Origin of the sequence: Onishia taeanensis (assembly GCF_003268885.1) — a bacterium.
Lineage (GTDB): Bacteria > Pseudomonadota > Gammaproteobacteria > Pseudomonadales > Halomonadaceae > Onishia > Onishia taeanensis_A.
The window spans coordinates 57,366-169,560 of sequence record NZ_QLSX01000005.1 but is presented as its reverse complement, the minus strand read 5'-3'; the positions used below and the strand labels follow the sequence as shown (position 1 = coordinate 169,560).

Below are 112,195 nucleotides of genomic sequence, written 5' to 3'. Positions count from 1 at the left end.
GGCGCCCTTGACGGCGCTTTCCGAGAACAGCACGCCGTTGTTGGCGACGATGCCCACCGGGTGGCCGTGGAGGTGGGCGAAGCCGGTGACCAGGGTGTCGCCGTAGTAGCGTTTGAACTCGTCGAAGTCAGAATCGTCGACCAGGCGGCCGATTACCTCGCGCACGTCATAGGGCTTCTTGAGATCGGTGCCGACGATGCCATAGAGCTCGGCGGGGTCGAGCCGCGGCGGGCGTGAGTCCTTGAGTGCGAGCTGGCCGCGCTTCTGCCAGTTCAGCCGCGAGACGGCGCGGCGGGCAATTTGCAGGGCATGGGCGTCGTTGTCGGCATAGTGATCGGCCACGCCGCTGACCTTGCAGTGCACGTCGGCGCCGCCCAGGTCCTCGGCGCTGATGGTTTCGCCGGTGGCCGCCTTCACCAGCGGCGGGCCGCCGAGGAAGATGGTGCCCTGACCCTTGACGATGATCGACTCGTCGGCCATCGCCGGCACATAGGCACCGCCGGCGGTGCAGGAACCCATGACTACCGCTATCTGCGGAATGCCCGCGGCGGAGAGAGTGGCCTGGTTGTAGAAGATGCGCCCGAAGTCGTCATGGTCGGGAAAGACCTCGTCCTGCTCGGGCAGGTAGGCGCCGCCGGAGTCGACGAGATAGAGGCAGGGCAGGCGATGCTTGCGGGCCACTTCCTGGGCGCGCAGGTGCTTCTTGACGGTCAGCGGGTGGTAGGTGCCGCCCTTGACGGTGGCGTCGTTGGCAACGATCACGCACTCGACGCCACTGACCCGGCCGATGCCGGTGATCACGCCCGCGGCGGGCAGCGGGGTGTCGTAGACGTCATAGGCGGCCAGCGCCGAGAGCTCGAGAAAGGGCGAGCCCTCGTCGAGCAGATGATCGATGCGGTCGCGCACGTACAGCTTGCCGCGGGATTCGTGGCGGGCGCGTGCCTTGTCGCCGCCGCCCTGGGCGAGGGTCGCGGTCAGTTCCTTGAGGGAGGCGACCGTGTCGCGCATCGCCGCCTCGTTGGCCTGGAAGACCTCGCTGCGCGGGTTTATCTGGGTATGCAGGATACTCATGGAACGCCGCCCTTACTTGGATTCGTTGAAGATCTCGCGGCCGATCAACATGCGCCTGATCTCGCTGGTGCCGGCGCCGATCTCATAGAGCTTGGCATCGCGTAGCAGGCGCCCGGTGGGATATTCGTTGATGTAGCCGTTGCCGCCGAGCAGCTGGATGGCATCCAGCGCCACCTGGGTGGCCTTCTCGGCGCAGTAAAGAATCACCCCGGCGGAGTCCTTGCGTGAGGTCTGGCCGCGGTCGCAGCCGGCGGCCACCGCATACAGGTAGGCCCGGCAGGCACTGAGGGTGGTGTACATGTCGGCGATCTTGCCCTGCACGAGCTGGAACTCGCCGATCGCCTGATCGAACTGCTTGCGCTCGTGCACGTAGGGCACCACCACATCGAGGGCCGCCTGCATGATGCCGATGGGGCCGGCGGCGAGCACGGTGCGTTCATAATCCAGCCCGCTCATCAGCACCTTGACGCCACGGCCTTCCTCACCCAGCACGTTCTCGGCCGGCACGCGGCAGTCCTGGAACACCAGTTCGCAGGTGTTGGAGCCGCGCATGCCGAGCTTGTCGAGCTTCTGGGCGGTCGAGAAACCGGGGAAGTCCTTCTCGATGATGAAGGCGGTGATGCCCTTGGAACCGGCCGCCGGGTCGGTCTTGGCGTAGACCACCAGCACGTGGGCGTCGGGGCCGTTGGTGATCCACATCTTGTTGCCGTTGAGCACGTAGTGGTCGCCGTCGCGGCGGGCGCGCAGCTTCATCGACACCACATCCGATCCTGCACCCGGCTCGGACATGGCCAGTGCGCCGACGTGCTCGCCGCTGATCAGCTTGGGCAGATACTTGGCCTTCTGCTCGGCATTGCCGTTGATCTTCAACTGGTTGACGCAGAGGTTGGAGTGGGCGCCGTAGGACAGCCCGACCGAGGCGCTGGCCCGGGAAATTTCTTCCACGGCGATACAGTGCGCCAGATAGCCCATGCCGCTACCACCGTCTTCTTCTGACACGGTGATGCCGAGAAGGCCCATGTCGCCGAACTTCTGCCACAGGTCGTTGGGGAATTCGTTTTTCTCATCGATCTCGGCGGCGCGTGGGGCGATCTCGTCGCGGGCGAAGGCGTTCACCTGATCGCGCAGCATGACCATCGTCTCATCGAGGCCGAAGTCGAGGGGCTGATAGGGGGTATGCATGGCGTGGCTCCCGGGCAGGTGGTTGGCAGGCGGCGGCGACAAAGATCGAAGGCCACCGCGCGGCGCTTGGTTGGATATCGCGTGTCGATTGATATGACTAGCCTAGGACTGGTTGACGTTAACGTAAAGTGAAGGTTGCGGCGGGTAGACCAAGGTTGCAGCCCGAGACCCTGCAACGACATCGGGCGCCTCGCAGGGCGCCCGATAATGGGTGTTTCAAATATTGTCGTGTCAGGCCTTGAGCCGGACCTTTAGCCAGCCTTTACCCGGTTGCCACGTAAAGGCGTTGGCCATCAGGAGCCGTCGGCGTTGGGGAAGAACAGCTGCTGGCCATCGACGCGGTAATCGGCGATTGCTTCCTGGCCGTTTTGCGACAGCAGCCAGTCATGCCACTGCTTGGCCAGGTCGTGCTTGAGGTCCGGGAAGCGTTCCTCGCTGATCAGGATGCTGCCGTACTGGTTGAAAAGGGCGTCGTCGCCTTCGAAGACGATGGCCAGGTTCTGCGGGTTCTTGAAGGCCACCCAGGTGGCGCGGTCGGACATCACATAGGCGTCCATGCCGGCGGCGGTGTTGAGGGTTGGCCCCATGCCGCTGCCCAGCTCCCGATACCATTCACCGCTCGGCTGGATGTCGGCGGCGTCCCACAGGCGAAGCTCGGCGCGGTTGGTGCCGCTGTCATCGCCGCGTGAGGCGAAGGGCGCCTCGGCGTCGGCGATGCGGGTCAGGGCTTCCTCGACGTCTTTAGCACCGCGCACGCCGGCGGGGTCGCTGTCCGGGCCCAGGATCACGAAGTCGTTGTACATGACGTTCTGGCGTTCGCTGCCATAGCCCTCGGCGACGAAGCGTTTTTCGCCGGCGGTGTCATGCACCAGCAGGCTGTCGGCATCGCCACGGCGAGCGATCTCGAAGGCCTGGCCGGTACCTACCGCGACCACGTGCACGTCGATGCCGCTGTCTTCCTTGAACTTGGGCAGGATCGAGCCGAACAGCCCCGACTGCTCGGTGGATGTGGTCGACGCCAGGGTGATGAAGGGGGCGTCGTCCTGGGCCAGTGCGGCAGCAGAGAGGGTGCTGCCGATCAGGCCGAGGGCGGCGAGGCTGAGGATCCGATAGCGCATACGAGCTTTCCTTATAGTAATGGCGTTAGGTGTGGCTTGAGCGACGCGAGTCACCACACCAGTTCTCCTTTCACGAAGGCTCGGGCCTCCGCGCTGCGGGGAGCCGAGAAGAAGGTCTCGGCCTTGCTGTGCTCGACCAGTCGGCCGTTACACAGAAAGATCACCTCATCGGCCAGGCGGCGAGCCTGGTGAAGGTCGTGGCTGGTCATGACGATGCGCGTGCCGCGACGGTGGAAGTCCGCGATGGCATCTTCCACCGCCTTGATGGCGGCGGGGTCCAGCGCCGCGGTGGGCTCATCCAGGAACAGCACTTCGGGATTGATCAGCCAGGCTCGGGCCAGGGCCAGGCGCTGCTGTTCGCCTCCGGACAGCACTCTCGCCGGGCGTTTGGCGAGGGCGGCAAGACCGAAGTGCTCCAGTGCCTCGTGGGCGAGGGCGCGACGCTTGGCCCGCGGCACGGCGTTGATCTTCAGGGTGTAGGTCAGGTTGGCCAGCGCCGAGCGACGCAGCAGCACCGGGCGCTGGAATACCATGGCCTGGCGTGGCAGTCCGCCCGGCCATCGCACCTGGCCGCGGCTGGGTTGCAGCAGGCCGTGGGCCAGGCGCATCAAGAGACTCTTGCCGGCCCCGTTGGGGCCCATGATCAGAGTCTTGCCGGTGGTCGAGAGCGTGAGGGTCACGTCCTCGAGCAGGGTTTGGCCGCGATGCTCGAAGCTCACTGCGTCAAGCGTCAGGCTGGCGGATGCCTCCTGGATGCCCATTGCCATGCTCATGTCGGTCATCCCAGTCGTCTCCTGGAGGTTTCACCGATGACGTAGGCGGCGCCGTTGACCAGCGCCACCAGACTCAGCAGCACGATCCCCAGTCCCAGTGCCAGCGGCAGGTTGCCCTTGCTGGTCTCGAGGGCGATGGCGGTGGTCATCACTCGGGTCACCCCATCGATGTTGCCGCCGACGATCAACACTGCGCCGACCTCGGCGCTGGCTCGGCCGAAACCGGCCAGCACCACGGTAATCAGGCCGAAGCGGGCATCCCACAACAGGGTGGGGATGGCGCGGGCTCGGCTCAGGCCGAAGGAAGAAAGCTGCTCCCGGTACTCGCCCCAAAGCTCCTCGACCAGTTGGCGGGCCAGGGCGGCGATGATCGGCAGCACTAGCACCACCTGGGCGATGATCATGGCGCTTGGGGTGAACAGCAGCCCCAGCTCTCCGAGCGGGCCGGCCCGTGACAGCAGCAGGTAAACGCCGAGCCCGGCCACTACCGGGGGCAGGCCCATGAGCGCATTGAGGGCCACGATCACCACCCCGCGGCCAGGCAGGCGCCAGAGTGCCAGGGCGGCCCCCAGGGGCAGGCCGATCAATGCGGCGGTCAGCACCGCACTCAGCGACACACGCAGCGACAGGACGACGATGTCTACCAGCGCCGGGTCCATGTCGATGACCAGCGCCAGGGCCGTATGCAAGGCACTGTCGCTGTGCAGCGCGCTGGCTGTCATCCCGCTGGTCGACATGGCAATCTCCTGATAATGCTTGCAGCATGTGGTTTAAACATCTTAAGTGCATCCTATACTGAAAAATATGCAGCGAAAGATCTATAAACGACAAGAGTGAACGACGCGGATATCCCCCATGCTCAGAGATGACTCACCACCGATGCATCGCCATGCCTACCTGACCACTGCCGAGGCGGCCGACTACCTGCGGCTCAAGGAGCGCAAGGTCTACGATCTGGTACGCCAGGGTGAGATTCCCTGCACCAAGGTGACCGGCAAGCTGCTTTTTCCCCGTCAGAGCATTGATCTGTGGCTGATGAGTCATCTGGAGGGCGGTCAGCCCGGGCAGCGGCCGGTGCCACGGGTGTTGGCCGGCAGTCAGGACCCGCTGCTCGAGTGGAGCCTGCGCGAAAGCGGCTCGGAGCTGGCGATGCTCTGCCAGGGCAGCGGCGATGGGGTGCGCCGGCTGCTGGATGGCGATGCCCTGTTGGCAGGCGTGCATGTGATCGACGATGCGGGCGGCTATAACCATCCCGAGTCGCTGGGTCTTGGCGGTGTGCGTGATCTGGTGATGATCCGCTGGGCACGACGTCGCCAGGGATTGATGCTGCCGCCGGGCAACCCGAGGGGGATTCACTCGTTGGCCGCACTGGCAAAAAGCGACGGGGAGGGTGCGCCGCGGGTAGCGAGGCGTCAGCCCGGCGCTGGGGCCGACCGGCTATTGCGCTTTCTGCTGAAACGCCATGATCTTGCGCTTGAAGACCTGCGGCTGGCGCCCGACACGATGCTCAGCGAAGACGATCTGGCGCTGGCGGTGCATCAGGGGCAGGCCGACGTGGGGCTGGGCGTCGAAGCAGCGGCGCATCGTCATGGGCTCGACTTCGTGCCGCTGCAGCAGGAATGCTTCGATCTGGCCATGCGCCGTCGCAGTTATTTCGAGCGTCCGGTGCAGCACCTGCTGGCCTTCGCCCATGAGGCGAGGTTCGCAGAGCGCGCCGCGCTGATGCAGGGCTACGACCTCACCGGGCTCGGCGAGGTCGTTTATAACGCCTGAGGTGGCGTCGGCAGTCATTGGCTTAGCGATCGTCGAACGAGACCTGACCGCGGGCCCGAGCTTCCTGAGGAAGCAGGGCGGCATAGAGGGCGGCATTGATCGGCGTCTCGACACCGGCCGCCTTGCCCAGGCGTACCACGGCGCCGTTCTGCGACTCGAGCTCCGAGGGCAGGCCGTCCATGATGTCGCGCTGCATCGAGGCGGTGCTGTTCTCGGGGAGGGTGTCGATAAACTTGAGCGCCTTCGCCACCGCATCCTCGGGCAGCGCCACACCGCGGGCTCGGCCGACCGCCGTGATCTCTTCCATGACCTCTTCGAGCAGCCGGCGACTCTCCGGCAACTGGCGGCTGACGCCCATCGGCGCCCGGGTCACGGCGCCGACACCACTCATGGCGCAGATGAACAGGAACTTGCTCCACACCGCGACCTGAATGTCGTCCGGTATTTCGGCGGTGACTCCAGAGGCCTTGTCGAAGGCCGCCTTCACGCGCTGGGTGCGCTCGCTCTGGCGATTGTCGGCCTCACCGAAGCGCACGAACGGCTCGACGCCTGCATGGCGAATCACCCCCGGCGCCTCGCGGTAGGCGAGGATGCCGCAAAGCCCGCGCAGCACCTTATCGTGCCCCACGGCTTCACCTAGCACGTCGGTGGCCTCCACGCCGTTCTCAAGCGGAAGCACCAGGGTCTCGGGGCCGATCAGCGGTGCCATCGCCCTGGCGATCTCTTCGACCTGCCAGGCTTTTACCGCCACGATCACCACATCTACCACGCCAATGGTCGCCGGATCGTCGCTGGCCAGTGCCTTGTCGAGATGGAGGTCGCCGTTGATGCTCCTGACCGTCAGGCCGTCGCGCTGGATCGTCGCTAGGTGATCCCCACGGGCGATGAAGGTGACGTCTTCACCGGCGTCGGCAAGACGGGCGCCAAAATAGCCGCCCACGCCGCCGCTTCCATAGATGGCAAATCGCATGCTGAGTCCTCAATGAGTCGATGGGGCGATGAATCGATCGATAGGATCGGGCTCGCCAAGGTGTACCTGCATGATGCCTGGCCTGTCCAGCGAGAGCAGGGCGGAATCGTCGACTGTCTCACTTATGCGACATTTGGGGGCGCGAGATAGGGCTTATAAACTTGGGTCACTGAGCTTTTTACCCTATTTTCCTGATCTTTCGGGAAGGAGTCGGACATGAAATTGACCACCTTCGCTCTCACGGCCTTGATTGCCGCCCTTATGCTGGCCGGTTGCAGTTATCAACCCGCGCGCATCAACCCGGAACCGATCATCGAGATCGGCGATGGCGGCCACCATGATGGACACAGTGGCGGTGGCGGTTTCTGTCCGCCCGGCCAGGCCAAGAAGGGCCGCTGCTGAGACCTAAGCTTGGTGTTATGGGCAGGCTGGCGTAGGCTTATAACGATTCGTTGATACTGGAACGCTGCCTGCGCCATGTCTTTCTTCAGCCTGAAAACCTGTACGCTGATTGAGCAACCGGTCGCCCATGAACATGGCTTTCATCAGCTGATTCTGGCGACGTCGGGCGTCACCGAGCTGAGTATCGAGGGGCGTGGCGAGCGCGTCACCCGCGAGCGCGGCTGCCTGATTCCTTCCACCTATCATCACGAGTACCTGGGCGACGGGCGCAACCGTACCCTGGTGCTCGATGTGCCCCTCGCGCATTTGCCAAGGTTAAGCTGCGGCGATGAGGTGCAGCGGCTCTTCGAGTCGCCACGCTTCTTTTCCGTGACCCCGCGGTTGCAGTCTCTGGCCCAGACCCTGATGGGCGAAGTCGAGGCCTCGCCGACCTTGCAGAGCGAAATTGCCACGCTGATCCTGCGGGCCATCTATCTGAGTCTGCATGAGCGTGCACTCCCCAAAACGCCGACATCGCCCGCGCGCTCGCCCTATCGTGAACGTCTCGATCTGGCTCGCGTCGAGGCCTACATCGATCGTCATCTGGCCGAGGCCATCCATGTCGATGACCTTGCCGGCCTTTGCGCCCTGAGTCCCGGCCATTTTCATGCCTGCTTTCGTGAGGCCACAGGTGAGACCCCGCTTCACTTCGTGCAGCGCCGCCGGCTCGCGCTGGCGCAGACCCTTCTTCAGGAAAGCGACTTCACCCTAGGGCAGATCGCCGAGCGCATCGGCTTTTGCGATCAGGGCAGTTTTTCCCGCGCCTACCGTCGCACCTTCCAGCACACGCCCAGTGAGTACCGCCGCCTCGCTCGGTGATTCCTTCGCTGTTTTCCTTCCACCGTGAGTGGCTTTCCTTTCCCTTGCTAGCTTGGGCACTTGGCAATATCTGAGTGTCGGGCAAATCTTTCCGATGATTGGGCAAGCAAGGCGTTCCTTTCCGACATAGGCTGAAGGCAGGAATCGCGCGGCGGTCGCCAAGGCCTGATCGTTTTACCAGAAGGTGTGCGATTCACTTTCCCCAACAACCACAACACATGGAAAGAGACGACTTATGCCTACCCTACGCTTGCCAAAGACGCTTGCATTGGCCGCGCTGCCACTGGCGATGGCCGCCAGTCAGGCCCAGGCTCAATCCTACGAGATGGTGATTGCCACTCAGATACCTGAGAACATGAGCAATAACGCTATCTACCCGGCGCTGGTGCACTTCAAGGACCTGGTCGAGACCCGCACCGACGGCGATCTCACCGTGTCGATCTTCGGCGGTGGCCAGCTTGGCTCCGAGGTCGAGAACGGTTCCGAGGTGCAGGCAGGCGGCCGCACCCTGCAGTCGACCATCATGTCTTCCGGCGCCATGTCTTCCTTCTACGGTGACTATCAGCTGGTCACCGCGCCCTTCCTGTTTTCTAACTGGCGCCAGGCCTGGGCCTTCTTCGATGGCCCCTGGTTCGCCGACTTCATGAAGGGCACCGTCGAAGCAGCTGACATGCGCTATCTCGGCACCTTCGATGACGGCGGCGGCTTCGTGGCCTTCACCAATAACAAGCGCCTGATCAAGACCGTCGAAGACCTGGACGGCATGAATATCCGCACCGAGGAAAACCCGGCCCACGTGGCGATCATGCAGTCGCTGGGCGCATCGGCAACGCCGCTGCCCTGGGGCGAGCTGATCACGGCGCTGGAAACCGGTCTCGCCGATGGCCAGTTCAACGCGCCGGTACTCAATACCACCTTCAACTTCGATGCCGTCACCGACTACACCACCCTGACTGGCCATGTGTACAACAGCGCGCCCTGGGTGGTCAGCGAGAGCTGGTTCCAGGAACTGCCGGAGGCCTACCAGCAGGCGGTCGTGACCTCCGCCCGCGAGGCCATCACCATGAGCCACGGCATGTCCGGGGCGCTGGCCACGGCCAGCTGGCAGGAATCCTGCGAGCGCTTCAAGGAGTGCTACATCATGCCCACCCCCGAGCGTGAGCGGATGGCCGAGATTGCCCGGCCGGCCTGGCAGAACTGGATCGTCAACGATTACGGCATGGACAAGTCGCTGGTCGACGAGATGCTCGGTGAGGTCGCGCGGGTCGGCGACGAAGTCGCCGAGCAGGATATTTCCCGCTACGGCCAGTAAGGCTGGCCTAACCGCTGCAGACAGGCAGCCATCGGCTGCCTGTCTGCCGTTTGACCCTGTGCGGGATCTTTAGACGCTCTGTCGGGCTATCTCAGGAGCCACGTCGATGGCGATACTCGAACCCCTGCGCCGTGTCAGTGAAGCCGTCAACCGGATGGCCATCGTGGTCTGCGTGGCCTGTATCCTGTTGATGCTGGGCATCTCTTTCACGGCCTTTCTTTACAAGTTGGCAACCGGCTCGACCCTGAGCTGGACCTATTCCCTGGCGCGCCTGTTTCTGCCCTGGATCGGCTTTTTGTCGATGACCATTTCGCTGCGCTACGGCGAGCATGTGGCCATGACCCTGCTGGTCAGGAGCCTGCCAAGGGTGCTGCTGAAAGCGGCCGCCGTGATTTGCCTTGCCGTCATCGCGCTCTTCGCGCTGATGCTGGTCTGGTACGGCTGGGACTTCTTTCTCAACGCCACCCAGATGTACATGGTCTCGGACAATATCCAGATATCAAACCGCTTCACGGCGATCGTGGTGCCGCTTTCGGGGCTGATCATCCTTCTGCACCTGGTGCATGGCTTCGATCTGCTGGAGCACTTCATCGACGACCAATCGTTCATCGACGAGCTGATCGAGACCACCGATAGCGACTCGTCTGCCCACCATCGCGATGCGGAGACTCCCTCATGACCCCTGCCATTCTGATGTTCGTGGTGCTGTTGCTGATCGGCGCCCCGGTAGCGGTGGTGATGGCCATGTCGGGCCTCGCCGGCGGCTTTGCCCTCGGCGGTGAACGCATGCTGGGCATCATCGCCGACCGCATGTTCTCAGGCGTTTCCGGCTTTCTGTTGATCGCCGTGCCGTATTTCATCTTTACCGCCGAGCTGATGAACCAAGGCGGCCTGACCCATAAGCTGATTGCCTTCAATAATGCGCTCTTCGGCCGTGTTCGCGGGGCGCTTTCGCATGTCAACGTCACCGTGTCGGTGTTTTTTGCCGGCCTGACCGGGGCGGCCATCACCGATACCGTGGCGATCGGCAAGATCATGATCCCGGAGATGAAGGCCCAGGGCTATGACGCCGAGTATGCCGCGGCGATTACCGCCTGTTCGTCGATCATCGGCCCGATTATCCCGCCAAGCGTGGTGATGGTGGTGTACGCCACGCTGCTGCGGGATATCTCGGTGATTGACCTGTTCGCCGGCGGGATCATCCCGGGCATCCTGCTGGCCGCGGCCCTGCTGGTCACCAGCATGATCCTGGCCTGGAAACGTGACTACCCGAAGCAGGCGCCGACGCCGTTCAAGGCAGCGATCTTTGCCTTCCTGGCCGCGCTGCCGGCGCTGGTGGTACCGCTGATCATTCTCGGTGGCATTCTCTCGGGGATGACGACCATCACCGAGGCATCGGGATTCGCGGCGGTCTACGCGATCCTGATTGGAGCGCTGGTCTATCGCAGCCTGACGCTTTCCAAGATCTGGCACGCGCTGGTGGTCACGGTGCGCTTCTCCGGGGTGGTGTTCTTCTTGCTGGCGACGTCGGCGGTGCTCGGCTGGTTCGTGACTCGCTCGGGGGTTGCTCGGGACGCCGCCTCGATCATCACCACCTTCAGTGATGTCGCCTTTGTGCAGCTGATGATGGTCTGTCTGCTGCTGATCATCATCGGTACGGTGATGGACGTGCTGCCGGCACTGGTGGTGGTGGCGCCGGTGATAGTGCCGGCGATGATTCAGCTTGGCTTCGATCCGCTGCACTTCGCGATCCTGATGATCGTGGTGCTGAATATCTCCAACGTGACGCCGCCGGTGGGGATGACGCTGATGACGGCGGCACGCATCGCCGAGGTGCCCTACGAGCGGGCCATCATCGCCTCACTGCCGTTCTATTTTTCCTTCCTGGCCGTCATTGTGCTGCTAGCCGCTTTCCCGGCGCTGTCGACCTGGATTCCTAGTCTTCTCGATTAAACCTTCTCGATTGAGCCTTCTGGACTTAGCCTGATGAAACTCTTCTATTCCGCCGCCCAGGATAGCCATGCCCCCGAGACCTTTCTGCTGCGGGGCCAACCGGCCCCGTCGCCGGAGCGCCCCGAACGGGCCGTGCGCCTCGCTGACGCTATTGGTGAACTGGGCCTGACCCTCAATGCTCCCGCAGAGGTGGATTCGCCGCGCCTGCGGGAGCGCCTGGCACGCATTCATACCCCGCGTTATCTCACCTTTCTGGAGACCATCCATGCCCGCTGGCAGGCAATGCCGGGGGCATCAGCCCTAGTAGCGCCCAACGTGCACCCCTGTGGCGGCGGACATCATTATCCTAGCCACCCCGTGGGCCAGGCCGGTTGGCACCTGCATGACATGGCTTGCCCGATCGGCGCCGACAGCTTCGCCGGCATCCTGGCCAGCGCTGCTAGTGCCGAAGCCGCGGCGATGAGCGTGTGCGAAGGCGAGCCAAGTGCCTATGCGCTGTGCCGGCCGCCGGGGCATCACGCCGGGCCGGAGCGGGCCGGCGGCTTCTGCTTTCTCAATAACTCGGCGCTGGCGGCCACCATTCTGCGCGAGCAACACGATCGGGTGGCCATCGTCGATGTCGACCTTCACCACGGCAACGGCACCCAGGATATCTTCTATGCTCGTGGCGATGTCTGGACCGGGTCGGTGCATGCCGATACCGATGCGTTCTATCCGTTCTTCTGGGGTGGCGCCGACGAGACCGGCAGCGGTGAAGGGCAGGGGGCCAACGTCAATTTTCCGTTGCCATTGGGCAGTGATGGCAAGGTCTTTCTCGATGCCGTGGAGACCCTGCTTCAGCGCCTCGACGACTTCGCACCAGAGGCGGTGGTGGTCGCGCTGGGTCTCGACGCCCACAAGGATGATCCGCTTGCCGGGCTTTCGCTCGAGACCGAGGATTTTCGCAGCATCGGCGCTCGCCTGGGCCAGCTTTGCGTGCCGATGGTACTGATTCAGGAAGGCGGCTATCCGACCGCTGCCCTGGGCGCCAATCTATCTGCCTTTCTCGAGGGCTTTCTCAAGCGCTAGTTCAAGGGCTTTCTCAAGGGCTTTCGCGGCGACTAATGACGCTTCGTATGCTTCTTGCGCTCATTGATTCATATTTGACGGCTTCAACAGGCCGTCCATTCACCAGAGGAAAATCTTATGACCGTTACCTACCAAGACAGCAATGCCCGCATGAGCCAGGTCGCCGTGCATAATCAAACCGTCTACCTGGCCGGCCAGGTACCCCACGATACAAGCGCCGACATGAAGGGCCAGACCGAGCAGGTGCTGGCAAGCGTCGATAGCCTGCTTAAGCAGGCTGGTACCTCCAAGGAGCACCTGATCTCGGCGCAGATCTGGGTGACCAGCATGGAGGAGTTCGCGGCGATGAACGAAGCCTGGGACGCCTGGGTCGTGCCCGGTCGTCCGCCGGTGCGTGCAGCGGTGGAGGCCAAGCTGGCCAAGCCCGAGTGGAAGGTCGAGATCATGGTCGTGGCGGCGCTGCCGGGAGCCTGATATGCGGATGATTACCAGTGATGAGGTCGCTCAGGGCCTGCCCTGGGGCGCGCTGATTCAGCGTCTGGGCAAGGTCTTTCGCGAGGGCGTTGAGGCACCGCCACGCCACCATCACTCCATGCACCGCCCGGACGGTGAGGCGACCATGCTGCTGATGCCGGCCTGGGAGCCGGCTGGGTATATCGGCGTTAAGATGGTCAACGTCTTTCCGCAGAACGCCGATCAGGGACTGCCGGCGATTGCCGGCGTCTATTTCCTCAGTGAGGGGCAGCACGGGCAGCCGCTGGCTTGCCTGGAAGGCAGCGAGCTGACGCGCCGACGCACTGCCGCGGCCTCGGCGTTAGCGGCCGGGGAACTGGCCCGGGAAGACGCCGAAACGCTGGTGATCGTTGGTACCGGCAAACTGGCGCCGATGCTGATCGAAGCCCATGCGGCGGTCCGCCCGATAAAAAGGGTCAAGATCTGGGGGCGTAAGCTCGCCAAGGCCGAGCAGCTGGCCCGTGCCTATGCTGATCGCTTCGCGACCGAGGCGGTCGAGGACCTGGAGGCGGCGGTCGGCGAGGCGGACATTGTCAGCTGCGCGACTCTATCGACTCAGGCACTGGTAAAGGGCGCCTGGCTCAAGCCCGGTGCCCATCTGGATTTGGTAGGTGCCTTTCGTCACAGCATGCGCGAAAGTGACGGCGACTGCTTTCGGCGCGGCGAGGTATTCGTGGATACCTATGCCGGCGCCCAGGGCGAGGCCGGCGACCTGCATCAGGCGATCGAGGAAGGGGCCTTTGCCTTCAATGAGATTCGCGCCGATCTGGCCGAACTGTTGCGCGGCGAGCGCAGCGGGCGCTCTAGTGACGAGGCCATTACTGTCTTTAAGTCGGTGGGCGCCTCGCTCGAGGACCTGGCTGCCGCCATCGAGGTCTGGGAGCAGCTAGAGGGGGCGGCATGAGCATCGCCAACTCGAGCCGCCCGCAGGGGCGGACCGGCTTTTTCTGGCACGAGCGCTGCTTCTGGCATGACCCGGGGGCGATCGGCGTCTTTTCTTCCCCCGGTGAATTCCTGCAGCCACAGCCGGCCTCGGAAAGTCCGGAGAGCAAGCGGCGGCTCAAGAATCTGCTGGAGGTCTCGGGGCTGATCGACGAGCTTGAGGTGGAAAAGCCCACGCCTGCCAGTCGCGAAGATCTCGAGCATTTTCACACCTCGGCCTATCTTGATGCCCTGACGGCGGGAGAGCAGGCCGGCGGCGGTGATGCCGGAGATTGTGCACCCTTTCGCCCGGGCAGCGTGGCGGCCGCCTACCAGTCCGCAGGGCTCGCGATGGCCGCTGTCGAGGCGGTTGCCTGCGGGCGAGTTAACAATGCCTATGCGCTGTGTCGGCCGCCGGGCCATCACGCCGAGGCGGATCGCGGTCGCGGGTTCTGCCTGCTCGGCAACATTCCCGTGGCGGTGAAACGGGCTCGCGCCATGGGGCAGGTCGGACGGGTGGCGATCCTCGATTGGGACGTGCATCACGGCAACGGCCAGCAGGACGCCTTCTATGACGATTCCGAGGTGTTCACGGTCTCGATCCATCAGGCCGGCAATTTTCCGCTGGATAGCGGCTTCATTGAGGAGCGTGGGCGCGGGGCCGGTCAGGGTGCCAATCTCAACCTGCCGATGCCGCCGGGTGCTGGGATCGGTGCCTATCGCTATGCATTCGAGCAATTGATCGTGCCGGCCCTGGAGGCCTTTGCGCCCGAGATGATTGTGATCGCCTGCGGATATGACGCCTGCGCCAAGGATCCGCTAGGCAAGATGCTGCTCAACAGCAGCGCCTTTGCCGAGATGACATCGCATATCAAGGCGCTGGCAGAGCGCGTCTGCGAGGGGCGCCTGGTGATGATTCACGAAGGCGGCTACAGCGAGGGCTACGTGCCGCTGTGCGGTCATGCAGTGATCGCGACCCTTTCCGGCAGCGAGATTCATGTGCCCGACCCGCAGGATGACGAGATCGCCGCCTGGGCATACCAGGACCTGCAGCCACACCAGCGCGAACTGATCGACGGCTGGGCGCGCGACTGGCGAGATGCTTGATCAAACAACGATTTTTTCGATAGCAGATCCACGGTCCTAAATTCCTGTTCCGCTATCAGACTCTGAGAGGACGGCGATGACACCCCTTTATGATCGCGACGGTTTCATCTGGCATAACGGTGAATGGCTGCCTTGGCGAGAGGCCACCACTCACCTGCTGACCCACACCCTGCACTATGGAATGGGCTGCTTCGAGGGCGTGCGTGCCTACGACGGCCCCAACGGCACGCACCTCTTCCGGGTTGCCGAACATACCCGGCGGCTTTGCGACAGCGCCCATTCCCTGGATATACCGTTATCTTTTTCCGCTGCGCAGCTGATTGAAGCGCAGCGGGAGTGCCTGGGCCGCAATGGGCTGACCAACGCCTACCTGAAGCCCACCGTTTATTTCGGCGCCGAAGGACTGGGGCTGCGTGCCAAGGGGCTGACCACCAATGTGATGGTGGCAGCCTGGGATCTGGGTGACTACGTCTCGGCGACGGCGTCTCGTGAAGGCCTGCGGGCGCTGACCTCATCCTGGGCGCGCCACCACGTCAACATCAGCCTGTGCCGGGCCAAGACCAACGGCCATTACGTCAACTCGATTCTGGCGCTTAACACCGCGGTGAAGGCGGGCTTCGACGAGACCCTGATGCTCGATCCGGAAGGCTATGTTGCCGAGGCCTCGGCGGCCAATGTCTTCCTGCTGCGCGATGGCGTGCTGCATACCCCCGAGGTGACCTCCTGTCTGCAGGGCATCACGCGTGACAGCGTGATCCGCCTGGCCCGCGAGGTACTGGGACTCGAGGTGCAGGAGCGGCGTATTACCCGCGATGAGCTCTACACGGCCGACGAGGCCTTTTTGACCGGCACGGCTGCCGAACTGCTGCCACTGCGTGAGCTCGATGGTCGGCGCATCGGGGCGGCCGGGCGCGAGATCGCTCCGGACTCGCTTACCGCTCGGCTTCAGGGCCTCTATCGTCGCGTCACCCGAGGTGATTTGGGCGATGATCTGGCTGCCTATCAGGAATGGCTCACGCCTGCCTGAGCACTGAAGTGAGCGCAGGTATGAAAGGGCATTGAGAAAAGCCATTGAGAAAGGTTCGTGAGCAAGGCCCTTGATGCGAAAGGCCCGAGAGTAAGGCCGGCGCCTTCAGCGGTGAAGACTGACCAGCCAATGGGTAATGCCAAGCGCGATGACCACGGCGGCGATGCCCAGAATTTCCATGGCCGTGACCTGGTCCAGGTCGAGGACGATGACCTTTCGCGCGATGGCCATCAGGGCAGTGGCGATGACCAGTTGAATCGGAATGATGTTAGTGCCGAGATAGAGCCGAATGTTGATGAAGATCTCGATGGCGATCAGCACCGCCATGAAGGCACCGAATGTCTGGAAAATATCGTTGATATCAAGCAGTAGGAACGGTGGTGCCATCAGGCGCTGATAGAGCACATAAAGCACATCGCCGATGCCCCAGATGATCACGAACACCATCAGCACTGCCAGCACACGCACGGCGATGCGGATGATCCTGTGCAGGGACTGGATCAGCGGGTCGCTGTGTTCCTCGGGCAATTCATTGTGCAGCAGCTTGCGTGGTTGCTCTTCCGCCATGACCGGGCTCTCCTATGGGCCTACCCAATACACAGTTAATACCCATCCGACGCGCACAAAAACGCCATGGAGTGAATTGGCTCCATGGCGGTATGCTGACCTCCCTGAACACCCTCCGGGTGTTTAGGCGTCCTGCCTGTCCTTTGAGCACTCCCTGTGCCGTCGCATCCGTGGCGTCTGGTCGACAGTGTCCCTTGTCTTTATGCCGCGGGGTGTCGTTTGCCCTCAACTCCCTGCTGACCTTAAGGTAGTGTATAGCGACATTTTGTGACAATTAAATAACAAAATAGTGACATTTAGACGGCGCCAATCCAGGCCGGAATCCACACGAACCGCCCCGTAACGCGCTCATTTCTGCTAGAATCGCCGCCTTTCGCGTCCTAACACATATCTTTCGGTGGAAAAAAGGCATGAATGCGGTAATTCTGGCGGTACTAGTCATGGTGGGCCTATCGCTGGCCCGGGTGTCGGTGGTCTTTGCGCTGGTGGTCGGCGCGCTGGTCGGTGGGCTGGCCGGCGGGCTGTCTCTCGAAAGCACGCTTGCAGCCTTCAACGATGGAGTAGGCGGCGGCGCCAAGGTGGCTTTGGCCTATGCCACCCTGGGCGCCTTCGCTGTGGCGATCTCTCGGTCTGGACTCCCTGATATGCTGGCGCAGAAGCTGATTCGGCTTCTGGGCCAGGACGCGACCCACCGCCGCCAGCGGGCAGTAAAGTACCTGCTGCTGGGCTCGTTGCTGCTGGTGGCGATCTCCTCCCAGAACCTGATTCCGGTCCACATTGCCTTCATCCCGATTCTGATTCCGCCGCTGCTCAAGGTCATGAACCAGCTGCGTCTGGACCGTCGCGCAGTGGCCTGCGCGCTGACCTTTGGTCTCACGGCGCCTTACATGCTGCTGCCGGTGGGCTTTGGGGCCATCTTCCTCAATGACATCCTGCTCGCCAATATCAACAGCGCCGGCGAGGCGCTGGGCCTCGAAGTCTCCCGCGGTATGGTGCCGTTGGCCATGGGCGTCCCGGTGGCCGGCATGGCGCTGGGCCTGGTGGTGGCCATCGCTTTCAGTTATCGCAAACCGCGCGACTACGCCGACAGCGAACTGGTCACCAGCAACCAGCCACACTATCCGGCCCATGACGGTGACGGCGCCCCGGCAGCACGCACCTCTGGTCTGGTGATGTCGGTGGTGGCCATTCTCGCGGCTCTGGGCATTCAGCTCTATAGCGGCTCGATGGTGCTGGGTGGCCTGGTCGGTTTCGCCTTGCTCTCGGTGGGTGGCATCTTCAAATGGCGCGAAGCGGATGATCTGTTCACCAGCGGCATGCGCATGATGGCGCTGATCGGCTTTATCATGATCTCTGCCTCGGGCTTTGCCGCGGTGATGGAAGCGACCGGTGAGGTCGACACGCTGGTGCAGAGCTCCTTTAACATGATCGGTGACAATCAGGGCCTGGCGGCGCTGCTGATGCTGCTCGTTGGGCTCTTCATCACCCTGGGGATTGGCTCGTCGTTCTCGACCATCCCGATCATTGCCACCATTTTCGTGCCGCTGTCCGTGCAGTTCGGCTTCTCCGACCTAGCCACCGTGGCGCTGGTGGGCACTGCTGCCGCGCTGGGTGATGCTGGTTCGCCGGCCTCTGACTCGACCCTCGGGCCGACGTCGGGGCTCAACGTCGATCGCCAGCACGATCATATCTGGGATAGCGTGGTGCCGACCTTCCTGCACTACAACATTCCGCTGATTGCCTTTGGGTGGCTAGCGGCCATGACGTTCTAGGCAAACAGAGTCAGTTCTCAGAGCACATTGCGATCGCAAAACGGCGCCCCTTGGGGCGCCGTTTTTTGTATAAAGCAAAGCGCTTGATAGGGAATGCGCTTGATGGGAGCGTCATTGATAGAAAAAGCGCGTGGAAGGTTCTTGTGTACTGGAAGAGCGATCAAGCTTGCCTGTTGTCGGGTGAATGCTCCTTGGGCTCGAGGGCACTGAGCAGGCCGCGCAGCAGTGACAGTTCGCGTCGGGTCGGCTGGGCGCGGGCAAACAGCGCCTGAAGCTGTGCCTCGGTGCGGGCATGGGGCTGGGTCAGGAAGCCGCTGGCCTGCATGACGCGACCAAGGTGGGTGTGGAAGTGGTCGAGCTGCTCGCGGCTGGGCAGCTTCTCGCCAGTAGGCCGGGTAGGGTGATAGCCGCTGTCCGGCCGGCGCCGCCAGGTACGATTGACCTCATAGGCCAGCACCTGCACGGCCTGGGCGAGGTTGAGAATGCCATAGTCGGGATTGGCCGGGATGCTGACCTGGTGGGTGCAGTGGCCGATCTCGTCGTTGGTCAGCCCCGAGCGTTCGCGGCCGAAGACCAGCGCGACCGGTGCATCGACGGCATGCTCGGTGAGTTCTTTGGCCATATCGTCAGGCTCATCGAAATGCGGCAGCGGCATGCTTCGTAGACGGGCGCTGGCGCCGACTACCTGAACGCAGTCGCTGACGGCTTCCTTGAGGCTTCCCACGACGCGAGCCGAGTCGACCAGGTCTTCCGCCCCGGCGGCGAGCCGGGTGGCCTCGGGGTCGGGAAAGCAGCGCGGGTTGACCAGCACCAGGTCGTCGAGCCCCATGGTCTTCATGGCGCGGGCGGCCTGGCCGATATTGCCGGGGTGGAAGGTCTGTACGAGGACGATTCGGACGTTGGAGAGCATTGCGGTTCTGGCGTTGGGAGAGTGGGGCGACTAGTTTACGCGACACGCTAGGCGGATGCCTGCCCTCACGGCTGATCGTGAGGTGGTGTTGTGGGGAAGGCGAGCCCGGCAGCAAGCAGGAAGGCAAAAAAAAGCCCCACCGGCATTGGCCGGTGGGGCTGATTTTTCAGGGCTCTTTCTTCAGGGCTCTTTCTTCAGTGTCCTGTCGTTAGGCCCTTTTCCAGGCTTTGACGTCAGGCCTTGCAGCGAGGCAAGGCCTGATCAGGGCCTGAGGAGGCTGGGCTGGCTTACATCATGCCGCCCATGCCACCCATTCCGCCCATGCCACCCATGTCGGGGGCACCGCCTTCTTTCTCTTCCGGATCATCGGCGATCATGCACTCGGTGGTGATCATGAGGCCAGCGATGGAACCGGCAGACTGCAGGGCGCTGCGGGTGACCTTGGCCGGGTCCAGCACGCCCATTTCGAACAGGTCGCCGAACTCGCCGGTCTGGGCGTTGTAGCCGAAGTTGCCTTCGCCTTCCTTGACGCGGTTCAGGATCACGGATGCTTCCTGACCGGCGTTGGTGACGATCTGACGCAGCGGCGCTTCCATGGCACGCAGAGCCAGCTTGATGCCGTGCGTCTGGTCTTCGTTGTCGCCCTGGAGTTCCTGCATCATGGTCAGCACGCGGACCAGAGCGGTACCACCACCCGGTACGACGCCTTCCTCGACGGCTGCGCGAGTGGAGTGCAGGGCATCTTCGACGCGAGCCTTCTTCTCCTTCATCTCCACTTCGGTAGCGGCACCGACGCGGATCACGGCAACACCGCCGGCCAGCTTGGCGACGCGCTCCTGGAGCTTCTCGCGATCGTAGTCGGAGGAGGTGTCCTCGATCTGAGCGCGGATCTGACCGACGCGCGCTTCGATGTCGGCTTCCTCACCAGAACCATCGATGATGGTGGTGTTTTCCTTGGACATGGTGATGCGCTTGGCGCTGCCCAGGTGATCCAGATTGGCCTGCTCGAGGGTCAGACCGACTTCTTCGGAGATCACAGTGCCGTTGGTCAGGATAGCGATATCCTGCAGCATGGCCTTGCGACGGTCGCCGAAGCCAGGCGCCTTGGCGGCTGCGACCTTGACGATACCGCGCATGGTGTTGACCACCAGGGTCGCCAGGGCTTCGCCCTCGATGTCTTCGGCGATGATCGCCAGCGGCTTGCCTGCCTTGGCGACGGCTTCCAGCACCGGCAGCAGCTCGCGGATGTTGGAGATCTTCTTGTCGACCAGCAGCAGGTACGGGTCTTCAAGCTCCACCGCCATGGTGTCTTGGTTGGTCACGAAGTACGGCGAGAGGTAGCCGCGATCGAACTGCATGCCTTCGACCACTTCCAGCTCGTCTTCCAGGCCGCGACCTTCATCGACGGTGATGACGCCTTCCTTGCCGACCTTCTGCATGGCATCAGCGATGATCTCACCGATGTTGGCGTCGCCGTTGGCGGAGATGGTGCCAACCTGGGCGATGGACTTCGGCTCGGTGCAGGGCACGGACAGTTCACGCACCTGCTTGACGGCTTCAGCCACGGCCTTGTCGATGCCGCGCTTCAGGTCCATCGGGTTCATGCCGGCGGTAACGCCCTTCATGCCTTCGGTGACGATGGCCTGCGCCAGCACGGTAGCGGTGGTGGTACCGTCGCCAGCGACGTCAGAGGTCTTGGAAGCGACTTCCTTGACCATCTGTGCGCCCATGTTCTCGAACCTGTCCTTCAGTTCGATTTCCTTGGCGACGGAAACGCCGTCCTTGGTGACGGTCGGTGCGCCGAAAGACTTCTCGAGCACGACGTTACGGCCTTTCGGGCCCAGCGTCGCCTTGACGGCGTTGGCGAGAATGTCAACGCCACGAGACATTTTCTTGCGGGCGTCGTCGGAGAACTTAACCTGTTTCGCTGCCATTGTTGGATCTTCCTACTTGATGTTCGTGAAACTTGAGCAAGTATGTACGAGCAAGTGTCTGTGAGCTGAAATCAGCCTTCGACCACGGCGAGGATGTCGCTCTCGCTCATGATCAGGACTTCTTCGCCGTCGATCTTCTCTTTCTCGACGCCGAAGCCGTCCTTGAAGATGACGGTATTGCCGACCTTGACGTCCAGCGCGCGGACTTCGCCACTGTCGAGAATCCGGCCGTTACCAACGGCGAGGATCTCACCACGCGTCGGCTTTTCCTGGGCGCTGCCCGGAAGCACGATACCGCCAGCAGTTTTCTGTTCTTCTTCCACGCGACGGACGATGACGCGATCGTGCAAGGGACGGATGTTCATTGCTCACGTTCTCCTGAAGTTTAGCGGTGCCAGGGATGCCCCTGGCGGGTCCATATCACCCTCGAAACCGAGGTTTCGAAGCGAAGGCTTGCGCCTTCTGTGTCGATGGCAACCGGGCCTGGACTCGGTCGCCGAAACGGGGTGCTGAGCTTACTTCTCAGCACTACGCCATGAGTGGGGGCTGGCGAAGGCCTTTCAAGGGCTCACGAGCAAAAATTTTAGGTTTGCGTTCAGCGACGTGGCTCATCCCGGGAGATGAAATCCCCTTCCAGAGGTGCTTGGTCGCTTGCATAAGACGATGCACCTTCTTCATGGCGCTCTTCACGCTTGGCGCCGCTGGCCTCTTCCCACCCGTCGGGAGGCACGCCCCGAGCACCGGCGCTGGTGGTGCCGCCCAGAATTTGGCCCTTGATGCCTATACGGGCCAGCAACTTGCCAAGCAGGCGACGTGCATCGGGTATCAGACACATCAGGCCCAGGCCATCAGACAGGAAACCCGGGGCCATCAGCAGGGCGCCGCCGAAGATAAGGGCCGCGCCGGTCATTAGCTCACTCGAGGGTATCTCGCCCTGAGCAAAGCGCTGCTGGGCTCTCGCCAGCGTGGCGGTGCCTTCACGGCGGATTAGATGCAGGCCGATGAAGCCAGTGGCGAGGACCAGCAGCAGGGTGGTCAACAGGCCGATTTCGCTGCCGATAGAGAACAAGATGACGAAATCGAGCAAGGCAAAAAGACTGAAAAACAAGAGCAGGGGCATGATGACTCCATGTTCGGTGACAGACGGATAATGGCGGCGGGATTGGCTTTTTCAAGGCATGTTGGGCTATCGGGCCTGTGTTCTGCTGTTTTGAGCGGCGTTGGCGGGTAGGTTGAGTGTGGTGATTGAGTTGAGCGTAAAGAGGCGAGACATGCTAGATTGATAAATGCTGCACTGCACAATGTGCTTACATCACCTTGAATCACCCAAAATCTTGGATTATGTAAGATTTAAGCAACGAAGGTTTAATTAATCATAATTGAATTAGTTAAAGTTAAATTAAGAAAGCTTTTATTATGCAAGCTTTGATTACGCAAGGGGAGTCGACATGCAGATGAAAGGAGCGGTGATTGCCATTACCGGCGGTGCGCGTGGCTTGGGGCTGGCCATGGCGCGGCATCTGGGCCAGCAGGGCGCTCGCCTGGCACTTCTGGATCTGGAGCGTGACACCCTGGATCAGGCCGTCAATGCCCTTCTGGATCAAGGCATAGAGGCTCGGGCCTATGAGCTCGACGTCGCGGATCAAGCCTCGGTCAGTGAAACCTTTGCGGCTATTGTCGCCGATATGGGGCCGCTCAAGGGGCTGGTCAACAATGCCGGCATCACTCGGGACGGGCTGCTGGTCAAGGTCAAAGACGGCAAGGTCGAGAAGGGGCTGAGTCTCAAGCAGTGGCAGCAAGTCATCGACGTCAACCTGACCGGGGTCTTCCTCTGCGGTCAGGAAGCGGCCTATCGGATGGTAGAAGCCGGCGAAGGCGGGGTGATCGTCAATATCTCCAGCATCTCGCGGGCCGGCAACATGGGGCAGAGTAACTATTCTGCGGCCAAGGCGGGTGTCGCATCACTGACCGTGACCTGGGCCAAGGAGCTGGCACGCAACGGCATCCGGGTCGGGGCGGTGGCGCCGGGCTTCATCGAGACCGAGATGACGGCATCGATCCGTCCGGACGTTCTGGAGAAGATCACCAAGGGCATCCCGCTGGGGAAGCTGGGGCAGCCGGAAGACATTGCTCAGAGTGTCGCCTATATCTTTGATAACGACTATTTCAGCGGACGGGTCATCGAGTGTGATGGCGGCCTGCGCGTCTAGCGCCACGCCTGCGCTAACTCAGCCAAAACGCCGGGCATTTGCCCGGCGTTTTGCATGCTGCTGATATGGCGTTGTTACAGGCCTAGAAGTTTAACCGGTTGCGCATGCCGTCGACGGTGGCCTCACCGATGCCGTTGACGCGCATCAGGTCCTCGGCACTGCTGTAGTCGCCATTGGCTTCACGGTCGGCGACGATATCGGCAGCTCGCGAGGTGCCGATACCCGGCAGGGTCTCGAGCTGTTCGGCGCTGGCGGTATTGATGTTGATCGCGGGCTGTTGCGCGGTCGACGTTTCCTGCGCAAGGGCCGGCATAGCGGCTAGGAGCAGGCACGACAGGGCGATGATCTGGCTGAGACGTTGCATGGGCGAATTCTCCGCTAACGGTGATAATCGACACTCCATGTGTCCTGATTCAGCCTAGTCATCACGCTGCATGCTGTGTGTCAGCGATTGCCGACCCTTTTGGTAAGAAAAATCTGATATTGCAGTGCACGGAGTTGCCAGGGCCTGGGGATTGGCAGCGTTGGAGCCTGTCGTCATCGGAGCCGTGTGCGGTAAGGGTCCTGAAGTCCGCGTCTGCCTGATATACTGCGCGCGAATTCTTCCCGCCTGGAGTGCGCTGTCCGATGTCACCTGCGTCCCCGCTGATCATTGCCCTCGATTACCCCTCTCTGGATGCTGCTCTGTGCATGGCCGATCAGCTCGACCCGTCGCGTTGCCGAGTCAAGGTCGGCAAGGAACTCTACACCCGCAGCGGACCTGATGTGCTCGAAGCCCTGCACGGCCGTGGTTTCGAGGTGTTTCTTGATCTCAAATTCCATGACATTCCCAATACCGTTGCCGGTGCCGTACAGGCTGCGGCGGAGCAGGGCGTGTGGATGGTCAATGTCCATGCCAGCGGCGGGCGCCGCATGATGGAGGCGGCCAGGGAGCGGCTGGACAGCCAGGCGCTGTCGACACAGTTGATCGCGGTGACCGTGCTGACCAGCATGAGTGCAGAGGACCTGGCCGAGGTGGGCGTGACGGTGTCAACGGCCGAGCAGGTAGCCAGGCTGGCGGGTCTGGCCAAGCAAAGCGGCATGGACGGCGTGGTGTGCTCGGCGCAGGAAGCCACCGCGCTGCGCGATCTGTGTGGAGAGGATTTCCTTAAGGTCACGCCGGGCATTCGTCCGGCGTCGGCGGGGGCCGATGACCAGCGCCGGGTGCTGACCCCCAGCGATGCCATGGCGGCTGGTAGCACCCATCTGGTCGTGGGTCGTCCGGTGACGCAGGCAGCGGACCCCATGGCGGCCCTGGCGGCCATCGAGAGCGAGCTCGCGGGCTAGCGGTTAGTCGCCCTTGCGGCCTGTCATCGGCCGGGTGGTGCCCCATTGCCGGCAGCTGGGGCACTGCCAATGCAATTCGGTTCCCGAAAAACCGCACTGCCCGCAGCGAAAGCGGGGGCGGGCGTCGAGCAGGGCGCGAGAGTGGTGGTTGAGAGGGCCGAGAAAGCGTTGTTCCTCGGCGGTCGCATCCTGCTGATAGAGATGAAGCAGGTAATCAAGCCCGCGCAGACTGGGTGCGCGCTCCATTTGGGCCTGGATCAGCTCTGCCGCTTCTTGGTGGCCGGCTCGCCGCTGAACGCATTCGGCTAGCATGATGACCGTTGAGGTCATCGGCACCTTCTCGTTCAACTTCTGAAGTGCCTTCTCGAGGCCTTCTTCATCATTCAGGAGCCGGTACGCATCCCGCAGCGGCTCGAGAATCAGCGCGGCAAAGCTCGCGTCCTGGTCGGGAATTCGCTTCAACAGCTTGAGTTCGGCCTTGTAGTGGCCGGTGTCATGTTCCATGCGAGCCAGCAGCAGCGTGGCCCTGACACAGTGGCCGTCGATATTGAGCGCCTGACGAAGCTTCTTTCTAGCAAGCGATGGGCTGGCTGACTCGAGGTCTCGTTCGGCAAGCTCGCAGAGCCAGTGAGCGGCCGCCCGCTGGATATTGTCATACTGGCGAATCAGGCCTGGCTGAGCGACATCGAGGGCCGCCTGCCACTCTTTCTCGCGCTCCAGCAGATCGACCAGCAGCAGCTTGGCCTGCTGGCGCTGGCTTTCATCGCCGCCGTCGTGGATCAGGTTTTCGAGGAGTTTCTCGGCGCGATCGAGTAGGCCCAGGTTGAGGAAGTCTCGGGATAGCTCGATTTGCACCAGGCTGCCTTGCGCGGGCGTGAGCGCGGGGCGAGCCAGCAGGTTCTGGTGAATCTTGACCGCACGATCGGTCTCTCCCCGCGAGCGGAAGAGGTTGCCGAGGGCAATGTGGGTCTCGATGGTATCGCTATTGACTTCGAGAGCGGCGACGAAGGTCTCAATGGCACGATCAGGCTGTTCGTTGAGCAGATAATTGAGCCCCACGAAATAATCCCGGGACAGCGTGTGCTGTCCCGGTTGATCGGAAGTGCCCTGACGGTCGCGTCGGCCCAGCCACCAGCCAATGGCGACTGCTGCCAACAACAGGGCCAGCAGCAGGAGGTCATGCATTTAGGCGACTTCCTTGAGCTCCTGAATCCGCAGGCGGTCGAGTTCCTTGCGCTGCTGCTGATTGTGTCGCTGGGCCCGGGTCAGTAGGGCACGAAGCCGCATATAGACGCCGGTCATGGCAAGCATCCCCAGCAAGACGCCAGCGGTCAGTGATCCCAGCAGCCACAGTGACAAGGAAGCGGGCGGGAGCTCTGTCCAGATCAGGTTGAGAGGCACGGTCTGCTGGTTGTTGACGGCAAACAGGATACCGACCAGCAACACCAGTAGCAGAATGATCCCCAGAAAAACGCCTTTTAGCCAACGCATGATAGTGTCCTTTGTGAAGCCAACAAGGGGCGGATGGGCAAGCCGCTATTCTAGTAGCCCAGCGCTCTGCTGGCATTGACCTGTTCGCGAAGTTCCTTGCCCGGCTTGAAGTGAGGCACGAATTTGCCCTCGAGTTCGACCGGATCGCCGGTCTTGGGGTTGCGCCCGGTTCGGGGTTCGCGATAGTGCAACGAGAAGCTGCCGAAGCCGCGGATCTCCACGCGGCCGCCATCTGCCAGGGCATCGGTGACGTCGTCGAGAATGATGCGGACAGCAGCTTCCACATCCTTGACTGACAGCTCGGGCTGTCGCATGGCTATCTGTTCGATCAACTCGGATTTGGTCATCGACTTACTCCGTGCAGTGGTGCCAGCAGATTGGCAACATCTCGGCGCTATTGTTTGATTCAGCATACTGTGCAAACCGAGATAAAACAACGAACTAGCAAGAGTCTTCCTTTGCGAGGCTGGATGCGGTTCCTGACCCCATGGCGCCCGGCGTCGCCAAGCGTATACTGTGTGCACATTCCGTAAGAGTTTCGAGGCTGACCTTGAACGAACAGCAAACCGTCGATGAGATCGATCGCAAGCGGCTCTACTGGCACTCCCGTCGTGGCATGTGGGAGCTCGACCTGCTGTTGATCCCCTTCCTTGAGCACCGCTTCGATGCCCTGGATGATGCCGACAAGCAAACCTATCGCGATTTGATTGCCGAAGAAGATCAGGACCTTTTCGTGTGGCTGATGCGCCGCGAGTGGCCTGTGGATTCGCAGCGTCGCCGCGTGGTGCAGATGATTGTGGATTATGCCGAAACCACCGGTAACGATCAGTATCGTACCCTCTAGACTGGCCGTTGGGCTCCATCTGGGCATGGCCCTGGGAGCCCTGATGGTGAGTATGGTCTATGCGCCGCCGTGGCTGTCCGCTGCGGCGGCGTTGTGTTTGGGGGTAGTGCTGTGGGGCTATGTCCGCCAGCGGCGAGGAGGCTGGCAGCTCCGCTTCGTGGATCAGGACGCAACCGGGGGAGAGGGGCCGCTAGGGGCAGAGTGGAGCGTTAGCGGAGAGTGGCAGGTGCAGCCCGCCGGTGAGGCTGGCTGGACACGCTGCTCTATTGGCTGTGGGTATCTCGGCCCCTGGTTGGTGGGGCTCACGCTGGCCCATGAGTCGCATTGGCTGTGGCCGGACAGTCTGAGCAAAGAGGAGGGCCGCGCCCTGCGCAGGTTGCTGGTGGCGGGGAAGGCCGACATCTAACGCTCCTTGGGCCGCGTTCAACTCTCATCGGGTCTACACCTCAGCCCTCAGCTCAACCCTTAGCCCTACTCTCAACCCATCGGCATTAGCCACTTGCCGCTCTCGCCCGTCCTCTAGCCTTTTGGCTCTCGCGTGTCGATGCGTTTCTTGTTGAGAGTCTTCCTGCATGACGCGCCCTTTGCTGTTTTCCACCTGGCGCGATCCACCTGGCGGATGCTATCTGATGCCTAGTTCCGCCATTGGGCTGGCAACTGAACGCTCGACGCAAGCGCTTTGCCTGGTGATTGGTGGGAATGGTCGCGGTTGAAGTGCAGACCGCGAGACTCCTCTCGCCCTTGGGCCGCCTGAACGGTCATGCCCGCCAGGCGTACTGCATGCCATAGGCTCGCCAGGTGGAGGGCCGGTGCATGGGTCTGACACAGTTCGCGGCTTTCCGTGATGAGCCCGGCGATATCGTTTTCGGCATGGCCAAGTCCGGCATCGTCTCGCACGATGCCCACGCGTCGGCTCATGATCGCCCTCAGTCGCTGGAATAACCTATCGATATGCTGCCGAGGAGCCTCTGTGCGGTTGTCGGCAGGCACATCGAGTTCGGGCTGTCGTGACAGAGAAGCATGTTCTGAAGGCTCTGGCGACGTGGCTTTGAGGGACTCGGCGGCGGCTCGCGCGAATACCAGGCACTCCAGCAGGGAGTTGCTGGCCATGCGGTTGGCGCCGTGCAGGCCGGTGCAGGCTACCTCGCCGATGGCGAATAATCCCTCTACCCCGGTGCGGCCGTCGAGGTCGGTGGCCACGCCGCCACAGCTATAGTGGGCGGCGGGCACCACCGGAATCGGCTGTCGGGTGATGTCGATCCCGCGGCCCAGGCAGTGGGCATGAATGGTCGGGAAGTGTGCCTGGAGGGCGGTCGCCGGCAGGTGGCTGATGTCCAGCAGTACATGACTGGCACCGGTTTCCTGCATTTGGGCGTCGATGGCGCGAGCCACGATATCCCGAGGCGCCAGCTCGGCCCGCGAGTCAATGTCGGGCATGAAGCGATGGCCGTCGAGAGTGGTGAGGATGCCGCCCTCGCCGCGCACTGCCTCGCTGATCAGGAAAGGGGTGCCCTCGGGGTCGTACAGGCAGGTGGGGTGAAACTGCTGGAACTCAAGGTTCATCAGCCTGGCCCCCAGCTCGGCGGCCATCGCCATGCCCTCGCCGCAGGCCGGTAGTGGGCTGGTGGTGTGGCGCCAGAGCCCGCTGGCACCGCCGGTGGCGAGTACCGTCTCGGCGGCTGTAATGTCTTCGATGCTGCCTTGTCGATCCAGGCAACGGGCGCCGCGGCAGGCACCGCTCGCATCTTGCAGCAGGCTGATGGCGCCGAGGTCGTCGCGCAGCGTGATAGCAGGATGACGGCGGGCATGCTCGAGCAAGGTCTCGATCAGTGCTTGGCCGGTCGCATCGGCGGCATGGATGATGCGCCGCGCCCCGTGGCCGCCTTCCCGGGTCAGGTGGTAGGGGTAGGGTGCGTCTTCCCGGGCATCCAGCGTGAAAGGGACTCCCAGCGACAGCAGCCATTCGATGGCACCGCGGCCATGCTCGACGGTAAAGCGTACCGCCTTCTCGTCACACAGGCCGTCGCCGGCAATCAGGGTGTCCTGGACATGGTCTTCGACGTTGTCCTGAGGTGATAGCACGGCGGCGATCCCGCCTTGGGCCCAGCGGCTGGCGCCGTGATCGTCGCTGGCCGGACGCAGCAGAGTAACCGGTCGACTGTCAGCCAGCTCGAGTGCCAAGGCTAGGCCGGCCGCGCCGCCGCCGAGAATCAGAACGTCTTGCGGGTGCGAAGCGCGCGTCATGAGGCGGGTCCTTGCGGGTTGCTGTCGTCGGGTAAAGTCGGATGCGTGGTCAGCACGTGATGCTTGGCCCGCTTGCGCAGTCGCTGGCTGGGCAAGCGCCGCAGCTCGCTGAGGGTGTCGACCAGTTCCTGGGTGAGGCGGGCCAGCTCTCGGTTGAGCCATAGATAGCCGGCCGGGCTGAACAGCGCTCGGCCGCTGGTCGCCGTGGCCTGGCGGGCATTGGTTGCATAGCGCTCCAGGTCGAAGGGGGCCAGTTCGACGTCGATAGGCTGGCCGGTGCGTACCTGAAAGGCCAGGGTGCCCAGGTCGCGAGCCAGGCGATGCTGCTGATCACGCAGCCCCTCCATGGCGGCGATATGATCATGGCCGTCACGGGTCGTCCAGTGGGTTTCGAGCAGCAGCTCGATGGTCGAAAGCATCCGTCGCTCGAGAGAGATGATGGTGTCGAGTTCTTCGCGCCTCAGGCGACGTTCGCGGTGGATCGCATCGACAAGGCCTCGCTGCTTGATGACGAGGCTACTCGACGACTTCAATAGCGGCTGAGTATCGAGGTCCGGAGAACCGGTAGAGCTGGTGTGGGCATGATACAGCCGGGCCAGCTTGTCGAGGGTTTCGGCCATCAGGAAGCGCTGCACGTCGGTGGCCTTCTGCGGCATGGCAAAAGCGGTAACCAGGATGCCGATCAGGGTGCCGACGAGCACGTTGAACGACCGCCATAGCGCCGTACCCAACTCCTGCGTGCCATCGCCGACCACCAGTAACAGGCTGATGGCGAACATCAGGCCGCTGTAGCCGTAACGTCCCTTGAATGTCACGTAGGTAGCGGCGGCAATGCCGGCCAGCGTCCAGATCGGTACCACCAACGGTGGCGGATTGGGCGCCAGCGTAATGAGAATGCCCCAGGCGGCGCCCAGAACGGTGCCGATCAGTCGCTGGCGTCCTTTATCGAGCACGCCGCCGATATGGGGCAGGTTGCCCATCACCATCACGGTGCTGACCAGCGCCCAGCTGGCATGGGGAACCTTGAAGATATCGATGAAGGCGAAAGTGATCGTCAGTGCCAGGGTGACCCGCACCACGTGCAGCAGGTGGCGATTGCGGTAGTTGATATAGGGGTCGCGCAGGCGAGGAAGGGGCATGTCGATGTACTTGCTAATGTGGCCGGTTCGGCAGCGAAAGAGCGGCGGTGGGCGTTGGGGGAAGCGCCAGAATCGCAGTATGCGCCGCCCGCTGCTAGAAGGTGCTTAGGGTATCATGCACCCTGGCGGCATGGCAGACGCTATCCTCAAGGGTAGTTGCAAGGACGGTCTTAAGGACTGTGTCACGGTCTGTCCCGCAAACTAGCCGATGGTCACGAAGCAAGGCGGAGATGAAAGCGTCAGGGACTTTCCTGATGCGCGCTCACATACAAGGGGTCGGCAAAAAAGACATGCAAAACGAGCACGCACAATGTTGTGAGTGATCAGGAATAAAAACAGGGGGAGGGGCTCAATAACCTGGTGCCCGGAGCCTAACCCTAACAGCTTTCTCATTCTGTCTCATCCAGTCACCAAAGCCGCCAACCATGCGGGTTTGCGGGTTTTCGCTTGCCTCATGTTGTCTCATGCTCTATCATCCAATCATGTTGTTTATGATGGGTACGAAGATGGGTAACGGAGACGGGGGTAAAGCACCATGCCAAAGGCCGTGAAAGAGCTTTCCGCTACAGAGGTCAAGCGCCTGAAATACAAGGTCACGAATGGTACACCGAAACCCGCCTACCATGCAGTAGGTGGCGTGTCGGGGCTGCTGTTGCAGTGCAGGCCACCGCGTGAGCCTGGCGGGGCTTTCGCCCGTTCGTGGATTCTGCGCACGGTGGTAGGCAGCAAGCGCCGGGATATTGGCCTTGGCGGGTATCCAGAGGTGACGCTTGCCATGGCGCGTGACAAGGCGCGTGAGCTGAAAGAGCAAATCCGGCAAGGCGTCGACCCCATCCTTGAGCGCAAGGCCGCAAAATCGGCCCTGGTGCGCGAGCAAGGCAGGCTTACCACCTTCGAGGAAATGGCGCGGGACTACATCGAGAAGAAATCAGCCGAGTACAAGACCGCCAAGCAAGCCCAGAAACTCACCACGCAGCTTGAAAAGTACGTTCTCCCCCACCTTGGGAGCATGTTCGTTGCTGACATTCAGATGAGCCACGTTGTCGACATGCTCAAGCCGATATGGACAGAGAAGACGGAGACCGCCACGCGGGTACGCCTTCACGTCGAGAAGATCCTTGATTCTGCCATTGCGGACGGCAAGCGCACGGACGTAAACCCCGCCCGGTGGCGCGGGATGCTGGAACACAGCACGTTGCCGATTCCCGGCAAGGTCTCCAAGGTGCAGCATTACAACGCACTCCCGGTGGACGATATGGCGACATTCTGGGAGAAGCTGGCGGCGCGTGACGACCGCAGTAGCCGCGCCCTGCAATTCATCATCCTGACCGCCTCCCGTTCCGGGGAGGTGCGCGGGGCCAAGTGGGAAGAGATCGACCTCAAGAAGAAGGTATGGACGGTGCCAGCCGACCGCATGAAGGCGGGCAAGCCCCATGCTGTGCCGCTATCACCGGAGGCCGTGGCGCTGCTGGAGTCCTTGCCGCGTGATTCTGAGTTCGTGTTCCCCGGTGGACGCGGTGGGAAGCTGTCTGACGTGATCGTGTCGAAGGTGCCTAAGAAGCTGGGCTATGACGTGACCGCGCACGGGTTCCGCTCCACGTTCAAGGATTGGGCACGCCAGCACACCGCCTACGCTGACGAGGTTTCCGAGCTGGCGCTTGCACACGTCAACAACGACAAGACGCGGGCAGCCTATGCCCGTGACGGACTGCTAGACAAGCGCCGCCGCCTGATGGGCGATTGGGCGACCTACTGCAAGACGGGCAAGACCGCTGCAAGCGCCAGCGTCACGCCTATTCGGGCAGCGGGAGAGTAATCAAGATGGCCATAGTACCTACAACGCCGAAACTGGAGAAGTTGACCGCCGTTCGACTTTTGAAACTTGGGAAGGCAACTCCCGAGCAACAGAAACTTGCCTCTCAATATATCGCTGAATTGCTGGGGCAGTTGAATGAGTCGGATGATATGCCAAAGCGATTAACTTCAGAGCGTGATAGAAACGTGATGATTTACCGCTATATGCAACTTTGTGAGCAGTCCGGGGAGAAAGTCGGACAGAAACAAACTTGCCGGGAGTTTGCCGAGCTTTTCAATCTATCGGAAGGTTCTGTAATTCGTGAGTTTAGCCGGTGGAAGAATCAGCCTGAAGAGGAAAAACAGAAGGATGTTGAAGAGTGGTCTCGGAAGTATGAGGAAATGCTTTCCGGCATGTTCTACTGAGGGGAGGGGAAACTTCTAGAATCCCCCTCTCTTCAAGCCCCGCCCCGTGTGAATAATGGGTTAGGTGTCTCAATCAATTAAAGGACGCCTACCCATGACTACACAAACCGCACCTAAGCGAGAAGTTCCCCCTATCCACCCGAGCGCCACCCATGCGAGCGACCTTCAGTTGGCCGCACGTTATGGCGTAGGCCGCGCCACGATCTGGCGTTGGGCGCAAAATGGCCGTATCCCCCAGCCGGTGAAGCTATCACCGGGGTGCACGCGCTGGCGTCTGGCCGACCTTGAGGAATGGGAGGCCGCGCAATGATCCACGCAAAAGAAAACCCCGTGACCGGAGGCAACCAGTCACGGGGCTACAGCTTCTTTCATATGTGCCTGCAAACTACCATTCTGGGGGTGCCTGCATGAACGATTATAGCACTCGTGGTACAGAGTACAACTTTCTTGATGAGATCAAGGATGACTTGTTTCCCCATCCCAAGCGGCATTGTGACGAGTGCGGACGACGCCTGTCTGCCGGGAACCGTTGTCAAATTGTCGTCCGCCATATTCAGCGGGGTTTGCCGCAAGGGGTTTTCGTTGGGTTTGAAATCTGCAAGCGCTGCGTAAAGGTCGCCGCGAAGGGCGAGGCTCCCAATCTCAACAAGAAAACCGATGATGCCTTCCTCCACTCGCTGACAGGCGTAGGAGGGATGCAGTGATGTTTCTTAACACTTCTCCCACCCCCGACCTGACAGAAGCGAGACGGCTGTTCGACGCTGGCATGAAGCTGGTGAAGCTGCATCCGTACACCAAACAACCTATTGGCATTGAGTGGAACAAGCATTCTGCCAGCAGCATTGACGATGACGCGACCGGGTACGGACTGCCCCTGGCCGTCAATGGTCTGTGCAGCATCGACCCTGACCATGTGGAGATGGCCCGCGTTGCCATGAAGGCATGGGGCTTCGATCTGGACGAGCTGTTAGACGCGGGTGTGCGCACCAGCAGCACGCGCCCTGACAGTGGGGGCAGGAGTGCGTTTCTGGCTGATCCTGAAGGCAAGGCACGATGGCTGCCGTTTCGTGTGTTCGACCCCAATGGTCGTAGCCTGACACTGCTGGAACTGCGTAATCAGTCCGCGAACCTGCAAGACGTGGTGCCGGGGATTGTCTACGCCAGCAAGGAAGGTGAGATTTACTCCCAGCAGTACGCCAACGGAAAACGCTTCGATGCTGCACCGCCTGTACCCGAAAAGTTCCTGACGCTATGGCGGGAGCTGTCAGTGGATGACGACAAGCTGCGGGAGTATTCACGGATTGCCGTCGATGCCATCAAGGCTGCTGGATTTACAGTCTATGGTGGGGAGCCTCAATATCGCCCGCCGATGGGTGCAGGTGTGCAACTCGCCTTCCCAGCGAAAGGCGTCAGGACGGAGTTCAACAAGGTCACTACGGTTGAATCAATCCTGCTGCGGCATGGGTACACCTACCATGAGCGCAAAGGCCGTTGGACGCACCCTGGCGCGACCGGAGCGCCAGCAATCCGACCCATCCCAGGCAAGGAGGGCTTGTGGCAGTCCGACCATGGTGGCGACCCGCTGCATGGCACGTTCGATGCATGGGCAGCCCATGTGCAACTTGATCATGGGGGTGACGTGGATGCGGCAATTAGGGTTCATCTTTTCGGCAGGGAGAGTGAGTCATTCCTTGATGCACCAGCCGCCCAGGCACCAGCCGTCAAGGGACTGCAACAGTTGATGGATGATCTGACCCGAGCCGAGCCGGAGGAGGCGCGGGGGATGGTGGTTGATCTGTTGCGCCTGGTGGAAGCACTGCCGGAAGTCGAAAAGATAGATTGGCATAAGCAGGTGCGCGATGTGATGCACTGGAACGTAGCAGAGTTCAAGGCCATTCTGAAAGACTTGCGGGGCGAATGGTATTCCCAGCGGAGTTATAAGCGATTTGATCCGTACCGTTACATCTATCTTGCGCCGAGAAATGAGTTCTACGATACGAAAAGCGGTTGTTCAATTCCGCCGTCAGGACTGAACAATAAGTACATATCAGAGTGCGATAATGCATCCCGTGTTATCTGCGCTGAACTAGACCCTGATATATCTATTGCTGATTGTTTGGGCTGGAATCCCACGGGAGCCACACCGCCGAAACGCGACGATTTGATTTATGAGGATGAAGGACAGCGCATGGTCAATACTTGGCGGGGGTTTGCCCTGACGCCGGTTGCGGGCGACGTTTCACCGTGGTTAGAACATGCCGAATACCTGATTCCTGATCCTGACGAGCGCGAGGGAGTGCTGGACTACCTGGCAACGCTGGTACAGCGGGTGGGCAGTAAGCCCGGCTTTGCCTTGATACATGCAGGTAAGAGTGGCATAGGTAAAGACGCGCTGTATGAGCCGGTATCGCGTGCTATCGGAAGTGCCTCACACGAAGCGTCCATAAAGGAAATATTGGAAGGCTGGGGAGATCATCGGTTTCAAAAGAAGTTTCTGATAATCACTGAGGTGAAGAAGGGCAAAGATCGGAATATCGCCAATGCGATGAAAACCATCGTGTCCACAACAAACACAGGAAAGAAAGACCTAAACCTAAAAGGTGGTCAAGTAGTAACCCAAGTGGATTGCATGGGCGTCTTGATGATGACCAACTTTCCAGACGGCTTCACGATTGAAGAGAACGACCGCCGTTATTTTGTCGTGAGTTCATGGGTGGAGCCGAAAGACGCGGAATATTACACATGGCTTCATGACTGGTATCGGAATGATAACGGCCCCGCCAAAGTGCTGAACTACCTGATGCAGCGGGATATATCGCACTTCAACCATAACGCGCTGCCGTTCGTGACCCAGGGGGCGCGTAAGATGGCCCAGGCAAGCCGCTATGACTACGAGCAGGACATAGAGGACATGATTCTTGAAGGCCAGCCACCGTTCCACGTTGGCGCTGTGACAGCCAAGGAGTTGAAGGCCGTGTGTCGGCTGCAAGGCATCAAGGCTGGCAACAATGGGCTTGACGAGGCCATGAACCGATTGGGCTGGCTGAAGTTGAAAGGTACGAAGCGGGTTGAAGGTGTGGTGAAGAACACACCGTACTTTTTCGCCAAGGACGTAGACGAGAACGCCACCAAGAGCGAATTGTACGATCTATTCCACGCACTGCGCCTGGCATCCACGACACTGAAGGAGGGGTGACACCATGTTCAGACGGAAAGTGACGCTTCAGGAGCTGGAGCGGATTTGTGAAGAACTGGCAGTGGCAGAAACAGCACTGCGCAATGCGCAGAGCGATTATCTGACATCGAGTGTCAGTCGCAGACTGAGCCGCATTGCCGACCGGGTTCACTTGGATCGGGTGAACGTCCGCGACGAGATTGCGTGGCGGACGCCCAGTTGGTTGTAGCGGATTTTGCAGATAGGCGGCCATCGAGCCGCCTTTTTTTTTCGGGTGAGGTTTCACGTTTCGAAACTGTTTCAAAAAAATCGGGTAGGTTTTGAAACGCGAGAGTCCAGCAACCATGCGGGTTTGCGGCTGATGTTTCATTGTTTCATTTATTTATAAGGGGGTAGAGAAAATAAGGAAGAGACATACAGTAGAAGAGATCACACCCGCTGATGGTGCGCGCAAATCCATATGGACGGGGTGAAAACGTTTTGAAACGTGAAACATTGAAACACCACCCCGCTGATGGTGCCCGATTTGCGCGGATTGGCTGAGATGGCTGGGCAGGTTGTGAGCAGGGGCTATAAAACGCTTGTTTGAATGACCCCTACCCCGGTTCGAGTCCCGCCCCCGTCACCACCTATCGCAAAATCACGCGGTGTATGGGATTTTTACCTTGCTACCCATCATTGTACCCATCATAATCAGGCGTAGACGTGACAGAGATAGGCCCGCAATGCACACCAAGACGAAAGCGCCTGACCCGACATATACGCCGAATTGGCTTGAGCGCATGGACAGCCGCACCGCGCTTGCCCAGCAATTGCGCGACCGCTACCACCGCATGACTTCCGACCTTGGCGGTGAGGCGCACTTGTCCTACATGCAACGCAGCCTGGTAACGCGGGCGCTGCACCTCGAATACTTCCTTGAGCTGGAAGAGCTGAAGTTGCGGGAGACCCCGGACAAGTTCGATTCAGGCAAGTGGACTCAGGCCAATAACGCACTTGGCGGACTACTCAACAAGTTGGGGCTTGAACGCCAGTCGCGTGAAGTCTCACTTGATGCATTCGTGAAGGCCCGCAAATGAGCGTCACCATCCGAGACATGATGACTGACCCCCAGCTATACGGGGATCAATTCAGCGGGGAGTCATGGGCGGCATGGCGGGCGCTGCTGGCTGGCTTCTACGGTCTCCCCCTGGAGCCGGAAGAGTTGCCGATATGGACTGACCTTACAAGCCAGTTCGACGCGGCACGCCTGGAGCATGAAGAGCTTTGGCTAGTGGTAGGGCGGCGCGGTGGCAAGTCGCAGTGTGCCGCCCTGCTGGCCGTATATGAGGCGGTGTTCTGCGACCACAGCGAGCGCCTAGCGCCTGGTGAGGTGGCCACCGTGGCGGTCTGTGCAGCCGACAAGAAGCAAGCCCGTTCCGCCTTCCGCTACATTCGCGGTTTGCTCCACGATAACCCCATGCTCAAGGCGCTGATTCAGAAAGAGGACAAGGAATCTATTACCCTCAGTAACCGCACGGTGATAGAGGTCACAGCCTCCAACTTCCGTTCGAGCCGGGGTTACTCATTCGGTTGCGTCATTGCTGACGAGATCGCCTTTTGGCGCAACGAAGACAGCGCCAACCCTGACCATGAAATCCTTGAAGCATTGCGCCCAGGGCTGGCCACGCTGGGCGGCAAGCTGATTTGCCTATCATCGCCCTACGCCAAACGGGGTGCATTGTGGGACGCCTACCGCCGATATTTCGGCAACGCTGGGGATATTCTCGTTGCCCAGGCTCCAACCCTGACGATGAATCCGAGCCTACCCGAGAAAGTCATTTCCCGAGCGTATGAGCGTGACCCGGCATCCGCTGCCAGTGAGTACGGCGCACAGTTCCGTAATGACATTGACGGGTTCGTGACCCTGGACGCATTGCAGGCCGTGACCCGCTCAAGCCCGCTGATCGCACCTTATGACCGGAAGCACCGTTACAGCGCTTTCATTGATGCGACAGGCGGGGGCCGCGATGAATACACCCTGGCCATTGGCCACCGCGAGAAAGGCACGCTGCATATTGATCTGGTCATGGGCCGTCGCGGTGTACCCGCCGAAATCACCGCTGAATATGCCGAGCTGCTGAAGGCTTACAACGTCCGCCGTTGCCACGGTGATAGGTATGCCGGGAGCTGGGTATCTGACGAGTTCAGCAAGCACCACATAACGCTGATGCCCAGCGAGCAACCGAAAAGCGGTCTCTATGTGGACACCCTGGCCGCTATCAATTCGGGGCAAGTGGTCTTGCCGCCCGATGACAAGATGCTGATGCAGTTTCAGCAACTCGAACGCCGCACCGCACGCGGTGGACGCGAGACGATCGACCACCCACCCGGTGGCCACGATGACCGCGCCAACGCTGCCGCTGGCCTGATCGCCCATGCCAAAGCGTCGACCTACATCGACTATGGCGCACTGCTGTAACCACCAACCGGAGAAACCACCATGGCCCATACCGTCAACACCGCCGCAACTGAAGCCGTCGAGACCCTGGAACCGCTGGTCAAGGCTGCCACGCAGGCCGCTGAAGCCAAGCGAGCGGATGCCCTGGCCCGTCTGGATCGCTCAAGCGTCCGGGGCCGTCTGCTGGCCGCCCTGGAGGCCGTCGACACCACCAACGCTGACCCTGCTGTGATCCAGCAACTTGCCGCCATGGTGCCGCAGCACCGCGTGACCGTGCCCAACGTCCTACCCGGTGTGCTGATGGCCAAGCACCGCGCCAACGAGTTGAAGGACGATCAATGCACCGTCATAGCCGTGGCGCTGCTGGCGCTGGCGAGGGGGCAGTTCTCCGCAGGGCTGATCCAGCTAGACGCCGATTGGCACGTCGACTTATCCCCCGCGCAACTGCAAACGCTGGTGGGCTGGGTATCCCCCGAGACCCTGGACAAGATCGAGCAGGACGACGAAGCCGCCGCGCTGGACTTCGCAAGCGCCACCTATGAGCTGGGACGCCTGGACAAGTTCGCCGCTGCCGTCGACCTGCTGAGCGCCCCCGCCTACAAGGCGCAAGCCACCGTGAAGCTACTGAATCGGACTGACCGCCGTTTCGGAGTGCAGGGACGCCAGTTCGAGCCGGGACGCGCCCACCCGGTGGAGCGCCGGGAGCTGGCGGACATGATGATGGTTCCCGGTTTCCGTAGCCATGTGGAGCGGGGCGAGCTGGAGGTGATCCGATGAAAATCGAACCCATGCCTGGTATCAGCATCGAGAAGTTGAACGCAGAGGCGGAGGAGGCCGAGCGCCTGCACGGTATTAGCCGCGCTCGCTACATCGCCCAGCGTCTGGGCCAACCGTTCAGCGACAGCGACAGCCGAGCGGTGAAGCTGCGCCAGTTGGCTGACAAAGAGCTGTAAGGCCACCGCCTCGGTGGAAATGGGGTCTAGGCCGTCTATCCCCAGTCGAGCAAAGACGGCACTGGGTTACGGGGTGCCCCCAGACCACAGCAATGCACCCCGCCTTCTTCAGTCGCCGCGTGTAGCGGGTGCGTCTCAGTCGGTGAGTCACGCATGGTCACAAAGCAACCCCGACAGCCGCCGGATGGTCTTTACCTCCATGCCATCGCGGGCGGCATCCTTCAATGGGAGCTGATCGCCTTGCCTACCACCGCCGAAACCCCGTTCCCGCGCACCAACCGCCCGTATACCCGTGAAGAGCTGGCAGAGCTGGCCGCGTTGCCTATCCCGCTGGAGGCTGCGCACGCCATTTGGATAGAGGCCCTGACGGTCTACTGCCGCGATTGCTTGAACGCGCTACGCGGTGCCAGCACCGCCGACCTTGAGGCCCTGGACGACTTCACGGGGAGCCGTGAGCTACTGGCGAACCTGTGCCGCCCGTTGGACTTGGTGCCGGAGTGGGTAGCGAAGCAATTTGAGATGCAGATAGCGGAAGGGGTGCAGCGCCAGCGACGGGGGAAGGGGTAAATCTGTCTCAATTTTTATCAATTCATCATTTTATCAATGATGGTTACGATGATGGGTACGCGCCGGGATTGCTTCTAAGTAGCTGAAATATGGGGTCAAATGGTGCCCGGAGCCGGGCTCGAACCGGCACGGTGTTACCACCGAGAGATTTTAAGTCTCTTGCGTCTACCAATTTCGCCATCCGGGCGGGAGGTTCGAGCGGGGCAAAACAGAAATGGAGGCTGGAGTCGGAATCGAACCGGCGTACACGGAGTTGCAGTCCGCTGCATAACCACTCTGCCATCCAGCCTCACTGAGTCAGTCAACCATCGCGATGATGGAGCGGGAAACGAGATTCGAACTCGCGACCCTCGCCTTGGCAAGGCGATGCTCTACCACTGAGCTATTCCCGCCTGACTCGAGGACGAATTATACGCATAAGTGCGTAAGTGTCAAGCGCTTATGCGCATCTCATTGTTCTGTCAGGGCTACATCGAGCGTGACAGGTGAGGCCAGGCAGCGCGCAGATATTGCTGCATGGACCACAGCGTCAGCGCCGCCGCCAGGTACAGGGTGACGGTGCCCAGTTGGGCGACCAGGCTGTCCTGTGGGAAGCCGAGCAGCAGCAGCAGGGCGACCATTTGCAGTGTGGTCTTGACCTTGCCGATCGACGACACCGCCACGGTACCCCGTTTGCCCATTTCGGCCATCCACTCACGCAGGGCGGAAATGACGATCTCACGGCCGATGATCACCAGTGCCGGTAGGGTCAGCCAGGCTGCATCGTAGCGTTCGATCAACAAGGCGAGGGCGACAGCGACCATTAGCTTGTCGGCTACCGGGTCGAGGAAAGCGCCGAAGGGCGTGCTCTGGTTCCAGCGCCTGGCCAGATAGCCGTCGAGCCAGTCGGTGATAGCGGCCAGCCCGAACAACGCCGCCGCCAACAACATGCTCCAGCTATAAGGCAGGTAGAAGATGACCACCAACAGCGGGATGAAGGCGATTCTGGCGAGGGTGAGAATGTTGGGGATGTTCATCTGAGCGCCGCTTGTCCTTGCCTGAAGTCTGAGAGTCACCATTCTATATGGCCGTCGCGCGATCATCCATGCAGCGCCTGATGAATCGCCTTCGCCATGCTGTCACTGATGCCGGGAACTCGGGCGAGTTCTTCGCGGCTGGCCTGACGTACCCCCTGGAGTCCGCCGAAGAAGCGCAGCAGCTCGCGGCGGCGTTTGGGGCCCACGCCGGGGATGTCCTGGAGGGTCGAGGTGCGCCTGACCTTGTCGCGGCGCGCCCGATGGCCGGCGATCGCGAAGCGGTGAGATTCGTCGCGGATATGCTGAACCAGGTGCAGGGCCGGTGAACTGCCTTCGAGGCTCAGGCTGTGGTCGATGGTCTCGACGAACAGGGTCTCGAGGCCGGGCTTGCGAGTGGTGCCCTTGGCCACGCCGATCAGCCCTACACCGGTCACGCCGAGCTCGGTGAAGACCTCGCGGGCCATGTTCAACTGCCCCTTGCCACCGTCGACGAACAGCAGGTCCGGACGCTTGCCTTCACCCTCGGCGAGGCGCTTGAAGCGCCGGGTTAGCGCCTGCTGCATGGCGGCATAGTCGTCGCCGGCGGCCACGCCTTCGATATTGAAGCGCCGGTAGTCGGACTTCACCGGGCCGTCATGATCGAACACCACGCAGGAGGCCACGGTGGCCTCGCCATGGCTGTGGCTGATGTCAAAGCACTCCAGGCGTTTGGGCACCTCGGCCAGGCCGAGCGCATCGCGCAGCGCTTCGAAGCGTTTGGCCAGTTGCGTCTGATTGGCCAACTGGGTGGCCAGGTGCTGCTCGGCGTTGGTCTGAGCGAGCTGCTGCCATTGAGCGCGGTGGCCGCGCACGCGATGGGTCAGACGGACCTGGCGGCCGGCCTGTTCCGACAGGACGCCCTGCAGCAGTTCGGCGTCCGCCAGCGGATGTGAGGTGATGATCTCGGCGACGGGTTCATGGACCTGGCCCAGGTAGTATTGGCTGATGAACTCGGTGAGCAGCGCCTCAGGGCCCAGGTCGAGACCGTTGTCAGGCGTGTGGTGGCGTGCGCCGAGCATGCGCCCCTCACGCACGGTAAGCACCGAGACGCAAAGGGCTCCTGGGCGCTGTGCCAGGGCGAAGATATCGGCGTCACCCCCGTCGGTGTCGACATATTGCTGGCGCTGCAGGCTGCGCAGCTGCTGGACCTGATCGCGAAGCCGGGCCGCTTCCTCGAACGCCAGCGATTCGCTGGCGGCCTCCATCTGACGGGTCAGCTGTTCGGTGACCTGCTCGCTTTTGCCCTGAAGGCACATCACCGCATGCTCCAGGTCACGCCGGTAGTCTTCCTCGCTGATGTAGTCGACGCAGGGCGCACTGCAGCGCTGGATCTGATACTGCAGGCAGGGGCGCGTGCGATGGGAAAAGACGCTGTCCTCACAGTTGCGGATGCGGAAGATCTTCTGCATCAGCGACAGGGTCTCGCGCACCGCGCCACTGCTCGGATAGGGGCCTAGATAGCGGCCGTCATCTCGACGGCTGCGAGCGCGCTTGTATTCGAGGGCAGGATACGGATGGCGGTCGCTGACGAAGACGAAGGGGTAGGATTTGTCGTCGCGCAGCAGGATGTTGTAGGGCGGCCGCAGTTCCTTGATCAGCGTCTGCTCGAGCAGTAAGGCCTCGGTCTCGCTGTGGGTCACGGTCACTTGGATATCGGCGATGCGGACTACCAGCGCCTGAGTCTTGGTGTTGAGGGCGCCGCGGAAATAGCTCGCCAAGCGAGCGTTGAGCCGTTTGGCCTTGCCGATATAGAGGGTGTCGCCCTTGGCGTCGAACATGCGATAGACGCCGGGTGATTGACTGATGGTCTTCAGGAAGTGCTTGGCGTCGAAGGTCATGGGGCTTAGTGCTTCACGAGTGAAGCACCAGCATACCAGAACCCGTGGCCGGGACGGTTCAGGCGTCGTGCTGGTAGCCGTCCACCAGTCCGTGGCGCAGGCCCAGGTGGGTCAGCTCGACGTCCGAGTGCACGCCGAGTTTCTCGAAAATGCGGTAGCGGTAGGTGTTGACGGTCTTGGGGCTCAGGAAAAGGCTGTCCGAGATGTCGCTGACCCTCTGGCAGTTGACGATCATCATCGCCACCTGCAGCTCGCGTTGCGACAGATTGTCGAAGGGGTTTTCCGGGGAGTCGAGCTTGGACAGCACCAGGCGCTGGGCAATGGCTGGGCTGACGTAGCGCTTGCCGTCGAATACGGCACGGATGGCCTGAACCATTTCCGGTGGCTCGGCGCCCTTGCCGATAAAGCCGCAGGCGCCCACATCCAGCAAGCGCTGGGCAAAAGTTTCCTCGAGGAAGGCCGTCAGCACCAGAACGCGACAGTCGTTCATGGTCTTGGCAATCTTGCGCGTCGCTTCCAGGCCGCCGATGCCCGGCATGCGGATATCCATCAGCACGACATCGGGCCGAAGCTGGCGAGCCAGCGTCACAGCATCTTCGCCATCGGCTGCTTCACCCACCACCTTGATGCCGTTTTCTGCGTCGAGTAGATGGGCAATACTGGTTCTGACCAGGTGGTGGTCGTCGGCGATGAGAACCTTGATCAAGATGCCTCCTGTGGATCCTTCGGCGGTGGGTGGCCATTCTCGGCAGGGCGCGGATGATACCGCCATTGATGCATTAGATTACATTAATTTACTGGGTGCGGCGATGCACATGATAGCCATGTCTTTATCTGTATGCGCCGATGGCGGCTTGGGCCGGGCTATGGCGGATCCGGGGGCTGGGGGAAAAAGTATTGACGATACCTAACCTATTGTATATTATGCATCTCGTCTTCGGGGTAAGCCCTCGTTGCCAAGGCTGCATCCAGTCACGCTACAGCAGATATCACACTCTTGTGAAGTTTGCGATTGGTTGGATAAGTAGCCATTGTGGGGCCTTAGCTCAGCTGGGAGAGCGCAACACTGGCAGTGTTGAGGTCAGCGGTTCGATCCCGCTAGGCTCCACCAACCGAATACCGAAAAACGCCGTGAACTTAGGTTCGCGGCGTTTTTTTGTGCCCGTGGCGGGTATGGCGCACGTTGGCAGCCGTCGAGGTAGAACAGGAAGGGCCGGTATCGCCCCCAAGGCGATACCGGTATCGCTATCAGGCCTCCAGGCGCATCAGCTCTCAACGCGTCCCAAGAGCAGAAATTCCAGCAGGGCCTTTTGGGCGTGCAGCCGGTTGCCGGCTTCTTGCCAGACCACCGCACGAGGATCATCAAGCAGGGTGGTGCTGATTTCTTCGCCGCGATGCGCCGGCAGGCAGTGCAGGAAGAGCACGTCACGGGATGCCAGATCGAGCATCGCTTCGGTGACCTGGAAGCCGGCGAAGTCGGCCTCGCGCTTGGCCTGCTCTTCTTCCTGGCCCATCGAGGCCCAAACGTCGGTCGTGACCAGGTCGGCATCGGCGACGGCCGCCTGTGGGTCGCGCAGGATGCTCACTTGGTCGCCAGCGGCGGCCACAATCGTCGGGTCGGGATCATAGCCCTCGGGGCAGCAGATACGCAGCTTGAAGCCGAACTGGCGCGCGGCATTGATCCATGAATGGCACATATTATTGCCGTCGCCGATCCATACCGCGGTCTTGCCGCGCACGTTGCCGCGCAGCTCGCTCCATGTCATGACGTCGGCCAGCAACTGGCAGGGATGATAATCGTCACTCAGGGCGTTGATGACCGGCACGCTGCTGGCGGCGGCGAACTCCTCGAGCCCTGAATGGGCGAAGGTGCGGATCATGACCGCATCGACCATTTCCGAGAGCACGCGTGCGGTGTCGCCGATCGGCTCGCCGCGTCCCAACTGGGTATCACGCGGGGACAGGAAGAGGGCGTGACCGCCGAACTGAGCCATGGCCGTCTCGAAAGATACCCGGGTACGGGTCGAGGACTTCTCGAAGATCATCGCCAGGGTGCGGTTGGCGAACGGCGTGTAGGTCGGGCCGTGGGTCTTGAGGCCATTCTTGATGGTGATGGCACGACGCACCAGGTGCGTCAGTTCCTCGGGAGAGAGGTCAAGCAGGGTCAGGAAATGGCGTGTCGCCATGAGGTTACTCCGCGCGCAAAAACCTCCATCCTAGCCAGCCGCTGTACATCACGCAACGCGATGCGACGAGGGAGCCGATGGCGGGGCTATATTCGTCTTGCTGGCATCAGTAGAATGATTATGACACCAAGCATTCATCAGAAGGAATTCTTCATGAGCACGACCGTTGAGAACATCCAGCAGCAGATTAGCGAAAACGCGATCCTGATCTACATGAAGGGCACACCCCAGCTTCCGCAATGCGGTTTCTCCGCCCAGACCGTTCAGGCTCTGATGTCCTGCGGCGAGCGCTTTGCCTTTGTCAACGTGCTCGACAACCCGGATATCCGTGCCGAACTGCCCAAGGTCGCCAGCTGGCCGACCTTCCCGCAGCTGTGGGTCGAGGGCGAGCTGGTCGGTGGCTGCGACATTGTCGTTGAAATGCACCAGAACGGTGAGCTCGAAACGCTGGTAAAAGCCGCCGCCGAGCGTGCCAAGGCCAACGAGGAAAGCGCCAGCGAATAAGCGCTGTAGCGATACTCGCTCGTGGCATAAAAAAGCCCCGTCAGCCTGGCTGGCGGGGCTTTTCCATGTTCAGATCGTTCTTGGCCGGCGCTATCTCTTGGCCTGGGCCTTAGCTTTCACTCTTGGCCGGAGATGACGTCTGGCCGTGATGGCGCGGGGCCGTAATGGTGAGTGGCAGGGCTAGAGTTCGTCCATGCCCTGTTCGCGCTGAGCCAGGTTCCAGCCGCCGAGGTCCTTGAAGCGGTTGACGATCGAGCAGAACAGCTCAGCGGTCCGCTCGGTATCATAGCGGGCCGAGTGGGCCTCGGTGTTGTCGAACTCGATGCCGGCAGCGCGACAGGCTCTTGCCAGCACCGTTTGACCATACACCAGTCCCGACAGGCTGGCGGTGTCGAAGCTCGAGAACGGGTGGAAGGGGTTGCGCTTGATATTGCAGCGGTTGACCGCGGCGTTCAGGAAGCCGTGATCGAAGGCTGCGTTGTGCCCGACCAGCACCGCGCGCGTACAGTTGTGGGCCTTGATCGCCTTGCGCACGGGCCGGAATATCTCGTTCATGGCCTCTGACTCGCTCAGCGCTACTCGCTTGCGCAGCGAGTCATCGAGGTTGATGCCGGTGAAATCCAGTGCCGACTGCTCGACATTTGCTCCCTCGAAGGGAGTGACATGGAAGGCATAGGTCGCGTCCGGAATTAGGTTGCCGTCCGGATCCATGCTCAGCGTTACGGCGGCGATCTCGAGGATCGCGTCACCCTTGGCGTCAAAGCCGCCGGTTTCCAGGTCCACCACCACCGGCAGAAAGCTGCGAAATCGCTGAGCCATCAGGCCTTGGGCGCTCGCCTCGCTCATGCACCTCTCCCTAACCAAAAATGAAAATCTGCGTCGGCATCGGCTGACGAATGCGCGAGAGTCTACCATCTTTGTCAGCCATGCGCCCCGCCCCGGCGGTATTCTCCAGCGCTCATCGGCGCTATACTTGATGGCTATCTCACAATGTTAACGGGCACGGCGCCGCGGTGACGTGCCTCTACACACAGCAAGCGAAGGAGCCCAGAATGTCCGATGTCAAGAAGGTCGTTCTCGCCTATTCCGGCGGCCTGGACACGTCCGTTATCGTCAAATGGTTGCAGGAGACCTACGACTGTGAGGTGGTGACCTTCACGGCCGACATCGGCCAGGGTGAGGAAGTCGAGCCGGCGCGCGCCAAGGCAGAGGCTCTCGGCGTCAAGGAAATCTACATCGAGGACCTGCGCGAAGAGTATGTGCGCGACTACGTCTATCCGATGTTCCGCGCCAACACCATCTACGAGGGTGAATACCTGCTGGGCACCTCCATCGCTCGCCCGCTGATCGCCAAGCGGTTGATCGATATCGCCAACAAGACCGGTGCCGACGCCATCTCGCACGGTGCGACCGGCAAGGGTAACGACCAGGTGCGCTTCGAGCTCGGCGCCTACGCGCTGAAGCCGGGCGTTAAGGTTATCGCGCCGTGGCGTGAGTGGGATCTCAACTCTCGCGAGAAGCTGATGGCCTACTGCGAGCAGCACGATATTCCGGTCGACTTCTCCACCAGCAAGAAGAAGTCTCCGTACTCCATGGACGCCAACCTGCTGCACATCTCCTACGAGGGCGGCAACCTCGAGGATCCGTGGGAAGAAGCAGAAGAAGACATGTGGCGCTGGAGCGTCTCTCCGGAGGCAGCGCCGGATACGCCGACCTACATCGAACTGACCTATGAGCGGGGCGATATCGTCGCCATCGACGGCGAGACCCTCAAGCCGCACGAAGTTCTGTCCAAGCTCAACCAGCTGGGTGGCGACAACGGTATCGGCCGTCTCGACATCGTCGAGAACCGCTACGTGGGCATGAAATCCCGTGGCTGCTACGAAACACCGGGCGGCACCATCATGCTGCGTGCCCATCGCGCCATCGAGTCCCTGACCCTGGACCGCGAAGCGGCCCACCTCAAGGACGAGTTGATGCCCAAGTACGCCGAGGTCATCTACAACGGCTACTGGTGGAGCCCGGAGCGCAAGATGCTGCAGGCCGCCATTGACGAGACCCAGAAGGACGTCTCCGGCGTGGTTCGCATGAAGCTCTACAAGGGCAGCGCCACCGTCGTCGGCCGCAAGTCCGATCAGTCGCTGTTCGACGAGTCCATCGCAACCTTTGAAGACGACGCCGGCGCCTACGATCAGAAAGATGCCGAAGGTTTCATCAAGCTCAACGCTCTGCGCCTGCGCATCGCCGCCGGCAAAGGGCGCGACCAAAGCTGAGGCTGACCGCCAGGGGCCATGTCGGGCCCTGGCGCGGCGAAGCGCAGAAGAGAAGAGGAGGGCAGGATGCTGAAGAAACTCTTCCCCGGGCTCTTTGGGGCCGGAGAATCCGCCAAGTCCCGTGAGGCCGAACCGGTCGAGTATCAGGGGTATCTGATCGCGTCAGATCCCCAGGATACCGGCGGCCAGTATCGCGTCAGCGGCTTCATTCGCAAGCCGGTCGCCGGCGGCGAAACCCTCGAGCACCGCTTCGAGCGCTCTGACGTCGTCTCGGATCGCGAGGCCTGCGACGAGCTGATGGTGCGCAAGGCCGAGCGCTTTATCGACGATGTCGGTGACGACATGTTCAAGCCGCGCTGATAACGCGCCACCACCATTGCGATGGGGCTCTATTGTGATGGGCCAGCATTGCGATGGGCGAGCATTGCGACAGCTATCCGCAACGACGCCGCTGCCTTCGGGCAGCGGCGTCGTTGTTTACAGGAAGGCACTACACTCCAGGTTCAGGGAGGCTGAAATGGAGCCCCTATGCGCTTTCTGTACCGAAGCTCGCCGTGGCGCGCGCTGTTCGCTGGCGAGAGCCTGCCCGATCCCGCCGGGCTTTCTCCAGAGCTTTCGCCAGAACTTTCGATGCTGCTGGCGCCGCTGGTGGATGCGCTGGAGAGTCTGGGGCCCACTCCCAGCCTGGCGGCGGCCAAGGCCTGGCAGTTTGAGCTGGTGGAGGCCCTCATGCGCCTGGACTTGCCTGCCTGGCGCATCAGCCAACTGATCAGCGATCACGGTCACTGGCTTTACCGTCAGGCCGTGGCGACCTCGCTTGATGACATGCTGGCCACCGGCTGGGGGCCGCCGCCACGTCCTTATTGCGTGCTGGTACTGGGCTCGATGGCCCGCCACGAGAGCCTGCTGGCGCCGGATCAGGATAATGCCATGATCATCGGCGACTACCCGGATGCTCGCCATAGCGAGGTTGACGGCTACTTCCAGGCACTGGGAGAGCGCTTCACCGATTGTTTGGCCGCCGCCGGCCTGCCCCTGTGTCAGGGCCATGTCATGGCCCGCTGGCCGATGTGGCGCAAGCGGCTCTCCGAGTGGGACGCCCAGTTGGCCATCTGGAGCGCCGAGCGGCGGGTCAAGCGCGTGCAGCAGACCAATATTCTGCTCGACTTCGCCGCCGTCTACGGGGACGCGGGCCTGGCCGATTCCCTGCGTGACCGGGCCCTTGCCCGACTGGCCCGCGCCGGTGGCTTTCTCGACGAGATGGCAGTCCTTCTTGAGGAGACCCCGGTAGCACTGGACCGGCTTGGGCGCCTGCACGGTGATGACAAGGAGGCGCCTCAGAGCGGCGCCTTGAATCTCAAGCGCCAGGGGCTGATACCGCTTCAAAATGCCGTGCGCCTGATGAGCGTGCTGTACGGCTGTCGCGGGGTGGATACTCGCTTGCGTCTCAGCGAGCTGGTGTGTGCCGGTGCGCTGGACGCCCGTGAGGCGTTGACGCTGCACACTGCCATGAATCGGCTGCAGGCCATACTGCTGGCAACACAGTGTCGCCGGCTTGGCGCAGGGGGACTGGCCGATGGCTGGGTCGTGCTTGCCGATCTCGACGAGGCCGAGCAAACGCTGCTGCGTCTCGATCTGAAGGCCATCCGCCGCCTGGTGGGTCGAGCGAAGGATCTGGTTGGCGCCTCATCGCACTAGGTCCGGTGACTTGTGGCTCGCGCGCATCTCAAGGGGCCTGCGTTTCCCGGGGCGCATCGGGCAGCTCCATGATCAGGCTGGCGCCGTCCAGAGTGGCGGCATCCTCGACCCACAGTCGTCCGCCGAGCTGGGACACGATGCCGCGGCTGATGGGCAGCCCAAGACCGCTGCCCCGGGGGCGCCCACGGCTGTGGCCGCTGGCAACGCCCTGTTGCTCGAGCTGATGGAATTTCTCGAAGACGCGTTCGCGTTCTTCGGCGGCGATGCCGGGCCCGTTATCTTCCACGGACAGCCGGACCTGACCCTGGCGGCGTCCGAGGCGCAGCAGCACGTGTGGCGACAGCTCGGCGGCAAACTTGGCGGCATTGTCGATCAGGTTGATGATCACCTGCTCGAGGCGATCCGGGTCGCCGATCACCTGGGCCTCGTCGAGGTCGATGATCGCCTCCAGGTGGACACCTCGCTCCTCGATCGGGTGCTGCACGGCTGCCAGGCTCTGGCGGGTCAGGGCGACCAAATCCAGCGGCTTCGGGTGCAGGGTCAAACGCCCGGACTCGAGCCGTGCCAGGTCGAGAATCTCCTCGATCAGTCGTGACAGTCGCTGACTCTCGAGTACCACTACCTCCAGAAACTGGGCGCGCTTGTCGTCGGGCATGTCCTGGCTGTCGCGCAGGATTTCGGCGAAGGCGCGAATCGAGGTCAACGGCGTGCGCAGTTCATGACTGACCATGGCCACGAATTCGTCCTTGAGCCGGTCGAGCTCTCGAAGCCGTTCGTTGGCACCGCGTAGTTCTTCGCCGATGCGCGCCAGCTCCCGCGACTTCTGCTCCAGACGGCGGTTGTACTCAAGCGTCTGGGAGGTGGTATCGAGGATGCGCAGTACCGCCTCCATATCCAGTGCCTCACCGCGCACCACTGAATTGATCAAGACTCTGGCCGAGGCGCTGCCCAGCGCCCCCGCCAGCGCCTGCTCGGCCCGGGCGATCAGCTGCGGCGAGGCGGAGGCGTCCATGGCGGCTGCGTTCTCACCGTCAGTGGTGCTGGCACCGGCCTCCATGCCGGTGGTGTGATCGCTTGCGTCTGCTGTTGCCAGCACGCGAGTAGTCGCGGTGCCACCCAGGTAGCGTTTGAGCAGGTCGCGAAGGGCGCCGCGGGTGGTCTGTCCCTGCCATAGCGAAGCGGTATCAATGCCTTCGGTCAAGGCCCCGGTAAAGAGCGCCGCCTGTGTTTGCTCGAGCCGGTTCTGGCGGGTGAACAGCGATACGCCCACCAGCACGCCAATGTTGGCCATGAGGCTCCACAGCAGCGAATGGCTGTAGATGTCCAGGCCATCAAGACCGAACAGCGCATAGGGGCGCAGCCAGGCCAGATGATAAAGACCTTGCTCGACAAAGCTCATCGGCAACCAGCCCGACTGGGCGAAGCCCGGTAGCAGCAGGGTATAGCTCCAGACGGCGATGCCGGCCAGCATGCCGAGCCCGGCACCGAGGCCGCAGGCGCCCCGCCAATAAAGCCCCAGCAACAGGGCCGGGGCAAACTGGCTGACGGCGGCGAAGGACACCAGGCCGATGGTCACCAGGCTGTAGGCGTCGCCAATCAGTGCATGGTAGAGATAGCCCAGCAGCAGGATCAACGCGATGGCGATCCGGCGGATGCCCAGCAGCCAGCCCGAGAGATCGCCGCGCAGGCGGCGGGATATCGGCGTTGCCCGCAGCAGCAGAGGCATCACCAGCTGATTGCTGACCATGGTCGAGAGCGCAATGGTTTCGACGATCACCATGCCGGTGGCTGCGGACAGCCCGCCGATGAACACGAAAAGCGACAGCCCCTCTCGGCCGGCAGAAAGCGGCAGGGTCAGCACGAAGCTGTCCGGGTCGCTGCCGGTGCCGGTCAGCAGCAGGCCGGCCAGGGCGATCGGAATGACCATCAGGTTGATGATCAGCAGGTAGAGAGGGAATAGCCAGCTGGCCCTGAGCAGGTGGCGCTCGTCGACGTTCTCCACCACCAGCACCTGAAATTGGCGGGGCAGGGTGAGAAAGGCCAGAAAGGCCAGCAGCAGCGTGCCGATCCAGCCCAGCGCACCCCCCGGCACCGCCGACAGGCTCAGTGCCTGTTGCAGCTGTGGCTGGGCGGCTGCCCTGGCGAACAGATCGGCAGGGCCGTCGAAGAGCATGAAAACGGTGAAAAGGCCCACCGCCAGGAAGGCCACCAGCTTGACCAGTGACTCCACGGCGATGGCGGCAACCATGCCTTCATGGCGCTCGCTGGCATCCAGATGCCGGGTGCCGAAGAGCATGATGAATACTGCCAGTACCAGCGCCACCCAGAATGACTTGTCGCTCAGAAAGCTCGACGCCGATGTCGCAACAGATGAAGCAACCGGATAGTGCATCAGCACTGCGTGGCTCAGGGTGATGGCCTTGAGCTGCAGGGCGATGTAGGGGGTGATGCCGATCAGGGCGATCAGGGCCACTAGCGCACCGAGGCGACTGCTCTTGCCATAGCGGGCGCTGATGAAGTCGGCGATGGAGGTAATGCGCTGAGCTCTGGCGATGCGCACCATCTTGCGGATGATCAGCGGGCCGGAGAGCATGGCAAGCGTCGGCCCCAGATAGATCAGCAGGAAGCTGGGGCCGGCGTCGGCTGCACGCCCCACGCTGCCGTAGAAGGTCCAGGCAGTGCAGTAGACGGCGATCGACAGCGTATAGACGAAGGGGGAGGCGATCACCGAGCGCCCCTGTCTGGCGCGACGGTCGGCCCAGGCGGCGATCACGAACAGGAGCGCCAGGTAACCGAACGCTGCCACGATCACGCTCAGTTCACTATCCATGCCGGCCGCTTTCGCAAGTGATGCTCATTCCTTGGGCCCTCTCTCCAGTAGCCAGGCCGCCAGGCCAATCACCAGGGCCCAGGCCGCGAACAGGTAGGCGGCGAGCCAGGAGAGGCCGCCGACCGGGCGGTCGACGAGCAGGATCAGCGGTGGCGTGAATAGCAGGGCGGCCAGTATGACCAGCGCCACCAGGCGTTCTGTGCGGCGCGGCGCCATCATGCGCTGGCATCCTGATGGTCGAAGGCGCTTGATTGCAGCGCCAGGGCATCGGCCAGAGTTTGAACGCCGCGCGCCTCCAGGCGTGTACGCATGGCCAGCCAAAGCTCGGCGGTGACCCGGGCATCGCCCAGCGCCGTGTGGCGGGTGCCTTCGGCAAAGCTCAGGGCGTAGCGATCGGCCAGGCTGTCCAGGTCGTGGCCGTCGAGCGATGGGTCCAGGGCACGAGACAGCAGCAGGGTATCTAGCACCGGCATGTTGAGCGCCACCTCGGCTCCCGGCGACTGCAGAGCCAGGAGATCGAAGGCGGCGTTGTGAGCAAGAATCACCGCATCGCCCAGATAGTCGCGGAAGCGTGGCAGTGCCTGGCTCAGGGGCGGGGCGCCCAGTACATCACTATCTGTCAGGCCGTGAATGGCGGTGCTGGCCGGGGGGATCGGCCGCCCCGGGTCGACCCGCACGTCGAAGGTGTCATCGGCCAGCAGGCGCCCGTTGACGATGCGGCAGGCGCCGATGCTGATCACCCGGTCGTCCTGGCGCAGGGCCAGTCCCGTGGTCTCGGTATCGAAAGCTACTACCTCGAGCTGGGCCAGCGGGCAGGCGGCCAGCTCGGCCTCGGGGGGCGGCAGGTCAGCAATGCCGAAGTCGTGGAACTCCGGGCGGGGCGATGGACGAGTGAGTGGGGCACCCACCCGCTCGACTGCCGGTAGCGGACATCGCAGCCGGGCATGACGGCCATCAGGGTCCTGAAGGCTCCAAAGGTCGCTGTCATGCTGGTGCAGCAGGTCCTCGATGCGGGGAGATAGCGGCAAGGCGTCGAGCCGCAGGGCCTTCCAGCCGGCCAACTGGTGCTGTGTCATCGGCGTGCCCAGCCAGATCAGGTCCAGGTAGACGCGCCTGTTGCCCAGGCAGACTTCAGCGTCAAGATGGCGTACTTCGGCCAGCTCACCAAGACGGCTGGTCAAGGCCTCGAGCATCACGAGCAGAGCCGGGGCATCGGCCTTGAACCAGGCCGGCATGCCGATTGGGGTAAGCACCAGCGACGAGCCGGCCAGGCGATCGTTGAGGGCCTGCCACAGATCGTTCGACCACAGCGGGGCCAGCCGTTCGCCCTGGCGCTGGAGGGCCTCCAGCGACTTGCCAAGCTGGTCTATTGCCTGACCGAGGCCCTGGCTCTCTTCGTCGATGATGTCGGCGAGCCGCGAGGACAGAGGAGCCTCGCGGCTGCCCAGTGAGGCTGCCGGCAGCGCTTCGTGGGAAGGTATCGAGGGGGCGGCGGGCAGCTGCGTTTCCTGATCATGCGTGTGCCCCGTCGCCCGGTTGGTTGCCTGGTTGGTTGCCTGGTTGGTTGCTTGGTTGGTCGCATGAGTTGACGATTGCAGGTGGCCGAGGGCCTCGGCAGCGCTTGAGAGGCCGGCGCCATGACGTCGCACCGCGGTCAGACACTCGGCGAGCCGGACTCGGGTATCCATCTCGCAGTGCCAGGCGGCGGTGCTGTCGGTCAAGGTGATCAGGGTCTCGTGATCGCTGTTGGGCACCCGGCGCAGGCAGCCATGCAGCCAGCGGTCCTTCAGCGGTACCAGCAGCTCTCTCGATGTGCCATCGGCGGGCAGGCGGTCGAGGGCCTCCGACAGGCTGGCAAGGTCAAACAGGCCTTCCAGGCGCTTGCCCAGCCCGAACCCCGGATGCTCCGAGAACAGCGCCTCGGCGGCCTGGTTGAACAGCAGCAGGCGGCGGTGGCGGTCGCATAGCAGCAGCGGGGTGTCCAGCACCTGCAGCAGGGCCTCGAGCTCCTGGCGAATGCGGGCGGCGCCCCGGGCTCCTGCGGCATGGGCCCCGGCCAGCTGCGAGCGGTCCTGTCGCCAGTGCTCGCGCAGCCTCAAGAGGTCTGGGCCCAGGCCGCTCAGCCAGCCCTCGGGGCGATAGTCGTCGCGAGCGTCGGGGCTTGCCACCATTCGTGCTATCTGCACCTGAAGATGGCGCAGGGGCGCAAACAGCCGCCGCTCGAGTAACAGGCCCAGCAGAAACAGCAGGCCGGCGCCGACCAGGCATCCTCCCCACAGGGCGATGCGTTCGGCGCCAGCCGGGGCCAGCCGACTTTCCAGCCAAAGCGCCAGAAAGGCGCCGCCAAACAGGCTCAGGCCGCTGAGCAAAAGCCAGGCGCCGATCAGATGCTGGCGCCGGGGCGGACCCACCGGCGGGCTCATGCGGCGGACTCGTCTAGCAAGGTCTTTACCTTGTCGACCAGCGCCTGGGTCGAGAAGGGTTTGGTGATGTAGTCATCGGCGCCGAGCGCCAATCCTTTCTCACGCTCGACTTCGCGTCCATGGGCGGTGAGCATGATGATCGGCAGGCGCGTCAAGGTCGGGTTGGCGCGCAGCCGCTCCAGCACGTCGAAGCCGCTGATGCCCGGCAGGCTGATGTCGAGCAATACCAGATCCGGGGGCGCTTCGGCGACCCGGGTCAAGGCGCTTTCGCCGTCTTCGGCAGTGACCACCTCGAAGCCTGCCTGCTGCATCAGGAATTCAAGCGACAGGACGATGTTCGGCTCGTCATCCACTACCAACACCTTGGCCATCGTGATGCCTCCCTGTGATCAAGGTTGTGCTGCCTCTCATGAGTCTAGTGGGCGGGACAGAGACCGAAAGACGACCTTGGCAGGAGCTGATAGGCTACTGGAACGCTCGTTTGACACCCCGCGTCCAAGACGACGCCTTGCCGCAATGACGCCTATTTCCTGGTCAGGAGACGATGATGATCGAAGTGCACCATCTGGAGAACTCTCGTTCCCAGCGCGTGATCTGGCTGCTTGAGGAGCTTTCTGCCGACTATAAGGTGATCACTTATCGGCGTGATCCCAAGACGATGCTGGCGCCTGAATCGCTCAAGCAGGTTCACCCGCTGGGCAAGTCGCCGGTGATCGTCGATACCGACCGCGATGGAGAGGTGGTGGCTGAGTCCGGCGCGATTATCGAGTACCTGCTCGAGCGCTTCGATGATGGCCAGCTGCTGCCGCCGGCAGGTACGCCGGAGCGGCGGCGTTACCGTTTCTGGCTGCACCATGCCGAGGGCTCGGCGATGCCGCCTTTGGTGATGTCGCTGGTGTTCTCGCGCCTGGACAAGCCGCCGGTACCGGCCCTGATCCGTCCCATCGCCCGGCTGCTGGCGGGTGGCGTCAAGGACAAGTTTCTCGATCCGCAGATTCGCGATCTACTGGCGTTCTGGGAAGGTGAGTGCGGCGAGCACGCCTGGCTTTCGGGCGACGCCTTCAGCGCGGCCGACATCCAGATGAGCTTTCCGCTGCTGGCCCTCGAGGGGCAGGGCAGGCTCGCCGACTACCCGCGGCTCACTGATTTGCTGGCGCGGATGCGCGAGCGCCCGGCCTATCAACGCGCGGTTGAGCAGGGCGGTGAGTTTTCGATGTCCGAATAGGGGGAGTCTTTGATGTCTGGGTAGGGTGAGTTCCGGTGTTCGAGTCGTGTGTTGTCGGCGCTTATTCCTGTCAGTTGTGGGTCGGGTCGTATTCATTCTTGCGACGTATATTGATCTTGCGTTGATTAGTCGCATAATAGCGCCCAAATACCCTAGTAATGAGGTCGGATTCTCATGATCAAGTCATGGCTGATGGGGGCCTCGATGGCCCTGGTGGCGACTCAGGCGGTTGCAGCTGATATCACGCCTCTTGTTGAGGCCGACTGGCTGGCCGACAGGTTGGGCGATGAGGATCTGGTAGTGCTCGACGTACGCTCCAGCATCGACAACGGCGGCGATCGCTCAAGCTTCGAAGCGGCGCATGTTCCGGGCAGCATCTACAGCAGCTACACCGGCGACGGCTGGCGGGAAAGCCGCGACGGCGTGACGGGCCTGTTGCCACCGGCGTCGCGCATGGAGCGGCTGATCGGCGGGCTCGGCATCGACAACAACGATAGCGTGGTGATCGTGCCGGCCGGCACCGGCGCCACCGACTTCGGCAGTGCTGCTCGCGTCTACTGGACCTTCAAGGTGCTCGGCCACGACGCTGTCGGCATTCTCGATGGTGGCTTTGCCGGCTGGCAGCAGCAGGGCTTCGAGGTGGCCAGCGGTCCGTCCGAGCCTGGCGCCATTGCCGATTTCAAGGCCACCCTGCAAGAGGATCTGATCGCCACGACCGAGGAGGTCGAGTCCGCCCGTGAGGGTCAGGCACAGCTGGTCGATGCCCGTCCGGAAGACTATTTCCGCGGTGATAACCAGTCGCCGGCGGCTAGCGCGCCGGGCACCATCCCCGGTGCTCAGAATCTGCCGCATTCCTCATTGCTCGCCAGCCGTGACAGTGCCTACTACCTGGACATCGGCGGCCTTCAATCGCGCATCAATGGCGCAGAACTGAATCGCGATACCCAGACCGTCGCCTTCTGCAACACCGGCCACTGGGCCGCTACCGACTGGTTCGTGCTCAGCGAGATCGCGGGTTTTGACAACGTGGCCCTGTACGACGGCTCCATGTCTGAGTGGACCAACGACGACAGCCGCCCGGTAGCCGTTGCTAAACGCGGTATTGGCAAGCTGATCGAGTTCTTCGAATAACGGGCGCGAGTCACCCGGTTGCGCGGGCGATGGCGGCGGCTGTCGCCCGTTTTTCTGACTGGACGGGATGCATCATGCAACAAGCAAGTTCTTCATCGATCGCCAGCGAGGGCTGGCGGATCGATCGTTTCGTGGTTGGCGCGGCACTCGTTGGCCTAGTGCTATTGGGTGGGCTGATCTGGCTCGAGACCGCGCCATTCCTGCTGGTGCTGTTTGCCATCGGAGCGCTGCTCGGTGTGGCGCTCTATCACGGTGCCTTCGGCTTCACCGCCGGTTGGCGCAACCTGGTCGTCAAGCACCGCGGCGGCGGCATGCGCGCCCAGCTGCTGCTCTTTGGCCTGACAGCCGTGCTGATGGTGCCGATCCTTGGCAGCGATCAGGATGACCTGATCGGTGCCGTGGCGCCGGTAGGCACTTCGCTGGTGGTGGGCTCCTTCATGTTCGGCCTGGGCATGCAACTGGGGGGCGGCTGCGGTTCTGGCACGCTGTTCACGGTAGGAGCGGGTAATCTTCGCATGGCCGTGACCCTGTTGTTCTTCATCGTCGGGGCCGTACTCGGCTCCCTGCACCTGCCCTGGTGGCTCGACCAGCCGGGCTTCGATCCGGTGAGCCTGATCGATGGCCTCGGCATTGCCGGTGCCATCGGCATTCAGTTGGTCGCGCTGGCTGGGCTCTGGGTGTGGGTCGATCGCCGCGAGCGGCGCACTCATGGCCATATCGAGCGCAGCGAGCTGCGTCTGACGGGCGGCGAGCATGGGGTGCTCCGCACCCTGGTCAGCGGTCGCTGGCCTTTCGCCTGGGCGATCCTGGCACTGGCGCTGGGCAACGTCATGACCCTAGTCGTCGGTGGTTCGCCCTGGGGCATTACCTTCGCCTTCAACCTATGGGGCGCCAAGGGGCTGCAGGCGGTCGGCGTCGACATGAGCCAGTTCGAGTTCTGGACCTGGGACTATCCGGCCATGGCGCTCAAGGACTCGGTGCTGGTCAACATCACCTCGGTGATGAACTTCGGTCTGTTGCTGGGTGCCATGCTGGCCGCTGGGCTTGCCAATCGCTTCAACGAGGCCAGTCGCAAGCGGCCGGAAGGCCGGCCGTTCCTGGCGGCGGTGATCGGCGGCCTGCTGCTTGGCTACGGCGCGCGCCTGGGCTTTGGCTGCAACATCGGCGCGCTGTTCTCGGGCATTGGCTCGGCGAGTTTGCATGCCTGGATCTGGTTTGCCTCGGCATTCCTCGGGTCGCTGATCGGCATTCGCCTGCGGCCCTGGTTTCGCCTGCCCAACTGATTCAAGGAGCCTTTCATGCAAGCCGCCTACAAGCGTTATCGGGTGATTCTGGTACTGGTCGCGATCCTCGGGCTGGTGCTGGTCGATCACCTGAACAGCCCGACATTCGCTTTCAATATGGGCAACGGCAACGTCGAGACCACGCTCAATCAGCGCGACAGCACTGCCTGCGCCCCCTGTGGCGCCCCCTGTCCGTCTTCTCGCGACTAGCTCGCCAAGGTGATGAATGCTCATCACATAAAACAAAAAGGCCGCCGAGCATGCTCGGCGGCCTTTTTCTTGGTGCGTGGTGCGTCGTGGTTTCGCTGGTATCCAGGGAAGCTACTCAGCAATGGTACTTAGCAATGGTACTTAGCAATGGCACTCAGGAACGTTACTCAGCTGCAGTGCTCAAGGGCGATGCTTCGTGACGAGCTGCCCGTCCCCATCGAATTCCAGGCGACGGTTACGTCCGGCGAACAGGGCGAAAATCACCGCGAGCATCAGGATGGCGCCCAGCATCAGGCAGACCTGAGGCAAGGTGGCGCCGCGATCCAGCAGGATACCGATGCCCAAGGGTCCCAGGGCTGCCAGGCAGTAGCCGATCCCTTGAGCCATGCCCGACAGCTTGCCGGCAAGCCGTGAGTCGCCGCTGCGCAGTACCACCAGGGTCAGGGCCATGCTGAAGCAGCCGCCCTGGCCGAGACCCAGTAACACCACGCCCGGCCAGCGATACTCCACCGGACCGAGCAGCAGTAGCATCATGCCGGCGCCGTTGGCAGCAAGCATCAGCAGCAGGGCAGGTCGCTGGTCGCGGCCGAGCCGGGCAAGCCAGGGCGCGCCTATGGCCGACACCAACTGGAACATGACCGATATGGCCAGCAGCCAGCCGGCCTCCTGTTCGCTGAGGCCACGGCGCTGCAGCAGCACCGGCAGCCAGCCAAAGACGATATAGGCAAGCGATGACATCGATCCCATCAATAGCGTGACCTGCCAGGCCAGGGCGCTTTTCAGCAGCCGAGCCTTGGGAGCGGGCGTGGAGGCCGCCTGGCGATCCGGCCAGGGGTGTGGCATGCGCCAACGCCAGACCACCAGGGCCATCACGGCGATCAGGGCCCAACTGCCTAGCGCCAACCGCCAGCTGCCTAAGGCATCGGCAAGGGGGATGCTTAGGCCGGCCCCCATCGCGCCCCCCAGGCACAGGGCCATGGTGTAGACGCCGGTCATCAAATCGGCGCCCTGGGGCAGCTCGCGCTTGACCAGGGCAGGCAGCAGGCTGCCGGCAATACCGATGGCGCCACCCGCCAGCAAGGTGCCGAGAAACAGGAGCCAGGTCGGGGTCGATGCCCGCAACGAAAGCGCCAGTGCCAACAGCACCAGCGCCAGAGACAGGGCGCGCTCCGCGCCGACCCGTTTGGCAAGCCAGGGTGCCAGCGGGGCGAAGAGTCCCAGGCAGACGACAGGCAGGGTGGTCAAGGCGCCGATGCTGGTCGGGGAAAGCCCAGTATCCGCCTGGATGCGAGCCAGCACGGGCGCCAGCGACGATAGCGCCGGGCGCAGGTTGATCCCGACCAGGATCATCAGCAGCAGAAAACCCAGCAGCGGTGTGCGAGGCGTGGTGGTGTTGGTCATGGCAGTGATATCTAGATAGGAAAGCGTTCAGCGCTTTCGGGAGTTCGCGGCCAGTCGGTGCGAGTCTGGGATCGATGTGTAATCGAAGCGCCGCTGTTCGTCACCAAGTGCTACAAGTTCCCACCAGCGACTGGAGGGAGCGGGCGTGTTGCGGGTGCTGAGCTTCTCTCGAAAGATGCTCATATCCTCGGTGCTGATAAGACTCCCCTCGGGACCCGTCGCATCATCGATGGTCAGTGGCCCTCGATAGGCCCAGCAACGCTCAGGTACCCAGGCAACTCTCCAAAGGCGCGCTTGCCAGCGAACATGTCGTTGGTCCAGCCATTCCAGGTCATCAACGGGCACCAGGGCTGAGAACAGCTCAGCATGCAGAGTGATGCCTGAGTCCGAGAGGCGGATCTGGCCTTGGAAGTCCCCCTTGGCCAGGTCTTTTCGGCGTTTTCGGACGCTGCCCGGACCGATAGCCTCACCTTGGCCGCAGAGGTGCAGAACTTGAGCATCAAGCTGCTCGAGGTCGTCGAGTTGCTTGATGATCCAGACCACTGGCGGTTTATGGCGAGCTATCCAGTTGAACATGAGATTCCTTCTCACTTGTCACCATTGACGCATCCTTGCGCCGCCTTTTGGAGACGATGCCGCCAGCGGCGGCATCGGAATTGCTCCTGCGGGCGCAAACTCCGCCACAGGTGTCTCAGGCACCCGGCGTCATCAGGCCTGCTGGGGGCGCCGAGCGCGGCGGCGAGGCGCGCGGGCCTCATCCTGACGGCGCTGGCCATTGCCGCCATTGCCGCCGCGGCCATTGCCATTTCCACCACGGCCAGTGTCCCCGTTTCCACCGCGGCCGCTTCCAGAACGTCCGCGACCGCTGCCCTTGCCGCGACCGTTTTCGATGGGCTCCGGCTTGGCGTTGGGGTCGGGCTCGAAGCCCGGCTCGATGCGCTTCTCGAGGTCGCGTTTGATCAGCCGCTCGATGCCCTTGAGCAGACCATGTTCGTCGACGCAGACCAGCGAGACCGCCTGACCTTCGCTGCCGGCACGGCCGGTGCGGCCGATACGGTGGACATAATCTTCCGCCACGTTGGGCAGCTCGAAGTTCACCACATGGGGCAGCTCGCTGATATCCAGGCCACGGGCGGCGATGTCGGTGGCCACCAGCACTTGCAGGTCTCCCGACTTGAAGGCCGCCAGCGCTTTGGTGCGCGCAGACTGGCTCTTGTTGCCGTGGATCGCCATCGACGGGATGTTCTGCTTCGAGAGCTGCTCGGCTAGGCGGTTGGCGCCGTGCTTGGTGCGGGTGAAGACCAGCACCTGATACCACTGATGCTCGGTGATCAGGTGGGCCAGCAGCTCACGTTTCTTCTCGCGGTCGACCTTGTAGATGGCCTGATCGACGGTCTCGGCGGTGGTGTTGCGCCGCGCTACTTCGATCATCGTCGGCTTGTCGAGCAGCTGATTGGCCAGCGTCTGGATCTCGTTGGAGAAGGTCGCCGAGAACAGCAGGTTCTGGCGCTTCGCCGGGAGCAGGCGCAGGAGTTTCTTGATGTCGTGGATGAAGCCCATGTCGAGCATGCGGTCGGCTTCATCGAGCACCAGGGTCTCGACCTGGGAGAGGTCGATGTGACGCTGCTGATGCAGGTCCAGCAGGCGACCCGGGGTGGCGACGAGGATATCGAGGCCCGGACGGATGGCATCGACCTGGGGCTGCTGGCCGACACCGCCGAAGATCACCTTGGAGGTCAGGTTCAGGTGGCGGCCATAGCCGGTAACATTTTCGCCGATCTGGGCGGCAAGCTCACGGGTCGGGGTCAGCACCAGGGCGCGAATCTGACGGGCCTTGGGGCGCGGGCCGTCGGCGAGACGCTGCAACAGTGGCAGGGTGAAGCCGGCGGTTTTGCCGGTGCCGGTCTGGGCACTGGCGAGGAGATCACCACCCTTGAGCACGGCCGGGATGGCCTTGAGCTGGATGGGGGTGGGAACGGTATAGCCTTGTTCTTCGACGGCGCGCAGCAGTTCGCTACGCAGGCCAAGGTCGGAAAAGCTCATGCAAACTCCGGATAACACGTCACCGCCGCTCGCCGGTGAGGTGGCGCGAGTCCCGGGCGGTGCCGTGAGGAAAAAATCGGTGACAGACGCGGCAGGAGGGACCATAAAGTGCCGCGGATGCGCATGATGACAGAAAAATCTGCTGGGCGCAGCTTTATGGCGCTTCGCCCGCTCAGCGTAACCTGCGGATACGTTCGGCGAGCCGGTCGGCCAGCTCATCCCAGCTCTGGCCGAGGGCCCGCACGAGGGCCGGGTAGCCATCGGCATCCAGCGGTGTTTCGACCTCGAAGGTATCAAGGGTCAGCAACTTGCCCTCGGCGTCACGCAACTGCCACTGCCCGGCGGCCACTGCCTGGCCATCGTAACGGCCCTGGAAGCTCTCGATTTCCAGACGCAGGGTCATGGCCCTGGGCGGTGCCGCCGGGTTGGCTTCTGCCAGTATGCGAGTGCTCGGCAGGCGATGGGCCAGACGGCGCCGCAGGCCGCGTTCGAGCATCGGGCCGAGTTCCTCGGCCCAGAGGTGGTCCTGGGCCGGGTTCAAGGTGATGTCGTCAAGCTGCAGCACGATGCCTTGCTGCTCGAGAAAACTCGCCACAGCCAGCGGGCGAACGACCAGCACCTGTGGATCGCTTCGCTGGCCGTTCGTCGCGCTGATGCCGGCTTGAGGGGCGGCCATCTGATCGGGTGGCAGACCATAGTGGCGGGTCGGCGCGGCGCTGGTGGCGCAGCCGGCAAGCCAACTCAACAGGCCCAGCAGGACCAGGGTACGGATCACGGTCATCGTGCTCTCCTTGCCGTTCATCGGGGGGCTCGCGGTTGAGGATCCTCGCCGCGGGGGCGATCGAAGATCAAGGCATTGGGTTGCTCGCTCAGGGTCTTGGCGACCGGCTCCAGGTCACGCATCAGGGCGTCGAAACGCTCGAGGCTGCCGGTCAGCTCGTCGTAGGCCGTGGACCCTGGTGACAGTCCCTCAAGGGTGGTCCTGAGCTCTTTCAGGGTCGAGGTGAGTGTGCCCGGCAGGTTCTGCGTGTCGGGGTTGTCGGTCAGCGATTTGACGCTTTCGGTCAGCGCCCGCACTTCCTCGAGCATATCCCGCGAGGCGGCGAGGTTGCGGTTCAAACCGTCGAGCACGGGTTCCACCTCGAGACCATTGAGCTTGTCGAGCAGGCTCGAGACCTTCTGCTCGATCTGCGCAAGCCCAGCCGGTGTCGTGGGGAACACCGGGCGGTCCTGGTAGCTGTCGGCCAGATATTCGTTGGCGGCGGGGCGCTGGAAGTTGAGGTCGACATAGAGTGCGCCAGTGAGCAGGTTGCCGGCCTTCAGCGAGGCCCGCAGGCCGTTCTCGAACCAGCCTTCGAAGCGCTTTCGCCAGGTCTCGATATCCAGGCTCTCAAGATCCTCGCCGAGCCGCTGTGGCTCGATGCGGATCAGCACGGGGATGGCGAAGCCCGAGCGGCGCGAGCGTTGATCGATGCTGAACTCCCAGGGAACGCTTGCCACGGTGCCGACACGTACACCACGGAATTCCACCGGCGCCCCCCGAGACAGACCGCGCACCGTGTCATCGACCAGCAGGACATATTCCAGGTAGCGGTTGAAGGTTCCCTGGCGGGCACTTTCGGCATCCTCGTAGAGCGTAAAGGTCGTGTCCTCTGACACCGGCTGGCCAAGGGGCACATCCTCGGGGACGCCGAAGGTCACGCCGCCGCCAAGTAGTGCTTCAAGGGATTCGACGTTGACGCTCACGCCTTCTGAATCGAGTTTCAGGTCGATGCCGCTGGCCGGCCAGAAGCGGGTGCTGTCGGTGACCAGCACGTCATAGGGGGTTTCGATGAAGGCGCGGTGGCGCATCCGGCGGGTTTCGGGATCGAAGCGAGCTTCCTCGACCCGGCCGACGGTGAACCCCTGGTAGGTGACGGGGTCGCCGACGCTCAGCGAATTGCCGAGCTGACCCACCAGGTTGACGCGGATGCCCTTGGCATCGGCGGGCGCCACCGGAGGTTGGTCGAGCACCTCGAAGCGGTTACTCGGCTCCTCGCTGCTGCCGGGTTGCAGCTGGATGTAGGCGCCTGACAGCACGGTGTTGAGACCGCTGATGCCCTCCCGGCCGATGCGGGGCTTGACGACCCAGAAGCGGGTGTCCTCGACCAGCATGGGCTCCACATCAGGGCTCATGCGGGCGATCACCCGGATATGGCTCAGGTCGCTGGATAGCCGCACCTGCTCGACACGGCCGATCTCGACGTTGCGGGTCTTGATCAGGGTGCTGCCGGCCTCGATGCCCTCAGCGTTGCTCATGATCAGCGTGATCTGTGGGCCGCGGCTTACGTAATCGTCATACAGCAGCCATGCGCCGATCAGCAACGCGACGAGCGGGACGATCCAGATCGGTGACAGCCGCGAATGCCGGCTGATACTGGCGCGGGTGGGCGGCGTGTCCTGGCCATGTGGCTCAGTGGTCATGGGCAACGTCCTTGTGATCGGAAGAAGAGGGCGGCATGTCGTCGCCATGCCCGGTGTCGCTGTGGCCGGGTCGGGTCAGGGGTGGATCCCATATCAGCCGCGGATCGAAGGCCATGGCCGAGAGCATGGTCAGTACGACGACCGCGCCGAAGGCCAGAGCGGCCGGCCCCGGGGCGATGGACATCAGGTTGCCGGCGCGAATCAGCGCCACCAGGATGGCCACCACGAACACATCGACCATCGACCAGCGCCCGACAAACTCGGTGATGCGGTACAGGCGAGTGCGTGATACGCCCTGCAGATCATCGCTGCGAGGCACCCTCAGGCACAGCCAGGCCATGGCGATTAGCTTGCTCACCGGCACCAGAATACTGGCGATGAAAATGACGGCGGCAATCGGATAGGAGCCATGCTGCCACAGCGTGATGACCCCGCCGATGATTGTCGAAGGTTCCGTATGGCCCAGGGACGTGGTGATCATGATCGGATATAGATTGGCGGGCAGGTAGAGCAGGGTCGCTGCCGCCAGCAGGGCCCAGGTGCGCTGCAGGCTATAAGGCAGTCGTGCATGCAGTCGCTCGCCGCAGCGCTGACAGCGTCCGCTGCCGTCCGTGTCCAGGCGATTGACCAGACCGCAGGTAGGGCAGCCGGTCAGGCCCTGGGGCGAGGCCCGGGCACCCGTCACGACACCTTCAGGTGCGGCGGGCTCGCCGACCAGCGAGAACCACATCCAGTCGGCATCCAGCGATTGGGTCGTCAACAGTAACAGCAGGGCAAAGCAGCAGAAGGCCCAGAAGGCCAGGCCCAGCGAGACCTCGGCCATGCCGGCAATCTTGATCAGGCTGACCAGGGCGCCAATGATGAAGACATCCGCCATCATCCAGGGGTGCAGGTGGGACAGGGCCCTGGCAATGTCGCGACTGGCCGGCAGCAGGGTGCGTCGTAGCAGGCCGATCTGCAGCCAGATAACGCTGACCAGGTAGACCATCGGTAAGACGATCGTGGTCAGCACCACGCCGATCGCCACCAGCGGCTGATGCATGGCAATCAGGCTGGTGGCGGTCTGGGTGAGGACGATGCGATTGCCAATGCCACTGACCTGGAAGCTGACGAAGGGCAGGCTAACGGCCATGATCAGGGCGAGCAGCGCGGCAATGGCCAGGGCCAGGCTGCGCTGAGCGGGGCGGTAATGTCGCGTCGATAGCGTATGGCCACAGCGCGGGCAGTCGGCGCTCTGGCCGTGGTGCAGCGGCGGCAAGCGCACCAGCCAGTCGCATTCATGGCAGGCGCGCAGGCGCCGCCGAGACATATGGGCCTCGGGAGGGCCTTCCTGCACGGGAAGGTGCGGGTCTGGGGTGAGCGTATCGATCAAGGCCAAGTTCCTTCTTTCCCCCATTATGACGGCTGGTCGAATACATACAATCACGACGGTTGACGATGCTACAGTGCGGCGGCGGCACGCGGCGATAGACAAGACCACGCAGGAATTAAAAGGAGAGGGATATATGGGCTTGCCAATATTGGCGGTCGTCGCAGGACTGGCGCTCTTGGTATGGAGCGCCGAGCGATTTGTCGACGGGGCGGCAGCGACATCCCGTTATCTGGGGCTGTCGCCCCTGCTGATTGGCATGCTGGTGATCGGCTTTGGCACCTCGGCCCCGGAGCTGATGGTCTCGGCGCTGGCGGCGGCTCAGGATAATCCTGGCCTGGCGCTGGGCAACGCCTATGGCTCCAACATCACCAACATTGGTCTGATTCTCGGGCTGGTGGCGCTGATCGCACCACTGGCAGTGCAGTCCGGTGTGCTGCGCCGGGAGTTGCCTATCCTCTGTGCTGCTACACTTTTGTCTGCCTGGCAGCTTCGCGATGGAGTGATCAGCACCGCGGAGTCGATCGTTCTGCTGCTGGCCCTGGCGATTTTTATCGCCGCGAGTATCTGGCAGGGGCGCCAGACGGAGGTCGCCAGCGACACCTTGGCAAGCGAAACCGACCACAGTCTCGACAGCCATCCGATGTCGCTTAAGGTCAGTGTGCTCTGGACGCTGGTGGGGCTGGTGCTGTTGGTGGCGAGCTCCCGTCTGCTGGTCTGGGGCGCGGTGGCCATTGCTCAGACCTTCGGCGTCAGCGACCTGATCATCGGCTTGACGGTCGTGGCAATTGGTACCTCGTTGCCGGAGCTTGCCTCCTCATTAAGTGCCCTGCGGCGTGGCGAGCACGACCTGGTGCTGGGGAATGTGGTGGGCTCGAACCTCTTCAACACCCTGGGTGTGGTAGGACTTGCCGGCGTGATTACGCCGATTCAGGTAGGCGGCGAGGTCATGTTTCGGGACTGGCCGGTCATGGCGGTGATGACCCTGGCGATGACGGTGTTTGCCATCGGGTTCAAGGGGCGCGGCGGTCGCATCAATCGCCTCGAGGGTGGGCTGCTACTGGCCCTTTTCCTCGGTTACAGCATCTATCTGATCCGAGTCGTATTGCTGGCAGACGTTTGACTTAACGGAATAAAGCCTAGTCCCTGTGAACCAGGTGTGCGGCAAAAGAACACAGGTTCTACAGGGACAAGTGCGGCATCGCGACACACCTCAAACGACGATTTTCATGCAGCTTTGCCTTAGCATTGGTTCTGTCAGTTGTATCCTCAATGCATGGCAGTGAATTCCACTAGCGGTATTGCCATTATCCAAGGACTAGGAGGCTCTTATGGAGCTTGATCCACTCATTCTGTCGCGTCTTCAGTTCGCGTTCGTGGTGTCCTTCCACGCCATCTTTCCGGTCTTCACGATCGGGTTGGCGTCCTACATCGCGTTGCTGAATGGTCTTTTCTTTGCCAACGGCAACCCCGCCTGGGAGCGTCTCGCGATCTTCTGGACACGGGTGTTTGCGGTGGTGTTCGGCATGGGGGTGGTGTCCGGCATCGTGATGTCCTTCCAGTTCGGCACCAACTGGAGCAATTTCGCTCAGGCTTCGGCCAACTTCCTGGGGCCGATGCTCAGCTATGAGGTGGTGACGGCATTCTTCCTCGAGGCGGGCTTCCTCGGCGTGCTGCTGTTCGGTCGTGGCAAGGTCCCGCAAGGGGTCCACCTGTTTGCCGCTACCATGGTGGCCATGGGGACCTTTATCTCTGCCTTCTGGATCCTCTCTGCCAATAGCTGGATGCAGACACCGGCCGGCGTTGAGCTGATTGATGGCACCTTCCACGTGACCTCCTGGTCGACAGCGATTTTCAATTCGTCCTTCTGGTATCGCTTCCTGCACATGGCTACAGCGTCCTTCCTGACGGGCGGCTTCGTGGTCGCGGCCGTCAGCGCCTACTACCTGCTGCGAGGTCGCGATGAGTCGGCCAACAAGAAGGCACTGTCCATGTGTCTGTGGCTGCTGCTGGTGCTGGCGCCGGCTCAGGCGGTGATCGGTGACTTCCACGGCCTCAATACCCTCGAGCATCAGCCGACCAAGGTGGCGGCCATGGAAGGCAACTGGGAAACCCAGTCTCATACGCCGCTGCTGCTGTTTGCACTGCCAGACATGGATGCCCAGGAAAACCGTTTTGAGATTGGTATCCCGAGCCTGGCCAGCCTGATCCTGAGGCACGACGTGAATGGGGTGGTGCCCGGTCTCAAGGACGTGCCGCGCGATGAGCAGCCGTTCGTACCGCTGGTGTTCTGGTCCTTCCGCGTGATGGTGGCGCTGGGCCTTGCGATGATTGGTGTGGCGGTGGCCGGCCTGGTGCTGCGTCGCGGCGGTCGGGTCTACAAGAGTGATCGCTACCTCAAGGTGCTGGTTGCCATGGGGGTCTCGCCCTTTATCGCAGTACTGGCCGGTTGGTTCGTCACCGAAGGGGGCCGGTCGCCCTGGCTGGTCTACGGCCTGATGACACAGGCCGAGGCGCTGACACCATCGCTGACCGGCGGTATGGCGCTGTTCACGCTGATCGGGTACATCGCGGTCTATGCCGTGGTGTTCTGCTGCGGAGTTTATTACCTGTTGCGGGTTATTCGTCAGGGGATGCTGCCCCACGATCAGGAAACCGTGGTCGATGATATCGAGCGTGCCAAGCGTCCGCTTTCCGCCGCTCACATTCCCTTCGACGATGATGCCGGTCATCCGGTCAGGAGCTAAGCCATGCAAACCTTCGACTTGTCATTGATCTGGGCCGGCATCATCGGCTTCGGGATCATCATGTATGTGCTGATGGACGGTTTCGATCTGGGCCTTGGCATCCTCTTTCCCTTCGCCCCGGATGAAGATTCACGGGATGTGATGATGAACTCCGTGGCACCGATCTGGGACGGCAATGAAACCTGGCTGGTGCTGGGTGGAGCGGGCCTGCTGGGCGCCTTCCCGCTGGTCTACTCGGTGTTCCTGCCGGCGCTCTATATCGGCGTCTTCCTGATGCTGGCCGGGTTGATCTTCCGTGGCGTGGCCTTCGAGTTTCGCTTCAAGTCCAAGCGTAATCGCCATTGGTGGAACCGTGCCTTCTGCTGGGGCTCGGCGGTCGCCACCTTCGCCCAGGGTGCGGTAGTCGGTACCTACATTCAGGGTTTCGAGACCGAAGGCTTCGTCTATGTCGGCGGTGCACTGGACTGGCTGACTCCGTTTACCGTGCTCACTGGCCTTGGCATGGTGGCGGGCTACTCCCTACTGGGTGCCACCTGGCTGATATTGAAGTCGGAAGGCCACGTTCAGGAGTGGGCCTATCGCATAACGCCTAAGCTGTTGGCCGCAGTGCTGGTGGTGTTCGCCATCATCAGTGCCTGGACCCCCTTCGTCGACGGTAGCGTGCGTGAGCGCTGGTTCGGTCAGGCCTCGCTGATTTGGCTGCTGCCGGTGCTGGCAATGGCCTGTGCCTATGGCATCTATCGCTGGGTGAGCCATCGCCGTGAAGGCATGCCTTTCGTGGCCACACTGGGCATGTTCATCTTCACCTATCTGGGGCTGGTGGCGAGCAAGTGGCCGGTGATAGTGCCGCCGGATTACACCATCTGGGACGCCGCGTCGGCGCCGGAATCCCAGCTCTTCCTGCTGCTGGGCATGCTGTTCGTGATCCCCATCATTCTGACCTACACCGCCTGGACCTACTGGGTATTCCGCGGCAAGGTGCGGACCGGCGAAGGCTACCACTGACCGCATGCAAGCTCATGACGCGAGCCATCAGGAACCCCTCACCCCCAAGCGCTGGCTCAAGGAATTGGCCGCCGGCGAGCGTCGCCGACTGACGCTTGCCACCCTTGCCGGCCTGGGGGTAGGGCTCTGCACCATCGTTCAGATGGTGCTGCTGGCCATCATCATTGACCGACTGCTGACCGGCGCCCCTGAGGCGCCGGTTGGCGTTTTGTTTGTGGCCTTGATCGGCGTGTTGGGGCTTCGTGCCCTGGCGCAGTGGGCTCAGGAAACCACTGCGCAAGCGGCCAGTCTTGCGATTCGCGCCCGAGCACGGACGGCGCTGCTCGATCAACTGACGGCGCTGGGCCCGGTGCGGCTATCATCCCGCCACTCGGCGGGCCTTGGCAGTCAGCTGGTCGAGCAGGTTGAAGCGCTGGACGGCTATTTTGCGCGTTTCCTGCCCCAACTTCGGCTGGCCACCGCGCTGCCGCTGGTGATCTTTGCCATCGTGCTGGGCCTCGATTGGCTGGCGGCGATATTTCTGCTGTTGGCAGCACCGCTGATTCCTCTGTTCATGGCCCTGGTGGGTATGGGAGCCCAGCGCCTCAACCAGGCGCAGTTTGCTGCCGTGACGCGACTCTCAGGGCATTTCCTTGACCGGGTGCGTGGCATCACCACGCTTCAACTGTTTGGGCGAACCGCCACGGCCGCCGGAGAAGTGTTCGGTGCCGCCGATGACTATCGTGCGCGCAGCATGAAGACCCTGCGCATCGCCTTTCTTTCCTCGGCGGTGCTCGAGTTCTTCGCCTCGGTGGCCATCGCGGTGATTGCCATCTACGTGGGCTTCGGCCTTTTGGGCTATATCGCCTATGGCCCCTCGCCGTCACTGACCCTGTTCAGTGGCCTGACGATCCTTCTGCTGGCGCCGGAGTTCTTCCAGCCACTGCGCAGCCTTTCCCAGCACTATCATGATCGTGCCGCGGCCCTGGGCGCTGCCGAGGCGCTGGTGGGCATCCTCAACGAGACGCCACCAGAGGCGTCCAGAACGCGGCCGGCGGCCAGCGCCGCGCATAGTGCGGCGGATAGTGCGGTGGATAGTGCGGCGGATAGTGCGGCGGATAGGGCGCATGGCGACGCTGCGGTTCGGCTCACCGACGTCTGCGTTGAGCACGTCGGCCGCGGCCAGGTGCTTGGGCCTGTGTCCCTCGAGGTATCGCGAGGCGAGGTGATCGCCCTGGTGGGGCCCTCGGGTGCCGGCAAGTCGACCCTGCTGCAGTTGATCGCCGGTTTCGTGGCCCCAAGCCACGGAAGGGTCGAGATGACGAGTGATGTTCGGCCGGCCTGGATGGATCAGCGTCCACTGGTGATTCAGGGCACGATCGCTGACAACCTGCGGCTTGCCGATACCCAGGCGAGTGATGAGCGTATGCGAGAAGCGCTCAAGCGAGCCGGGCTCGCCGGCTTGCTGTCGCGACTACCAGAAGGCCTCGAGACGCCGATCGGTGAGCGCGGGGCCGGGCTGTCCGGTGGCCAGGCCCAGCGTCTGGCGCTGGCCCGGGTCTTCCTGAGCGATGCGTCGCTGGTGCTGCTCGATGAACCCACCGCGAGCCTCGATGAAGACAGCGAAGCCGAAGTGGCAGCGTCGCTTGCACGGCTTGTCGAGGAAGGGCGGACCCTGGTCATCGCAACCCACCACCCGGCGCTGATGTCGATGGCCGACCGGGTCGTGCGCATACAGGCAGGTCAGAGGGTCGAGGAGGCCATGGCATGAGAGCTCTGATACTGAGAACGCTAATATGAGAACGTTAATAAGCGAACTGCGCCCCTGGCTCAAGCTGCTTGCCACGCGGCGGTCGCGGATGGCGCTGGGTGCCCTGCTGCTGGCGCTGACGGTGGGCGCGGCAATCGGCCTGCTGGCGCTATCCGGCTGGTTTATCACGGCCACCGCACTGACCGGCGCGATGCTGGCTGCGGGCATGGCGGCAAGCCTCGATGTCTACGCCCCTGGCGGAGGCATCCGCTTCTTCGCTGTGCTGCGCACGGCTGCCCGCTATCTGGAACGGGTCTACAACCATGACAGCGTGCTGCGTCTCCTTGCCGAGCTGCGTAGCGGTATGTTCGCGGTGTTGGCCCGGCTCGATGCCCGGGCGCTGGGTCGGCGGCGGGCCAGCGAATGGCTCAACCGCTTGACCGCCGATATCGATACGCTGGACAGCCTCTATCTGCGTTTATTGGCGCCACCTTTGGTGGCCCTGCTGGCCATCGCGCTGGTGAGTGGCCTGTTGGGGATTTTCCTGTTGCCGGCGGGCCTGGCGGTCGGCGGTGTGCTACTCGCGCTCTGGGCCTGGCTGGTAGTGGGCCAGGCCTCCCTGGGCATGGCCGCCAGCACTCGTCGCGTTGCCACCCTCGATCATCTGCGGGGCCGCATTCTCGAGACCCTGCAGGGCCTCGCCGAGCTGACGAGTTACGGCACACTGAGCCATCATCGGGCGCGTATCGACGCGGACCAGGCCACGCTCTACGCGGATCAGTGGCACCTGGGGCGGATAGCCGCCCTGGGCAATGCCCTGGTGGGCTTGGGCGTCAGTCTGACGGCTGTGCTGGCACTGTGGCTCGCCGCCGAGGCCTATCGGGCCGAGGCGCTGTCAGGGCCCCTGATGGTGATGATGCCGCTGGCCGTGCTGGCCATGGGCGAGGCGTTGGGGGCGCTGCCGGCTTCATTCACCGCGCTGGGGGCGACCCGCGCCGCGGCGCGACGCCTCAATGCCCTGGGTCGCTCACGCAGCGTGCTTGCCGAAGCGGAAGCGTCGGTCGCGCTGACCGGGGCCGCTCCGGCGCTTGGCCTTCGCAACATCACCCTGCACTATCCGGGGGCGCTGTCCCCGGCCCTGGATGGGCTTGATCTCAACCTAGAGCCCGGCGAGCGTCTAGCGCTGCTGGGTGCTTCGGGTGCTGGCAAGTCCAGCGTGGCGGCCCTGCTGGTGCGCTTGCTCGACCCGGATCAGGGCGAGGTGCAGCGTGATGGCATCGCGCTCAACACCTTATCGCTCGATGATCTGCGCACCCGCACGGCTTATCTCACCCAGCACAGTGAGCTCTTCGACGACAGCATCGCCGCCAATCTGCGCCTGGCCGACCCCGAGGCCGACGAGGCTGCGCTGTGGCAAGCGCTTGAGGTCGTCGAGCTGGCCGACTGGGCCCGCGAACTGGCTCAAGGGCTCGAGACCCGGGTTGGCGAAGGCGGTCGGCAACTGTCTGGCGGTCAGGCGCGTCGTCTGGTGCTTGCACGCGTGCTGCTGCTGGAGGCGCCGCTGGTGATCCTTGATGAGCCCTTCGCCGGCCTTGATCGTCCCATGGCCGCACGCATTGCCGAGCGTCTGGATACCTGGCTTTCCGGTCGCACCGTGCTCTATCTGGTGCATCAGCTGCGTCACGATGGCAGCGACCCGCCGGGCATCAACCGTTCGCTGACCCTGCGTGACGGTCGTCTTTGCTAGCTGCGTCAACAGCGTGTGTGTAAAGCGTGTAAAAACAGCCGTGTGCAAAGGCTTTGCGTGGATGCGAGACATGCCCCACGATAGGCGCGAGACCGAATGGAGAGCACCATGCAAGACTTCCTTACCCGCCTGCCGAAAGCCGAGCTGCATCTGCATATCGAGGGCTCCCTCGAGCCGGAACTGATGTTCGCCCTGGCCCAGCGCAACGGCGTGGCGCTGCCCTATGCCTCAGTGGAAGAGGTACGGGCCGCCTATGACTTCGACGACCTGCAGTCTTTTCTGAATCTCTATTATCAGGGCATGGCGGTGCTGCGTACCGCTGAGGACTTCTTCGACCTGGCCATGGATTACTTCCGCCGCGCTCATGCCGAGGGTGTGGTGCACATCGAGCTGTCCTTCGACCCCCAGGCGCACCTCAGCCGCGGCATCCGGTTTGACGTGCAGATGGAAGGCCTGACCCGGGCCATGCGCCTGGCCGAGCGCGAGCTGGACCTGACCTCGGCGCTGATCATGAGCTTCCTGCGCGACCGCTCCGCCGATGAGGCCATGGAGGTGCTCGAGCTGGCCGCCCCCTACTGGGAAATGATCGACGCGGTGGGGCTCGACAGCGCCGAGCTCGGTCATCCGCCGTCCAAGTTCGCCGCCGTTTTCGAGCGTGCCAAGGCTCTCGGGCTGCCCCGGGTGGCCCATGCAGGCGAAGAGGGGCCGGCGAGCTATATTCGTGAGGCCATGGAGCAGCTCGACGTCTGCCGCGTCGACCACGGCGTGCGCTGCCTCGAGGACCCGGCGCTGGTCGCCGAGCTGGTCGAGCGTCGTTTGCCGCTCACCATATGCCCGTTGTCCAATGTGCGCCTCAAGGTCGTCGAACAGCTGGATCAGCATCCACTGCCAGCGCTGCTCGAGGCGGGGCTGACGTTGACCCTGAACTCGGATGACCCGGCCTACTTCGGTGGCGGCATGCTTGAGAACTTCATGGCTTGCGAGCGTGCCTTCGGCTGGTCGGAGGAGACCTTCGTCGACCTGGCTCGCAACGCCATCGAGGCCGCCTTCATGAGTGAGGCGCGTCGCGATGAGTTGCTCAAGCGCCTCTCGGCGGTGGCCGGCTAAGGGGCCCTGTTCCATGACGTCAGCTTCCCGGCAGGCCGTACTGTCGAAGCACCGCACCCTGGCAAGCCTGGGGCTCTTGGTGCTGGCGGCGCTGGCGTGGCTGCCGCTGCCCGAAACGCTGGCGGCAAGCACGCTCGATGCCACCCTCTCCAGTGCCTTCCAGAGCTTCGCCCTGGCCAAGGCATTGAATGCGGTGATTTCGGTGCTGCAATCGGTAACCGGGGACGCGCTGCTGGTGCAGATTCAGTTTGGCGAGGTGCTCGACCCGGCCAATGACATGGTCGAGCGTTTCTCCTGGGTGATGTTTGCCTCCACCGTATCGCTGGCGTTTCAGAAACTGTTGTTGGGTATCGCTGGCAGCTTGCCGGTCAAGTCGGTGCTGTCGCTTGGCTGCCTGGGGATGTTGACGGTGTTGCAGCTGGGCAAGCCGCGCTGGCGAGGTATCGCCGGGCGGCTTTTGATCGTCGCGGCCTTCCTGCGCTTCGCGGTGATCGCAGTGGCCCTGGCCAGCGCCGCCGTCGAAACGCTGTATATATCCGATACCCGGGAGGCGCTCTACGCCGAGCTCGAGCAGGATAAAGCGGTGCTCGAGCGAATCGCTGATCAGACGGCCCCTGGCGATGCGGTGGCCGGTGCCGATGATGCGCAAAGCGAGGATCAGGGCTGGTGGCAGGGCCTCAAGGAACGGCTGGGCAACGGCGTGAAAGACCGGGTTCAGGCGGCCATGGACCGTTTCGATGCCATGACCCAGAACCTCGTCGAGCTGACAATGCTGTTTCTCGTTCAGACCATGCTGCTGCCGCTGGGCTTTCTCTACCTCAGCTATCGCGGCGCACGTTACCTCGCCGCCGGGCTAGGTGCGCCTAGGCGACGCCTGTCCTCGCCAACTGACTAAGCGCCGAGACCAAGCGGCGAGGTTCAAGCACCGAGCGGCCTCGCGCCGCTCTTTTTCCTCGCCCCGATTGTCGTCTCGATTGTCTTCTCGATTGTCGTCTCGATGGCCGGCTGTGCCCTGCGCCGAGGCTCGTCGCGGGGCCTTTCCCTTCGATGCTCGACTCAGTGGCTGTCCCGCCGATGCACGCACTCGCCGCCGGCCCAGGTGGCGAAGACACTGCGATCATCGCCGAGCATCATCAGCGCGAAAAGAAGCTCTCCTAGCCTTGCTTGGTCGAGACTTCCCGTCTTGCCGATGCGCGTCGTGCGGCGCTCAAGCAGCGGCGTTGCCGCCGGATCCAGTACCACGATATCGGCCTCCTGGCCGGGTTGCAGGGCGCCGATGTGGCGATCGAGATGCAGGGCTCGGGCATTGCCAAGCGTCAGACGGTAGAAGCCCTGCCAGGCGGTCAGCGGCTGGCCGAGCAGTTGACCGACCTGATAGGCGGCCTTGAGGGTGGCGAAGCCACAGAGATCCGTGCCACCGCCGACGTCGCTGGCGAGGCTGGTGGCGAGCCCCGCCTCTCGGCATGCCAGCCGGTCGAAGAGGCCGCTGCCGAGGAAGAGGTTCGAGGTGGGGCAGAAGGCGATATTGGCGCCGGCCCCAGCCAGCCGCTCGCGCATGGGCTGATCCAGATGAATCCCATGGGCGAAGGTGCTGGTCGGACCGACCAGGCCATAGCGTTCATAGACCGCGAGATAGTCCTTTTCCTCGGGGAACAGCTCGGCGACCCAGGCGATCTCGCCGGCATTCTCGGCCAGGTGCGTCTGCAGGTGCAGGTCCGGCGCCGCCCTCAGGATGGCGCCGGTCGCGTCCAACTGGGCCGCCGTTGAGGTGGGCGCGAAGCGCGGGGTCAGCGAATAGCCGAGCCGGTCCTTGCCGTGCCAGTCAGCGATCAGCCGTTCGCTGTCGGCAACACCGCTGGCCACGCTGTCAGTGAGCGCCGCCGGGGCATTGCGATCCATCAGTACCTTGCCGGCCAGCATGCGCAGACCTCGACGCTGAGCGGCGGTGAAAAAGGCATCCACCGACTGAGGGTGCGAGCTGCAGAATACCTGTGAAGTGGTGGTGCCGGCTCGCAACTGTTCGTCGAGGAAGGCCTCGGCCACGGCCTCGCCGTGGGCGCGCTCGGCGAAACGACACTCCTCGGGGAAGGTGTAATCGTTGAGCCAGTCGAGCAGCTGGCGGCCGTAGGAGGCCAGGATATCGAGCTGCACATAGTGGACGTGGCTGTCGATGAAGCCAGGCATCATCAGCTTGCCGGCATAGTCCACCACCTCGATCCCAACCGGCAGGTGAGGTGCGAGCTCGTGATAGCTCCCCACGGCCCGTACCCGGCCATCCTCGAGCCAAAGGGCGCCGTCATGAAGGTAGGACAGGCTGCCCGGCGCGGGCCGGTCGTCTTCGCCCGGATCATCGAGAAGGCGCACCAGGGGGCCTCGCAGCACGCGCATGGTGGGGCGGGGGTCGGTCATGGGGAATTATCTCCAGCGATATTCAAAGACGTAGCGAGCTAAAGGGTAATCGAGGGCTAGAGTGAGCGCCTAGCGGTCCGGGCCGAAGGCCTGACGCAGCGTCTCGGGGACAATGCCGCGTCTATCCGGCTCATCAGGCCGAGCAGCTGCCAGCGTCATCAGTTCAGCTACCACGGCAAGGGCGATCTCGTAGGGGCGCTTGCCGTTTGCGCCGGCAATGCCGATCGGGCAGCGCACGCGAGCGATGTTGTCTGGATCATGGCCGGCCTCCATGAGCCGGCGCTTGAAGCTTGCCCACTTGCTGGCGGAGCCGATCAGGCCGATCGAGGCCAGGTCGTGACGCTTGAGCAGGGCATCGATGAGGGCGAGGTCCTGGCCGTGGTCATGGGTCATCACCAGAACATCGCTGCCCGGTGAGAGCGAGTGCACGGCGGCTGAGGCCGCTGCCGGTTCTGCCCCGCTTGAATGAAGCTTTAGACGCGGTGGCGCCGGCTCGCACTTGACCCATGGCGGGAAGGCATCGGGGCGGCTGTCGAACCAGTCCAGGCGCCAGGGCAGCGGGGTGATCAGATTCGCCAGGGCCTGGCCGACATGGCCGGCGCCGAACAGGGCGATTCGTCGCTCGGCGCCGGCGAAGGGTTCGATCAGCACGTGCACATAGCCGCCACAGCACTGCCCGGAGCGGCCGCCCAGAGGGAAGGCCTCGAGGCTTGGCGCAGTGTCGCCCCGCGTTAGGGCCTCCCGGGCGGCGGCGATCACCTGATACTCGAAGGTGCCGCCCCCCAGGGTATCGAAGCTGGTCTCCGGCGTGATGACCATCTTGGTGCCGGGCTCCCGGGGCGTTGAGCCGGCCGCGCCGACCAGGGTCGCCAGCACATGGGGCTGGGCGTCTTCCTGCAACCGATGCAGGGCGGTGTGCCAGTTAAGGTCATGCCCTTCCAGGGGGCGGGCGTCAGGCCGGGGCATGCTGATCGTCCTCCCGAGACTTGCCTGAGGTCTGCTCAGCGGCATGCTGGCGGAGGGCCTCAATGGCCATTAGCACCCGCTCCGGAGTGGCCGGCGTATCCAGCCGCGGGGACTGATGACCGGAGGGGGCAAGGCTAGAAAGCGCATCGCGCAGCGCCGACCAGACCGAGATCGCCAGCATGAAGGGTGGCTCGCCCACGGCCTTGGAGCGATAGATACTCGCTTGGGAGTTGGGGTGGCCCTCGAGTAGCTCGACGTTGAAGATCGCCGGCAGGTCACCGAAGGCCGGGATCTTGTAGGTGGCGGGGCCGTCGCTGAGTAGTCGGCCGGCGTCATTCCACTTGAGCTCCTCGCTGGTCAACCAGCCCATGCCCTGGATGAAGCCGCCCTCGATCTGGCCGATGTCGATCGCCGGGTTCAGGGAGTCGCCGACGTCGTGCAGGATATCCACTCGCGTCACCTGATACTCGCCGGACAGGGTGTCTACGGCGACCTCGCTGACCGCCGCGCCATAGGCGAAGTAGTAGAAGGGCCGGCCTTGGGCGGCCTCGCGGTCGTAATGGATCAGTGGCGTCGAGTAGAAGCCCTGTGCCGAGAGCGAGACGCGGCCGATATAGGCCGCCTGGACCAGCTCGCCCCAGGGGATGCGGTACTTTCCTTCGCCGTCGCCCGCCACCAGCATGCCGCCCTTCAGATGCAGGTCGTCCTGGTCCAGCCCGGCTTCGGGCCACAGGGCCTCGAGGGCAAAGGCGAATAGCCGCTCGCGCAGTTTGAGCGCCGCGTCCCGGGCCGCCTGGCCGTTGAGGTCGGCCCCGCTGGAGGCCGCCGTGGGCGAGGTGTTGGGCACCTTGTCGGTGCGGGTGGCGCTGATGCGCACGGATGACAGCTCGAGTCCCAGTTCCCGGGCCACCACCTGGCAGACCTTGGTGTGCAGGCCCTGCCCCATCTCGGTGCCGCCGTGATTGATCATTACGCTGCCGTCGGTATAGACGTGCAGCAGGGCGCCGGCCTGGTTGAGGTGCTTGGCGGTGAAGGAGATACCAAACTTCACCGGCGTCAGCGCCAGGCCGCGGCGGATGATCGGGCTTCGCGCGTTGTAGGCGCTGATCTCGGTGCGGCGCGCCCAATAGTCGCTGCTTGATTCGAGCTTTTCGATCAGGGTGTGCAGCAGATCGAGCTGTTCGACCTCCTGGCCATAGTGCGTCGTGGTCCGTCCCGGGCGATAGAGGTTGCGCTTGCGAATGCTCAGCGGGTCTTCGCCCAGGCGGTGGGCGATACCGTCCATCGCCTGCTCGATAAGCATCATGCCCTGTGGGCCACCGAAGCCGCGAAAGGCCGTATTCGAGGCGGTATGGGTGCGCGCCCGATGGCCGGTGACACGCGCCGCGCCCAGGGAATAGGCGTTGTCGGCGTGGAACATGGCCCGGTCGACGATCGCCTCGGAGAGATCCGGTGAGTAGCCGCAGTCACCGACCAGGGTCATGTCGCCGCCCTGGATCACGCCGTCGTCATCTACCGCCAGCCGATAGCGGCTGTGAAAGGGGTGGCGCTTGCCGGTGAGGCGCATGTCATCGCCCCGGGACAGCCGCAGGCGAGCCGGGCGCCTGGTGCGCCGGGCGATCAGCGCGGCGATGCAGGCCCAGGGCGAGGCCTGGGTCTCCTTGCCGCCAAACCCACCGCCCATCCGGCGTACCTCCACGGTCACCGCATGGAAGGGAATGCCCAGTACCTCGGCGACCAGCTTCTGGGTCTCGCTGGGGTGCTGGTTCGAGGTATGAACCACCACGCCTTCGTCCTCGCTGGGGGTCACCAGACAGGCCTGGCCTTCCAGATAGAAGTGCTCCTGGCCGCCGATAAACTGCTCGCCCTCGACGACATACAGCGACTCCTCGAGAACGCGCTGCCAGTCGCCGGACTGCTGGACGTGAGTGGGGCGCACCACGTCGTTCTTCGCGGCAGCGGCCACCGGGTCGAGGCTCGCCGGCTGCTCGTCGATCTCGATGATCGCGGCCCTGGCGGCGCGGCGTGCAGCGTCATGGCTCTCTGCGGCCACTGCAAACAGGCACTGGCCGGCGTAGCTGATCTCGTCCTCGACGAAGATCGGGTCGCCGGGAAAGACCGGGCCGATGTCGGTGTGTCCCGGCACATCACGGATCGTGATGACATCGACCACGCCCGGCATGGCCCGCACCGGGTTCAGGTCGAGTCGCTCAAGACGGCCATGGGCCACTGGCGACAGGCCGAGGGCAATATGCAGTGCGTTGGCCGGTGCCGGCAGGTCGTCGATGTAGGCCGCCTGCCCGGTGACATGCTTGATGGCGCTCTCATGCTGCTGCGCCGCCTTGGCATCGACGTTCTTGGCATCGAAAGCCGTCGCGTCGCCAACCGAATCCGGTGAGGAAGCAGAAGCGGAAGATAGCCTAGTTAGCGTACGCATCGAGAGTCACCTCTACAGCCGGGGTGTCTGGGGTGTCCGCCTTCTGCGAAGCGGCGGTCACGATCTTGAGCCGCAGGCGCTCGAGCAGGTTGGCGGCGGCGAGGCGGCGATAGGCGCTTGAGCCACGCACGTCGCTCAACGGCTGGAAATCCTCAGCGAGCGCCTGCCTGGCGGCGGCGAAGACCGCCTCGGACGGTGACTGCCCTTCGAGTGCGGCCTCGGCGCCCTGGGCACGGGCGGGAATCGCCGCCATGCCGCCGAAGGCCAGTCGAACGTCGCGGAGTCGACCATCCTCGAGCTGCCAGCTGAAGGCGCCGAGGACCGCGGAGATATCGTCTTCACGGCGTTTGGAGAGCTTCCATACCTTGAGCTGGCGTCCTTCGGGCAGCCAGGGCAGCCGGATCTCACGCAGGACTTCCTGCGGGGCGAGCGCCGTCTGGCGGTAGTCGAGGAAGAACGCCTGAGCCGGCAGTTCGCGGGAGCCTTTGGGCCCGTCAAGCACCAGGGTGGCATCCAGAGCCAGCAGCACCGGTGGGCCGTCGCCAATGGGAGAGGCGTTGGCAACGTTGCCACCCAGAGTCGCGCGATGGCGGATCTGCGAGGAGGCGAAGCGATGCAGCAGTCGGGCAAAGGCCGGAAAGTGCGCCTCGAACAGCGGCTCGAGTCGGGCATAGGTCACGGCGGCGCCGATATGCAGCCCCTGGTCGTGTTCCTCGAGCACTTGGAGCTCGGCCACGTGGCGCAGATCGATCAGCTCAGGCAGTGCCTTGAGCTGCTGGGTGCGCTCGAGCCACAGGTCGGTGGCGCCGGCGACCAGGCGTGCCTCGGGGCGGTTGCGGCGCAGGTCGAGTAGGGCCGCGAGGCTCGCCGGCTGATGATACTTCCCTTCGCCAGCTTGGCCGGTGCACGGTGTGCTTCCCATGTCGCTCTCATGCCGGGCGCTGGCCGCTACGCTCGCGGGGAGGCTTTTATCCTCGGCCCAGGCGGCTTGGTGCTCATTGGCCGGGTAGGCCAGCATGGCCTGGGCGGCATCGCGGATCGGCCGGTAGCCGGTGCAGCGGCACAGGTTGCCTCCCAGGGCGGCCTCAAGGCGTACTTGAGAGAAGGGGGCCAGCGAGGCGTGCTGGCGCCCGGCCTCATGGAGGGTGCTCTCATAAAGGGTAAACAGCGACATCACGATGCCCGGGGTGCAGAAACCGCACTGACTGGCGTGGCAGTCGACCATGGCGGCCTGAGCGGGGTGCAGGGCATCGCCCCTGGCGAGGCCTTCGACGGTGACCAGGTGACAGCCCTTGAGCTGATGGGCCGGCAGAATACAGGCATTGGCATTGTGATAGCGAAGACCGCCATGTCCGTCTGGCTCGCCGATCGCCACGGTGCAGGCGCCGCAGTCGCCGGAGGCGCAGCCTTCCTTGGTGCCGGTGGCGTTGAGGCGCGTGCGAAGCAGCTCCAGCACGCTGGTGTCTGCAGGAAGGCCGGCAAGCGACCGGGGCTCGCCGTTGAAATGGAAGTCGATCATTGCGCGGTTCCAGGTTGTTATTGTTGGAACGTTTTCTTTCTTGACCAAATGGTCAAGATGATCAAAGGTTGGCGCAAAGCGCCCGACAGTGCAAGAGCTGAGATGTGGCCGTTGCCGGCTTCCGGTGGCTGCGGCAAGCTGAGTGCCTGGCCCTGGCTGATGCATGCCTTGGCCGATAGTTTCCTGATCCTACCTTGAGACCTGCGATGACGGTGATTTCCGAGGTCGGCAGCCCGCCGATCAGCTCTAGTGCCAGCTCCAGCGCCGGGGAAAGCGAAGCCTCGGCGATTCGCCAGCGCAACGAGGAGACGATTCTCGAGGCCGCCGAGGCGGTCTTCGCCCAGCACGGCTATCGGGGCGGCAGCGTGCAGGCGATTGCCGAAGCGGCGGGGCTGCCCAAGTCCAATGTGCTCTATTACGTGGGTAGCAAGCGGCGACTCTATGTGGCGCTGCTTGAGCGCATGATGGCGCGCTGGAACGCCATGCTTGACGACATCAGCGTCGAGGATGATCCGGCCGAGGTGCTGGAAGCCTTCATCCGCAGCAAGATGGCGCTGACCCGGGCGCACCCACGAGGCTCGCGTCTGTTCGCCGCCGAGGTGCTCGGCGGCGCGCCTTTTCTACAGGACTACCTGCGCGGTGAGCTGCGCGATTGGGTGCAGACACGGGCCAGGGTCTTCGAACAATGGGCCGAGCGGGGGTTGATGGACCCGGTGGACCCGGTCTGGCTGATTTTCCTGATCTGGTCGGCGACTCAGCACTATGCCGACTTCGAACCCCAGGTGCTGGGTATTACCGGGCGCGAGGCATTGAGCGAGCAGGACTACCAGGAGATCACTGACTTCCTGTGTCGGCTGATCCTCAAGGGCTGTGGTGTTCGCCGCTAAGCTGACCCGCTATACAGTGCCGGTATACAATGGCGGCCCGGTCAGGTGGTCGCCAAGGCCACTTCAGTTCACTTGGACGTTGTGACGTTTAGGTTTTCAATTTAGGCGGTGGCTTTTCAATTCAGACAGTGGCGCGCTTTTAGCGGGGCGTGACCCAGGCGGACGGCGAGTATGGGCGGCAGTTGGCAGCACGAGCGGTATGGAAGCAATACCCCGGTGGGCAGTCGCGTCAGCGATGAACAGATCGTCGAACAGGTCCGGCGGGCGGTGCTGACGCAGCGCCTGCCACCGGGCACCCGGCTGCCTGAGGTGGCACTGGGAGAAGCCTTCGGCGTTAGCCGCTCGGTGGTGCGCAAGGCGCTGACCCGGCTGGTTGCCAACCATGTCGCGGTACAGCGGCCCAATCAGGTGGCGCGGGTGGCGTCTCCCGATGTCGACGAGACCCGCGAGATATTCGCCGCGCGCCGCCTGATCGAGGGCGAGGTGGTGGCGTTGCTGACCGGCACCTTACCGCCTGCGGTGCACCAGCGTCTCGCGGCCCTGGCCGAAGCGGAGAAGGCCGCCTTTACTCGAGGAGACGAGGAGCGGCGCATCGAAGAGTCGCTGGCCTTCCATCATTGCCTGGCCGAGCATTCCCCCAACCGCACCCTGGGTGCCATGCTTCGCGAGCTGATCCTGCGAACCTCCATCGTCATCGCGCTTTACAAGCCGTCGGACCTGGCGTCCTGTTATCTGGAAGGCGATCATGACGACCTGCTGGCGCAGCTGGTCGCGGGGCAGCCCGATGCCGCCCGTGCCAGGGTGCAGATGCACCTGAGCTCCCTCGAGGCGTTGCTTGATCTTCACGCCCCAAGCGGCGCCATTGACCTCGGCGTCCTGTTCGGCCGCAGCCACTCACTCAGCCGCCGGGACGCTTAGGCGCCGGTCGACTCAGTCTCGGCCTCGGTCCAGTCACTAATGATCTCGTCGCGCAGTCCCACTACGTCATTTGTCAGCCATTCGCGAATCTCAAATACGCCCCGCCCAAGCCACTCATGTAGGGCCTGGGTGCTCTGGCGCAGATGGTAGGCGCGGGGCAGCCAGGCCCACAGGCCGTCAGGTGGCGGGCTGGCAAATTCGGTGGGGGCGGGCAGGACGCTGAGCCCCGCTTCCTCGAACTCGAGCACGGCGCGGGGTAAGTGCCAGGCCTGGGACACCAGCGCTACCCGATGGATGCCTTCCTGTTTGAGCACTGCCGCACTGTAGCGCGCATTTTCCGCCGTATTACGGCTTTGGGTTTCCGCCCAGGTGGGCTCCAGCCCAAAGCTGTCCCTTAGCGCCAGTTTCATTAGCGTGGCCTCGGCGCGCGCCTCGTCATGCATCCGTCCGCCACTGACCATCAGGGGCAGGTCACTTTGCCGGTGCAGGCGTGCGGCATAGGCGAGGCGGCGCCAGGTTGCGTTGTTGGGGGCGTCCCCCCAGCCGAACTCGGGGCTCTGATAGTCACGGCCGCCGCCCAGCACCACAATGGCCTGGGTCGAGTCAAGCGCGTCCTGCGTCACTGCCGAGTAGGGTTCCAGACCGGCCCGCAGCCAATGGCTCGCGGTGGGGGTGGCCAGCCACAGCAGGCCGCCCACGCCGAGAACCAGCATGATCCCCCCCAGCCAGGGCAGGCGGCGCCAGAAAATCAGTCCCAATACGCCCAGCAGTACGTTGATGAAGGGGGGCAACAGCAGGTACTTGAGCCAGGTCATGGGCATCCCTAGAGATCATGGTGGTGGAGTGACGCGCCGCCGGGAAGTGACGACGACTCAGCCGATATCCACTTTATCGGCAAACTCGCATAAATCCTCAATCACGCAGCTGCCACATCGCGGCTTGCGTGCCACGCAGGTATAGCGGCCGTGCAGGATCAGCCAGTGGTGGGCATCCTGCCGGAACTCCCGGGGCACATGGCGCATCAGTTTCTTCTCGACCTCCAGCACGTCCTTGCCGGGCGCGATGCCAGTCCGGTTCGAGACCCGGAAGATATGGGTGTCGACGGCGATGGTGGGCTGACCGAAGGCGGTATTGAGGATCACGTTGGCGGTCTTGCGGCCCACTCCGGGCAGCGCTTCCAGGGCCTTGCGGGTGGTTGGCACCGCGCCATCGTGGCGGTCGACCAGCAGCTGGCAGGTCTTCATCAGGTTCTCGGCCTTGGTGTTGTAAAGGCCGATAGTCTTGATGTGCTCCTTGAGGCCGTCCAGTCCCAGCGCGAGGATTGCCTCGGGGGTGTTGGCCTCCGGGAAGAGCCGTGCAGTGGCCTTGTTGACGCCGACATCGGTGGCCTGAGCCGACAGCAGCACCGCGGCGAGCAGCTCGAATGGCGTCTCCCAGTTGAGCTCAGTGGTCGGCTCGGGAATGTGCTCGCGCAGGCGGGTGAATATCTCGTGACGTTTATGGGCGTTCATGAGGGTTCCGTTGTCATATTCCAGCGGGTCGGTGGCCGTCGTCGCGACGTCTGTCGTTGTGATGTCTGTCGTTGTGATGTCTGGCGAGGGCTTAGCGGATGGTGCCAGTGACCCTGACCCGCCGACTCTCGGTGGGGCTCTGTGGTAGGTGTGTCGCACGAAGACGCGCCTGCCGGTCATCGATCAGGTTCTTCAGGGCGATCAGCAGTCCCGTGGCGAAAAAGGCGCCGGGAGGGAGCACGAGGAACAGGAAGTCGTAGTCGGGGAAGACGGTGATGCCCCAATTGGCGGCGACCGGCCCGAGTAGCAGGTCCATCTGGGTGAAGAGGGTGCCCTGGCCGAACAGCTCGCGCACCGCGCCCAGTACTACCAGCACGGCGGCGAAGCCGAGCCCCATCATCAAGCCATCGGTGGCCGCCGGCAGCACCGGATTCTTGGCCGCGAAGCCGTCGGCACGTCCAAGGATCGCGCAGTTGGTGACGATCAGCGGAATGAAGATGCCGAGTATCTGGTGCAGCTCATAGGTGTAGGCCTGCATCAGCAGGTCGGCGCAAGTGACGAAGGCGGCGATGATCATCACGAACGCCGGCAGGCGCACCGTGTCAGGCACATGATGGCGGATCAGTGACACCGAGACGTTGGAACCGACCAGTACCAGCAGAGTGGCGAGCCCCAGGCCCAGGGCATTGACCACGCTGCCGCTGACGGCGAGCAGCGGGCACAGGCCCAGCAGCTGCACCAGCGCCGGGTTGTTGGCCCACAGGCCGTTGCGGGCGAGTTCATTGAACTGGCTCATGGTGTCTCTCCCTGCTGCTCGGCGTTGGGATTCGGTGTGTCGGGCATGTCGCCAAACAGGCGCTCATGGTGATCGCGCACATAGCCAAGGGTGTGATGCACCGCCTCTACCACGGCGCGGGGGGTGATGGTGGCGCCGGTGAAGGCGTCGAAGTCGCCGCCGTCCTTGGTTACCGCCCAGCCGTTGGGGCCGGGATCACTGAGGCTGTGTCCGGCGAAGTCCTCAATCCAGCCGCTCTTGCGCGACTCGATGGCATCGCCAAGCCCTGGCGTCTCCTGATGGCGAGTCACCCGCACCCCGCTGATGAAGCCTGAATCGGTGATGCCTACCAGTAGGTCGATGTCGCCGCTGTAGCCGTTGGGGGCGATGACCGGCAGCACCACTGCGGCGGTGTCGTCTTGGCTGCCTTCTCGCGTGGCCCGCCAGGCGGTGAAGGGAGCGGTCTGGCCCAGCGCCGGGCTCGCCGGCAGGGTGAAGGCAGACTCGATCAAGCGCTCGATATCAAGGTCGGCCAGCGCCTCGGGCAGCACCTCTGTCAGCTGGCCGTGTTGGCTTGCCAGGCGGTTATCCGCGATGCGCTCGGCGGTCAACGCACGAGTACCGGCGACGATGCCTGCGGTGAGCATGGCAAAGAGCCCCAGGCCCACGGCACCCCTCAGGATGGCGCGACGCATTGGCTTGCCAGGAGTTGCCTGGTGGTGGGGAACATCGTTGTTTGGCGCATCGTTGCGATGAGAGGGCGCGCTCACGGTGCCTCCTCGTCGTCGAGTCTTGTGACCTTGATGCCTCGATTGGGCCGGGCATGGCCCTGAGTGCGAGGCTGGGTATAGTAATCGATGAAGGGCACGGTGAAGTTCATCAGCAGCACGGCGAAGGCCACCGCATCCGGGTAGGCGCCGGCATCGCGAATCAGCATCACCAGCACGCCAATGCCGGCACCATAGTAGAGCTTGCCCTTGCGGCTGGTCGCCGCGCTGACCGGGTCGGTGGCGATGAAGAAGGCGCCGAATACGGCAGCCCCATTCAGCCAGTGAAAGGCCGGCGAACCGTGGTGACTGGGGTCGACGGCATAAAGGAAGGTGGCGAGCAGGCCCATGGCCGTGAGCATCGACAGCGGGATTTGCCAGCCAATCAGGCGTTTGTAGAGAAGCAATGCGCCCCCGGCGAGCCACGCTAGCGCCACATCGCGCCAGGCCGCCTGGGTGCCTTCGGGTAAGGGATTCGAGGCCCAGAACTCGCTTGCGAGCATGGTGTCTGGCTTGTGTTTGAAGGCGTCCAGCGGGGTGGCACCGCTCCAGGCATCCGGGGCGAGGCCGCCTTCTATTCCTGTACCGGTGACGCGGGCCAGCAGCTCGCCAAATGACAGCCCGTCCGGGCCTAGCAGCCCATGGGGCGCGCCCCATTGCGTCATGGCCGCCGGAAAGCTGATCAGCAGCAGTGCATAGCCCACCATCGCGGGGTTGAAGGGATTCTGGCCCAGGCCGCCATAGAGCTGCTTGGCGACGATGATGGCCGCCACCATGCCGACCAGGATCAGCCATAGGTTGGTGCCTGGCGGCAGCGAGGCGCCGAGCAAGACGCCGGTCACCAGGGCACTGTTGTCGGCAAGCACCGGGCGGACCGCTCGACGGCGCAGCCGCATCACCAGTGCCTCTAGACCGGCGCCGAAGGCGGCGGCGAGCAGCACATTGGAAAGCACGCCCAGGCCAAAGTGCCAGGTGAGGGCGGCGATGCCAGGCAGGGTGGCCAGCAGCAGCCAGGTCATGACCCGGCCCGTGTCGGTGGGCTGTCGGCTCACCTGGCTTTGATGCATCAGGCTCATTTGGTGTGCTCCTGATCGGGGGCCGGTGACCCCGTTTGTTGGGCAGCCTCATTGGCGGTGTCCGCAGCGGCATTCTTGGCCGCGGCCAGACGCGCCTCGACGGCGGCGAGATTCTCCCGAGCAGTGGCAAGCTGCACCTCGAGATCCTCAATTTCGCCATCACTCTGCCCCTGGTGCTGACTCTTGTTGCCCGGCGATTGGCTGACCCGGGCGAGGACTTTTTCGGCCTTGCGCACGGCGGCCTTGGCCGCGGCCTGGGCGATGCGCAACGACTTGAGATCGGCCTCTGCAGCCGACGGCGTATTCGGAGAAGACGCTGTCGCAGCTTGTGGCGAGCCCGCTTGGCTCTTGCTCGACTGGCTATTGCTGGGCTGGCTCTTGCCAGGTCCGGCGGCACTGGAGCCGGGGCGTTTGTTGGCCTGAAGGCGTGACTGGCGCCGGGCTTGTTTCTCGGCAGCCTCACGTTCGATGCGGGCCTGACGAAACTCGAAGCGATGCTTCGCATGCTCGGCCTTGCGAGCCTCGAAGGCGTGGGCGCGGATCTCGCTTTTGGCGGCGCGATAGTAATCCACCAGCGGGATGTGGCTCGGGCAGACGAAGCTGCAGGCGTCGCATTCGATGCAGTCGAAGAGGTTGAACAGTTCTGCCTTGTCATGCTCCCGGGACTTGGCGAACCAATAGAGCTGCTGGGGTAGCAGGCTGGCGGGGCAGGCTTCTTCGCAAGCGCCGCAGCGAATGCAGGGCTGCTCGACGGGCGCTGTTGGCAGTTCATCGAGAGTGGCGGCAATCAGGCAGTTGCTGGACTTGACCAACGGCAGGTCGAGGCGCGAGAGCTCCATGCCCATCATCGGCCCGCCCATCACCAGCCGGGCCAGCCGGGCCTCATCGAGGACGGCGGCGGCGAGCAGTTCGTGCATCGACGTACCCAGGCGCGCCTCGACGTTGCCGGGGCGGTTCAGGGCCTCACCGGTGAGCGTAACGATGCGCGAGACCAGCGGGCGCCCGTCGCGCACCACCTGCAGAGCAGCACGCAGGGTGCCGGGATTGTGGCAGAGCACGCCGACATCAGCCGGCAGGCCGCGGCTTGGCACTTCGCGATCAAGCAGCCGCTTGATCAGCTGCTTCTCGCCGCCGCTTGGATAGCGGGGGGGGAAGGCCTTGAGAGTGATTTCGACGGTTTCCGTCTTGGCGGCCTTGATGGCCCTGTTCAAGGCCGTTATCGCCTCGGGCTTGTCATCTTCGATACCGATGATGATGCGCTGGGCGCCGCTCAGCTTCGCTATCAGCTGTGCGCCTTCCAGCACGTCGGCGGCATGCTCACGCAGGGTCATGTCATCGGCGCTGATATAGGGCTCACACTCGGCGGCATTGACGATCAGGGTGTCGATGGCGTGACGCTCGCGCACCCGAGCCTTCACCTGGGTGGGGAAGCCCCCGCCACCCAGGCCCACCACGCCGGAGGCGTTGAGGCGGGCGTGCAGGGTGTCGTCATCGGCGCTTCGCCAGTCGAGTGATGGCAGCAGCGCCCAGTCGTCGCGGATGCCGTCGCCCTCGATAACGATGCAGGACTCATTGAGGCCTGCGGGATGTGGCACCGGATAGGGTTCGATGGCGATGACCTCGCCGGTGATGCTGGCATGCACATCGGCGCTGATCAGGCCCTGGGCTCGGGCCACCCGGGTACCAGTGTTGACGCGCTCGCCCACTGCAACGCAAGGCTCGGCAGGTTGGCCGACGTGTTGGCCAAGCGGCAGCATCACCCGACGGGGCAGGGCGGCTTGGACGATGGGGCGCTGGGTGGAGGCTTCCTTGCGCGCCGGAGGATGAATGCCGCCGGGGAAGTCGAAGGCCCTAGCCATGGGTGGCCTCCTTTCGTGGTGCGTGGGGCGGCTGTGTCCGGTCACTGGCAATCAGCAAGGCCGTCGGGCGATGGCCGGGACCGGCAGGCAGCGGTGGCTGCCAGGCGTCGATGTCGTCATCGCGTGGGATCATGTCAATGCAGTCCACCGGGCAGGGGTCCAGGCATAGATCGCAGCCGGTGCATTCGTCGGCGATCACGGTGTGCATGTGCTTGGCGGCGCCGAGAATTGCGTCGACCGGGCAGGCCTGAATGCACTTGGTGCAGCCGATGCACTCGTCTTCGCGGATATAGGCGACCCGCGGCGCGTCCTGCGGCTCGCCGTCCAGTGGCGTGGCCTCACGGCCCAGCAGGTCGGCCAGAGCGGCGATGGTGGCGTCGCCGCCGGGCGGACACTTGTTAATCACATCGCCTTGGCTGATCGCCTCGGCGTAGGGCTTGCACCCGGGGTAGCCGCACTGGCCACACTGGGTCTGGGGCAGCAGGGCGTCGATGCGCTCGACCACCGGGTCGTCCTCGACGCGAAAGCGCTCCCCGGCATAGCCGAGCAGGGCCCCGAAGGCGACCGACAGGCCGGCGAGAGCGAGGATGGCGGCAAGCATGCCGTGGTCGTTGATCCATTCCAGCATCATTCAGCCCTGCCCCACCTGCACGAGCCCCGAGAAGCCCATGAAGGCCAGCGACATCAGGCTCGCCGTGACCATGGCGATGGCGGCGCCGCGGAAGGGGCGGGGTACATCGGCCACCGCCAGACGCTCGCGCATGGCGGCGAACAGCACCAGCACCAGCGAGAAACCCAGCGCAGCACCGAAGCCGTAGAGGGCGGCTTCCATGAAGCTCGACTGACGATTGAGTGACAGCAACGCAACGCCCAGCACCGCGCAGTTGGTGGTGATCAGCGGCAGGAAAATGCCCAGCACCTGATAAAGCAGCGGGCTTACCTTTTTCACCATCAGTTCGGTGAACTGCACAATCACCGCGATCACCATGATGAAGGCAATGGTGCGTAGGTACTCCAGCCCCAGCGGTGCCAGCAGATAATGAAAGGTCAGGTAGCTTGCTACCGAGGACAGCGTCAGCACGAAGGTGGTGGCCAGCGACATACCCATCGCTGATTCCAGCTTGTTGGAGACGCCCATGAAGGGACAGAGACCGAGAAACTGCACCAGCACGAAATTGTTGACCAGCGCCGTGCTGACCAGGATCAGGAAATAGTGGGTCATAGCCCGCCCATGCAGCGAGAAGTGGATAACCTAGATGGGCGCCGTCGAGCATCGACGACGTCAAAGCGAGGATTATAGCGCGGGGGGAGGGCGCGTCATACCGGGCCGCCCATCAGCCGTTATGCCCAGTCGAGATCTTTGGATGCTACGACCTGGTTGCGTCCTGAATCCTTGGCGGCGTAGAGGGCCTGATCGCCGGCCTCGATGAGCTGCTCGGTGCTCAGAGTCTCGGCAGGAGTGCTGCAGGCAACGCCGGCGCTGATGGTCACTACTTTTCCCGAGTGTGGAATCCCCAGTGCCTCGATGTCAGCCCGCAGACGGTTGGCCGAGTCGACGGCGGTTTCCTGAGAGGTGTTGGGCAGCACTGCCATGAATTCCTCGCCCCCGGTGCGTGCTATCAGCTGTTTAGGATGATGGAAATGTGCGCTCATCACCTTGGCTAGCGCCTGCAGACAGGCATCGCCAGCCGGGTGGCCATACTGATCGTTGAAAGCCTTGTAGTGGTCGATGTCAATGACCATCAGGGCTGTCGGCTGCTTGCGTCGCTTATTGGTCTTCATCGACGTTGCCAGATGGTCATCGAAGCGACGCCGGTTGGCCAGGCCGGTAAGGGGGTCCCGTTCGGAGAGCTCGACCAGTTCAGCCCGCTGCTGACGTTGAAACTCGAGCAGTTGCTGGAATTGACGAGCCAGAATGCCTATTTCGTCGCGCCGTTTCAGGAGGGATGCGGGGACATCGGTGCGCTCCGGGCGCCGAACTTGACGGGTAAAGATCGCGAATAGTCGAAGCGGGTTCAGCACCACGCGCTCGAGCATCCACAGCACCAAAAGCAACAGCAGTACCACCAGGCTCAGAGTCCATGAGAGCCCGAGGTTCATGGCTTCGATGCGATTGTTGAGGCGCTGGCGCGGCAAATCGACATCAATGGAGAGTTGCTCGCCTCTTGGGGCCGCCGAGATGAGTCGGCTGGCACGCATGGTCTCGTCGTCGAGGCGTTCCAGCTTGAGCGGCTGCTCTCCATCTGTCGAGTGTTGCACCTTGATCGCCAGGCCCGTGCTGTTGTGTAGCTTGGATAGCCATTCATCGCTCATCGGACGCACCATGGCGAGCCAACCCTTGAGGGGGCCGCTACCGTCGCTGTGCAGGATGGGCTGAACGCTGACCAGAGCCTTCTGAGGGTATGCCTGTAGCCAGGTCAGGCCTTCCTGTGCTGGGTTGTCCGCGATGCGTGCCCTCAAGGTTTCGAGGAAGGGGTGGGCCCAATGGCACTGCGTATCGAGGGCGGCGCATCCCTGATGCTCCCCGCTCATTGGGTCAATGCCGCTCAACCAGTAAAGCTGACCTGACGGCCTCATGAAGGCGATCATGCTGAGGTCGGCATCTTTGAAGATGGATACATCGTTTAGATTGGATGCCAGAAAATGCTGATTGCCGTCGCGCATGAACTGGTAGCTGTCATCCCATGTGGCCCAGTCCGTGCTGAGCACTTCCAGATGGAGCATTTCATTGTCGATGGCGCGCTGGGCTCGATCGAGAGCCTCACGGGCCTGCGTGGATTCATCCTCGAGTAATTCCGGCATGAGGGTGAAGCGGGTGAACGCGACCAGAACCACCAGCGCAATGATCAACAACCCAAGCAAGGCGAAGACAAAACGGTAACGCAGAGAATGCAGTGCTGAGAGCATGAGTGTTCCATCAGGTTGGCGTCCAGGCACTGGCAGCCTGTCATGTCGCCTGAGTGATCAAAGGATGCTTGGGTAGATAACCGTGTATCGGCTGATTCGGCGTTTGCTTGAATGCCTGATGGAGGGGGAAGTGAAAAAAACGCGCAGCCTTGGCTGCGCGTTTTGACTGCTGGACGAAGCGAGCCTGCGTCTCAGGTCATTCTTCAGGTCACACGCTGGCCCGGCTCGGCACCGGCATGTGGCTCCAGAAGGTAGATGCCCGCGTTCTTGTCAGAGGGCGTGCCGGCCGCCAGCACCATGCCTTCGGAGACGCCGAAGCGCATCTTGCGCGGCGCCAGGTTGGCTACCATTACGGTCAGGTGCCCCTCGAGGGCTTCCGGCGCATAGGCGCTGCGGATGCCGGAAAAGACGGTGCGGGTCTCGCCGCCCAGATCCAGGGTCAGCTTGAGCAGCTTGTCGGCGCCCTCGACGTACTCGGCCTTGGCGATTCGGGCGATGCGCAGATCGACCTTGCTGAAGTCCTCGAAGCCGATTTCCTCGGCGATCGGGTCATCGGCCAGCGGCCCCTTGGCAGTCTCCTTCATCTTCTTTTCCTCGGCGAGGTCTTCTTTGGAGGCCTCGATCATGCCATCGATCTTGTCGCGCTCGATGCGTGTCATCAGCGGCTTGAACTTGGCAATGTCGTGATCCAGCAATACCTCGTGGCGGCTCTCCCAGTGAAGCGACTCGAGCTGCAGGAAGGCCTTGGCATCATCGGCCATCTTGGGTACCACCGGGGCGAGATAGACCATCAACTGACGGAACAGGTTGATGCCCACCGAACAGATGTCGAGAACTTCCTGCTCGCGGCCTTCCTGCTTGGCGAGCACCCAGGGCTCGGCCTCGGCGATATAGGTATTGGCCTCGTCGGCGAGCTCCATGATGCGGCGCATGGCGCGGCCGAATTCGCGGGCCTCGAACTCTTCGGCGATGGCGTCGCCGGCGGCGATGAAGCGAGCCACTAGTTCAGGTTCTGCGCAGTGGGGGCTGAGCTGGCCGCCGCCGAGCTTCTTGACGAAGCCTGCACAGCGGCTGGCGATATTGACCACCTTGCCCACCAGGTCCGCGTTGACCCGCGCGGCGAAGTCCTCGAGGTTGAGGTCAAGGTCATCGACCCCGGCGGTCAGCTTGGCGGCAAAGTAGTAGCGCAGGTATTCGGGGTTGAGATACTCGGCGTAGGTGGCGGCCTTGATGAAGGTGCCCCGAGACTTGGACATCTTGGCGCCGTTGACGGTGACGAAACCGTGGCAGTTGACCGCGGTGGGGGTACGGAAGTCGGCGCCGTGCAGCATGGCCGGCCAGAACAGGGCGTGGAAGTAGACGATGTCCTTGCCGATGAAGTGATAGATCTCGGCATCGGAGTCCGGCTGCCAGTAGCTGTCGAAATCCAGTCCTTCGCGCTCGCAGAGGTTCTGGAAGCTGGCCAGGTAGCCGATCGGCGCGTCGAGCCATACATAGAAGTACTTACCCGGTGCATCGGGGATCTCGAAGCCGAAGTAGGGCGCATCGCGGGAGATATCCCACTCGTTGAAGCCGGATTCGAACCATTCCAGTAGCTTGTTGCGGATCTGCGGCTGCACATGGCCGTCATTGATCCAGCCCTGCATGAAGTCGGCGAAGTCAGGCAGCTTGAAGAAATAGTGGGTCGAGCTTCTCACCTCGGGGGTAGCGCCAGAGATCGCCGAGACGGGATCGATCAGTTCTGCCGGGGTATAGGTCGCGCCACAGGCTTCGCAGTTATCGCCGTACTGATCATCGGTCTTGCACTTCGGACAGGTGCCCTTGATGAAACGGTCAGCAAGGAACAGGCCCTTGACCGGGTCATACATCTGCTCAATGTCACGGGTCGCGATATGGCCCTTGTCGCGAAGCCGGGTGTAGATCAGCTCGCTGAAATGGCGATTCTCCGGCGAGTGAGTCGAGTGATAGTTGTCGAACCCCACGCCGAAGCGGGCGAAGTCGTCCTGGTGGTCGCGGGAGACACGCTCGATCAGGGCCTCAGAGGTGATGCCTTCCTGTTCGGCGCGCAGCATGATGGCGGTGCCATGGGCGTCGTCGGCGCAGACATAGTGACACTGGTGGCCCCGACTTTTCTGAAAGCGCACCCAGATATCGGTCTGAATGTATTCCAGCAGATGGCCCAGGTGGATCGCGCCGTTGGCGTAGGGCAGGGCGCTGGTGACCAGGATCTTGCGCGAATGGCTTGCGGAGTTCGACGCGGAATTCGACATAGTGGCGCGGGGTTCCCGTAACGTAGTGCGTGAGGGACGAAGAGGCTTCGTGTGGGCAGCGGCCGCCGCTGCCGGGCATCGTCCCTGACGTGATGACCATGAAATCAGCCAAAGATTGTAGCATTTTCGCCGCTGCCTGCATCCGCCGTTGGTGTCGGTGAAGGGCGACGTTTGGCCTGCCTCATGCAAGGGGGTAGAGTCATTTCACGTTGCCCTAGGCGACGTCCATGGATTCAGGTCGTGCCCGGCAAACTCATCGCTCTAACGTCACGCATGGCTCAGTGATCTTTCACATGAGGACAATACGTATGCGTTTCACTCCTATCCTGCCCCTGCTGGCGCTGACTACCCTGATCGCCGGCTGTGCCGGCAGTGCCATCGCGCCCAACTACACCAGCCAGAACCCCGATATCATGCGCATCGGCAACGAGCGCCCGGCGGATCCACAGGTCAAGACCGAAAACCTCGGCTCCTACTGCGTCAAGGTCACCGAGACCTGGAGCGAGCAAGGCAAGACGCCGGACGGTAAGACGCTGTGGGCGTTGGACACCCAGCGTAACGTGGTGCCCTGTAACTGAGGCCCGCCGGTTCGCTACCCATCAACCCGCTATCATGATCGAGGGCCCGCGGCGCATTGCGCCGCGGGCTTTTTTATAGGCGCCTTGTGGTAGACCTCTTTTTACAGGTGTCTTGCCTGCACGTTTGCTATTGCGGGATGTTGAAATGCCCCTGTGCTATGAGCCATCACATGGCCCCTAAGATAGTCAAACCAGTGACAGCAGAGCGCAGGTCAGCAGGTCATTGTCGTAATAGGGCGCGCTGTCTTCGCTGATCAGTCGGGTATCGATCATCGTGATGCCCCGTTCGGCCCAGCGTTCGGCCAGTTCTTCGATCGACAGGTCCGATGCATAGTCGCCGCGCCGGCTGTCGAGGAGCACGAAGTTCAGAAGCTCGCCGGTCGGGGTGATTTCGCCGGCATCGAGGCGCAACTGGTCCAGCAGCGTATCGAGCTGGCGCTCAAGGCTCATGCCGAGCTGCTCGGGATCGACCCCGGTATTGGGAATGAACACCTTGGGGCTGGCATTGTCGCGGATTGCCTGGCCCACGCCTGCCGGCAGCAGGTTGGCGATCAGGCTCGAGAAGAAACTGCCGGGTGGAAAGCAGATCAGCTCTGCCGACGCGATCAGTCGACGGTTCTTCTCGCGCAGTTTGGCGGTAACGGGAACATGAGCATCCGGCTGCCGGGATAGCCCGAGGCGGACAATCGGCGAGCTGAGCGGCGCTACCTCCTTGCCGGTGAGCCGGTGTTGTCCGAGCAGGGTTTCGCCGTTTTCCAGTTTGGCCGCCAGATGATAATCCCGGTTGACGATGGCCCGCACGGTGCCGCGCACATGCACCAGCTTGGAGAACAGGAAAATGATCGGGTCCAGATGCTGATGATTGTTGAGGTAGCCGCCGGCCAGAATCAGGTTGCCGATGCTAGCCCCGCGCAGGTCGAAGTCGTCTGGCTTGGCGGCGCAGAAATAGCCAAGCTGGTGGCGAATCAGCTTGCGCATCGGATTGGCGATGTCGCGCATCAGCGCATCGCTGCCATCGGCCAATGCCGCCAGCATCTGCTCCAGCTCCTTGGGTGACTGGTCCTTGGGCAGGCGGTACTGGAATAGTCGGTAGACCTCTGGATGGCCAAGTATCGAGTCGTCGGCCAATGCCATCAGGCGACTGCGCAGGTCACCGATGGCCGGCATACGAAACGCATCGCGTAGCTTGGCGGAACTGCCGCCGGAGTCGAACGGTGTGACCAGGTGAATCGAGTTATGGGTATAGTGCTGCAGGTTCTTGGATAGGCCGTTGAGTGCCGACCCTCCGCTGAAGAAGAGCAACCGTGGGCCGAGTTCGGGCGTCTTTTGGCAGCGCCGGATCCGTAACGGGTCCGGCACCTGGGCACTGCGTGTGACCCTGATATTGATCATCTTGGCGTCCTGAAGCGTGGCTCTTCCGTGAATTTCAACGATCATCCACGCCATATCTGTCAAGTCAATGACTGTAACCAGCGGTTCATGGAGTTGATGATATGCTTTTTGCAGACATGTGAATCGTGATCAGCAAGGACCCTATGTCCGATCTACTTCCTGACCTACTTCCCGACCTACTACCTGAGGTGCGCAACACGGCACGTGCGCTGATCTTGCGCGATCATCAGGTGCTGCTACTGCTCAAGCAGGGTGGGCGTTATGCCCTGCCTGGGGGCGCACAGGACACAGGGGAAGCCCTCGAAGACGCGTTGCAGCGCGAGTGCCTTGAAGAGATCGGTGCCCACGTCGACGAGCCGGCGCTAGTGACGGTATGCGATGTGTTCAAGCGCAAGGACACCCTGCCGCCCAGTCGGTGCCATCTGGTGGATTTCATCTTTCTTTGCAGGCTGCCCGCCGACTATGTTCCCGGCAACGGGCCTCGGCCGGACAAGCGTCAGCTGGACGTTTGCTGGGTCAATGTGGAAGCACTCCCTGAGCTGACGTTTACCCCTGAATACCTCTCTACCTGGTTGCCGCCGCTGATTCGCGCCGCCGAGCAGGGCTCAACCACTGTGGCTTATGCCGGCGCATTTCATGACGACCCGACCGCCTAAAAGTATCCAGGACAATCTGCGTTTCCTTTGCGTTGAAGTGGACTCGCAGTTGGCCAGCTTCCAGCAGTTCTTCGAGACGCCTACCACGGCCATTGCTCATCGACTTCTCGATCGCCGTGGCTATGCCTATAACCTCAAGATGCGCATTCATGGCGACTGCATGAAGCGGCTGTCGGCCAAGAAGCACCGGCGGGCCAGTCCGCCGCAGATGCTTCGCAGTATCGAACTCATCGCCACCGATCTTGAGCGCCTCACCGAGCTTACGCGGGACTGCATCAAGCAACTACAGGAGGTCGACGACCTGGCAGGGCTCGAACCGCAGGCGCTGCGCACCATGGTGGAAAGCATTCGTAGCGGCATTCAGCTCGTCGAACCGGCGATAGGCGAGAACGATACGCCCTTGGCCCTGCGGCTAGGGCAGTTGCAGCACGGCCTCGAGGAAGACTATCGACTGCGTCTAGCGAGCTATGTTGCTGCCCTGAAGAAAAAGGATAATACCGAGGAGCTGACGCGAGGCCTCTTCGTCGCCCATGCCATTCGCCAGATGGCGGCGACGCTTCTGCACATCAGCGAAGTGATCATCTCGGCCAACCTCGGTCAGCCGGTCAACTTCGAGCGCTATCACTCCCTGCAGTCGCTGATCGATAAGATGGGTACCCATGATGAAGCGCTGCGCATCGAGCCGCTGGCGGAGACGCGCTCGGGCAGTGCGATTTCCGGTATTCGCTCGCCGGATGACCAGAGCAACGGCTACGTCGCCATCTTCAAGGACGGCGTCAAGCGCAAGGTCAAGGAAGAGCGTCAGGGCGTCGAAAGCTGGCACGAGATCTATCCGGGCCTGGCGCCGAAGATTCTGTCCTATCAGAAGCGGGGGCAATCCGCGGCCCTGCTCATTGAGCATCTGCCGGGCTTTACTTTCGAGCACTTGCTGCTCAACGAGTCGTCCGAGCTGGTCGATGAGGCAGTGAAGTACTTGACTCGCACGCTGCGCTCGGTATGGCAGGAGACCTATACCCCCGAAAGCGTGGCCGCACGCCATATGCAACAGCTTCAAAAGCGCCTGGACGATGTCTACAAGATTCACCCCGAGTTTTACCAGGGCGACTTGCGCCTGTGCGGCGTCAACCTGCCCGCTTTTGACACGCTGGTCGAGCAGGCCAAGGCACGCGAAGCGTCGCTGGTGGCACCTTTTGCGGTTTATATCCATGGCGACTTCAACGTCGACAATATCATCTATGACCCGCTGGAGAAGCGAATCAACTTTATCGATCTGCACCGCTCCAGTTACATGGATTATGTGCAGGACGTCTCGGTGTTCATGGTCTCCAACTACCGGCTGCAGATCATGGATGCACCGCTGCGTCAGCGCATCATGCAGGTAGCCATGGAGGTCTATCGGGTGGCACGTCGCCATGCAAACCGACAGCAGGACACGACCTTCGAGCTGCGCCTGGCGCTGGGGCTGGCACGTTCATTTGCGACCTCTACCCGCTTCATCCTGGATAAGTCACTGGCCCGCAGCATGTTCCTGCGCGCCCGCTTCCTGATTGAGACGGTGCTGGCGGCGGATATCGACAAGGCCGACAAGTTTAGAATTCCCCTGAAGGAGATCTTCGTTGACTAACCCCAAAATTGGCGTGGTCGGTATTCCGGGCAAGTGGTCTACCGAGGTGCTGGCCGATGCCGTCGAGGCGCGCACCGGGAGCCGCCTTACGATCGACATGGCCAAGGTCGCCCTCGACCTGAGCAGCGGCGCCTTGCGCTTCCAGGGGCAAGACCTAGGTGAGCTGGATGCCCTGATCGTCAAGAAGATCGGCGGCGAGTATAGCCCCAATACGCTCGACCGGCTGGAGTTGCTGCGCATGGCAGAGGCCAGAGGGGTCAAGGTATTCAGCGGTGCTGAAAATATCCTGCGCTTGATCAATCGGTTGAGCTGCACCATCAGCTTGCGCCAGGCCGGCATTCCGATGCCGGAAACGCTGGTCACCGAAGATGTCGATCAGGCCTTGGCGGCGGTTCGCGAGTATGGGGAGGCCGTGTTCAAACCGCTATTCTCCACCAAGGCGCGCGGCATGTGCGTGATCAAGGCCGATCAGCCCAAGCGCGAGCTGCGCCGTGAGATTGAGGCATTCCGCCGCCACAATCCGATGATGTATCTGCAGCGCAAGGTCGCACTGCCGGGCCGCGACCTGGGCATGGTGTTCCTCGCTGGGCGCTATCTGGGGACCTACGCACGGGTCTCTCAGAGCGATACCTGGAACACCACCATCCACAGTGGTGGCCGCTATGCTGCCTATGAGCCGCCCGAGTCGATGATTGAGCTGGCCCAGCGTGCCCAGGCGCCGTTTGGCATGGACTTCACTACCGTCGACGTGGCCGAGACACCGCAGGGGCCGATCGTTTTCGAGGTCTCGGCATTTGGTGGTTTTCGCGGAGCCCTCGAAGGAGCGGGCATCGATGCGGCGGCAGCCTACACCGACCACGTACTGGCCTCACTATGATTGATACTATGAACGATGACCGACCCATCAGTGTGGAGGAAGCCGCCCGGGCGCTTTGCGGCGATGCCAGCTTGCTGACGACGCCCCTTCTACTCGACGTTGGGCGCCGCACGCTGGCCGTTCGTTCCAATTCCCGCACGTTACTCGACGGCCTGCGCCGCTACTTCTCCGCCTACCTCGCCCCGGACGGCGTGCCTGATATCGAGGTGCTGGCTATCGAGGACGCACCGCCGGCTCTGTTGCTGAATTTCCTCGACTGGGCCCGCGAGCTCGGTAAAAGTGGTCGCAAGGACAGCTATGTCGACCTGCTCGGCGGGCGGCTGGTACGCAAGGTGCGCACCGGCATGGTGTTCCTGCAAAGCGAGACCTGGCGAATTGCCGCCGGCCCTTGTGAGGCCAACGACAATCAGGTCATCAATTTCATCAATGCCCAGTACATGAATTACCTGCAGCAGCAGGACTGGCTGATCTGCCATGCCGCAGGGTTGGTGCGGGGCGAGGGCGCGGTGGCCATTGCCGGCTTTTCCGGCGGCGGCAAGTCGACGGCCATGCTCAGCGCTCTGGAACATCCGGCGCTCGACTATCTGACCAACGACCGGTTGTTCATCCGCAGGGACGAGGAGGGCGTGCAGGCCGCGGGTATCCCCAAGCTACCGCGTATCAATCCTGGCACCATCGTGCATAGCGAGCGCCTATCATCGCTGATTCCTGCCGCGGAGCGTAAGCACCTGCTTTCGCTGCCCAGACAGGTACTGTGGGACCTTGAGGAAAAATACGATGTGATGATCGACGAGCTGTATGGGCCCGAGCGTCTGCGCCGCGAGGCCCGGTTGGCGGCGGTGGTCATTCTCAACTGGCGGCGCGACGGTCAACAGCCGTTGCGTTGTGAGCGGGTGGACATCAACCAGCGCCAAGAGCTGCTGGGCGCACTGATGAAATCCCCCGGGCCCTTCTATCAGGATGCCCATGGACGATTCCTGGGTGATCAGGTGCCGCTCGACCCTGAGGCCTATCTCGCGGCGTTGGGTGCGGTACCCGTCTACGAAGTCAGCGGTACAGTCGACTTCGACCTGTTGGCCGGCCATCATCTGCCGGCCTTGCTGGGTCTGAACAGCGAAGAGCAGTCAACGGGAAGCGCGCCATGACGCGGCAATCGATACCGCGCGAGCTCTTACTGCTGCGACACGGCAAGTCGGACTGGTCACAGCCGGTGGAGGACACACAGCGGCCCTTGAAGAAGCGCGGCAAGCTCGGTGCCCAGCGCATGGGTGCCTGGCTGGCTCAGGCAGCGCTGGTGCCCGAGGCGGTGCTGGCCTCGCCCGCGCTTCGGGCCAGGGTCAGCGCCGAGAAATGCCTTAAGGCCATGGGCGAGACGACCGATGGCCTGGAAACGGACCCGGCGCTCTACCATGGCACCCCGGAAATGCTGGTGGCGCGCATCGTCCGCACGCCGGACACCATCCGGCGCCTCATGCTGGTGGGCCACAACCCGGATCTCGAAGATCTGCTGCACTATCTGCTGCCCGAACCACCGGCGCTGGGGGACGACGGCAAGCTATTGCCTACCGCCAGTCTTGTCCGCCTCGCGATCGATGGCTCCTGGTCGCACCTCGCCCTGGGCGGCGCCCGGTTGGTGGAGATACGCCGGGCGAGGAAGCTTCCCACGCTCTTTCCCTTCCCATTCCCCGATGGCCCCGAGCGTCGTGAGCGTCCGGCCTATTACTATGTCCAGTCGGCGGTCGTGCCTTATCGGGTGCACCAGGGACAGCTCGAGGTGCTGGTGATCGGTTCGAGCAGCAACCGCCACTGGAGCCTGCCCAAGGGCATTGCCGAGCCGGGGCTGAGCCTTCACGAGTCTGCCCGCAAGGAGGCCCTGGAAGAGGCCGGTATCGAGGGAGACATCGATGCCTCGGCGCTTGGGCGCTATCACTACCAGAAGTGGGGAGGGAGCTGCGAGGTCACCGTCTTCCCCATGCGCGTCACTCGGCAACTGGCGGACGAGGCACTCGAAGAACCGCACAGAGCCCGGCAATGGATGGCGGCCGAGCGCGCGGCCGAATGCCTCCGGCAGCCAAGCCTCGGCGCCATGGTGCATGAGCTGTTGCACCGGCTTAAGGCAGCCTCTGCTGAATCTTCCTCGGCCAAGAGGCCATCATCATGACGAGCCGCCGACCCAATAACTGGAGACCGTGTAACTGGCGATCAAGTAACTGGCGACCAAGATTGCTGGCCGCGATAGTGCGCCATGGCGACTATCATCAGCTTCCTGATACCCCCAGCGCTCACCAGCCCTTTCCCCTGACGTCGGATGGGCGTGAGCAGGCTACACGAGCGGGGTGCGAGCTGCGTGACATGCTGGACACCTTCGGCTGTGATTTGGCGCCACAGATCGACAGCTCGAATCTGCTGCGCGCCTGGCAGACGGCCAGCCTGATTCAATCGGTCCTCGAGGAGGGCCGGCACGACGTATCGGTCAACGGCTTCGATGCTCTTGCAGAACGTGGCCTTGGCAGTGCCGCCAACCTCAGTGCCGCGCGGATCGAAGCGATCATCGCCGATGACCCGCGCTTTGCTTCCTTGCCGGCCAATTGGAAGTCGAATAGTCATTTTCGCTTGCCACTTCAGGGGGCTGAATCCCTGATGGACGCCGGGGAGCGGGTCGCTTGTCACCTGACGGCGCAGATGCAGGCGCTGGCGCAACACGCCGAAGGTGACGTGCTGAAGCTATTCGTGGGCCACGGCGCGGCGTTTCGCCATGCGGCCCATCAGTTGGGGGTTCTTGCCTTCGACGAGATTGCCCGATTGAGCATGTACCATGCCCGGCCGGTCCTGCTGGAATATCGCCACGAACAGGGCTGGCGTCATATCGCAGGCGAGTGGAAGGTGCGTCGACAACACGCTCAGTATCGGGACTGAGTTTGGCTGTTCTGGCGTTTACGAAGGTCGGGAGGTCATGGCCGTGCTGACTTCACGGCTGGCGTCATGCCTATGTCATAAGCGCGTCATACCCTTGGTAGCATTTTTAAACGGGAGCCGGATCATGGCGAATCAACACGCTGACGCAGTGCTTCCACGTTACAGGGGGAAACGCTGGATTCCCGAGGGGCTTCCCAGCACCTCTGAGCCTTGGCTGCTTGGCGGCGAGCGTGCGGTGGGCAAGGAACACCGCCATCGGCATGACTTCTCCGAAGTGATGGCGCGCGCTGCCTCACTGAGCCCCTTGAAGTGGCCGAAGCGTCCGGTCTATTTCGTCTCGGATCCCCATGCGGATGCCGCGGCCTTCACCGCTTCGCTGGTGGCGTCCGGCGGAGTGAAGAAGACCGGCCCCGAGGATGATGCTTTCAAGCTGACCAAGCGCGGCCGCAAGGGCCTGTTTGTGATTGGCGGCGACTGTCTCGACAAGGGGCCCAGCAACCTCGAACTGCTGCGAAGCGTCAAGGCGCTCATCGACAGCGGGGCGCGGGTCAAGCTGCTGGCCGGCAATCACGACGTGCGCCTGCTGATGGGGCTGCGTGCCCTTGAGGAGCCACGATCTCCCCAGACCGAGCACCTCTTCGTACGAATGGGCAGCAAGGTCGTGCCGTTGTTGCGCGAAATTCACGATACCTATCTCAAGGATCGCAAGAAGCCGTTGAAAAGCATTCCGAGCGCAGAGGAATGCCGGCGACGACTGTTTCCCTCGGACAAGTGGTTCGAGGCGTTTCCGCCCCAGGCCGACCGGCTGATGCTCCAGCGAAATATCGAACGAGAGCTCACTCGGATGCGCAAGAAGGTCGACTCCTTCGAAGACGCCTGCCATAAGGCGGGGCTGTCAATGCGCGAGGTCTATGCCACGGCACTGGAGGCAAAGGCACAGTTCATGCACCGCAAGGGGGACTTCGCCTGGTTCTTCAAGGCCATGCAGCTGGCCCATCGCGAAGGGTCCTTCCTGTTCATCCACGCCGGCCTCGATGATGGCATCACCCAGGTGATCGAGAACGAAAGCGTCGAGTATCTGAACCGGATGTTCGATGATCAGGTCAAGCATGACCTCTTCGAGTTCTACTACGGCTCTCTGGCGAACACCATGCGCACCAAGTACCGTAAGGTCGACCTGCCGCTGACTCGCCAGGGCGTAGAGCGTGCTTTTCGGCTGGGGGTACATGCCATCGTGCATGGCCATATCAATCGCACCACTGGACAGCACATCATGCTCAGGCAGGGCATGATGCATATCGAGGGTGACATCACCCTGGACCGGAATTCGCGTCGCAAGGAAGGCCTCGAAGGCCACGGCATGGGGGTCACCATCATTCATCCTGACGGCAAGATTATCGGCATCAGCAACGATCATCCCCACGCCAAGGTGTTCGAGCCGGCTCGCCACCTCGCGCCAGCAGCGGCGCTGGATGCCTGACGAGCTTCCCTTGGCATCGGCATCGTGCCCCCGCCTCATTCATCGCAAGGAATCGATTCACTCCATGGACACTGAGAAGACCACGTTCAGACATGAATCCCTGCAGAGCATCAAAGGACTTCAGGAGATCCTGAAGTCGATCACCAAGGGGCTGGCCAAGGGCGTTCTGTCATTTTCCGACGAAGAAGGCGAGATTCATCTGACGCCCAAGGGGTTGCTCAACCTCAAGGTGACGGTGCGCAAGGAAGACAGCCATCACCGCTTGGATATTCGCATCTCCTGGCAGGACGCAAGGCCGCAGAGCAAGAAACAGCTCCAGGTCGGCCACGACCGAAAATAACGAGGCCTTGGCCAACCTAAGCGTTCAGGCATCGTGCGGGGGAAGCTCTCCCGCCATCATTAGCGGCGCAGGCGTTGGATGACAGCCCTGAGAACCCTCGGGCATCAGGTAAGGGGCCAGCATTGGCTGCATGCTCTTGAGCACCTGAACCGGCAGCGATGAGGTGAAACGGTAGTCCTCGGCCTCGTTGCCCAGTACATAGGCGGTGAGGGTGCCGAAGTGGCGGTCGCCAAGAAAGAACACGAAGGTTGCGGTGCGGTTGCGTGCCCGGGAGTCGGTCACCTGTCCGGTTCGGGTCACGGTTTCAATACGGTTGTCGCCGGTGCCGGTCTTGCCGCCCACTGTCATCGGGCTGCCATCCGGCAGGAGGAAGGTGCCGGCCAGCCGTCGGGCGGTGCCCGCCTCGACCACGCCGATGATGCCGTCACGCAGCACGGCAGCCACTTCCGGTGCCATCACTCTGACACCGCGAGTCGAGCGCGAGAAGCGCGTCTCGAAGGGGGTGTCGGTGGCAAAGTGCAGGCTGTCGATGCGAATCGTGGGCTCGCGCACCCCATCATTGAGGATGATGCCCATCAGCTCGGCGAGCGCCGCCGGGCGGTCCCCCGAGCTGCCGATGGCGGTGGCAAGCGAGGGCACCAGTTGTTCGAAGGGGTAGCCGAGCAGGGCCCAGCGCCGGTGCAGATCATCGAAGGCCTCGACTTCCAGCATGCGCCGGATGCGGCTGTCTCGGGCCTGGCGATGCCGGGTGCGAAACAGCCAGGCATAGCTCTGCTGGCGCTCCTCGATGCTGGCCAGCATCATCTCCTCACGGCTGGCATCGGGGTGAGTGCCGAGATAGGCCAGCAGCCAAAGCTCCAGTGGGTGAACGCGGCTCAAGTAGGCACGATCGTTCAGGGAGAAGCGTTCTGGCGCGTACTGCCAGTAGAGCCTATCCAGCTCGTTATCCGAGGCCTGAACATTCGGCCCGTTGGCCGTTAATGTTTCGCCCAGCAGGCGGCGGAATTCATCGGCAGATTGCTCCGGCATCAGGTAGCGATACGCCGCGGCCAGCCGCACCGGCGTAGCGTGGACGTTACGGAACAATCGCGTCATGCGGGCCTTGGCATCAAGCGTGTGATACCGCTGCCAGAAGCGATCCAGGAATATCCGTCCCTCCTGGTCGGCGAAGCGGGAGATATAGAGGTCGCGGCGCGGGTCGCTATCATCTTCCAGCAGGCGGCGGTTGTCCGGATTGGCATAGACATGATGGTTGACCAGATCACGCAGCAGCCGCACGAAGGGCAGGTTGATGGACTGACGCAGAGCATGCTCGAGGGTGGGGCGCTGGCCATTGTCCTCGCGCCGGAAATTCGCGAAGGTGTGAAGCCCACCTCCGGTGATGAAGCGCTCATAAGGGCTCGCCGAGTAGCGTCGCTGCATGGCCGCCTCGAGCAGCGTCTTCAGCGGCAGGTCGGGGTCTCGGATCAGTTGATCCACCACCCAGCGCATCAGTGCATCACGGCGATCAACGTCGACGCGGCGAAGCGCTTCCCGAGGCTTCCCGTTATAGCGTTCATGCAGCTCGGCGATGATCTCCAGATAGCTCGCCAGTACTCTCAGCTTGGCCGTTGAGCCCAGTTCCAGCTTGCTGTCCTGGTTGATGTCGAAGGCGGTGCCGTTGGTGTCGGTCTGCACGCGCACCCGAAAGCCTTCCTCGCCGCGCTCGAAGAGCGTGAAACTGTAGCGCACCCCGGCGGCGGCCTCGGGTCGACCGAGCAGGTGATGGCCGAAAAGGCCCGCCTCGGCCGCGGCCGATGGGTCTTCTAGCCGCTTAAGATAACCGCTGACCCGGTGCTGGAGGTCGGCGTTGAGGGTTGTGGAGGCACTCAGGTCTAACCGATCAAGCTCGTAGAACGAGACACCGAGCAAGGATGCCAGTCGCCCCCGGGCCAGACGCAGCCCCTTGTCGGTCTCGACCCGCAGCGAGACGGGCGCCGACTGGAAGTCGCGAAAGCCGAGTGACTGGGCAAGGGCGGCATCGCGAAGCTCAGGGGCGATCAGCTCCTGCTCGGCCATCAGGCGCAGGTAGGAAGCGCTCAGTTCGGCCAGGTCATCATGGCCCCTGCGCAGGTAATGCGAGGGGCGCCGCTGGGCGATCATCAGGGCCACCACTTGCCGGAGGGCCTGGCCGCGGGCGGCCAGCGCCGCGTCGTCTGCAGCATTCGATGCCAGTGCCAGGCTGACGTCAGCAAGCTCGGCGCCGAACCATACCCAGAGGCCGTCGCCCAGGCCAAGCACTTCTCCATAGCCCGGTGCGGCGGATAGCGGCACGGAGTTGAGGTAGTCCAGCGCCACGTCCTGGCGCGCGGTCAGGGTCTCGGGGCCCTGGCGATAGGCGCGCACGCTGGCAGATACCATCTGCCTCAGCTTCTCCTGGGCCGATATGGTCAGGCCACCGGGTGAATGGCGGTACTTCTCGAGCTGGGTGGCGAGGGTGCTGCCGCCTGATGATTGGCCTGGCAAATTGATCGCTTCACCGACCTGGGAGACAGCGGCGCGGACGAAACGCGGCCAGTCCACGGCCGGATTGGCGTAGCGATACTCGGTGTCGAGCAGATCCCGGTTCTCAATGAACAAGAGGCTCTTGAGCACCAGTTCAGGCACTTCTTCGAAATGGGCGAAGTGGCGCTGCGGGTTGGCAAAGTGGTGCATCGTCTCGCCACGACACTCTGTGAGCGCGAGCCCTGCCTGGGTTTTCTCGTTGTAGGGTACGAAGAAGCCGCGGTTGGCATAGTCGAGCATCGCCGGCGACATGCGCACCTGCTGACTTACCTCGAAGCCGCGTTCTTCAAGGCGCTGCTGCCAGTTTGGCAGACGGGTATAGCCCAGGCGCTCGTCGAAGGGGCCATGACGGGGGAAGATCAGGCGGTCGCTGGGACCATCCGCAAGGGTGTATCCAAGGCGCTGGGCGTATTCAGAAATCTCCCTGGCCTGCCAGCGCGATGAGCGCGCCTCGTTGACCAGCATCAGCGTCATGATCGTCAGGGCGATTAGCGTAGCCAGCAGCCACAGCCAGCGGAACCAGTGGATTCTGGGCCCAAGGGGTGTCGGCAAGGGAATCAGGGGCGCCTCGCGAAGGAAAATATCACGATGCGTGTGGGATGGTGCATGACGGTCTTCCATTGGCCAACTCCTGGCGAGGCGGCGTCCTTGTCTTTCGTCGCATTCCTAGGAAGCTATTGCTACAAGCGTAGTTGGCGCGGGGTGAGGAGACTACATTTTGATACGAAAACAATGTTTCTTGACAACAATGGGCATTGACCGACCGTCCTGGATCCCAGACCGCGCTTGTTATCCCGCCTGGCCATATGCGGCCCGGACATATGGCGTCTGGATAGGTGGTGTCTAAATAGATGGTGCACGAAGCCGGCGATGAGACGGTGTGCTGCTTCGGGAGGCGCCTAAGCGGTTTCATGATGGTATCCTTGCCGCGACACGAACCATTGCCAATCGGCAAAGACAGGAGAAAAGAACATGGCAAAAGCCACGGCGCGGCATATTCTGGTCGACAGTGAAGACAAGTGCGAAGCACTGAAGGCCGAGATCGAAGGCGGTCGCGACTTCGCCGAAGTCGCCAAGGAAAACTCCAGCTGCCCGTCAAGCCGCCAGGGCGGCGACCTGGGTTCCTTCGGCCCCGGCCAGATGGTGCCTGAGTTCGACAAGGTGGTGTTCAGCGGCGAGTTGAACAAGGTGCACGGCCCGGTCAAGACCCAGTTCGGGTATCACCTGCTGGAAGTCACTAGCCGCAGCTGATGGCGTGGCATGAGTGAAAAGAAGCCGTGCGCGGAGCCTATCCACGCACGGCTTCTTTGTGTCTGGTATCTCGAAAGCCATGAGTGGATGACGATAGGGCAATCGACCAGAGGGAGTTGTACTTACGATGATTCAGCCAGGGAGGCGCAATGAAGAAGGTGATGGTAACAACGGCTAAGTGGATAATAGCCCTTGCCGTATTGAGCTATGTCCTGATGGCTATATGGCAGACTTACAAGCCGTTGCCGCAGGGGCTAAGCCAACGCGGTGCGTTGCAGCCGGCAACGGATGTTGCCTTCTTGGCCGATGAAACCTGGACCGAGGCAGACGGCCGTCGTCAAAGCGATCAGGCTATCTTCGACGAGGTGCTGAGGCTGATTGCTCAGGCCGATCGACTGGTGTTGCTGGACATGTTTCTGTTCAATGATTTCGGCGCTACAGCAGAAGACTCTTTCCGGCCGCTATCGCGTGAGCTCACCCAAGCGTTGATTCGTCGCAAGGATGCCGTCCCAAGCCTCACCGCTGTGGTCATCACGGATCCGATCAATACCGTCTACGGTGGGCTTTCGTCTTCACATCTGAAGGCACTGAGCGAGGCTGGCATCAAGGTGGTCATGACGGATCTGCCCCGCATGCGAGCCTCCAACCCGGCTTGGAGTGGCTTCTGGCAGCTGTGTTGTCGTGTCTTTGGCAACACCAACGACGCGGGTTGGCTTCCCAATGCCTTTGGGGACGGCCGGGTGAGCCTTAGAAGCTATCTTCAGATGCTCAATTTCAGCGCCAATCATCGCAAAATTCTGGTGGTCGACGAGGGCGAGCAATGGACAGGGTTGGTAACCTCGGCCAACCCACATGATGCCAGCAGCCATCACGATAATGTGGCGCTGCGCTTTTCCGGCCCGGCGGCTCTCGACTTGCTCGACAGTGAGCGAGCGGTGGCGGATTTTTCCGGCGCTGCCGGGGCGATTCCTGCGCCGACAGAGACCATCTTCAGCGACGCTAAGCGCGAGCCAGCCAGGCAGGCTCAGGAGACGTCTCCCTATCAGGAACAGGTGCAAGTACAAGCACAAGTACAAGTACTTACCGAGTCTGGGATTCGTGACTCGTTGCTTGAGGCGGTAGCCGGAAGTGCGCCCGGCGATCGATTGGATATTGCTGTCTTCTACCTCGCTCATCGCGAGCTTATCGAGGCCGTAAAGGCGGCAAAAGCCCGAGGTGTAAGAGTGCGTGTGTTGCTCGACCCCAATCGGGACGCCTTCGGCCTTAAGAAAAATGGCATTCCCAACCGCCCAGTGGGTCGTGAGCTGCACTCGGCCGGCGTGCCGGTGCGCTGGTGTGATACCCATGGCGAACAGTGCCATGCCAAGATGTTGTTGCTAAGGCCTCTGGAAGGGCCGGCCGAGCTGATCGTCGGCTCGGCCAACTTCACCCGCCGCAATCTCGATGACCTGAACCTGGAAACCAGCGTGCGCTTACTGGCCTCGACAGGTCAGCCTGCGATTGCCGCGGCGGGAGCGTTCTTCGAACGCGAGTGGCGCAACCCCATAGGGCGCCGCTACAGCCTGCCCTATACACACTTTGCGGATCCTTCCTGGCGACGCTACTGGCAGTACCGGCTGATGGAGGCTACGGGCTTGTCGACCTTCTAGGCCTTTGCCTTATGCAGTCGCGACGATGCTAGGCGTTGGCGATGAATCGTGACGATGATCGTAGATAGCAGCCAGTAGATAGTCGCTAGTAGATAGTAGCCTGGCATCGTTGGCCAGGCGGTAAATCATGGGGCGTGCTATAACGGCAGTGGCTTATCTAGTCAGTGTGGCATTCCTAGACGAGCGCCATGCAAAAGCGTCAGTCGAGCTGCCGTCAGCGCATTGGCCAACGGCGGCCTCGCCTTGCCTTGTGGTCCATCACTCAGGAAGCGCATCATGAACGAAGAAACCTTCAATCTCAGTGTTCGCAAGTTTCTCAAGCAGGTCGGTATCAACTCTCAGCGCGAGATCGAGCAGGCCGTGGATCAGGCCATGGCCGAGGGGCGTATTCAGGGCAACGAGTCCTTCGCGGCCAAGGCGACGCTCGAGATCGCCGGGCTCAAGCTCAAGGTCGATGTGGACGGCCAGATCACGCTGGAGTGACGTGCCGGCCACGCCAACCACGGCCAACCGTCGAGGGGCCCCATGTTTCGTTTTTTCGAGTCGCTGATCGACCCCTTTCCCGGGGCCGTGCCGGAGACGCCGCCTCGGCGACTGTTGGCCTTTCTTTGCCACTATTCGCGACCGCTGTTGCCCCTGCTAGTGGCGATGACGGTGCTCGCCGCGCTGGTGTCCGTCGTCGAGGTGGTGTTCTTCGCTTTCATGGGCGAGCTCGTCGATTGGCTTGCCGAAGCGGACCGGGCGAGCTTCTTCGCCGACCATGGTGGGCGCCTGCTGGGCATGGCGGCGCTGGCGCTGGTGGCCTTTCCTCTGTTGGTGCTCGGCAAGTCGCTGGTCACTCACCAGAGCCTCTTCGGCAATTACCCGATGCGGGTGCGCTGGCTGGCGCATCGCTACCTGCTCGAGCAGAGCCTGCCATTCTTTCAGGACGAATTCGCCGGGCGGGTCTCGCAAAAGGTCATGCAGACCGCGCTTGCCATCCGCGAGACGGTGGTCAAGCTGATGGATGTCTTCGTGTATGTGGTGGTCTATTTCACCGGTGCCCTGATACTGGTGGGGCGGAGCGAAGCCTGGTTGATGGCCCCGCTGGTGGTCTGGCTCTGCGGCTATCTGGTGCTGATGCGCGTTTTCGTGCCGCGACTCAAGCACATCTCGATGGCTCAGGCCGATGCGCGTGCCCATATGACCGGCCGTATCGTTGACAGCTATACCAATATTCAGACCCTCAAACTGTTCGCTCACACCCAGGCTGAGCAGACCTATGCGCGCGGTGCCATGGACGGCTTCATGGCCACGGTTCACCGCCAGATGCGACTGGTCACTCAGCTGACGGTCACCCTGCAGGCCCTGAACTCGCTGCTGCTGGTGTCCATGGCGGGGATCGCCATTCTGGCTTGGCACCAGTCATTGATCTCGCTGGGTGCCATCGCCGTTGCCATCGGCCTGGTGATGCGCCTGCGCATGATGTCCGACTGGATTCTGTGGGAAGTCGCGGGGTTGTTCGAGAACCTAGGCACCGTGCAGGACGGCATCAACACCATTGCTCAGGCCCAGACCGTCAGCGACGCTCCCGATGCGCCGGAGCTGAGCGTTGAGCAGGGCGAGGTTCGCTTCGACAAGGTGACCTTCTCCTATGGCCATGGCCCTCAGGTCGCCGATGGCGACGCGGCGCAGAACGATGCCCGGGAAGCCGCCGTCTTCGACAACCTGTCGCTGACGCTTCGCCCGGGGGAGCGAGTGGGGCTGGTGGGCTCCTCCGGTGCAGGCAAGTCGACCCTGGTCAACCTGCTGCTGCGCTTCTTCGATATCAACGAAGGACGCATTCTGATAGACGGCCAGAATATCGCCGGGGTGACCCAGGCCTCTCTGCGCCGCCAGATCGGCATGGTGACCCAGGACACCTCGCTACTGCATCGCTCGATTCGCGACAACATTCGCTACGGTCGTCCGGATGCCAGCGAGGAAGAGATCATCGAAGCGGCTAGGCGCGCCCATGCGGATACCTTCATTCGCCAGGCCTCCGACCCTCAGGGCCGCACCGGCTTCGATGCCCATGTTGGCGAACGCGGCGTCAAGCTGTCCGGCGGCCAGCGTCAGCGAATCGCCATCGCTCGGGTGCTGCTCAAGGATGCGCCGATTCTGGTGCTCGACGAGGCCACCTCGGCGCTGGATTCGGAGGTCGAGGCGGCCATTCAGGAGCAGCTCTACGCGCTGATGGAGGGCAAGACGGTGATTGCCATTGCCCATCGGCTCTCGACCATCGCCATGCTCGATCGGCTGGTGGTCATGGAGCAGGGGCGTATCGTCGAGTCTGGCACCCATCACGAACTGCTCGCCCATGGCGGCACCTATGCCGGTCTCTGGCAACGCCAGTCGGGTGGTTTTCTGGGGCTCGATGTCCCCGCAGAGCCATCACCGCTCAGAACCGGTGATGCGACAGCCGCAGAGCTGTCGACGGGCCGTGACTGAGGAGAGACAAA

General features: G+C 62.8%; 106 protein-coding genes and 4 tRNA genes (1 of these 110 running past the window's edge). 59 read left to right on the top strand and 51 right to left on the bottom strand.

Going from position 1 to position 112,195, the window contains the following annotated elements; all coding sequences use genetic code 11:
- From BCL93_RS08790 to BCL93_RS08770, 5 genes are all read right to left on the bottom strand, one after another.
- Positions 1 to 1,071, bottom strand: partial view of a carboxyl transferase domain-containing protein gene (locus BCL93_RS08790; protein ID WP_112054901.1) — the 5' portion only. 537 nt of this gene lie to the left of the window's left edge; the window shows 1,071 of its 1,608 coding nt (coding positions 1–1,071); its start codon is at positions 1,069 to 1,071; its stop codon lies off the left edge, out of view.
- Between the two features lie 12 nt (positions 1,072 to 1,083).
- The gene (locus BCL93_RS08785) at positions 1,084 to 2,253 is read right to left on the bottom strand and encodes an isovaleryl-CoA dehydrogenase (protein ID WP_112054900.1); all 1,170 of its coding nucleotides are present in this window, start codon (positions 2,251 to 2,253) and stop codon (positions 1,084 to 1,086) included.
- 293 nt (positions 2,254 to 2,546) lie between these two features.
- Positions 2,547 to 3,371, bottom strand: a complete 825-nt coding sequence (locus tag BCL93_RS08780; protein WP_112054899.1) for a substrate-binding domain-containing protein — start codon at positions 3,369 to 3,371, stop codon at positions 2,547 to 2,549.
- A gap of 50 nt (positions 3,372 to 3,421) precedes the next feature.
- Positions 3,422 to 4,153 carry an ATP-binding cassette domain-containing protein gene (locus BCL93_RS08775; protein WP_258396204.1) on the bottom strand — a complete coding sequence of 244 codons (732 nt, stop codon included), beginning with the start codon at positions 4,151 to 4,153 and terminating at the stop codon, positions 3,422 to 3,424.
- Positions 4,150 to 4,881: an ABC transporter permease gene (locus BCL93_RS08770; RefSeq protein ID WP_258396201.1), complete on the bottom strand. Its 732-nt coding sequence runs from the start codon at positions 4,879 to 4,881 to the stop codon at positions 4,150 to 4,152. Before BCL93_RS08770 ends, BCL93_RS08775 begins: the two co-directional genes overlap by 4 nt.
- A 118-nt stretch (positions 4,882 to 4,999) precedes the next feature.
- Between BCL93_RS08770 and BCL93_RS08765 the strand changes: the two genes are divergently transcribed.
- A complete protein-coding gene (locus BCL93_RS08765; RefSeq protein WP_258396197.1) occupies positions 5,000 to 5,917 on the top strand; it encodes a helix-turn-helix transcriptional regulator in 918 nt (305 codons plus the stop codon).
- Positions 5,918 to 5,939: 22 nt separating this feature from the next.
- Here the strand turns inward: BCL93_RS08765 and BCL93_RS08760 are convergent, their stop codons facing one another.
- Positions 5,940 to 6,887, bottom strand: a complete 948-nt coding sequence (locus tag BCL93_RS08760) for a 2-dehydropantoate 2-reductase (RefSeq protein ID WP_112054897.1) — start codon at positions 6,885 to 6,887, stop codon at positions 5,940 to 5,942.
- Between the two features lie 216 nt (positions 6,888 to 7,103).
- On the opposite strand from BCL93_RS08760, the gene BCL93_RS08755 reads away from it, so the two are divergent.
- From BCL93_RS08755 to BCL93_RS08710, 10 genes are all read left to right on the top strand, one after another.
- Entirely contained in the window at positions 7,104 to 7,289 is a 186-nt protein-coding gene (locus tag BCL93_RS08755; RefSeq protein ID WP_112054896.1) for a hypothetical protein, read from the top strand.
- Between the two features lie 75 nt (positions 7,290 to 7,364).
- Complete coding sequence (locus tag BCL93_RS08750) at positions 7,365 to 8,147, top strand: AraC family transcriptional regulator (protein ID WP_112054895.1); 783 nt, start codon at positions 7,365 to 7,367, stop codon at positions 8,145 to 8,147.
- A 235-nt stretch (positions 8,148 to 8,382) separates the two neighbouring features.
- Positions 8,383 to 9,459, top strand: a complete 1,077-nt coding sequence (gene dctP / locus BCL93_RS08745) for a TRAP transporter substrate-binding protein DctP (RefSeq protein WP_112054894.1) — start codon at positions 8,383 to 8,385, stop codon at positions 9,457 to 9,459.
- A 106-nt stretch (positions 9,460 to 9,565) separates the two neighbouring features.
- The gene (locus BCL93_RS08740) at positions 9,566 to 10,138 is read left to right on the top strand and encodes a TRAP transporter small permease (protein ID WP_112054893.1); all 573 of its coding nucleotides are present in this window, start codon (positions 9,566 to 9,568) and stop codon (positions 10,136 to 10,138) included.
- Positions 10,135 to 11,412 carry a TRAP transporter large permease gene (locus tag BCL93_RS08735; protein WP_112054892.1) on the top strand — a complete coding sequence of 426 codons (1,278 nt, stop codon included), beginning with the start codon at positions 10,135 to 10,137 and terminating at the stop codon, positions 11,410 to 11,412. Before BCL93_RS08740 ends, BCL93_RS08735 begins: the two co-directional genes overlap by 4 nt.
- 33 nt (positions 11,413 to 11,445) lie before the next feature.
- On the top strand, positions 11,446 to 12,480 hold the full coding sequence (locus BCL93_RS08730; protein WP_112054891.1) for a histone deacetylase family protein: 1,035 nt from the start codon (positions 11,446 to 11,448) through the stop codon (positions 12,478 to 12,480).
- Between the two features lie 117 nt (positions 12,481 to 12,597).
- Positions 12,598 to 12,954, top strand: a complete 357-nt coding sequence (locus tag BCL93_RS08725; protein ID WP_112054890.1) for a RidA family protein — start codon at positions 12,598 to 12,600, stop codon at positions 12,952 to 12,954.
- Between the two features lies 1 nt (position 12,955).
- Positions 12,956 to 13,897, top strand: a complete 942-nt coding sequence (locus BCL93_RS08720) for an ornithine cyclodeaminase family protein (protein ID WP_112054889.1) — start codon at positions 12,956 to 12,958, stop codon at positions 13,895 to 13,897.
- Positions 13,894 to 15,021, top strand: coding sequence for a class II histone deacetylase (locus tag BCL93_RS08715; RefSeq protein ID WP_112054888.1), 1,128 nt, complete (start codon positions 13,894 to 13,896; stop codon positions 15,019 to 15,021). Before BCL93_RS08720 ends, BCL93_RS08715 begins: the two co-directional genes overlap by 4 nt.
- A gap of 76 nt (positions 15,022 to 15,097) precedes the next feature.
- A complete protein-coding gene (locus tag BCL93_RS08710) occupies positions 15,098 to 16,048 on the top strand; it encodes a branched-chain amino acid transaminase (protein WP_112054887.1) in 951 nt (316 codons plus the stop codon).
- A gap of 105 nt (positions 16,049 to 16,153) precedes the next feature.
- On the opposite strand, the gene BCL93_RS08705 is transcribed toward BCL93_RS08710, so the two are convergent.
- A complete protein-coding gene (locus BCL93_RS08705) occupies positions 16,154 to 16,615 on the bottom strand; it encodes a phosphate-starvation-inducible PsiE family protein (RefSeq protein ID WP_181463067.1) in 462 nt (153 codons plus the stop codon).
- Between the two features lie 410 nt (positions 16,616 to 17,025).
- Here BCL93_RS08705 and BCL93_RS08700 point away from each other — a divergent pair, with 410 nt between their 5' ends.
- Positions 17,026 to 18,387 carry a Na+/H+ antiporter family protein gene (locus BCL93_RS08700; protein ID WP_112054886.1) on the top strand — a complete coding sequence of 454 codons (1,362 nt, stop codon included), beginning with the start codon at positions 17,026 to 17,028 and terminating at the stop codon, positions 18,385 to 18,387.
- 160 nt (positions 18,388 to 18,547) lie between these two features.
- On the opposite strand, the gene BCL93_RS08695 is transcribed toward BCL93_RS08700, so the two are convergent.
- From BCL93_RS08695 to BCL93_RS08680, 4 genes are all read right to left on the bottom strand, one after another.
- Entirely contained in the window at positions 18,548 to 19,297 is a 750-nt protein-coding gene (locus BCL93_RS08695; protein ID WP_112054885.1) for an RNA methyltransferase, read from the bottom strand.
- Between the two features lie 287 nt (positions 19,298 to 19,584).
- Entirely contained in the window at positions 19,585 to 21,231 is a 1,647-nt protein-coding gene (groL, locus tag BCL93_RS08690) for a chaperonin GroEL (protein ID WP_112054884.1), read from the bottom strand.
- A gap of 71 nt (positions 21,232 to 21,302) precedes the next feature.
- Positions 21,303 to 21,596, bottom strand: coding sequence for a co-chaperone GroES (locus tag BCL93_RS08685; RefSeq protein WP_112054883.1), 294 nt, complete (start codon positions 21,594 to 21,596; stop codon positions 21,303 to 21,305).
- Between the two features lie 230 nt (positions 21,597 to 21,826).
- Complete coding sequence (locus BCL93_RS08680; protein WP_112054882.1) at positions 21,827 to 22,351, bottom strand: FxsA family protein; 525 nt, start codon at positions 22,349 to 22,351, stop codon at positions 21,827 to 21,829.
- A 328-nt stretch (positions 22,352 to 22,679) separates the two neighbouring features.
- Here BCL93_RS08680 and BCL93_RS08675 point away from each other — a divergent pair, with 328 nt between their 5' ends.
- A complete protein-coding gene (locus tag BCL93_RS08675; protein ID WP_112054881.1) occupies positions 22,680 to 23,441 on the top strand; it encodes an SDR family oxidoreductase in 762 nt (253 codons plus the stop codon).
- Positions 23,442 to 23,523: 82 nt separating this feature from the next.
- On the opposite strand, the gene BCL93_RS08670 is transcribed toward BCL93_RS08675, so the two are convergent.
- Positions 23,524 to 23,805, bottom strand: coding sequence for a ComEA family DNA-binding protein (locus BCL93_RS08670; RefSeq protein WP_304525873.1), 282 nt, complete (start codon positions 23,803 to 23,805; stop codon positions 23,524 to 23,526).
- A 263-nt stretch (positions 23,806 to 24,068) separates the two neighbouring features.
- On the opposite strand from BCL93_RS08670, the gene pyrF reads away from it, so the two are divergent.
- Positions 24,069 to 24,767, top strand: a complete 699-nt coding sequence (gene pyrF, locus BCL93_RS08665; protein WP_112054879.1) for an orotidine-5'-phosphate decarboxylase — start codon at positions 24,069 to 24,071, stop codon at positions 24,765 to 24,767.
- Between the two features lie 3 nt (positions 24,768 to 24,770).
- Here the strand turns inward: pyrF and lapB are convergent, their stop codons facing one another.
- The 3 genes from lapB to BCL93_RS08650 are packed head-to-tail and all read right to left on the bottom strand — an operon-like array spanning position 24,771 to position 26,605.
- A complete protein-coding gene (lapB, locus tag BCL93_RS08660) occupies positions 24,771 to 25,952 on the bottom strand; it encodes a lipopolysaccharide assembly protein LapB (protein ID WP_112054878.1) in 1,182 nt (393 codons plus the stop codon).
- Positions 25,953 to 26,258 carry a lipopolysaccharide assembly protein LapA domain-containing protein gene (locus tag BCL93_RS08655; protein ID WP_112054877.1) on the bottom strand — a complete coding sequence of 102 codons (306 nt, stop codon included), beginning with the start codon at positions 26,256 to 26,258 and terminating at the stop codon, positions 25,953 to 25,955.
- A gap of 50 nt (positions 26,259 to 26,308) precedes the next feature.
- A complete protein-coding gene (locus BCL93_RS08650; RefSeq protein WP_112054876.1) occupies positions 26,309 to 26,605 on the bottom strand; it encodes an integration host factor subunit beta in 297 nt (98 codons plus the stop codon).
- Between the two features lie 203 nt (positions 26,606 to 26,808).
- Between BCL93_RS08650 and BCL93_RS08645 the strand changes: the two genes are divergently transcribed.
- Together BCL93_RS08645 and BCL93_RS08640 are read left to right on the top strand one after the other, a co-directional pair.
- On the top strand, positions 26,809 to 27,102 hold the full coding sequence (locus BCL93_RS08645; protein WP_258396180.1) for a succinate dehydrogenase assembly factor 2: 294 nt from the start codon (positions 26,809 to 26,811) through the stop codon (positions 27,100 to 27,102).
- On the top strand, positions 27,062 to 27,508 hold the full coding sequence (locus tag BCL93_RS08640; RefSeq protein WP_309251221.1) for a protein YgfX: 447 nt from the start codon (positions 27,062 to 27,064) through the stop codon (positions 27,506 to 27,508). Before BCL93_RS08645 ends, BCL93_RS08640 begins: the two co-directional genes overlap by 41 nt.
- 227 nt (positions 27,509 to 27,735) lie before the next feature.
- Here BCL93_RS08640 and nadB read toward each other — a convergent pair whose 3' ends face one another.
- Both nadB and BCL93_RS08630 read right to left on the bottom strand, forming a co-directional pair.
- Positions 27,736 to 29,346, bottom strand: coding sequence for an L-aspartate oxidase (gene nadB, locus BCL93_RS08635; RefSeq protein WP_112054873.1), 1,611 nt, complete (start codon positions 29,344 to 29,346; stop codon positions 27,736 to 27,738).
- On the bottom strand, positions 29,343 to 30,485 hold the full coding sequence (locus BCL93_RS08630; RefSeq protein WP_112054872.1) for an FUSC family protein: 1,143 nt from the start codon (positions 30,483 to 30,485) through the stop codon (positions 29,343 to 29,345). The genes nadB and BCL93_RS08630 overlap by 4 nt, the downstream gene beginning before the upstream one ends.
- Positions 30,486 to 31,020: 535 nt before the next feature.
- Here BCL93_RS08630 and BCL93_RS08625 point away from each other — a divergent pair.
- From BCL93_RS08625 to BCL93_RS08575, 11 genes are all read left to right on the top strand, one after another.
- A complete protein-coding gene (locus BCL93_RS08625) occupies positions 31,021 to 32,301 on the top strand; it encodes a tyrosine-type recombinase/integrase (RefSeq protein ID WP_112054871.1) in 1,281 nt (426 codons plus the stop codon).
- A gap of 5 nt (positions 32,302 to 32,306) precedes the next feature.
- Positions 32,307 to 32,705 carry a hypothetical protein gene (locus BCL93_RS08620; protein ID WP_112054870.1) on the top strand — a complete coding sequence of 133 codons (399 nt, stop codon included), beginning with the start codon at positions 32,307 to 32,309 and terminating at the stop codon, positions 32,703 to 32,705.
- A 94-nt stretch (positions 32,706 to 32,799) separates the two neighbouring features.
- Positions 32,800 to 33,015, top strand: a complete 216-nt coding sequence (locus BCL93_RS08615) for a helix-turn-helix transcriptional regulator (protein ID WP_112054869.1) — start codon at positions 32,800 to 32,802, stop codon at positions 33,013 to 33,015.
- A gap of 97 nt (positions 33,016 to 33,112) precedes the next feature.
- Positions 33,113 to 33,409: a hypothetical protein gene (locus BCL93_RS17100; protein ID WP_146742474.1), complete on the top strand. Its 297-nt coding sequence runs from the start codon at positions 33,113 to 33,115 to the stop codon at positions 33,407 to 33,409.
- Entirely contained in the window at positions 33,409 to 35,901 is a 2,493-nt protein-coding gene (locus tag BCL93_RS08605; RefSeq protein WP_112054867.1) for a DUF5906 domain-containing protein, read from the top strand. Before BCL93_RS17100 ends, BCL93_RS08605 begins: the two co-directional genes overlap by 1 nt.
- A gap of 4 nt (positions 35,902 to 35,905) precedes the next feature.
- A complete protein-coding gene (locus BCL93_RS08600; protein ID WP_112054866.1) occupies positions 35,906 to 36,109 on the top strand; it encodes a hypothetical protein in 204 nt (67 codons plus the stop codon).
- Positions 36,110 to 36,605: 496 nt separating this feature from the next.
- Entirely contained in the window at positions 36,606 to 36,959 is a 354-nt protein-coding gene (locus BCL93_RS08595) for a hypothetical protein (RefSeq protein ID WP_112054865.1), read from the top strand.
- Entirely contained in the window at positions 36,956 to 38,341 is a 1,386-nt protein-coding gene (locus BCL93_RS08590; protein ID WP_112054864.1) for a hypothetical protein, read from the top strand. Before BCL93_RS08595 ends, BCL93_RS08590 begins: the two co-directional genes overlap by 4 nt.
- A 21-nt stretch (positions 38,342 to 38,362) precedes the next feature.
- Positions 38,363 to 39,097 (top strand): hypothetical protein, encoded by a 735-nt coding sequence (locus BCL93_RS08585; protein WP_112054863.1) that lies wholly within the window; start codon positions 38,363 to 38,365, stop codon positions 39,095 to 39,097.
- Complete coding sequence (locus BCL93_RS08580) at positions 39,094 to 39,273, top strand: hypothetical protein (RefSeq protein ID WP_112054862.1); 180 nt, start codon at positions 39,094 to 39,096, stop codon at positions 39,271 to 39,273. The genes BCL93_RS08585 and BCL93_RS08580 overlap by 4 nt, the downstream gene beginning before the upstream one ends.
- A 153-nt stretch (positions 39,274 to 39,426) precedes the next feature.
- On the top strand, positions 39,427 to 39,840 hold the full coding sequence (locus tag BCL93_RS08575; protein ID WP_112054861.1) for a hypothetical protein: 414 nt from the start codon (positions 39,427 to 39,429) through the stop codon (positions 39,838 to 39,840).
- Positions 39,841 to 39,940: 100 nt separating this feature from the next.
- Here BCL93_RS08575 and BCL93_RS08570 read toward each other — a convergent pair.
- The 6 genes from BCL93_RS08570 to uvrY all read right to left on the bottom strand — a co-directional run bounded on the left by BCL93_RS08570 (position 39,941) and on the right by uvrY (position 43,439).
- Positions 39,941 to 40,027 (bottom strand) — tRNA-Leu (locus BCL93_RS08570).
- A 28-nt stretch (positions 40,028 to 40,055) separates the two neighbouring features.
- Positions 40,056 to 40,129: transfer RNA gene (locus tag BCL93_RS08565), tRNA-Cys, on the bottom strand.
- A 28-nt stretch (positions 40,130 to 40,157) separates the two neighbouring features.
- Positions 40,158 to 40,232, bottom strand: a tRNA-Gly gene (locus BCL93_RS08560).
- A 75-nt stretch (positions 40,233 to 40,307) separates the two neighbouring features.
- Entirely contained in the window at positions 40,308 to 40,856 is a 549-nt protein-coding gene (pgsA, locus tag BCL93_RS08555) for a CDP-diacylglycerol--glycerol-3-phosphate 3-phosphatidyltransferase (RefSeq protein WP_112054860.1), read from the bottom strand.
- A gap of 62 nt (positions 40,857 to 40,918) precedes the next feature.
- On the bottom strand, positions 40,919 to 42,733 hold the full coding sequence (gene uvrC, locus BCL93_RS08550; RefSeq protein WP_112054859.1) for an excinuclease ABC subunit UvrC: 1,815 nt from the start codon (positions 42,731 to 42,733) through the stop codon (positions 40,919 to 40,921).
- A gap of 58 nt (positions 42,734 to 42,791) precedes the next feature.
- Positions 42,792 to 43,439: a UvrY/SirA/GacA family response regulator transcription factor gene (gene uvrY / locus BCL93_RS08545; protein ID WP_112054858.1), complete on the bottom strand. Its 648-nt coding sequence runs from the start codon at positions 43,437 to 43,439 to the stop codon at positions 42,792 to 42,794.
- On the opposite strand from uvrY, the gene BCL93_RS08540 reads away from it, so the two are divergent.
- Together BCL93_RS08540 and BCL93_RS08535 are read left to right on the top strand one after the other, a co-directional pair.
- Entirely contained in the window at positions 43,432 to 43,644 is a 213-nt protein-coding gene (locus BCL93_RS08540; RefSeq protein ID WP_146742473.1) for a hypothetical protein, read from the top strand. The two genes, uvrY and BCL93_RS08540, sit on opposite strands and share 8 nt — an antisense overlap.
- A 124-nt stretch (positions 43,645 to 43,768) precedes the next feature.
- A tRNA-Ala gene (locus BCL93_RS08535) sits at positions 43,769 to 43,844 on the top strand.
- Positions 43,845 to 43,998: 154 nt separating this feature from the next.
- On the opposite strand, the gene argF is transcribed toward BCL93_RS08535, so the two are convergent.
- Positions 43,999 to 44,919 (bottom strand): ornithine carbamoyltransferase, encoded by a 921-nt coding sequence (gene argF / locus BCL93_RS08530; RefSeq protein ID WP_112054856.1) that lies wholly within the window; start codon positions 44,917 to 44,919, stop codon positions 43,999 to 44,001.
- 153 nt (positions 44,920 to 45,072) lie between these two features.
- On the opposite strand from argF, the gene grxD reads away from it, so the two are divergent.
- The gene (grxD, locus tag BCL93_RS08525) at positions 45,073 to 45,423 is read left to right on the top strand and encodes a Grx4 family monothiol glutaredoxin (protein ID WP_112054855.1); all 351 of its coding nucleotides are present in this window, start codon (positions 45,073 to 45,075) and stop codon (positions 45,421 to 45,423) included.
- 180 nt (positions 45,424 to 45,603) lie between these two features.
- On the opposite strand, the gene rnt is transcribed toward grxD, so the two are convergent.
- Positions 45,604 to 46,269, bottom strand: coding sequence for a ribonuclease T (gene rnt, locus BCL93_RS08520; RefSeq protein WP_112054854.1), 666 nt, complete (start codon positions 46,267 to 46,269; stop codon positions 45,604 to 45,606).
- A gap of 206 nt (positions 46,270 to 46,475) precedes the next feature.
- Here rnt and BCL93_RS08515 point away from each other — a divergent pair, with 206 nt between their 5' ends.
- From BCL93_RS08515 to BCL93_RS08505, 3 genes are all read left to right on the top strand, one after another.
- On the top strand, positions 46,476 to 47,696 hold the full coding sequence (locus BCL93_RS08515) for an argininosuccinate synthase (RefSeq protein WP_112054853.1): 1,221 nt from the start codon (positions 46,476 to 46,478) through the stop codon (positions 47,694 to 47,696).
- Between the two features lie 66 nt (positions 47,697 to 47,762).
- Positions 47,763 to 48,056 carry an HlyU family transcriptional regulator gene (locus BCL93_RS08510; RefSeq protein WP_112054852.1) on the top strand — a complete coding sequence of 98 codons (294 nt, stop codon included), beginning with the start codon at positions 47,763 to 47,765 and terminating at the stop codon, positions 48,054 to 48,056.
- A 168-nt stretch (positions 48,057 to 48,224) separates the two neighbouring features.
- Positions 48,225 to 49,394, top strand: coding sequence for a DUF294 nucleotidyltransferase-like domain-containing protein (locus BCL93_RS08505; protein ID WP_112054851.1), 1,170 nt, complete (start codon positions 48,225 to 48,227; stop codon positions 49,392 to 49,394).
- A gap of 28 nt (positions 49,395 to 49,422) precedes the next feature.
- Here BCL93_RS08505 and BCL93_RS08500 read toward each other — a convergent pair whose 3' ends face one another.
- The 4 genes from BCL93_RS08500 to BCL93_RS08485 are packed head-to-tail and all read right to left on the bottom strand — an operon-like array spanning position 49,423 to position 55,018.
- The gene (locus BCL93_RS08500; RefSeq protein ID WP_112054850.1) at positions 49,423 to 52,224 is read right to left on the bottom strand and encodes a sensor histidine kinase; all 2,802 of its coding nucleotides are present in this window, start codon (positions 52,222 to 52,224) and stop codon (positions 49,423 to 49,425) included.
- Between the two features lie 24 nt (positions 52,225 to 52,248).
- Entirely contained in the window at positions 52,249 to 52,443 is a 195-nt protein-coding gene (locus BCL93_RS08495) for a hypothetical protein (RefSeq protein WP_112054849.1), read from the bottom strand.
- Positions 52,440 to 54,647 (bottom strand): 3'-5' exonuclease, encoded by a 2,208-nt coding sequence (locus tag BCL93_RS08490; protein ID WP_258396173.1) that lies wholly within the window; start codon positions 54,645 to 54,647, stop codon positions 52,440 to 52,442. Before BCL93_RS08490 ends, BCL93_RS08495 begins: the two co-directional genes overlap by 4 nt.
- Entirely contained in the window at positions 54,644 to 55,018 is a 375-nt protein-coding gene (locus tag BCL93_RS08485) for a response regulator transcription factor (RefSeq protein ID WP_112054848.1), read from the bottom strand. The genes BCL93_RS08490 and BCL93_RS08485 overlap by 4 nt, the downstream gene beginning before the upstream one ends.
- A 176-nt stretch (positions 55,019 to 55,194) precedes the next feature.
- Between BCL93_RS08485 and BCL93_RS08480 the strand changes: the two genes are divergently transcribed.
- The 4 genes from BCL93_RS08480 (at position 55,195) to BCL93_RS08465 (ending at position 58,496) form a co-directional block, all read left to right on the top strand.
- Positions 55,195 to 55,872: a glutathione S-transferase family protein gene (locus tag BCL93_RS08480; protein ID WP_112054847.1), complete on the top strand. Its 678-nt coding sequence runs from the start codon at positions 55,195 to 55,197 to the stop codon at positions 55,870 to 55,872.
- 174 nt (positions 55,873 to 56,046) lie between these two features.
- Positions 56,047 to 57,003 (top strand): sulfurtransferase, encoded by a 957-nt coding sequence (locus tag BCL93_RS08475; RefSeq protein ID WP_112054846.1) that lies wholly within the window; start codon positions 56,047 to 56,049, stop codon positions 57,001 to 57,003.
- A 74-nt stretch (positions 57,004 to 57,077) separates the two neighbouring features.
- Complete coding sequence (locus BCL93_RS08470) at positions 57,078 to 58,286, top strand: YeeE/YedE family protein (RefSeq protein WP_112054845.1); 1,209 nt, start codon at positions 57,078 to 57,080, stop codon at positions 58,284 to 58,286.
- A 15-nt stretch (positions 58,287 to 58,301) separates the two neighbouring features.
- Positions 58,302 to 58,496 (top strand): hypothetical protein, encoded by a 195-nt coding sequence (locus tag BCL93_RS08465; RefSeq protein ID WP_112054844.1) that lies wholly within the window; start codon positions 58,302 to 58,304, stop codon positions 58,494 to 58,496.
- A gap of 180 nt (positions 58,497 to 58,676) precedes the next feature.
- Here the strand turns inward: BCL93_RS08465 and BCL93_RS08460 are convergent, their stop codons facing one another.
- The 6 genes from BCL93_RS08460 to BCL93_RS08435 all read right to left on the bottom strand — a co-directional run bounded on the left by BCL93_RS08460 (position 58,677) and on the right by BCL93_RS08435 (position 65,799).
- Positions 58,677 to 59,897 carry an MFS transporter gene (locus tag BCL93_RS08460; RefSeq protein ID WP_258396171.1) on the bottom strand — a complete coding sequence of 407 codons (1,221 nt, stop codon included), beginning with the start codon at positions 59,895 to 59,897 and terminating at the stop codon, positions 58,677 to 58,679.
- Positions 59,898 to 59,924: 27 nt separating this feature from the next.
- Positions 59,925 to 60,473, bottom strand: coding sequence for a hypothetical protein (locus BCL93_RS08455; RefSeq protein ID WP_112054843.1), 549 nt, complete (start codon positions 60,471 to 60,473; stop codon positions 59,925 to 59,927).
- Between the two features lie 132 nt (positions 60,474 to 60,605).
- Positions 60,606 to 61,940: a DEAD/DEAH box helicase gene (locus tag BCL93_RS08450; RefSeq protein WP_112054842.1), complete on the bottom strand. Its 1,335-nt coding sequence runs from the start codon at positions 61,938 to 61,940 to the stop codon at positions 60,606 to 60,608.
- 172 nt (positions 61,941 to 62,112) lie between these two features.
- Positions 62,113 to 62,721 (bottom strand): PqiC family protein, encoded by a 609-nt coding sequence (locus BCL93_RS08445; protein ID WP_112054841.1) that lies wholly within the window; start codon positions 62,719 to 62,721, stop codon positions 62,113 to 62,115.
- Between the two features lie 17 nt (positions 62,722 to 62,738).
- Positions 62,739 to 64,403 carry an intermembrane transport protein PqiB gene (gene pqiB, locus BCL93_RS08440; RefSeq protein WP_112054840.1) on the bottom strand — a complete coding sequence of 555 codons (1,665 nt, stop codon included), beginning with the start codon at positions 64,401 to 64,403 and terminating at the stop codon, positions 62,739 to 62,741.
- Positions 64,393 to 65,799: a PqiA/YebS family transporter subunit gene (locus BCL93_RS08435; protein ID WP_112054839.1), complete on the bottom strand. Its 1,407-nt coding sequence runs from the start codon at positions 65,797 to 65,799 to the stop codon at positions 64,393 to 64,395. Before BCL93_RS08435 ends, pqiB begins: the two co-directional genes overlap by 11 nt.
- A 109-nt stretch (positions 65,800 to 65,908) precedes the next feature.
- On the opposite strand from BCL93_RS08435, the gene BCL93_RS08430 reads away from it, so the two are divergent.
- From BCL93_RS08430 to BCL93_RS08400, 7 genes are all read left to right on the top strand, one after another.
- Positions 65,909 to 66,895, top strand: a complete 987-nt coding sequence (locus tag BCL93_RS08430; protein WP_112054838.1) for a calcium/sodium antiporter — start codon at positions 65,909 to 65,911, stop codon at positions 66,893 to 66,895.
- Positions 66,896 to 67,103: 208 nt separating this feature from the next.
- Entirely contained in the window at positions 67,104 to 68,519 is a 1,416-nt protein-coding gene (locus BCL93_RS08425; RefSeq protein WP_112054837.1) for a cytochrome ubiquinol oxidase subunit I, read from the top strand.
- A gap of 3 nt (positions 68,520 to 68,522) precedes the next feature.
- Positions 68,523 to 69,524: a cytochrome d ubiquinol oxidase subunit II gene (gene cydB / locus BCL93_RS08420; RefSeq protein ID WP_112054836.1), complete on the top strand. Its 1,002-nt coding sequence runs from the start codon at positions 68,523 to 68,525 to the stop codon at positions 69,522 to 69,524.
- Positions 69,525 to 69,528: 4 nt separating this feature from the next.
- On the top strand, positions 69,529 to 71,274 hold the full coding sequence (gene cydD, locus BCL93_RS08415; protein WP_112054835.1) for a thiol reductant ABC exporter subunit CydD: 1,746 nt from the start codon (positions 69,529 to 69,531) through the stop codon (positions 71,272 to 71,274).
- A gap of 25 nt (positions 71,275 to 71,299) precedes the next feature.
- Positions 71,300 to 73,000, top strand: a complete 1,701-nt coding sequence (gene cydC, locus BCL93_RS08410) for a thiol reductant ABC exporter subunit CydC (RefSeq protein WP_112054834.1) — start codon at positions 71,300 to 71,302, stop codon at positions 72,998 to 73,000.
- A gap of 108 nt (positions 73,001 to 73,108) precedes the next feature.
- Positions 73,109 to 74,107 carry an adenosine deaminase gene (locus tag BCL93_RS08405; RefSeq protein ID WP_112054833.1) on the top strand — a complete coding sequence of 333 codons (999 nt, stop codon included), beginning with the start codon at positions 73,109 to 73,111 and terminating at the stop codon, positions 74,105 to 74,107.
- 13 nt (positions 74,108 to 74,120) lie between these two features.
- Entirely contained in the window at positions 74,121 to 75,002 is an 882-nt protein-coding gene (locus BCL93_RS08400) for a hypothetical protein (RefSeq protein ID WP_112054832.1), read from the top strand.
- Between the two features lie 161 nt (positions 75,003 to 75,163).
- Here the strand turns inward: BCL93_RS08400 and guaD are convergent, their stop codons facing one another.
- The 4 genes from guaD to xdhA all read right to left on the bottom strand — a co-directional run bounded on the left by guaD (position 75,164) and on the right by xdhA (position 81,438).
- Positions 75,164 to 76,516: a guanine deaminase gene (guaD, locus tag BCL93_RS08395; protein ID WP_112054831.1), complete on the bottom strand. Its 1,353-nt coding sequence runs from the start codon at positions 76,514 to 76,516 to the stop codon at positions 75,164 to 75,166.
- A 69-nt stretch (positions 76,517 to 76,585) separates the two neighbouring features.
- Positions 76,586 to 77,482, bottom strand: a complete 897-nt coding sequence (gene xdhC / locus BCL93_RS08390) for a xanthine dehydrogenase accessory protein XdhC (protein ID WP_112054830.1) — start codon at positions 77,480 to 77,482, stop codon at positions 76,586 to 76,588.
- Complete coding sequence (xdhB, locus tag BCL93_RS08385; RefSeq protein WP_112054829.1) at positions 77,469 to 79,919, bottom strand: xanthine dehydrogenase molybdopterin binding subunit; 2,451 nt, start codon at positions 79,917 to 79,919, stop codon at positions 77,469 to 77,471. Before xdhB ends, xdhC begins: the two co-directional genes overlap by 14 nt.
- Complete coding sequence (gene xdhA / locus BCL93_RS08380; protein WP_112054828.1) at positions 79,903 to 81,438, bottom strand: xanthine dehydrogenase small subunit; 1,536 nt, start codon at positions 81,436 to 81,438, stop codon at positions 79,903 to 79,905. The genes xdhB and xdhA overlap by 17 nt, the downstream gene beginning before the upstream one ends.
- Positions 81,439 to 81,644: 206 nt before the next feature.
- On the opposite strand from xdhA, the gene BCL93_RS08375 reads away from it, so the two are divergent.
- Both BCL93_RS08375 and BCL93_RS08370 read left to right on the top strand, forming a co-directional pair.
- Positions 81,645 to 82,325 (top strand): TetR/AcrR family transcriptional regulator, encoded by a 681-nt coding sequence (locus BCL93_RS08375; protein WP_112054827.1) that lies wholly within the window; start codon positions 81,645 to 81,647, stop codon positions 82,323 to 82,325.
- A gap of 171 nt (positions 82,326 to 82,496) precedes the next feature.
- The gene (locus BCL93_RS08370; protein ID WP_112054826.1) at positions 82,497 to 83,243 is read left to right on the top strand and encodes a GntR family transcriptional regulator; all 747 of its coding nucleotides are present in this window, start codon (positions 82,497 to 82,499) and stop codon (positions 83,241 to 83,243) included.
- Here the strand turns inward: BCL93_RS08370 and BCL93_RS08365 are convergent.
- The 10 genes from BCL93_RS08365 to metG all read right to left on the bottom strand — a co-directional run bounded on the left by BCL93_RS08365 (position 83,240) and on the right by metG (position 94,408).
- Positions 83,240 to 84,058 (bottom strand): YdcF family protein, encoded by an 819-nt coding sequence (locus tag BCL93_RS08365; RefSeq protein ID WP_112054979.1) that lies wholly within the window; start codon positions 84,056 to 84,058, stop codon positions 83,240 to 83,242. The genes BCL93_RS08370 and BCL93_RS08365 overlap by 4 nt on opposite strands.
- Before the next feature lie 57 nt (positions 84,059 to 84,115).
- Positions 84,116 to 84,754, bottom strand: a complete 639-nt coding sequence (gene nth, locus BCL93_RS08360; RefSeq protein ID WP_112054825.1) for an endonuclease III — start codon at positions 84,752 to 84,754, stop codon at positions 84,116 to 84,118.
- A gap of 91 nt (positions 84,755 to 84,845) precedes the next feature.
- Positions 84,846 to 85,550 (bottom strand): electron transport complex subunit E, encoded by a 705-nt coding sequence (locus BCL93_RS08355; RefSeq protein WP_112054824.1) that lies wholly within the window; start codon positions 85,548 to 85,550, stop codon positions 84,846 to 84,848.
- The gene (gene rsxG, locus BCL93_RS08350; protein WP_258396163.1) at positions 85,547 to 86,299 is read right to left on the bottom strand and encodes an electron transport complex subunit RsxG; all 753 of its coding nucleotides are present in this window, start codon (positions 86,297 to 86,299) and stop codon (positions 85,547 to 85,549) included. Before rsxG ends, BCL93_RS08355 begins: the two co-directional genes overlap by 4 nt.
- Positions 86,296 to 87,372: an RnfABCDGE type electron transport complex subunit D gene (locus tag BCL93_RS08345; protein ID WP_112054823.1), complete on the bottom strand. Its 1,077-nt coding sequence runs from the start codon at positions 87,370 to 87,372 to the stop codon at positions 86,296 to 86,298. The genes rsxG and BCL93_RS08345 overlap by 4 nt, the downstream gene beginning before the upstream one ends.
- Entirely contained in the window at positions 87,369 to 89,231 is a 1,863-nt protein-coding gene (gene rsxC / locus BCL93_RS08340; RefSeq protein WP_112054822.1) for an electron transport complex subunit RsxC, read from the bottom strand. Before rsxC ends, BCL93_RS08345 begins: the two co-directional genes overlap by 4 nt.
- Positions 89,224 to 89,859, bottom strand: a complete 636-nt coding sequence (rsxB, locus tag BCL93_RS08335; RefSeq protein ID WP_112054977.1) for an electron transport complex subunit RsxB — start codon at positions 89,857 to 89,859, stop codon at positions 89,224 to 89,226. Before rsxB ends, rsxC begins: the two co-directional genes overlap by 8 nt.
- 3 nt (positions 89,860 to 89,862) lie before the next feature.
- Entirely contained in the window at positions 89,863 to 90,453 is a 591-nt protein-coding gene (gene rsxA / locus BCL93_RS08330; RefSeq protein WP_112054821.1) for an electron transport complex subunit RsxA, read from the bottom strand.
- 119 nt (positions 90,454 to 90,572) lie between these two features.
- Complete coding sequence (locus tag BCL93_RS08325; RefSeq protein ID WP_112054820.1) at positions 90,573 to 92,138, bottom strand: sensor domain-containing diguanylate cyclase; 1,566 nt, start codon at positions 92,136 to 92,138, stop codon at positions 90,573 to 90,575.
- Between the two features lie 203 nt (positions 92,139 to 92,341).
- A complete protein-coding gene (gene metG, locus BCL93_RS08320; RefSeq protein WP_112054819.1) occupies positions 92,342 to 94,408 on the bottom strand; it encodes a methionine--tRNA ligase in 2,067 nt (688 codons plus the stop codon).
- A 308-nt stretch (positions 94,409 to 94,716) separates the two neighbouring features.
- Between metG and BCL93_RS08315 the strand changes: the two genes are divergently transcribed.
- Positions 94,717 to 94,986: a hypothetical protein gene (locus BCL93_RS08315; protein ID WP_112054818.1), complete on the top strand. Its 270-nt coding sequence runs from the start codon at positions 94,717 to 94,719 to the stop codon at positions 94,984 to 94,986.
- A 186-nt stretch (positions 94,987 to 95,172) separates the two neighbouring features.
- Here BCL93_RS08315 and BCL93_RS08310 read toward each other — a convergent pair whose 3' ends face one another.
- A complete protein-coding gene (locus BCL93_RS08310; RefSeq protein ID WP_112054817.1) occupies positions 95,173 to 96,378 on the bottom strand; it encodes a GAK system CofD-like protein in 1,206 nt (401 codons plus the stop codon).
- Between the two features lie 143 nt (positions 96,379 to 96,521).
- Between BCL93_RS08310 and BCL93_RS08305 the strand changes: the two genes are divergently transcribed.
- The 8 genes from BCL93_RS08305 to BCL93_RS08270 all read left to right on the top strand — a co-directional run bounded on the left by BCL93_RS08305 (position 96,522) and on the right by BCL93_RS08270 (position 104,271).
- Positions 96,522 to 97,034, top strand: coding sequence for an NUDIX domain-containing protein (locus tag BCL93_RS08305; protein ID WP_112054816.1), 513 nt, complete (start codon positions 96,522 to 96,524; stop codon positions 97,032 to 97,034).
- Positions 97,015 to 98,658: a phosphotransferase gene (locus BCL93_RS08300; protein ID WP_112054815.1), complete on the top strand. Its 1,644-nt coding sequence runs from the start codon at positions 97,015 to 97,017 to the stop codon at positions 98,656 to 98,658. The genes BCL93_RS08305 and BCL93_RS08300 overlap by 20 nt, the downstream gene beginning before the upstream one ends.
- Positions 98,651 to 99,535, top strand: a complete 885-nt coding sequence (locus BCL93_RS08295) for a GAK system ATP-grasp enzyme (protein ID WP_112054814.1) — start codon at positions 98,651 to 98,653, stop codon at positions 99,533 to 99,535. Before BCL93_RS08300 ends, BCL93_RS08295 begins: the two co-directional genes overlap by 8 nt.
- 8 nt (positions 99,536 to 99,543) lie before the next feature.
- Entirely contained in the window at positions 99,544 to 100,680 is a 1,137-nt protein-coding gene (locus tag BCL93_RS08290; RefSeq protein WP_181463066.1) for an HprK-related kinase B, read from the top strand.
- The gene (locus tag BCL93_RS08285; protein WP_112054812.1) at positions 100,677 to 101,696 is read left to right on the top strand and encodes an NUDIX domain-containing protein; all 1,020 of its coding nucleotides are present in this window, start codon (positions 100,677 to 100,679) and stop codon (positions 101,694 to 101,696) included. The genes BCL93_RS08290 and BCL93_RS08285 overlap by 4 nt, the downstream gene beginning before the upstream one ends.
- A gap of 62 nt (positions 101,697 to 101,758) precedes the next feature.
- A complete protein-coding gene (locus BCL93_RS08280) occupies positions 101,759 to 102,451 on the top strand; it encodes a histidine phosphatase family protein (RefSeq protein ID WP_258396148.1) in 693 nt (230 codons plus the stop codon).
- A 124-nt stretch (positions 102,452 to 102,575) separates the two neighbouring features.
- The gene (locus tag BCL93_RS08275; RefSeq protein ID WP_181463065.1) at positions 102,576 to 103,931 is read left to right on the top strand and encodes a metallophosphoesterase family protein; all 1,356 of its coding nucleotides are present in this window, start codon (positions 102,576 to 102,578) and stop codon (positions 103,929 to 103,931) included.
- A gap of 64 nt (positions 103,932 to 103,995) precedes the next feature.
- Entirely contained in the window at positions 103,996 to 104,271 is a 276-nt protein-coding gene (locus BCL93_RS08270; protein ID WP_112054809.1) for an amphi-Trp domain-containing protein, read from the top strand.
- Positions 104,272 to 104,295: 24 nt separating this feature from the next.
- On the opposite strand, the gene BCL93_RS08265 is transcribed toward BCL93_RS08270, so the two are convergent.
- Positions 104,296 to 107,436, bottom strand: a complete 3,141-nt coding sequence (locus BCL93_RS08265) for a transglycosylase domain-containing protein (protein WP_112054808.1) — start codon at positions 107,434 to 107,436, stop codon at positions 104,296 to 104,298.
- Positions 107,437 to 107,787: 351 nt separating this feature from the next.
- Between BCL93_RS08265 and BCL93_RS08260 the strand changes: the two genes are divergently transcribed.
- The 4 genes from BCL93_RS08260 to BCL93_RS08245 all read left to right on the top strand — a co-directional run bounded on the left by BCL93_RS08260 (position 107,788) and on the right by BCL93_RS08245 (position 112,184).
- Complete coding sequence (locus BCL93_RS08260) at positions 107,788 to 108,066, top strand: peptidylprolyl isomerase (RefSeq protein ID WP_112054807.1); 279 nt, start codon at positions 107,788 to 107,790, stop codon at positions 108,064 to 108,066.
- Between the two features lie 299 nt (positions 108,067 to 108,365).
- Positions 108,366 to 109,715 (top strand): phospholipase D-like domain-containing protein, encoded by a 1,350-nt coding sequence (locus tag BCL93_RS08255; protein ID WP_309251220.1) that lies wholly within the window; start codon positions 108,366 to 108,368, stop codon positions 109,713 to 109,715.
- Positions 109,716 to 109,991: 276 nt separating this feature from the next.
- A complete protein-coding gene (locus BCL93_RS08250; protein WP_112054806.1) occupies positions 109,992 to 110,198 on the top strand; it encodes a DUF6494 family protein in 207 nt (68 codons plus the stop codon).
- Between the two features lie 42 nt (positions 110,199 to 110,240).
- The gene (locus BCL93_RS08245) at positions 110,241 to 112,184 is read left to right on the top strand and encodes an ABC transporter ATP-binding protein (protein ID WP_112054805.1); all 1,944 of its coding nucleotides are present in this window, start codon (positions 110,241 to 110,243) and stop codon (positions 112,182 to 112,184) included.
- Positions 112,185 to 112,195: the final 11 nt, after the last annotated feature.

Coding starts and splice junctions, on each gene's coding strand:
- BCL93_RS08785 (WP_112054900.1), bottom strand. CDS start 2,253: ATGCATACCCCCTATCAGCCCCTCGACTTCGGCCTCGATGAGACGATG.
- BCL93_RS08780 (WP_112054899.1), bottom strand. CDS start 3,371: ATGCGCTATCGGATCCTCAGCCTCGCCGCCCTCGGCCTGATCGGCAGC.
- BCL93_RS08775 (WP_258396204.1), bottom strand. CDS start 4,153: ATGACCGACATGAGCATGGCAATGGGCATCCAGGAGGCATCCGCCAGC.
- BCL93_RS08770 (WP_258396201.1), bottom strand. CDS start 4,881: ATGTCGACCAGCGGGATGACAGCCAGCGCGCTGCACAGCGACAGTGCC.
- BCL93_RS08765 (WP_258396197.1), top strand. CDS start 5,000: ATGCTCAGAGATGACTCACCACCGATGCATCGCCATGCCTACCTGACC.
- BCL93_RS08760 (WP_112054897.1), bottom strand. CDS start 6,887: ATGCGATTTGCCATCTATGGAAGCGGCGGCGTGGGCGGCTATTTTGGC.
- BCL93_RS08755 (WP_112054896.1), top strand. CDS start 7,104: ATGAAATTGACCACCTTCGCTCTCACGGCCTTGATTGCCGCCCTTATG.
- BCL93_RS08750 (WP_112054895.1), top strand. CDS start 7,365: ATGTCTTTCTTCAGCCTGAAAACCTGTACGCTGATTGAGCAACCGGTC.
- dctP (WP_112054894.1), top strand. CDS start 8,383: ATGCCTACCCTACGCTTGCCAAAGACGCTTGCATTGGCCGCGCTGCCA.
- BCL93_RS08740 (WP_112054893.1), top strand. CDS start 9,566: ATGGCGATACTCGAACCCCTGCGCCGTGTCAGTGAAGCCGTCAACCGG.
- BCL93_RS08735 (WP_112054892.1), top strand. CDS start 10,135: ATGACCCCTGCCATTCTGATGTTCGTGGTGCTGTTGCTGATCGGCGCC.
- BCL93_RS08730 (WP_112054891.1), top strand. CDS start 11,446: ATGAAACTCTTCTATTCCGCCGCCCAGGATAGCCATGCCCCCGAGACC.
- BCL93_RS08725 (WP_112054890.1), top strand. CDS start 12,598: ATGACCGTTACCTACCAAGACAGCAATGCCCGCATGAGCCAGGTCGCC.
- BCL93_RS08720 (WP_112054889.1), top strand. CDS start 12,956: ATGCGGATGATTACCAGTGATGAGGTCGCTCAGGGCCTGCCCTGGGGC.
- BCL93_RS08715 (WP_112054888.1), top strand. CDS start 13,894: ATGAGCATCGCCAACTCGAGCCGCCCGCAGGGGCGGACCGGCTTTTTC.
- BCL93_RS08710 (WP_112054887.1), top strand. CDS start 15,098: ATGACACCCCTTTATGATCGCGACGGTTTCATCTGGCATAACGGTGAA.
- BCL93_RS08705 (WP_181463067.1), bottom strand. CDS start 16,615: ATGGCGGAAGAGCAACCACGCAAGCTGCTGCACAATGAATTGCCCGAG.
- BCL93_RS08700 (WP_112054886.1), top strand. CDS start 17,026: ATGAATGCGGTAATTCTGGCGGTACTAGTCATGGTGGGCCTATCGCTG.
- BCL93_RS08695 (WP_112054885.1), bottom strand. CDS start 19,297: ATGCTCTCCAACGTCCGAATCGTCCTCGTACAGACCTTCCACCCCGGC.
- groL (WP_112054884.1), bottom strand. CDS start 21,231: ATGGCAGCGAAACAGGTTAAGTTCTCCGACGACGCCCGCAAGAAAATG.
- BCL93_RS08685 (WP_112054883.1), bottom strand. CDS start 21,596: ATGAACATCCGTCCCTTGCACGATCGCGTCATCGTCCGTCGCGTGGAA.
- BCL93_RS08680 (WP_112054882.1), bottom strand. CDS start 22,351: ATGCCCCTGCTCTTGTTTTTCAGTCTTTTTGCCTTGCTCGATTTCGTC.
- BCL93_RS08675 (WP_112054881.1), top strand. CDS start 22,680: ATGCAGATGAAAGGAGCGGTGATTGCCATTACCGGCGGTGCGCGTGGC.
- BCL93_RS08670 (WP_304525873.1), bottom strand. CDS start 23,805: ATGCAACGTCTCAGCCAGATCATCGCCCTGTCGTGCCTGCTCCTAGCC.
- pyrF (WP_112054879.1), top strand. CDS start 24,069: ATGTCACCTGCGTCCCCGCTGATCATTGCCCTCGATTACCCCTCTCTG.
- lapB (WP_112054878.1), bottom strand. CDS start 25,952: ATGCATGACCTCCTGCTGCTGGCCCTGTTGTTGGCAGCAGTCGCCATT.
- BCL93_RS08655 (WP_112054877.1), bottom strand. CDS start 26,258: ATGCGTTGGCTAAAAGGCGTTTTTCTGGGGATCATTCTGCTACTGGTG.
- BCL93_RS08650 (WP_112054876.1), bottom strand. CDS start 26,605: ATGACCAAATCCGAGTTGATCGAACAGATAGCCATGCGACAGCCCGAG.
- BCL93_RS08640 (WP_309251221.1), top strand. CDS start 27,062: ATGCCGAAACCACCGGTAACGATCAGTATCGTACCCTCTAGACTGGCC.
- nadB (WP_112054873.1), bottom strand. CDS start 29,346: ATGACGCGCGCTTCGCACCCGCAAGACGTTCTGATTCTCGGCGGCGGC.
- BCL93_RS08630 (WP_112054872.1), bottom strand. CDS start 30,485: ATGCCCCTTCCTCGCCTGCGCGACCCCTATATCAACTACCGCAATCGC.
- BCL93_RS08625 (WP_112054871.1), top strand. CDS start 31,021: ATGCCAAAGGCCGTGAAAGAGCTTTCCGCTACAGAGGTCAAGCGCCTG.
- BCL93_RS08620 (WP_112054870.1), top strand. CDS start 32,307: ATGGCCATAGTACCTACAACGCCGAAACTGGAGAAGTTGACCGCCGTT.
- BCL93_RS08615 (WP_112054869.1), top strand. CDS start 32,800: ATGACTACACAAACCGCACCTAAGCGAGAAGTTCCCCCTATCCACCCG.
- BCL93_RS17100 (WP_146742474.1), top strand. CDS start 33,113: ATGAACGATTATAGCACTCGTGGTACAGAGTACAACTTTCTTGATGAG.
- BCL93_RS08605 (WP_112054867.1), top strand. CDS start 33,409: ATGTTTCTTAACACTTCTCCCACCCCCGACCTGACAGAAGCGAGACGG.
- BCL93_RS08600 (WP_112054866.1), top strand. CDS start 35,906: ATGTTCAGACGGAAAGTGACGCTTCAGGAGCTGGAGCGGATTTGTGAA.
- BCL93_RS08595 (WP_112054865.1), top strand. CDS start 36,606: ATGCACACCAAGACGAAAGCGCCTGACCCGACATATACGCCGAATTGG.
- BCL93_RS08590 (WP_112054864.1), top strand. CDS start 36,956: ATGAGCGTCACCATCCGAGACATGATGACTGACCCCCAGCTATACGGG.
- BCL93_RS08585 (WP_112054863.1), top strand. CDS start 38,363: ATGGCCCATACCGTCAACACCGCCGCAACTGAAGCCGTCGAGACCCTG.
- BCL93_RS08580 (WP_112054862.1), top strand. CDS start 39,094: ATGAAAATCGAACCCATGCCTGGTATCAGCATCGAGAAGTTGAACGCA.
- BCL93_RS08575 (WP_112054861.1), top strand. CDS start 39,427: ATGGTCACAAAGCAACCCCGACAGCCGCCGGATGGTCTTTACCTCCAT.
- pgsA (WP_112054860.1), bottom strand. CDS start 40,856: ATGAACATCCCCAACATTCTCACCCTCGCCAGAATCGCCTTCATCCCG.
- uvrC (WP_112054859.1), bottom strand. CDS start 42,733: ATGACCTTCGACGCCAAGCACTTCCTGAAGACCATCAGTCAATCACCC.
- argF (WP_112054856.1), bottom strand. CDS start 44,919: ATGGCGACACGCCATTTCCTGACCCTGCTTGACCTCTCTCCCGAGGAA.
- grxD (WP_112054855.1), top strand. CDS start 45,073: ATGAGCACGACCGTTGAGAACATCCAGCAGCAGATTAGCGAAAACGCG.
- rnt (WP_112054854.1), bottom strand. CDS start 46,269: ATGAGCGAGGCGAGCGCCCAAGGCCTGATGGCTCAGCGATTTCGCAGC.
- BCL93_RS08515 (WP_112054853.1), top strand. CDS start 46,476: ATGTCCGATGTCAAGAAGGTCGTTCTCGCCTATTCCGGCGGCCTGGAC.
- BCL93_RS08510 (WP_112054852.1), top strand. CDS start 47,763: ATGCTGAAGAAACTCTTCCCCGGGCTCTTTGGGGCCGGAGAATCCGCC.
- BCL93_RS08505 (WP_112054851.1), top strand. CDS start 48,225: ATGCGCTTTCTGTACCGAAGCTCGCCGTGGCGCGCGCTGTTCGCTGGC.
- BCL93_RS08500 (WP_112054850.1), bottom strand. CDS start 52,224: ATGGATAGTGAACTGAGCGTGATCGTGGCAGCGTTCGGTTACCTGGCG.
- BCL93_RS08495 (WP_112054849.1), bottom strand. CDS start 52,443: ATGATGGCGCCGCGCCGCACAGAACGCCTGGTGGCGCTGGTCATACTG.
- BCL93_RS08490 (WP_258396173.1), bottom strand. CDS start 54,647: ATGAGCCCGCCGGTGGGTCCGCCCCGGCGCCAGCATCTGATCGGCGCC.
- BCL93_RS08485 (WP_112054848.1), bottom strand. CDS start 55,018: ATGGCCAAGGTGTTGGTAGTGGATGACGAGCCGAACATCGTCCTGTCG.
- BCL93_RS08480 (WP_112054847.1), top strand. CDS start 55,195: ATGATCGAAGTGCACCATCTGGAGAACTCTCGTTCCCAGCGCGTGATC.
- BCL93_RS08475 (WP_112054846.1), top strand. CDS start 56,047: ATGATCAAGTCATGGCTGATGGGGGCCTCGATGGCCCTGGTGGCGACT.
- BCL93_RS08470 (WP_112054845.1), top strand. CDS start 57,078: ATGCAACAAGCAAGTTCTTCATCGATCGCCAGCGAGGGCTGGCGGATC.
- BCL93_RS08465 (WP_112054844.1), top strand. CDS start 58,302: ATGCAAGCCGCCTACAAGCGTTATCGGGTGATTCTGGTACTGGTCGCG.
- BCL93_RS08460 (WP_258396171.1), bottom strand. CDS start 59,897: ATGACCAACACCACCACGCCTCGCACACCGCTGCTGGGTTTTCTGCTG.
- BCL93_RS08455 (WP_112054843.1), bottom strand. CDS start 60,473: ATGTTCAACTGGATAGCTCGCCATAAACCGCCAGTGGTCTGGATCATC.
- BCL93_RS08450 (WP_112054842.1), bottom strand. CDS start 61,940: ATGAGCTTTTCCGACCTTGGCCTGCGTAGCGAACTGCTGCGCGCCGTC.
- BCL93_RS08445 (WP_112054841.1), bottom strand. CDS start 62,721: ATGACCGTGATCCGTACCCTGGTCCTGCTGGGCCTGTTGAGTTGGCTT.
- pqiB (WP_112054840.1), bottom strand. CDS start 64,403: ATGACCACTGAGCCACATGGCCAGGACACGCCGCCCACCCGCGCCAGT.
- BCL93_RS08435 (WP_112054839.1), bottom strand. CDS start 65,799: ATGGGGGAAAGAAGGAACTTGGCCTTGATCGATACGCTCACCCCAGAC.
- BCL93_RS08430 (WP_112054838.1), top strand. CDS start 65,909: ATGGGCTTGCCAATATTGGCGGTCGTCGCAGGACTGGCGCTCTTGGTA.
- BCL93_RS08425 (WP_112054837.1), top strand. CDS start 67,104: ATGGAGCTTGATCCACTCATTCTGTCGCGTCTTCAGTTCGCGTTCGTG.
- cydB (WP_112054836.1), top strand. CDS start 68,523: ATGCAAACCTTCGACTTGTCATTGATCTGGGCCGGCATCATCGGCTTC.
- cydD (WP_112054835.1), top strand. CDS start 69,529: ATGCAAGCTCATGACGCGAGCCATCAGGAACCCCTCACCCCCAAGCGC.
- cydC (WP_112054834.1), top strand. CDS start 71,300: ATGAGAACGTTAATAAGCGAACTGCGCCCCTGGCTCAAGCTGCTTGCC.
- BCL93_RS08405 (WP_112054833.1), top strand. CDS start 73,109: ATGCAAGACTTCCTTACCCGCCTGCCGAAAGCCGAGCTGCATCTGCAT.
- BCL93_RS08400 (WP_112054832.1), top strand. CDS start 74,121: ATGACGTCAGCTTCCCGGCAGGCCGTACTGTCGAAGCACCGCACCCTG.
- guaD (WP_112054831.1), bottom strand. CDS start 76,516: ATGACCGACCCCCGCCCCACCATGCGCGTGCTGCGAGGCCCCCTGGTG.
- xdhC (WP_112054830.1), bottom strand. CDS start 77,482: ATGCCCCGGCCTGACGCCCGCCCCCTGGAAGGGCATGACCTTAACTGG.
- xdhB (WP_112054829.1), bottom strand. CDS start 79,919: ATGCGTACGCTAACTAGGCTATCTTCCGCTTCTGCTTCCTCACCGGAT.
- xdhA (WP_112054828.1), bottom strand. CDS start 81,438: ATGATCGACTTCCATTTCAACGGCGAGCCCCGGTCGCTTGCCGGCCTT.
- BCL93_RS08375 (WP_112054827.1), top strand. CDS start 81,645: ATGACGGTGATTTCCGAGGTCGGCAGCCCGCCGATCAGCTCTAGTGCC.
- BCL93_RS08370 (WP_112054826.1), top strand. CDS start 82,497: ATGGGCGGCAGTTGGCAGCACGAGCGGTATGGAAGCAATACCCCGGTG.
- BCL93_RS08365 (WP_112054979.1), bottom strand. CDS start 84,058: ATGACCTGGCTCAAGTACCTGCTGTTGCCCCCCTTCATCAACGTACTG.
- nth (WP_112054825.1), bottom strand. CDS start 84,754: ATGAACGCCCATAAACGTCACGAGATATTCACCCGCCTGCGCGAGCAC.
- BCL93_RS08355 (WP_112054824.1), bottom strand. CDS start 85,550: ATGAGCCAGTTCAATGAACTCGCCCGCAACGGCCTGTGGGCCAACAAC.
- BCL93_RS08345 (WP_112054823.1), bottom strand. CDS start 87,372: ATGAGCCTGATGCATCAAAGCCAGGTGAGCCGACAGCCCACCGACACG.
- rsxC (WP_112054822.1), bottom strand. CDS start 89,231: ATGGCTAGGGCCTTCGACTTCCCCGGCGGCATTCATCCTCCGGCGCGC.
- rsxB (WP_112054977.1), bottom strand. CDS start 89,859: ATGCTGGAATGGATCAACGACCACGGCATGCTTGCCGCCATCCTCGCT.
- rsxA (WP_112054821.1), bottom strand. CDS start 90,453: ATGACCCACTATTTCCTGATCCTGGTCAGCACGGCGCTGGTCAACAAT.
- BCL93_RS08325 (WP_112054820.1), bottom strand. CDS start 92,138: ATGCTCTCAGCACTGCATTCTCTGCGTTACCGTTTTGTCTTCGCCTTG.
- metG (WP_112054819.1), bottom strand. CDS start 94,408: ATGTCGAATTCCGCGTCGAACTCCGCAAGCCATTCGCGCAAGATCCTG.
- BCL93_RS08315 (WP_112054818.1), top strand. CDS start 94,717: ATGCGTTTCACTCCTATCCTGCCCCTGCTGGCGCTGACTACCCTGATC.
- BCL93_RS08310 (WP_112054817.1), bottom strand. CDS start 96,378: ATGATCAATATCAGGGTCACACGCAGTGCCCAGGTGCCGGACCCGTTA.
- BCL93_RS08305 (WP_112054816.1), top strand. CDS start 96,522: ATGTCCGATCTACTTCCTGACCTACTTCCCGACCTACTACCTGAGGTG.
- BCL93_RS08300 (WP_112054815.1), top strand. CDS start 97,015: ATGACGACCCGACCGCCTAAAAGTATCCAGGACAATCTGCGTTTCCTT.
- BCL93_RS08290 (WP_181463066.1), top strand. CDS start 99,544: ATGAACGATGACCGACCCATCAGTGTGGAGGAAGCCGCCCGGGCGCTT.
- BCL93_RS08285 (WP_112054812.1), top strand. CDS start 100,677: ATGACGCGGCAATCGATACCGCGCGAGCTCTTACTGCTGCGACACGGC.
- BCL93_RS08275 (WP_181463065.1), top strand. CDS start 102,576: ATGGCGAATCAACACGCTGACGCAGTGCTTCCACGTTACAGGGGGAAA.
- BCL93_RS08270 (WP_112054809.1), top strand. CDS start 103,996: ATGGACACTGAGAAGACCACGTTCAGACATGAATCCCTGCAGAGCATC.
- BCL93_RS08265 (WP_112054808.1), bottom strand. CDS start 107,436: ATGGAAGACCGTCATGCACCATCCCACACGCATCGTGATATTTTCCTT.
- BCL93_RS08260 (WP_112054807.1), top strand. CDS start 107,788: ATGGCAAAAGCCACGGCGCGGCATATTCTGGTCGACAGTGAAGACAAG.
- BCL93_RS08250 (WP_112054806.1), top strand. CDS start 109,992: ATGAACGAAGAAACCTTCAATCTCAGTGTTCGCAAGTTTCTCAAGCAG.
- BCL93_RS08245 (WP_112054805.1), top strand. CDS start 110,241: ATGTTTCGTTTTTTCGAGTCGCTGATCGACCCCTTTCCCGGGGCCGTG.